The following is a 115,343-nucleotide window of genomic DNA, read 5'->3' as shown; positions in this document are numbered from 1 at the left end:
ATTTCCTTCCCATTGACATTTATTCAGCTAGCCTTTAGACTGTAACCTACAATAACTAAATACGAGATGCCTCAATCAATGAGGTAGAGGTCGCGAAGCTTATTAATCCTGTGGAGTGCAAGAGACATGAAGAAGCAGGTCTAGGAAGTTTCGCCGAAATGTACAGAATTCTCTTTTTGTTCTGTATGTTGGGACGCAAGCGAATAACTTGCGGACTGTCTTAGCAGTGATGCTAAGTTGCGCTATGTTTTGTGAGAGGAACATCTTATAGTTGCAAGCGGCCTTTGTTTTCTGGCGGCTTTTTTCTTTTTGTTGGATTTACTTCGCAAGAACAGGCACCTGTCTCGTTTATCATAGTAAAGGGGAGAAAAACATGAACAAAAGATTTTTTTCAGTTATCGCATTTATCGCTTTGTTTGTATCATTTCTAGGTCTGCCGCTGGTGTCACAGGCAGATGATAAAACACCAGAAGGAGAACTGCGGGTCGGCATGGAAGCCGGCTATGCTCCATTTAACTGGACGCAAAAGGATGATCGCAACGGCGCGGTCCAAATCCAAGGAGATAAATCCTATGCGGGTGGTTACGACGTCGAGATTGCAAAGAGAATCGCTGATAAAATGAATCGTAAGCTGGTCATCGTTAAGACTGAATGGGATGGCCTGTTGCCAGCCTTACAATCAGGCAAAATTGATGCCGTTATTGCAGGGATGTCACCGACGGAGGAACGACGTAAGGAAATTGACTTCTCTGATGATTATTATGAATCACAGCTAGTTATTATTACTCGCAAGGATTCCAAATATGCAAAAGCTACTTCCTTAAAAGACTTCTCTGGAGCAAAAATTACTGCCCAGCTAAGTACGTTCCATTATGGCGTTATTGATCAAATTCCCAATGTAAACAAACAGCAGGCCATGGATAATTTCCCTGCTATGCGAGTTGCCCTAGAATCAGGTACGATTGATGGGTATGTCGGTGAACGTCCTGAAGGGGTCACCGTTGAATCAGTAAATCCAGATTTGAACATGGTAGAGTTTCCAGAGGGTCAAGGATTCCAGACTAACCCAGAGGACGTGCAGGTATCTGTAGGTATGCGTAAAGGTGATCCTGTATTATCCGAAGTAAATCAGGTTTTAAGCACTATTTCTGCTGATGAACGTACGGATATTATGGATCAGGCGATTAAAAATCAGCCGGCTAGCGAAGAATCTACTACAGAAAGCGGCAAGCAAGAAAATGTATTTGTCCGTATCTTGAAACAAAATGGCATGATGTTCTTACGAGGAACAGGTATGACTCTGTTGTTAGCAATTGTTGGTACGACTGTTGGTACTGGAATCGGCTTGTTAATCGGGGTCTTTCGGACTATACCTGAATCAAAAAATAGCGCCAAACGCGGTATGCAAAAGGTGGTTGGCTGGCTGCTGAATGCATATATCGAAATTTTCCGCGGTACACCAATGATCGTTCAATCAGCCGTTATCTACTATGGAATTGCGATGGCTTTCGGAATCGACTTGAACCGAACCGCCGCTGCTTTGTTTATCGTTTCAATTAACACCGGAGCGTATATGTCTGAAATTGTCCGTGGTGGTATCTACTCGGTTGATAAAGGCCAGTTTGAAGCAGCTCACGCGATTGGGATGACTCATGGACAAACCATGAGTAAAGTGGTATTGCCACAAGTATTGCGCAACATTTTACCGGCAACTGGTAATGAATTGGTAATCAATATCAAGGATACTTCTGTTTTAAGTATTATTTCTGTTTCTGAGTTGTTCTTCCAAGGGAAATCCGCGGCTGGAACCAACTATCTGTTCTTCCAAACCTACTTCATTATCTGTGTAATTTATTTTGTCTTAACCTTCTCAGCCACTCGTCTATTGCGCCTTGTCGAGAAGAAAATGGATGGCCCAGATGCTTACGCACGTTTAGAAGAAACCGACGTTGCAATTGAAGCAGACAAATAATTTTAGGAGGTATTCTTATGGACAGCATTATTCAAATCGAACACTTGAAAAAAAGCTTTGGCGATAACCTCGTCTTAAAAGATATTAATATGACCGTGAATAAAGGCGAAGTTGTGACCATTATCGGGGCATCCGGTTCTGGTAAATCAACATTCCTGCGTTGCATTAATTTACTAGAAGCACCGACTGGCGGGAAAATCCTTTATAAAGGTGAAAACGTCTTAGCGGATGGCTATAACCTGCCAAAATATCGTACTCATTTAGGCATGGTTTTCCAATCCTTTAACCTGTTTAACAACATGAATGTTTTACAAAACTGTATGAGCGGCCAATTAACGGTGCTGAAACGCAACGAGGAGGAAGCTCGCAAGGTAGCGACTGAAAACCTGGAAAAAGTTGGAATGGCTCGTTTCATTGATGCTAAACCAGCTCAATTATCCGGTGGTCAAAAACAACGGGTGGCCATCGCTCGTGCATTGTCAATGAATCCTGAAGTAATGTTGTTTGATGAACCAACCTCTGCCCTAGATCCAGAGATGGTTGGTGATGTGTTAAGCATCATGAAAAACTTGGCAGAATCTGGCTTAACCATGGTCGTGGTAACTCACGAAATGGCCTTTGCCAAAGAAGTTTCTGACCGGGTCATCTTTATGGATCAAGGCTTGATTGCTGAAGAAGGCTCACCAGAGGACATCTTCGTTCGACCAAAGGAAGCCCGTACCAAAGAATTCCTGCGTCGGGTACTTCATCCAGAACCATAAAGTTAAAAGGAGCTTGATCATTCGATCAGGCTCCTTTTTTTGCAGGAAGTATCTTATGATAATACTCATCCGCCTTGCGATATGAAACGACCCACAAGCCAGATACCAAAAAGCGTCCCAGCATGCCGACTGCCGGATAAATAAACACGCCAGCCAATAAAATTAAATTAATAATCATTGACAAGCGGCTACGTTTATCGCGGCTTAAAACCTTCACTACATGACTATTGGGATCATTGGCTTGAATCACTTTTTTTGAAAATATGCCGAATGAAAAACTCCACATCCCATAAACCACTACATAAGCCAGCTCAGGCCAAAATTGATTGGGATTACGACCTACCCAGCTGGTAACTGCTGGACACAGCGTCAGCCAAAACAGCCAGAAAATATTGGCCCAAATCACTCCATAATTTATTTTCTCTGCCATCTGCATAACGCGATGATGATTCACCCAAATCACCGCTACAAAGATAAAACTAACTACGTAGGCTAATAGTGTGTTAAATATACTATAAAGAGATGCAAATGTCGGCGGATCTGGAATCTGAATATCTAAGACCAGGACGGTCAAAACAATTGCGACCACTCCATCAGTGAATGCTTCGAGTCTTGATTTTGTCATGTTTATCACCTTCATGCACAGCATACACGAAAAAAACATTTCCTGCATAAATTTAAACTTTTATAGCGGTTTCGTACCTATAAACTGACAGTTTTTAACAAATAAAGTACAATGTAGACAAGTCTCGGCTATTAAGCCTGTAAAGGAGGAAAATAAGATGCTTTATGAAGAACTGATGCTTGATTCATCGCTCCTTCTACGTTTTAAAATTTTCCACTATTTGAATCAATCCAGTATGCAAATTTTTCCAGTCAACCAATTATCTGATGTAATGGATTTGAACTACCAGCAAACAGTAATTGAATTAAATGAAATTGATCAAGAATTAAAAGATATCCATCCAGAGCACGAAAGTATTATGATGCGGGCCGGGAAGATTAATTTAGATAATCTCTCAGCTACTGTTGATGAGTACCGTTATCATTTATTGAAACAGTCTGTGCCATTCCAATTCATCTTATATTTTTTAAATGAAGAGATACCTACAATTAAAGCTTTTTGCGATGAATATTTTGTCAGCCGCTCCACTATTTCCCGTAAGATCAATCGGTTAAAACGCTATTTAAAAACCTTTAACTTACGTTTTACATACACCGAAGCAGGAATGTCTGGAGATGAACGACTGATTCGAATTGCGCTGTTTGATATTTTATGGTTAGGAACTCGAGGGTTAGATTATCCTCTGGAAGTCAATCAACAATTAGTAGATCAATCTGTTGAAACCTTTCAATCCTATTTTCCGCTGTCTCGTACCTATTTCGGCGTGCGGGAATTACGTTTATTCGCGGGAATTTCCCTACTGCGTCTAAACAAACAACATTTCACTAAATACGATTCACGCTACAATTTCTTGATGAAGGACAATCCTTACTACGATTTTACTTCACTAGGAAAAATTATTGACGTGCCATTAACCACTAGACAATTAAAGGGTGAGACCAGTTTCATTTATTTTCTGGCTCATTATGCTCCTTTTTATACTGTTCGTGATGACAGCAGTCTGAAGCAAACGATCCATGATTTTGATACTCGGCCAAACCCGGTGAATGCTTTTGTAACTGAATTTCGCCGTTTTGGCAAAAAGGCTCTATTTCCAGACAAGCCAGAGATTTTGGATGATCCATTGATTATCGGCAATCTGTTAAATATAACTTTTGCCTACTATATCTTCCGGCAACCCTTTCCAAATATCATGAGTATGGTGTTTAAGCCGAGTCAAAATCAGTCTTATGGTGAACATGTAATAGAACAAAACATTATGAATTTCATGCAAATAGTCGGTGAAAATCCTGACTATCAGTTCATACGTCCCGTGGGTGTACTGCTAGGAAAATCCTTCAAACACTTACTGATGCCCAGCTTCAATCAATTTCCTTATGCTCAGAATTTAAGGCTTGGAATTGCTATGGAGCATAATGCCATGTTTGTTCAGGAACTGTACCACTTCTTGGAGGACCTGCGCTTTGTTCAGGCAGAACCTTATGATGCTTCCTTGAAGGAGGACTATGATTTAATCATCAGCTCTTCCATGCTGTTAAGAAGCGAAAAAACGAAGCTGCCGATTTATGTTCTCGATCATAATTACAAAGAAAAAGATCTCATCCCTCTATACACGAAGCTGCGAGAAATTTATGGTCAGAAAAACCGGGCAAATGCGAAGTCATAAGAAATCGTTAAAGAAAAAGAAAAATTCAACGAACAAAATTCATCGATTTCCTATTCTTTGATCATGATTCTGTCACATTTAGCTTGTATTATATAGACATACCAACAAACAACCCTAACACTTTTTCATTTTTTAACTCCTTGCCTGCCGGCCACCCACCGGCAGGCTTTCTTGTTGTCGATTCTGTTTTTTGCAGATTATTAGGTCAGATTAATCCATTGGCTGGGCTTGTTAAAATTCGGAAGAAAAGTCAATTTTCCAGAAACTTAAAGATATATGATGAAGTTTATTAGAGCGTTTTTTTGATATTGACTCTATTTCTTATCATTCTGAGGAAAAATGAGTTTTTCAGAACCTATATAGTTAAACTCTTTTCAAGTTTTATGATTTTCCAATACTTCGTTCACAATTCTTTCACATTTTTCTTGTATTGTATATGTATACCAACAAACAACCCTAACACTTTTTCATTTTTAACTCCTTGCCTGTCGGCCACCCACCGACAGGCTCTTTTTTTAGCTATCTTACTCTCACAGGAAATAATCTAGAAATACAAGGGATCATTAAGTGTCTGTTTGCAAGCCAAGAGCACAATTATATCGTGAAAATTGCATAGCACGATTTTTTTGCAAGTTTTATGGTTTTCCCATACTTCATTCACAATTCTTTCACATCTTGCTTGTATTATATAAATATACCAACAAACAACCCTAACACTTTTTCATTTTTAACTCCTTGCCTGTCAGCCACCCACTGACAGGCTTTTTTGTATTTTTATTAATTTGATTTCAATATATGCAGAAAAATTGATAACATCTTTCAGTTAAAGAAAAACAGCAACTATGTCATAGAAACATTTTTAAAGTTTTCCAACACTTCATTCATAGTTCTTTCACATCTTGCTTGTATTATATAAGTATACCAACAAACAACCCTAACACTTTTTCATTTTTAACTCCTTGCCTGTCAGCCACCCACTGACAGGTTTTTTTAGGTGTTTCTAAAGTTTTTCTTGCCTATACGATTTTTCAACGTTTGTCAAGACTAAATTCATGACTTTTTCACATTTATCTTGTAGTATATAAGCATACCAACAAACAACCCTAACACTTTTTCATTTTTTTAACTCCTTTTCCCGTCGGCCACCCACCGACGGGTTGTTTTTTTGCCAGTCCAACTTTTTACAGCTTATCCTGCTCGATGCAAATTCTAAAAATATTCCATCATCTCAGCTTCATGCTGTTTAGTTGGATGGTAGGCGTTCGATATTATTTTCAGTTTAGAAGGCTCAGGCCTTATTTTTTTATCTAAAAAACCATTTCAGCACAAAAAAATGGAACCAGTTTTCTGATTCCATTTTGTCTGACTTATTTATTTTTTAGTTTCGAAAAGTGGACTGACTGGTTTGTTTTCATGAATACGTTTAATTGCATCCCCCATCAATTCACCTACACTGATTTCGTCAATTTTATCGATTTTGCGATCATCTGACAAATAGATTGAATCAGTTACTACTAAATGTTCAATTGCAGAGTCTTGGATACGTTGCATAGCAGGGCCGGATAACACAGGGTGCGTACAAGATGCATAAACTTGTTTTGCTCCTGCTTCTTTTAAAGCATTGGCTGCTAAGGTAATGGTACCGGCTGTATCGATCATATCATCGATAATCACACAAGTTTTACCATCAACGTTTCCGATGATGTTCATTACTTCCGCTACGTTCGCTTTTGGTCGTCGTTTGTCGATAATCGCAATCGGCGCTTTCAAAAATTCGGCCAATTTACGCGCACGAGTTACGCCGCCATGGTCAGGAGAGACAACAACTACATCATCGCCGCAAACACCTTGTTCAATAAAGTAATTAGCGATTAAAGGTGCCCCCATCAAATGATCCACTGGAATATCAAAGAATCCTTGGATCTGTGAAGCATGCAGGTCCAATGTTAACAGGCGAGTTGCTCCTGCTTTTTGGATCATGTTTGCAACTAGCTTCGCTGTAATCGGTTCACGAGCACGAGCTTTTCGATCTTGACGTGCGTAGCCATAATAAGGCATTACTACGTTAATAGTTTTTGCACTTGCACGTTTTAGAGCATCAATCATGATTAATAGTTCCATCAAATTATCATTTACCGGACTACTGGTTGACTGAATAACATAGACATGCGCACCACGAATACTTTCTTCGATATTGACCTGAATTTCGCCATCGCTAAATTGCGTTACTGAGCTTTTTCCTAACTGCACACCTACAGCATCAGCAATTTTTTCTGCTAACGGACGATTCGAGTTCAAGGCAAAGATTTTCAATCTTGGATCAAAATACTGTTTTGACATGGGTCCCTCCACTTTCTTTTTGCATACGTTACCGATTATATACTATTTCAAGTAAAATACTAGTCATTTTTCTAAAGGAAATCAAGCTATCCAGCTCAAAATTTAGAAAGGAATATGGGATGCGTAGCCTTCCTTGTTCACTTGTCTAGCTCGTGCGATTGCCATATCTCCACGTTTTACGTCTTCGGTAATCGTCGATCCGGCAGCCATTACACTGTGATCCTCTATATTAAGCGGTGCAACCAAATTAGATCCAGAGCCGATAAATACATGGTCACCAACCGTTGTATGGTGCTTGTTCTTACCATCATAGTTAACAAAAACAACTCCGCAGCCGACATTAATATCTTGACCTAAGGTGGCATCTCCAACATACGTTAGGTGGCCAACTTTAGTTTGTTCACCGATGGTAGCTTTTTTGGTTTCTACAAAGTTTCCGATATGCGCATGCTCACCGATATCTGATTGAGGGCGTAAATGAGCATACGGTCCTACATCCGCATTTTTGCGAACAATACTTTCCTCAACTACTGAAGATTTAATTTCAACATTGTCTTCGATCGTGCTGTCGACAATTTTCGAATGGGCACCAATTACACAATCCGCACCAATCACTGTCTTGCCTTGTATTTGCACACCAGGCTCAATGATTGTATCTGATCCGATTTCTATGCCGGCATCAATATAAGTGCTGGCTGGATCAATAAAGCTGACACCATTAACCATGTGCATTTTGTTAATTCGTTCCCGCATGATTTGATTTGCTTTTGCCAAGGCAATGCGATCATTTACACCTAAAGACTCTTCAAAGTCTTCCGTTTGGTACGCAGCCACGGTTTTGTCTTCGCCCTTTAAAATTTCAACGATATCAGTTAAGTAATATTCACCTTGAACATTGTCGGTACCGATTTTTGCCAAAGCTTCGAACAAAGCCTGGTTATCGAAGCAATAAGTTCCTGTGTTGATCTCTTGTACCCGTGCTTCTTCCAGGGTTGCATCCTTTTGTTCAACAATTTTCTCAACGATGCCTACATGATCTCGCAAAATCCGACCATAGCCGGTTGGATCTTCTGCATGAGCCGTTAAAATCGTAGCACTTGCCTTTTTCCCTTGATGATAATCAAATAAGTTGTCTAAGGTTTGTGTTGTTAATAGTGGTGTGTCGCCACTGATAACTAGGGTCGTACCCTTTTTGTCTTTTAGAAATTCAGCTGCCTGCAATACTGCATGGCCCGTTCCCAGCTGCTCTGCCTGCAACGCATACTGACTGCGTTCACCTAATTGGGCCTTCACTTTTTCTGCGCCATGTCCCACAATAGTTACAATTTCTTTCGGGCTGGTTTCAATTACCCGTTCAATGATGTGTTCCACCATCGGTTTGCCCGCTACTGGATGCAGCACCTTGTACAGTTTTGATTTCATGCGAGTTCCTTTACCCGCAGCCAAAATAATGGCGTATCGATTTTCCAAAATAGTCACTCCTACTTTCGTAATCCTTCTCTGATTAAGTGTAGCTCACTGCGTATCCATTTTCAATTGGCAATAAAATAAGCAAGGAACCCTTGCTTATTCGTTGAAACAATTCCCTGGTACCACTGTAATGGTCTTTGTACTGGTATCGACGTCTTTTACATAAAGCAAGGAACGGTAATCAGTAATTGCTCGTTCACCCTTAAAACGTGATTCAGCAAATACAGTAATCCCTACCAATTCAGCCTCGAATTCTTCGATTAGACTCTTCATTCCGTTGACGGTGCCGCCGCCCTTCATAAAGTCATCCACGATCAAGACTCTTGAGCCACGTTTTAAACTGCGCTTAGACAGTTCCATTTTTTCAATCCGTTCAGAGGAGCCAGAAACATAATTTACACTTACTGTAGAGCCTTCAGTAATCTTTGAGTCACGACGAACAATGACAAAAGGTACGTTTAAGTAGTAGGACACCGCTTGAGCGATCGGTACCCCCTTGGTTGCTACTGTCATTACAGCATCGATTTCTTTATCTAAATATTGCGCAGCGATAATTCTTCCCACCATCCGCAGCAGGTCAGGTTGACCCAGCATGTCAGATAAATATACGTATCCGCCTGGCAACAAACGATCTTCTTCTGATAAGCGATCGGCTAATGATTCAATATATTCCTTCGCGGCTTCTTTAGTAATGCTCGGTGTGTAAACCACACCTCCGGCTGCTCCAGGAATTGTTTCTAAAAAACCAGTCCCTCGTTCCTTAAAGGTCTTTTTCACAATTGCTAAATCTTCACTGATGGATGATTTCGCTGAACGGTAACGGGCAGCAAAAAAAGTCAGCGGAATTAACGTATGAGGGTGGTCTAGTAAATACTGCGTTGTATCGATCAAACGCTCACTGCGACGAATTTTCACGTCATTTTCACTCCTATCCTAATCTATCGTTACTCATTATAAGGGTTTAGCCCGAAAAATTCGAGCATTTTCTGGTTTTTGACGGAAAAAGTTCGGCTTTTCTAATAAATTGCATAAAAAGAGAGGAGAAGCCTTCGCTTTCCTCTAATCATTTTGGTTTCTTTTTCGTTGAAACAGCATTTTCAGCCGACGAAATACGTTCATCAGCAAGAATAGACCAATAAAGCACAGCGTAATCGTTGCTCCTGGTGGAATATCCATATAGAAGGTACTGGTCAATCCGATGATAATTCCAATCAATCCGATGATCACACTAATTAGAATAACCACATTAAAGCTCTTGCCCGCACGCATTCCTGTTGCTGCCGGAACGATCATAATTGCTGAAATCAGCAGAGCACCTGCAATTGGAATCATCACTGCAATTGCCACACCGGTTACCACGTTAAAAATCATAGACATTAGCCGGACTGGCAATCCATCAACTGCTGCAATGTCTTCATCAAAGGTCAACACATACATTGGCCGTCTGAATAGGAAGAACAAAATAGCAACTAGGACGAATAAGGCGCCTAAAAAGCCAACCTGCGGCCAAGTAACCGTAATGATCGAGCCGAACAAATAAGACTGGATACTGATAGCTGAGCTGCCCGGAGCCAACTTCATCAATACTAAAGCAATCGCTAAGCCAGCGGCCATCAAAATCGCAATTGAGATCTCTGAGTAAGAGCTGTACATATTCTGCAAGTACTCCATCATAATTGCTGCTACGACCACAACCAGCAAGGTCGTCAAAGTTGGATTCAAATTTAAGAAAAATCCTAAGGCTACCCCTGCCAGCGAAACATGAGACAAGGTATCAGCCATTAGCGACTGCCGACGAATCACTAGAAAGACTCCCAGCATCGGTGCAATCCCCGCAATAAAAATCCCTGCCAAGAAGGCTCGGATCATGAATTCATATGAAAGCAGCGCCATTGAGAATCCTCCTTCCGCACTAAACGGATTTGCCGATCCACATAGCCCTTAATATCATCGTGATCATGGGTGATCATTAAAATACTTTTTCCATGCTCATGAGCACTGTGCTGCAGCAATTCGTAAAAATTGTTCCGAGAATGTTCATCCATCCCGGTTGTTGGTTCATCCAGGATAAACAAATCAGGATCATTAGCAAAAATCCGGGCCAAGCTGATCCGCTGTTTTTGTCCACCAGACAGCTCACCCACTCGTTTATGCCGCATATTCCACATACCTACGGCCTCCAAAGCTTTTTTTACATGTGCGTGGTCCCGCTCCGTTAATTTTTTGAACCATTTCCCCTTAGGATAGCGCCCTGAGTTGACCAATTCCAACACTGTGCTGGGAAAGCCAGCATTAAAGGAAGCAACCTGCTGGGGAATGTACCCCATCTGTAATTTACCCCCCGCCGTATTTTGTTTGGCAATCGTCACTTGACCACTGCTGGGCTTTAAAAGGCCAAGCGTAGCCTTAATCAGTGTGGATTTGGCTGCTCCGTTTTCACCAGTTAAAATGACAAACTCCCCCGGGTCTACATGGTAGGAAACATTTTCCAATACAGGCTCATCATCGTAGTAAAAAGAAAGATTTTCTACTTGTATATAAGACATTGTCATTTCTCCTTATTTCTTACTTAATACTTTCTTTCAGTGCGGCTAGGTTTTCTTCCATCACAGTCAAATAGCTCTCGCCGTCTTTCATTTGTTGATTCGTTAAGCTTTCCAGCGGATTTAGCACTTCCAATTTAACCCCTGTTTCCTGTGATAAGGTTTCAGCTACTTTAGAAGAAGCATTTTCTTCAAAATAAATCACGCTGACATGGTTATCATCAACGTAGTGCTTCAATTCACTCAAACGAGCAGGTGAAGGCTCCTGATCTGGTGAAACTCCTGCAATCGCTTCTTGTGTTAGGCCATATTGCTTAGCTAAATAGCCAAAGGCCGCATGCTGCGTCACAAATGTTTTGTTGGAGGCATCCGTGAAGGCTGCTTGGTACTTCTGATCCAAGTCTTGCAGCTTTTTAATGTAGTTTGCTGCATTTTTTTCAAAAACGTCTTTATCATCAGGATACTTCTTACTTAAATCATCACGAATAGTCTCTACCTCTTTGATTGCTAAGACAGGATCTAACCATACATGAGGGTCTAACACATGGCTATGGTCGTGTTCTTCTTCGCCCTCTTCTTCAGAACCTTCCATTAAAGAAATGCCCTTAGAGGCTTCAACAATTGCCGTCTTTTTGGTGTCGACAGTGTCTGTCAGGTTTTTCACCCATGTTTCTAATTCCGGACTGTTATAAACAAAGACATCCGATTCTGCTATTTTCGCTAGATCCTTAGCAGAGGGTTCATAGTCGTGAGGTTCCGTACCAGCTGGAATTAACAGCTTCACATCGCCTTTATCACCGACTACCTCTTTTGTGAATTCATACATGGGGTAAAAAGTCGTCATGACTTGCAGTTTATCGTTTTTTACAGTGTCTTGCTTCTGATTGCCGCATGCAGCCAGCAGACCTGCCGCAGCTATTGCTACTATGAAAAGAATACTTTTTTTCATTTTATTTCACACCTTTCAAATGCTTTTGATCTAAAACAATCTAACAGATGTTTTTCTATCCGTCAACTCAAAGCGTAAATTTTACGTTTTAATAAATAAAAAGCTTATCAAACCGTAAAATACATGTCAATTTATTCATATGACGAAAAATAAATATATTTGAATAGCGTTATTTTTTGTTAGCTTCAGCTGTCAAAAACAGAAAAAAAGACCCACAAGTGGATCTTACTTTAAGGTTCGAACAAGATAGACTTCATCACAGAACCCTTTTAATGCATTGTAAATATGTTGTGCCCGTGAACGCTTGTGGCATAACCCATAAACCGTGGGACCGCTGCCGCTCATCATCGCGGCATCCGCTCCATATTTCAGCATTCGGTCTTTGATTCTTTGAATAATCGGGTGTTTCTTGATCGTTACTACTTCCATCGAATTTCCCAAGTTTTCAGTCATCATCTGATAGTCCTGCGTTTCAATCGCCTTGATTAAAGCCGAGATGTCAGGATGGTATAAGTCCTCCATAACAATCTGCGAAAAAATACTGCGGGTTGAAACACTCATTCGCGGCTTCACCACCACTACCCAGCACTGGGGCATCGATGGCAGCAGTGTTACCTTTTCGCCAAAGCCTTCAACCAATGCGGTCTGACTATATACACAATAAGGAACATCCGAGCCCACTTCAGCTCCTAAAGCCGCCAGCTCTTCAATCGATAAGCCAAGCTGCCACAGACGATTCACTGCCCGCAAGGCAGCAGCAGAATCCGTCGAGCCACCGCCTAAACCAGCTGCAACCGGAATCTGCTTATGGATATGCACCTTCAATCCAGTGTCGATCTGATAACGATCCTTCACCAGCTCCAATGCTTCATACACATGATTCTTCTTGTCAGTGGGTAAGAAAGCCTTATTGGTTTCAATGATAATTTTATTTTTAGGAATTTCCTCTAGATGCAAACGATCCGCCAGATCAATACTTGCCATAACCATTGATAATTCATGCAAGCCATCTGGACGTTTACCAAGAATGTCCAAGCCAAGATTAATCTTAGCCGGCGCTTTTTCCATGATTTCCATTTTCTCACCTATTCAAATTTTTCACTAGGAAATTCTATCATAGCTCCTCGTAAAAGTATAGTTACTCCATTTTATCATGCTTTCGATATTATCGGTTGAATATTTTCTCAGGAACGCTTACGATTAAAGAAAAAGGAAAGAAGGAGAGCATTATGGCAGGACTATTTCCAAGAAAAGACTGGTTAGACGGAGAAGAGTTAGTCGGACGATTGTTGAACAGCTTTGGCGATGATCGAAAGTTAAACGTGGACGTAAAAGAGTTTCCTGAGCGCTATGAAGTGACCGCAGACTTACCTGGCTTTACTAAAGAAGAGATTACGGTTGAGTACGACAGCGAAATCTTAGCTATTTCAGCTGAACACTCGATTAGCAAAGAAGAGGATACTGGCCGCTATTTACGAAAGGAACGATCCACCACGGCTCTGCGTCGTCAATTTGTTGTAAAGAATGTGGCGGAAGATCAAATCGCTGCGGCTTTTGAAAATGGCGTGCTCACCCTAACGTTACCTAAAATTGAAGCCGATCGCCCACCCCGTAAAAAAATTGATATCCAATAAAAAATACGACCTGAACTCCTTTGGAATTCAGGTCGTATTTTTATACTTCAATCATCTCATCGGTTAAGGCGACACCCTTGTTTTTGCCCCGTCCAATCAACAGCAGCAGCTGCAATGCTGAAAATAAGAAGCTGCTGGATTTCATGTAGGCAAAATAGCGCGGCCGCCAATAATCTACGTACAAGGTTTTCTCCTCCGTTACTTGTTGGAAAGCGTAGAAGGAATTCCCATATTTATAAATCAAATTCATAATCCGCTCACCTAAGAAGGAATAGGAGGTTTCCCCCACCTTAGCCAAAGGAGCCATCCCTTGATAGACCTGTTGAACTCCCTGCCGTTTCATTTCGTCCATCAGCTGAAGCTTCAGGAAGGTGGGCAGCTCTTTAGGAACATCATTACGATAACGCAGCAAATCATACGAGCTGCGGTTAGCATCGATCGGCTGTTTGGAAATGAACCCCACAATCCGATTAGCTGGGTCTCTGACGATCCCCACCTGACTCGCGTCAAGATAAGCACGGTCAAAGCGTCCGACAGAAAAATGCTTTTCCTTTTCTCCGTTTAACCATTCCTCTGAGATCTCCCGCATTTCTTCATAGACTTCATCTGGAATTGTTTTGAAATAAATGAACTGGTAACCTTCATTCGTCAACCGTTTAAATTCGAAACGGTCAGAAAAGACTTCCCTCGGATGAGAACGAAAATCAGTCACACCATTTTCTCCAATTTTATCAAAATGGAAGCCTAAATCATGCAGCAGCAAAACATAGTCATCGGAAATCTTATAAAAGGCTAACTGGTAACCTAAACGATCTGCATGCTCCAGAAAAGCAATCGTTGCAGCCTGCCACTTTTCCCGATTACCGATAGGATTTCCTAAGACAAAACACTTATTCGCTTTCGTTTGAAACCCAAAAACAATCTGATCGTTGCCATTTTCCTGATAATAATAGTACGTATAGCCTGGTAAGCGCAAATAATGGCCTGCCGCAGTTCCACCATAACGGTTAATTAAGTAACTGAACCGTTTCTCATCCCAAGTTGTTCCCAATTCTTCCTTGCCTTGAGTCAGGTACTGGTACAAAAGTGCCAGACACAAAATTGAAAGAATCAAGCCAACAATTCCTGAAACCCAGATTTCCTCTGAAGGAAAGGCGAAGTAACGATTAGGAATAGCTTCCGCTCGCCAAAATTGTCCACTGTGATAACCAGCTACTGCATAGAAAATAAACAAGATTCCAAAAATCAAACCATCGACAATCAGCGCTCCCCATGAATAAACAAAACGTTTTCGTGAAAATTCCTTACGCGATGCCCAGACAATCAGAAGGACAATCAGATAAGCAACAATTAAACGCAAAGAAGCGGTCTTAGAAACCGTATTAACAATCCCAAAGACCAACAGTACAATTGTCGGCCAAAATGCTTTACGTACTTTCTCAGCAATCCCACGGGCCAATCCCAATAGCAGGAAGCCAACTAGCAGATTCAAGGTTTGATCCAAAAAATCGAAGGAATAAGGCAGCAGTACTTCAAATAGACGGCTTAAATTCGAGAGGTTGGTAAAGGTTGATAATAGAATCATCATGATTCCGGCAAAATACACGGCACACACTAACACCGCATGAGCTGCCTTTTGTGATAAAATACGAGGCAAATTATCAAAATAACGGTTCATTCGTACACTGGTACTGGTCAAGAAGATCAGAATACCTGATAAGAATGGCAGTAAATAATAAAATACCCGATAAAACAGAATCCAAACGACTGCCTGACTTTGACTTAATCCTAGATGTCCTAACCCTAGAATCATCATGACATCAAAGGTACCAGCTCCTCCAGGAATCATGGTAAGCATCCCAAAGCCGGTGGCGATAATAAACATCGGATATACTGCACTGATCGCCAATTCAATCCCCATCAGGTGGCCCACTGTTAAAAATACAGCCAAAGCCCCCAGCCATTGACCTAATGAGGCCAAAAAGAGAATCGCAATTCGTTTGAGCTTAAACTCCTTAAATAAGGTCTTTCGGCGAGAATAAACCAGTGCTCCTAAAAGTGGCGCAAAAACACCACCTAATAATAGCCAAATGCGGTATCTTACAAAGGGGTTATCCTGGCGAAATAGAAATAAATCCAAGGCAGTAATGAAGGCTAGTATCGACAGTCCGCTCAACATAAACAAAGCAATTTTTGAGACGGTTGCCAAAACTTTTTTTCTTTCCATATTTTTGCCATAAAAACTCGCCCGCAGGCTTGCTCCTACGACCCCGCCAAATCCAGCTAAGTTATTTATCGTATTTGTCGTCCAAGCGGCAATCAGCCAATCACTGACATCCATCCGGGGACGACCTTCATCTTCTAATGTTCTAATCGCTACATAGTCATATAGGAGCATCGGGACTACACCAGCCAAACCGGCTCCTAGCATCCCTAGTAAAGACCACTGATCCTGCTGCTGAATCGTCTGCCAAACCTCATGCCAGCTCATCCCCTGGGCAATATGGGTTACTTGATTGGCCACGAAAAATAAAACAACACCAAAGAAAAGAATCTTCAATAAGGTAGCATGACGTTTAAACCATTCGCTCATGGGCGTCATACGTTTTTTCACTTGATTTCTCCTACTCATCTTTTCTATTATCGTAGCTTATTCTACCTCATTTGCCAACTTCAAACTGCCTAATTTTACGAACTTTTTGATAAAAAAATTGACAGACTATAAAAAAACTTTTTAAAAACAAAATAAGACAAAAATCACGAAGGATTTTTGTCTTATCAATTACTATTTGGCGTAATCAGTTGCGCGTGTTTCACGGATAACTGTTACTTTGATATGGCCTGGATAATCCAGTTCGTCTTCAATTTTGCGACGAATGTCGCGAACCAAGCGAACCGCTTCCAAGTCAGAAATTTCTTCTGGTTTAACCATTACGCGAACTTCACGTCCAGCTTGTACGGCGAAACTAGATTCAACTCCTTCAAAACTGTTGGAGATATTCTCCAAGTTTTCTAGTCGTCGAATGTAATTTTCCAATGATTCACTGCGGGCTCCTGGACGAGCTGCCGATACTGCATCAGCTGCTGCCACCAGCACCGAAATCACTGAAGTTGCTTCTGTGTCGCCATGGTGAGAAGCAATCGCATTGATCACAATTGAGTTTTCGCGGTATTTAGCTGCCAATTCGGCGCCAATCTCAACGTGAGAACCTTCAATTTCGTGATCCAAGGCTTTCCCGATATCATGCAGTAAGCCTGCACGCTGCGCCATTTGGATATCTTCTCCTAATTCGGCAGCTAAGACACCCGTCAGCTTGGCAACTTCTACGGAATGGTCTAGAACATTTTGACCATAGCTTGTTCTGAAATGCAGACGACCCAAAATCTTAATCAAATCAGGATGCAGGGTATGCGCCCCAACCTCGAATGCGGCTTGTTCACCGTATTCGCGAATGCGTTCATCCATTTCCTTACGAGATTTTTCGACCATTTCTTCAATCCGGGCTGGATGAATCCGTCCATCTTGAATCAACTTCTCTAAGGTCATGCGGGCAATTTCCCGTCTAATCGGATCAAACCCTGACAATACGACTGCTTCAGGTGTATCATCAATGATTAAGTCAATTCCAGTCAATGTTTCTAATGTGCGGATGTTCCGCCCCTCACGTCCAATGATTCGACCTTTCATCTCATCGTTTGGCAGTGTGACAACAGAAACAGTTGTCTCAGAAACAGCATCGGCTCCACAGCGTTGAATAGCCATTGCCAAAAGGTTTTTCGCTTTACGATCAACCTCTTCTTTTGCCCGCTGTTCAGATTCCTTCACCATGACTGTTAATTCATGGTTTAGTTCTTCCTCTGTTGTTCTCATGATGATATCTTTCGCTTCATCTTTAGATAATGATGCGACTTGTTCTAGTTTTGTTTGTTGTTCTTCAATTAGTTGCTCTACTTCTTTTTCTCGCTCGTCAATTAATTGCTGTCTAGCACTGAGTTTTGTTTCCTTGTCTTCCAGTGAGTTTTCACGCTTCTCTAGAGAATCATCTTTACGATCTAAAGTCTGTTCTCTTTGAAGCAAGCGATTTTCTTGCGTTTTTAGTTCTTGTTTGCTTTCTTTCAACTCACTTTCAATTTGTGCTCGATACTGCTGGTTTTCTTCTTTGGCTTCCAACAAAGCTTCTTTTTTTAAGGTTTCAGCTTCTTTTCTTGCTTGAATAATAATCCCTCTAGCTGAGTTTTGTGCCCCATCAATTTCTTTTTCATGACGTGATTTGGCAACCATGAATCCTAAACCAAGACCGACAATTAAACCGATGATAGCGAGGAGAATAGGAACTGTCATTGAATCCACCTCCGTACTATCTTATTTTTTTTATGTGTAGTTTTTTGATAAACGTGGTTAAAATTATCAATATGCCTACTTGCATGCGTGTGTATAGTCACACAACTTTATTCTAATGTTTGAAAGATAGGGTGTCAACTTTATTTGACGGATGCCATTGTTTTTAGCATAAATAAAATACCTGCAGAATCTTTTTAAATCCTTTCAATCTTTTCTATCAGTGATTTAAGCTGCCATAGTAGGCCTTGAGAGCTTCCGAGCACAAAAAAACACGAACGAGATAAAATAGCTCTCGTCCGTGCTCTCATTTAATCTTCTAGAGGCAGTTCTTCTTGTCCAGGCTCTTCTGCATCCTCAGGAACCTCGATTGGTTCACCGATACCATAGGCAGCACGTACACGAGTAGAAACTTCCGCAATCATATCAGGATGTTCTGCTAAATATTTCTTTGCATTTTCCCGACCTTGACCGATTCGTTCTTCCTTGTAGCTGTACCAAGCACCACTCTTGTCGATGATGTCTTGTTCAGCTGCCATATCCAGAAGTTCACCTTCTTGTGAAATTCCTAAGCCGTACATGATATCAACTTCCGCTACTTTGAAAGGCGGAGCAACTTTATTTTTGACTACTTTAATCTTAGTACGGTTACCAACGATATCTGTACCGTTTTTCAGCTGTTCAGCACGACGCACTTCTAAACGAACAGTTGCATAGAACTTCAACGCACGTCCACCAGGAGTTGTCTCTGGATTACCAAACATGATACCAACCTTTTCACGGATTTGGTTAATAAATACGGCAATCGTTTTGGTTTTGTTGATAGAACCAGACAATTTCCGCAGTGCTTGAGACATCAAACGAGCTTGCAGTCCCACGTGGGATGCACCCATTTCGCCATCAATTTCAGCACGAGGTACTAATGCTGCTACCGAGTCGATAACAATAATATCTACTGCACCACTGGATACCAATGCATCAGCAATTTCCAAGCCCTGCTCACCAGTATCTGGCTGAGAAAGCAGTAATTCATCAATATTAACACCCAAGTGTTGTGCGTATTGCGGATCTAATGCATGCTCCGCATCGATAAAGGCTGCAGTACCGCCTTGTTTTTGTACTTCAGCAATCGCATGTAATGCAACTGTTGTTTTACCAGAACTTTCTGGTCCGTAAATTTCGATAATACGTCCACGCGGATATCCGCCTACACCTAACGCGACGTCTAGAGCCAGCGAACCACTAGGAATAGTTGAAATTTGTTGGTCAATCTTATCCCCTAGTTTCATGATGGAGCCTTTTCCGTAGTTCTTTTCAATCTTCTTCATTGCAGCTTCTAAGGCTGCTTTACGATCATCTGCCAAGCGCGAATCCTCCTTATAATAAAAACATTTCAGTGAATGGTTTTCTTCGGGTCAGTAGTATTAGTTTATCGGTTTGCAGTCAAAAAAGCAAGCAAAAAACGAACAAACATTCGCATTTTAATCTTTATTTAAAATTGCGTGACGGATTAAATCTAGTCCCTTCATAACCGCGCTATGACGCACATATGAACGATCACGAGAAAAATGATTTTCCGTTACAAGAGTTTCTTTACCCTTCTGTGCCAAGGCAATGTAGACAGTACCCGGTATTTTCCCTTCCAACTCATCTGGACCTGCTACACCGGTGAAGGAAACTGCAAAATCTGTTCCTACTTTAGCTAAAGCCTGTTCTGCCATCGCTTGCGCACATTCTGGACTCACTACACCATATGTGTCCAATAAGACTGGATCAATACCCAAGAATGCTTCCTTAGTCGCTTTCGAGTAAGTAACAAAACCACCAGGGAAAACCTCTGAAACTCCCGGAATTTGTCCTAAGGTCGCTTGGAACTCACCAGCAGTCAGACTTTCAGCTGCTGTAACTGTTAACTGGTGCTCCTTCAATAAATCAACAGTTACTTCTTCCAGACTATTAGTGTCGCCATAGCCATAGAAATATTCGCCAACCTTAGCCATAATTTCGGCTTCTGCCTGATCCAATAATACCGTTGCCGAAGTATCATCTGCTGTATTGGCTGTAATTCGCAAGGTAACTTCATTTGGTTTGGCATACGGCGCTATAGTTGGATTGGATTGATTTTTAATCATTTCAGCCAGCTCAGTTACTAACAGTGACTCGCCAATACCATAAAAACGCAGGACACGAGAAGTCAATACTTCTTGTGTTGGAAATTCTTTTTGTAATAATGGTTTTGCTTGTTCTAGAAACATTGGCTTTAATTCACTAGGAGGTCCAGGCAATAAGATGTAATTGTTCTTTTCGCCTTTGTAAAGACATCCGATCGCAAGTCCAGTCCGGTTTTTCAAAGGAATACCGTCCTTTAATGTTTCTACTTGCCGTAAATTATTTGGAGTCATTGGATGCTGACGATTTTTAAAGAAGGTCATCATGTGTGCGTATCCTTCAGCATCTTGAACCAAGGGGACCCCCACATGGTCAGCTAATACATTCTTTGTTAAATCATCGTCAGTCGGTCCTAAGCCGCCGCCTAAGATGATTAGATCACTGCGAGTATCCGCCAGCTGCAGTAATTCCTCCAAGCGTCTCGGATTATCTCCGACGACTGTGTGGTAATACACCTCGATTCCTAAATCCGCCAATTGCTCTGATAAAAAGGTTGCATTGGTATTGACTACTTGACCCATTAATAATTCTGTTCCGACAGCAATGATTTCTGCTTTCATTTCATTCACTTCTTTCTTAAGATACGCAATTTCCCTTCAACTATACCAGAAAAAATAAAATTTCGGGACTTTTTTGCAGGAATTTCAATGACTTGCAGGCATCGCGGATTTTTAGGACGCAAAAAAACTGCGAAGCGCACTTCGCAGTTTCCACATTTTTACATTGAGCCTTTGAATAAGCCTGTATTTTTAGCAAAATAATCGTATCCTGAATAGACTGTAAAGAATAAGCAGACATACAACATAATTTGATCCACGGGAATGCCTATGTAATTAAACGGCACATTATTCAAATACAGCAACACAATCCCAATCATTTGGGTAGCAGTTTTGATTTTACCCGGCATAGCTGCTGCCATCACTCCGCCACCTTGTTCAACAATCAGTAAACGTAATCCCGTTACTGCTAATTCACGGCAAACAATAATTGCAATAACCCAAGCAGGTGCTTTGCCTTGTTCTACTAAAATAATAAAAGCAGTCATCACCAACATTTTATCCGCTAACGGATCGGCAAATTTACCGAAGTTGGTCACTAACCCTCTGGCGCGCGCAATTTTACCATCTAAATGGTCGGTATAACTGGCTATCGCAAAAACGATTGCTCCAACTAGCTGTGTAATCGGCAACGCTGTGTCTCCAGCCATAATCGTACCCCAATCCCACGGGGCCAACACAATAATCATAAATAACGGAATCATAAAAATTCGGATAACCGTTAATTTATTTGGTAAGTTCACTGTCTTGCTCCTTCCTTATCATTCCGCATAATTCATTTTTAAGCGAATATTCTTTTGGCTTGCTGAATTATTAGGTTGATAATCCAACGGTTCATCGTTTATTTGCACATCTGCATAACGAGCAATCCCAACAGTAATCAACGCTTCTGCTGTGTCAGCAGGTAGTTCAGTGGATTGCGTTTCGTTTGGCTGCAGGGTGTACTGATAAATCAATGCGCCATTTACTTGAACACCAATCCAGACACGTTCCTTGCCAGTAAAGGTTAACTTAACCGGAGCTTTAATTTGATCAACCTTCATTTGAGCTTCACTGGCGGTATTGTTTTCCATTGTAATTGCCATTTTGGGTTCTTTCGGCTCAGAGGACGATTCACTCGTGCTTTCCACCGTCGAACTGCTTTCGCTGGTACTTTTTGCTGCGCTTGAACTCACTGATCCCTCTACAGCCATTGAGTTGTTTGGAGCTATAATTGGTTCACCTTGATTATCCAACCACATCATATATCCTACTACCACAATAATCGATAATGCAACCAAGCCTAAAAGCACCGCCGGCAAACTCGCCTTGACGCGTCTTTTGGTGGGATGCTCAGCATGCTTATTTTTGCGGGAGCCTTCTACGGGTTCAATTTCAGGGTAGACCGGCTTAGGCTGGTCTTTTCCGTCATAAACATCTAATAAATAGTTGCCATCCAGTTTAACCTCTTCGGCATACTGGCGGATAAATGCTCGCAAATAATAATCACTTGGCAGCAAGTGAAAGTCATTGTCTTCTAAAGCTATCAAATAACGTTTTTGAATTTTCGTTTTTTGCTGCAGCTCATCCAGACTAATCCTTTGATCGATTCGGGCTTTTCGTAATGTTTCACCTATATTTATACTAGCCACTCGTTTTCTACTCCTTAATCCATCCAGCCACCGGCAACCACCAATGTAGTGCCTGTTGTATAGCTGGCTTCCTTTGAACATACATATTTACATGCCGCTGCCACTTCTTTGGGTTCGGCCATTCGACCTAAAGGAATATCTGCTGCTAAGCTCACTTTTTCAGTTGTTGACCAGTTTTGATTCATTTGAGTGTTAACCGCTCCAGGAGCTATAGCATTAACCGTAATGCCTAAGGTAGCTACCTCTTTAGCATACGCTTTAACAAAGCCTTCCTGCGCCCCTTTAACGGCACTGTAGACTGTCTCCATACTACTGCCGTGCTGACCGTAGACCGAGCTGATAAAAACGACTCGTCCTCTACTATTTTGGGCTAGTTTTACTTGCAGCTGCTGCAGTAATAAAAGCGGGGTTTTCACATGAATCTGCCATAGGCTGTCCATTTGCTGACTCGTTATCTCCGGTAATAATTCATACACCGTAAACCCTGAAGCAAAAATGATGCCATCGACTTGAAATAACTGACTCACAAAAGTTGAGATTGCAGATTCCTCTAGCATGTTTAAGGATACCACAAAAAAATCTTGCTGAGGATAACGTTGCCGCAAGTCTGAAACTAAACTTAATACTTTTTCCTGATTGCGATGATAGTGACAGTAAAGCGACCAGCCTTCCTCTGCTAGCGCATAGCAAATCGCCTGTCCAATATCTCCACTGGCACCCATCACAAGACCGTAAGGCATGCTTATCCCTCCTTACGCATATAAAAACGACTGAAAGCCTCTTCCTTAATTAACAGCTGTCCAGCTGCCAAAATATCCTCCAGCTGTACACTTTGAATCAATTCTGGCATGTCAAACAACGTCCATTCACCAAATAGAGATTGAGTAAACTGGTTCGCTACATACTCTAATGCGTTCAACGACTGGAAATACTTACCTAGCATTTTTTTCTTCAGCAATGCTAAGTTCTCTTCATTGATCTCTGTGTCTTGTTCAAAATTCAATAAAATTTTCGTCACTTCTTCAGCCAGGAGCTCAGGCTTATCTGTGTCTCCACCAAAATCGGCAAAGTAAAAGCTGCGATCTAGAGAAAATTCATACCCAAAGCTATCATCAATGATTCCTTCGTTGTATAGACGTAAATAGTTTTGAGAGGTATTTCCAACTAAAAGCTGAAGCAGTAAATCAACTGACAACTTAAAAATCAAGCGTTCCTTGTCGTTTTCTGGCAAAGAAGCAACTCCTTTAACACCTAAAATTGATTTCGGCATCGCAATTGGCATTGACTGCTCGCTCACCTTCACGATATCCTCCAAGGCTTCTGCTGGAAACTGGCGTTGAATCGGTTCTGGCGCTTCAAATTCTTTTTGCGCTTGATTTTCTCGAATAAAATCCATTAATGCTTTCGGTTCCAAGTTGCCGACTACAAATAACGTCATGTTACTAGGATGGTAAAAAGTACGATAGCATGTATACAAATCCTCTGCTGTAATTTCTGCAATAGACTCTATCGTGCCAGCAATATCAATGTGCAGCGGATGTTTAGGATACATATTTTTCAAAATACCGAAAAACTGCTGCCAGTTGGGATCGTCCTGGTACATTTGAATTTCTTGGCCAATAATCCCTTGTTCCTTTTGAACGGATTCCTCCGTAAAATATGGCTCCTGCACAAAATTCAGCAACGTAGCCAAATTCAGCTCTAGCTGATCGGTCGTTGAGAATAGATAACTCGTGCGAGTGAAGCTGGTAAACGCATTGGCGGAAGCCCCCTGTTCACCAAATTTTTGGAAAACATCGCCTTCCTCTTTTTCAAACATTTTATGCTCTAAAAAATGTGCAATTCCATCAGGAACCGTCACAAATTCTTCACCACCACGAGGAATAAAGGTATTATCAATAGAACCGTAATTAGTGCTAAACAGCCCATAAGTTTTGTGATACCCTTCCTTTGGCAGCAAATAAACGGTTAAACCGTTAGGCAAAATTTCTTTATATAAGGTTTCATTGATTTTTTCATAGACTTGCTTATCCATTTTGCTTTCCTCCGTCTAAAAAGAAGATCGCTTGCAGCTGTAACTGTTTAGCAACCTGCTGCACCTCTTCTTTAGTCACCTTCTCTAAGCGTTTCAGCCAATTTTCATCCGATAATTGACTGCCAGGCAGCCATTGATCCAAATAGGCAATTTCAATTGTATTTTGCGGACGATCCAGACCTAATAAATACTGGTTTTTCAGCATTGCCTTTGTTTGCTGGAAGGCTAGATCGGTAAAATCACCTAGCTGTAAAGCCTCTAGCTGTTCTGAAACTAAACGCAGTACTTTATTGCGATTTTCGCTGTTAATCCCTGTCTGAACACTCATGTACCCTCGAAAAGTATCAAAGCTGCTAGACGCATAGTAGGCCAAGCTCTCTTTTTCTCGTACATTCATAAACAATTTCGAATGAGGAAAGCCTCCGAATAAACCATTGAAGACCAATAATGGAAAACGTTGCGCATCTTCGTAGTAGATGCCCGTTGAATAAGCCAAATTTAGTTTGCCCTGGATTACAGCTTCCTGCAGCTGTTGTTCACGAATAACATTGCTGACTGTTTGATCATAATAAATTTCTGGCGAGCTTTCTTCACGATCCGTAAATGGCAAGGCCTCAAACAAGTCTGCAACTTCCGTTTCGGTCACATCTCCTACCACAAAAAGATCCAATTGATCTTTGGTTACTACCTCTTGATAATAGTCGGCCAAGGTTTTAGCAGTCTCCTGCTTCAAATCAGCCACTGTGCCAAAACTAGGGATCTGTTGTGCTTCATCAGTAAAATAAGTCTCCTGTAATTTTAAAGAAGCCAAGGTTTGCTTGTCTTCCTCCAGGCTTTCTAAATAGCCCTTTAGGTTTTCCTTTTCTAGTTGGAAGGTCTGCTCGTCAAATTGGCCATCTTTAATATTAGGATAAAAAAGAACCTCTTTAAACAGGTCCACCGCTTGAGCCAATATCGTTGGGTCATCTACATACTTTCCATTTACAACACTGATTCCAAGATTCATCCAGTGCAGATTTCCTTTACGTCCAACACTCAAGCCAAAACCTGCTCCATAAAGCTCCGCTAAATGAGCACTCAGTTTCGTTTGATCAGGATAATTCAGTGAATTTGTCTCTAATAAGTTCGCTAATAGTGTCCGGGTCGTCATTTTTTCTCTGTGCAGCCGCGTTGTAAAGCGTCCGTAAATTTGAATCGTTTTATATTTTTTCGTCGGTAAGACGTGAAGCCGAATGCCTTTTTTTATTCGAATCATATACAAGCTCCTTTAATTGTCATTACCTTCAATTATAGCACAGGAAAATGGGTAAAGCTGGCATTTGCTATAGCAAGCCTTTTGTTTCATCTTTTTTAGGGAGTTCGCTATACTAGTTAATGTAAAGGTAAGGAGGAATAACATGATTAAAGAATTCAAAGACTTCCTAATGCGCGGCAGCGTGCTTGATTTAGCTGTTGGGGTCGTTATCGGGAGTGCATTTACCGCTATTGTAAATAAAGTTGTTGAGGGTCTGATTACCCCATTGGTCGGCTTAGTCGTTTCGTTATTTACACGAGGTCAAAATTTGGAGGATGCCGTTTCAGTCTTAGACTGGTCACCAGTCAAGGGTGTAACCTTTGCTTTTGGCGATGTCGTTAGTGCTATTATTACTTTCTTGATTACTGGTTTTGTCTTGTTCTTAATTGTCAAAACAGCCAATAGAGCAAAAAAATTAGGCACCAAAGAAGAAGCAGAAGAAGAATTAGCAGCACCAACAGCAGAAGACTATTTGGCAGATATCCGCGACATGTTAGCTGAGCAAAAGCATCTCCAAGAAAATACCAGCGACAAAGATAAAATGGAATAAGCACCTAAAAAGCGAGCTTGGGATCACACCAAAGCTCGCTGCTTTCTAACATTTTAGGCAAAGTAAAAACCACGGAGCATTTCTGCTCCATGGCTCTTAGACTGCTTCAGTTAAAAATTCAATTTCTACTGTACGTGTTAATACATCGGAATAACTATAAGATACCCGTTCAAAAGAATTTTCTTCAGGATCCAAATCGACTACAAACACAGATGGATAGATCTCTGTTAGAATTCCTCTGCGTTGTGTTTGACGTTTTCTGCCTGTTTGAGCGACTAGTAAAATCGGACTGCCTAAGCGATCTTCTAAGCTCTGCTTGATGGTTGCTAAAGTTGTTGGCATACAGTTCACCTCAACCTACAGTATAACAGAAAAAGATGAATTTTACAATGTTATCATAAAAGAAATTGCTTTGCAAGCCTTATCAACACCCGCCCGCTTTGTATCCGGTTACAAACAATCTTTTTGATAATATAACTCTTTTTTAAGTTTTCTTTTGGCACGCCCTAAAGCACTCTCGGCTTTTGCAAGGTCTATTTCTAACTCCTTTGCAACCATTGCAATATCACTATCATTTATGTAAGCATCAAGCATTCTTGCTTCAAGTAAAGAGTACTCAATCGTAAGATTATTGAGTATTTCTCGAACAATCATCCTTTCCTCTATTTGCTCATTGTAAACTAACCGTTGGGCAAGATACCCTACACCTTCTCCTTCTACCGAAATCGTATTTTTATTACTTCGTCTTTTTTCCGCCTCTTGTTTGCGCAGTTCACAAACAATCCGGTTTTTTAAAACTCGTTTAAAGTAGAGTCCGAAGGTTGCATGGCTGCCATGCTGATAATTCATGATTGAATCATGCATAGCCAGCCTTCCTTCTTGCAGCCAATCATCCTCATCAAAGATTCGTATGTAGTAAACCTGTTGCATCGCATACACAACACCCTTATAAGCGGAAAACAGTTTTTCAAACGCTTCTTCATCACCCAGTTTTGCTTTTGCCAACCAATCTTTTAATTCTTCCAATTCCATTTAACCACTCCCTCCTGAATAAAAGGATACCTGATTTTTTTCAGATTAGAAGTGGTTAGAGAAATACTTTTTATTTTTGACTCAATTCGTCCCTTTTTTGGGACAAATCTTGTAATTGTCGCTCGTTCCAAGGAGAATTCCGGCGAAAATCAGTAAATTGCGTGTCTTTTGCATCGCCTAAAATAGTTTCTTCCGTTTTTTTGAGATCCTTGTACAATTCACGAGCAGAGGTCCGCAAAGCCCCCTGCGAAAAAACAGTCCACTGCTCAGCTAAATCACTAGTTGCCACTGTAACCTGAGTCAAGCGATCATTCAGTTCGCCTGCAGTACGTTCGATATAGCTGTCAGCAGTTTCATCCTCTTTGGTAAAGACCACTGTCAGTTGATACTTTTGATAGCTTTTCTGAATACCAGGAACCAGCTGGGCATCAAATACTACAATTATTTCTAATCCTTGGTATTTAGCATAGTTGGACAGACGATTCAGCAATTCCTCACGAGCTTCTTCCAAATGATCCTGTTTTTTTAGGGTGGAGAGTTCAGGCCAGGCACCGATCATATTGTAGCCATCCACTAACAGCAGTTGCTTTTTCATTAGTAGCCACTTCGCTTTCTGAGTACTTCGTACATTAAAAGACCCGCAGCAACCCCAGCATTTAAACTTTGAACATGTCCCGTCATTGGAATAGTCAACATTTCGTCAACTTCTTTCTTCAGACCTGCGCTCATGCCCCTGCCTTCATTTCCAATGATCAAAGCAATGGGACCGTCCACCTTCCATTGATGATAAGCCGTTCCGTTCATGTCTGTTCCGAAAATCCAGTAGCCTGCATCCTTCAGCTGCTTGATGGTCTGACTTAGATTTGTTACTCGAGCGATCGGCACATATTCTACTGCACCCGTCGAAGCCTTAGTTACCACTGGCGTAATCCCAACGGAACGATGCTTCGGAATCACAACGCCATTTACTCCGCTGGCATCTGCTGTTCGCAAAATTGAGCCAAAGTTATGGGGGTCCTCTAAGCTATCCAATATCAATAAGAAGGGTGCTTCAACAGCTGCGGCCTGTTCCATCAGCTCATCTAAGGTTAAGTACTGATAAGGTGTGATAGCTAACAATATTCCTTGATGGACTCCGTGATCACTTAAGGTGTCCAGCTTTTGCTTAGGCACCCATTTGACTGGAACTGACTGAGTCTGAGCCAATCCTTTCAACTGTTCGATTTTTTCTCCACGGGCATCTTCTTGTAAAAATAATTTGTTTCCCCGACCTGCCTGCAATGCTTCTACCGTAGCGTGGTGTCCGAAGACAAAATTTTTCTCTTCGTTATTGTTTTCTTCTGGTAAATTTACCGCTTTTTGCGGCTTACGTTTACGTTTCTCTTTCATCCAGTTCACCTACTTTCTTAATACACCAACTCATTAATTCTTCTAAACGCTCTTTTTCTCCCAGTAAATGCAGATACCCCATTACCGCTTCAAAACCGGTTGACATACGATAGGTCATTTTATCGGTATTTTTCGCTGATGTATAGCTTTTCGCATTCCGACCTCGACGATAAACGCCGTGCTCTTCCTCGGTTAACAGATTGACCTCTTCCATTTCATGAATCAGCATTGCTTGGGCTTTAGCCGAAACGTAACGAGTAGCCATATGATGTAGTTTGTTGGGGCGAGTTTGTCCAGAAAGGACTAGAAAATCTCGCACATAGCTCTCATAAATAGCATCTCCTACATAGGCTAAGGTTAATCCGCTTAGTTGTTTTACATCAATCATTAGGCTCTTCTCCAACGCGTACCCTGCGGTGTATCCTCTAGTATAATTCCTTGATCTTTCAGTTGATCACGGATTTCATCGCTGCGGGCAAAATTTTTGTCTTTACGGGCTTGATTACGTTCAGCAATAAGTTGGTCCACTTCTTCGTCTAACAGTTCAGCTGTCTCAAAGGTAATACCAAAAACAGCCAACAATTGCAGAAACATTTCCAGACCATGCTGTATGACAACAGCAGAAACCTCAGCCTTTTCAATGTATTGATTCAACCATTTAGCCAATTCATAGACCACCGTAATTCCATTGGCTGCATTGAAATCATCATCCATTTCTCCAATAAACCTTGCTTCCAAAGTCTGGATTGCTTGAATATTTTGTTCATCATCTGCTAATGTGTCTACTGCAGTTTCTTTACGGAAGTTAACATTCTCAACTGTATTCCGCAGCCGTTGCAGATTAGCTTGTGCATCCCTTACTGTCGCCTCACTGTAACGAATTGGACGGCGATATTGAGTAGTTGCCATAAAAAAGCGCAACACCTGCGGATCAATTTCCTTCACCATATCATGAACAGTTACAAAGTTTCCCAACGATTTACTCATTTTTTCATCATCTTCGCCAATAGTTACATACCCGTTGTGCATCCAGTAATTGGCAAACTTTTTGCCCGTTTTTGCTTCACTTTGAGCAATCTCATTTTCATGGTGAGGAAATTCCAAATCTTGTCCGCCACCATGGATATCAATGGTATCACCTAAATGCTTGGTTGCCATGACTGAGCATTCAATATGCCAGCCTGGACGACCTTTACCCCAAGGGGATTCCCAAGAAATCTCATCTGGCTTGGCTGTTTTCCAAAGTGCAAAATCTAATGGATCTTCTTTTTGCAACTGCTCTGCTCCAGTTCGTTGACTGGCTCCGATCTCTAATTCATTAATTGATTGATCACTTAATTCACCGTAGTCTTTAAACTTGCGCGTACGGTAATACACATCTCCATTTGATTCGTACGCATAGTCTTTTTCAATCAATGCCGCGATAAAGTCAATGATATCAGGAATATGATTGATTACTCGTGGATGCAAAGTTGCCGGTTTAACATTTAACGCAGCCGTATCCTCTTCAAAAGCCGCAATAAAACGATCCGCTACTTCAGGAGCAGTAATTGATAATTCTTTCGCAGCTTTGATAATTTTGTCATCAACATCGGTAAAATTTGATACATAGTTAACTTCATAGCCCCGATATTCAAAATAGCGACGAATAGTATCAAAAGCAATTGTACTGCGTGCATTTCCAATATGAATGTAATTGTAAACGGTTGGTCCGCAAACATACATGCGAATTTTTCCTTCTTCAATTGGATGAAACACTTCTTTTTCTCGGGTCAAGGTATTATATATTTCAATCATGTTGAACCTTCTTTCCATTAATTTTAACTACTTTAGCTGGTACTCCAACTGCCGTAGCTTGATCAGGGACATTGGCTAAAACAACAGCACCCGCTCCTATTTTTGCGCCAGCTCCTATTTCAATGGGCCCTAATATTTGGGCATTGGCCGAAACAAAGGCTCCCTTACGAACTGTTGGGTGTCGTTTCCCTGTATCTTTACCTGTTCCACCTAATGTTACACCATGGAACATAACAACCCCTTCTTCGACTTCTGCTGTTTCACCAATCACTACCCCAGCACCATGGTCGATGAAAACTCCCGAGGCAATTTTGGCGCCAGGATGAATTTCAATTCCAGTTAAAAATCGCCAAAACTGAGAATGAATCCGCGCCAACAAGAACAGGTTTTGTCGATAGAAAAAATGGGACAGCTTATGGAAAAATAAAGCATGTATCCCAGGGTATGTTAACACGACTTCCACACTTGACTTAATGGCAGGATCATTTCGTTTGGCAGCATCTATTGCTTCTTTCCACCATCCCATTTTAATCGCTCCTTTATACTCAGACAACGAAATTCCCTTACTTGCAACTACCAAGAGAACGACCGTTAATATGTTCGAGCAGTAACAACAAAAAACACGCATCATTTGAGTTTCCTCAAAAGACGCGTGTTCACGTGGTCCCACTTTTGTTCGCAGCTTTGCTGCCTCTAACGGGTAACGTCCGTTTTTACGTTTTTGACTACCATTCTTTCGTCAAAACCACTCCAAGATGCATTTCACAGGCTAATCCCTGTCTGTTTGCACCACCCACAGACTCTCTAAAAAGGATTTTTTCTGCTACTTCTTCTTTTCGATGTGTTTACATTACTTGATTTAAATGTGCCAAAGCCTTTTCCTTACCTAACAATTCGACGGTTTCAGGTAATTCAGGTCCATGTGTCACACCGCTAACTGCGACGCGAATCGGCATCCAAAGGTTCTTGCCTTTGATACCTGTTTCTTTTTGAACAGCTTTAATGGCTGCCAAGACACTTGCAGCATCTACAGTTTGCATGTCTTCCAACTGCTCTTTAAAAGCACTTAAAACCATTGGTACTGATTCTTGTGCCAAGACTTCTTGAGCAGCTTCATCTAGTGCCGGATGTTCCTCAAAGAATAATTGAGAAACTTCTACGATTTCTGCAGCAAAGCTCATTTGCGGCTGATACAAACCAACTACACGCTTCACCCAGTTTTTACGCTCTTCACTTGGATTTTCTTCTACTTTACCTGCTTTAATTAAAAACGGCAGACACAATTCAGTCAACGCAGTTAAGTCCATCTCTTTGATGTAATGGTTATTTACCCATTCTAATTTCTTTTGGTCAAAGGCAGCTGGAGATTTGCTTAAACGTTTAGTATCAAACATTTTAACCAATTCTGCTTGAGAGAAAATTTCGTCTTCACCAACTGGCGACCAGCCTAATAACGCAATAAAATTGAACATTGCTTCTGGCAGGTAGCCTAATTCGCGGTACTGTTCGATAAATTGCAGAATTGATTCATCACGTTTGCTCAATTTTTTGCCTGTTTCACTATTAATAATCAAAGTCATATGCCCAAATGTTGGTCGAGACCAGCCAAAGGCATCGTAGATCATTAATTGTTTTGGTGTATTGGCAATATGATCATCTCCCCGCAAGACGTGGGTGATTTTCATCATGTGATCATCTACTGCTACCGCGAAGTTGTAGGTTGGCATACCATCACGTTTTTGAATAACAAAGTCGCCACCAACATTATCTGATTCAAAGTTGATTTCGCCTTTTACCATATCTTCAAAGCTGTAGGTTGTATTGCGCGGTACACGGAAACGGATAACTGGCTCTAAGCCCTGTGCTTCTTTTTCCGCTTGCTGCTCAGGAGTCAAGCTTGCACATTTGCCGCCATAATGAGGCATTTCGCCGCGGGCACGCTGTGCTTCTCTTTCTACTTCTAATTCTTCTTCTGTGCAATAGCATTTGTAAGCTAAATTGCTGGCTAATAATTGATCAATCAGCGGTTGGTAAATTTCTTTACGCTCCGACTGACGATAAGGGCCGTATTCTCCAGGCTTGTCAGGAGATTCATCCCAATCCATTCCCAACCAAGCCAAGTTTTCTAGCTGGCTTTTTTCACCATCTGCAATGTTGCGCTTTTGATCGGTATCCTCAATACGAATGATAAATTCACCATCATTGTGACGGGCAAATAAATAGTTGAATAACGCTGTCCGGGCATTTCCAATGTGTAAATGTCCAGTTGGGCTTGGTGCATAACGCACACGAATTTTTGACATGTGAACTCCTCTTTCCCGCATAATTAAGCAGATAATTGCGCCTGCTTTACTGCTCAAATTGTACAATCAATCGGCTGTTTAGTAAAGGGTCAATCCTTTTTCCCCTCTTGATACTCAATTTTCTTTTCAGGAGAATCATCCTTAATGTTGCGATTGGAATGGGCCGGCTTGGCAAAGATCATACGACCAGCCGCTGTTTGTAGGGCACTCGTCACTACAACTTCAATATGTTCATTCATGTAATGCTGTCCATCTTCAACTACAACCATCGTTCCATCATCCAGATAAGCTACCCCTTGCTGACGCTCCGTACCAGCTTTTACTAGTAGGACATTCATGTTCTCGCCAGGGATTACTACTGGCTTCACTGCATTAGCTAAGGCATTAATGTTCAGCACAGCCACATTTTGAAATTCTGAAACCTTATTTAAGTTGTAATCGTTTGTGACAATGACACCGTCTAGCAGCTTCGCCAATTTAATCAGTTTACTGTCGACTTCATTAATATCCTCAAAATCACCATCGTACATTTCTACTACAATACCGTCTTCTTTTTGCAAAGAATTCAAAATATCTAATCCACGGCGTCCTCTTACTCGTTTCAAACTGTCCCCAGAATCAGCAATGTATTGCAATTCATATAAGACAAAATTAGGGATCATCAATACGCCTTCTAAAAATCCACTCTTTGCAATATCGTAAATCCGGCCATCAATAATCACACTCGTATCCAAAATTTTATATTTATGGAAATGATCATCGGCCTTACGATCCAGTACTTCACCTTCAGGGTTTTCCGTTTTTTTCGTTCGTGGGGTAAATATTTTCTTCCACTCATCAATCCGGGTAGTTCCCACCCGAAAGCCCAAATAACCTAAAAGAATCATGATTAAAATCGGCAGCGCACTATTTACAAATGGAACCGCCAGATTATAAAGCGGGTTAGTTACAAACAGGCCTAAAGTCAGACCAATGATTGCCCCTACCGTTCCAAACAGTAAATAAGTTAAGCTGAATTCGTTTAATTGTTTCTCGATTTTTTTTACTCCAGTTGTAATTGGTTCAACGAGGGCTAAAGATAATAATGAAAAAATAATTGCGCCAATCAAGCCGTTCGTCAAAGAATTATTTAACCAGAAGTTGTTTGTTTGTCCAATTGCCATCCAAGCTGCCGGCAGCAAAGTAATCCCCATGCTGATTCCAACTAAAACGATAATGACAGTTAATACACGTTTTTGCATAACTTCCCTCCTAAGTAGTCATTTTTTCTAGCAAACCCTGTTATTCTGTATCAAGGTCTGTTAAGAAATTCACTTTAACACCTGGACTGATGACTTGTATTGCCAACAGTCTAGGCAGATAAATTGTTGTTTTATTTAAATACTTTTCGCAGTGTTTCTCCTAAAGTAGCAACCGGGATCAATTCGACCCCTTTAGGTGCTTTCCAGTCACCCATGTTATTTTTAGGCAGATAAACTCTTTTGAAGCCCAGTTTCTCAGCTTCTTTTATTCGTTGCTCTATACTATTCACTCGGCGTATTTCACCAGTCAAACCGATTTCACCGATGAAACATTCTGTAGCCTCAGTACCTTTTTCTTTATAGCTGGAAGAAATCGCTACCGCTACTGCCAAATCAATTGCGGGTTCGTTTAATTTTACCCCGCCAGCTGCCTTTAAGAAAGCATCTTGATTTTGCAGCAACAAGCCCGCTCGTTTTTCCAAAACCGCCATGATTAAGGAGATTCGGTTAAAATCTAACCCAGTCGTCGTACGTTTGGCATTCCCGAATACAGTCGGCGTGACTAATGCCTGAACCTCCACTAAAATCGGACGACTACCTTCCATTGCTACCACTATCGCCGATCCAGTTGCTCCTTCCAGCCGTTCCTCCAAGAAAACTTGAGAAGGATTAGCTACCTCAACCAGTCCGGTTTCTCGCATTTCAAAAATGCCAATCTCATTGGTTGATCCGAAGCGGTTTTTTACCGCGCGCAAAATACGGAAGCTGTGATGCTTTTCCCCTTCAAAATACAAAACGGTATCCACCATATGCTCCAGCATTCGTGGACCAGCAATATTACCCTCTTTGGTTACGTGACCTACGATAAAAATCGCAATACCATTTGTTTTGGCCAATTTCAGCAATTCCGCGGTGGTCTCCCGCACCTGACTGACTGATCCTGCTACGCTGGAAATGTCTGGTTGCGTCATCGTTTGAATTGAGTCAATAATAACAAATTCTGGTTTGATCTTTTCAATCACACGACTAATTTCACCCATGTCTGTTTCCGGATATAAATAAAAGTCTGTATCACTAGAACCTAAGCGTTCTGCTCGCAGTTTGATTTGCTGCGCACTTTCTTCTCCTGAAACATACAAAACTTTTCCACCCGTAGCTGCCAGCTGATGAGAAACCTGCAGCAGCAAGGTCGACTTCCCTATTCCAGGATCACCACCGATTAATACCAACGAACCTGGCACCACACCACCACCGAGCACCCGGTTTAACTCAGCTAATTGGGTCTCAATTCTCGTTTCCTTTTTGAAAACAACATCTTTTAACAAGGTTGGCTGGGCCTTTTCACCGGTTAAGCTAACTCGATTGCGCCGATCCTCAGTATCTTGAACGACTTCTTCCACCATCGTATTCCAACGGCCACAGTTGGGACAACGACCTAAATATTTTGGCGATACATAGCCGCACTCTTGGCAAATAAACTGTGTTTTGGCCTTTTTCGCCATGGTTCACACCTCTTTAATTTTAACATAAAACTATTTTTTTGGATGCTGATCAGAAGAGCCGAATCCGCCTGTTCGTTCATTTACTGCACGGTCATTGTCTGCTTTCAAGAAAGGCAGAAAAATTCCTTGGCCAATTCGTTCACCTTTTTTAATCGTCACATCTGTTAAACCAAAATTCGTAAATTGGAACATAATATGCCCTTCGTTATCTGGGTTATTGTAGTAGTCGCTGTCAATCACGCCTACCCCATTACTTAAACTTAAAAAGCGCTTCAAAGGATTACTCGAGCGATTAGCTAATTGCAGGTATTCGTCCTCTCCCATATACGCCTTAATTCCTGTCGGTACCAGTACTGGCTTAACCAGTTTTTCTTCTGCATCTGCTTTTCCAGTAACCTGAGCCACTAGTTTTTTCCAAAATGTCGGAATAACAATATCTTCAGCCGATTCAAAATCGTAACCAGCCGCATTTTTAGTTGCTCGCTCTGGCAAATTAATACCTTTAGCTTGATAGTTCGTAACTACTTCAAATCCTCTTTTTTTCATAAGACGCTCCTTTAAAAATCATAGTGTTATTCTACCATAGAGAACGTACGTTTATGAAAATGTTTTGCGAAAACTATATGGAAATTTAGTGAATCTTAGGGATTTACTCTCAAGTGAAAAAGAGCAAGTCTATTCGTTCTGCTCTCGTAGGGAATAATTCGGATCAAATTCATCAATTTCAATATAAATATACGCCTTCTTGTCTGGCAACAAACTGCGAATCTGCCGTTCAATTTCATTAATTAATTTGTAACTGATTCCCTCATAATCATCGTTAATATCCATCTTAGCTGCAATCAGTACTTCTTCAGGACTTAAATGGACCGTTTTTACATCAATTAATCGTTTCACTTCAGGGCGCTGGAAGGCCTGTTGGATCTTCGCTAAATCGTTTTGAGAAACACTTTCCCCCACAATTAAACTGTAAAATTCTCGTGCCAAAAAGATTGAAGCAAACATCAATAACAGCCCAATCAATAATCCACTTAAAGCATCAAACATCGGGTTGCCGGTAAAAGTAGTCAGCAGTGTACCAATGATCGCCAAAACCAATCCGATCACAGCACAAAAATCTTCTGTAAAAATAATCAATATTTCACTGTGACGGCTCTCATGCAAAAACCGAAATAACGGTAACTTTTCGGTATTTAACTCATGAATTTCCTTTAAAGCAACACGCAGCGAGCTTCCTTCAACTAAAATACCAAAGACTAAAATGACTAAGACAATCCATGAATTCTCTACTTGATGATTCGGATGGAATAATTTCTCCAAGGCCTCCATTACACCTAATGCGCCCCCGCCAAAAAACAACATAGTAGCTACAATCGTGCTAAAAAAATATTTTGCACGCCCTTCACCAAATTGATGCAGGTCACTTTGCCCACGTTCCGCTCTTTTATCACCAAAAAGCAGCAGAATTTGATTGCTGCAGTCGACTATACTATGAATACTTTCATTCAACATCGCAGCACTGCCGCTGATCGCATAGCCTACAAATTTACTAATAGCCACTAAAATATTCGCAATCAAGGCTGCTAAAATAGCTGTTGGTCGCTGCTTATCCATACTCTCATCTTCCTTCTATTTCAATTCTTGCCCTCAGTATATAACAGAAAGAAGCTGAACCCGCAAATCGGCGCTCAGCTTACTCGTTTACAATTCCGTATAAAAACATATCAATCGCTGCAGGAAAAGAATTTCCCTGCTTATCATATGTATCAGGCTGCAAATAGGCTGCTAACAAAATGAACAACTGCTTCACTGCAAGTTCTACCTGAAGTTCTGGACGTAAGGCAACTCCTTCTTTTTTCAACACTTCAATAAAAGGTGCTTCATAAGAACCCTGCCACAACAGATATAGTTCTTCTGCTGACGCCTGTGATAAAGCATAATGCATGTCGTGCATCATCATGTAAAAGTCGAAGGGATGCCGCTGCCGCAAATAAACCATCATTTCTGTCAGCTTTTCGGTTAACGTCGAATCGTTTTCCTTAGCTAACTCTCGCAGCTGCAAACCAACCTCTTCTGACAAGGAACGCATCACAGCAACATAAATATCTTCCTTCTTTTTAAAATGATAATATAAATTAGGCTGCGTAATTCCCAGTGCGTCAGCAATTTGTCGGGTCGAAGTAGCCTCGTAACCTTGATTCATAAACAGCCGCTCAGCCGTTTCCAAAATTTTTTGGTACATGGTTGGGTTCACGATTTAATCGACTCCTTCTGCCGACTAATTTTTTGCAGTTCTTTGCGAATCGCTTGAAAAATACGCAATTTTCTAGCCTGCTTTACTACATGCCGCTGAGTGAATACTTGGTAGTCGTTTTCCCGAATCACCTGCAGAATTTCACGATAAAAATAACTGGCAGCCAACAGCGGTCCTCGGCAATCTTCATCAATCCAAGGCATCATTGTCAGTCCCTTTTGATAGCTTTCTTCAGCCCGCTTGGCTTCGTATTCCCATAATCTGGCGAACGCCTGCGTTTGACGATGCTCTTTGAGGTCCTCTTGCGTCACGCCATATTCGGCCATTTTATCTTTTGGTAAGTAAATCCGTCCCTCGGCTTCATCCTCGCCAACGTCTCGCAAAATATTGGTAATTTGCATAGCTTCGCCTAATTCCTTGGCCTCTTCAACAATTTTCACCCAATCCTTTGAAAGGATCGGCAATAACATCAGACCTACTGAACCAGCCACATAATAACTGTACTCTTCCAGCTCTTGTTGCGTTTCAGGCTGGGTGAAGTTCACGTCTCTACGTTGCCCTTCCAACATGTCATAAAAAGCCTGTATATCTAACGGATAATGTTCAAATACAACAGCCAATGCCCGCCACATAGGCTCGTCTGGACGCTCCCCTTTTTGAAACGCCCCTAATTGCGCCTTCAATTCAGCCAGCTTTTCTGGATTTTTTTCAACATCAATTGCATCATCTGCCCGTCGGCAAAAAGCATAAATAGCATACACGCTCATAGCTTTTTGCTCCGGCAATTTTGAAAAGGCAGCATAAAAACTTTTTGAGTGATGCTCAATGATACGCTCACAGTAATCAAAATCTGCTTGGTAGCGTAGAAAATCAGCAACCAGTTTATCGGTCATCACGAACCAGCTCCTCTACTGCTAACTTGGCACTCTGCATCACAATTGGTACTCCCGCACCTGGATGGGTACTGCTGCCGCAAAAATATAAACGGTCTGCATAATCAAACTTATTGTGAGGACGATAATAGTTACTCTGTTTTAACGTTGGTTTTAAGCCAAACGTCGCGCCTCGATAGGCATTAAAATTATCGGCGAAATCTCTTGGTGTATACTGCTCCTCAAAGACAATATGCTCATCAATATCTGAAAAGACGGTTTCCTGCTTGATTTTATTTATCACATGATTGCGGTAAATGGTGCTGGATTCCTCACTCCAATCCGAAAACTTAGACAATTCTGGTACTGGAATCAGAACATATAACGCTTCATGACCTTCCCTAGCCATTTCGGGATCTAATAGACTTGGCACGTATAAATAGTAGGAAGGATCCTCTGGCAGAACACCTTGATCAAAGATATCGGTAATATTTTTCTCGAAATCTCTAGCAAAATGGATGGAATGCAGTGCTTCTACATCATATTTTTTATCCAAACCTAGATAAAGCAAGAAGCAGGAACAAGAATATTCCATTTTATCAATTTTTTGATCCGTGTATTTGCCACGGTCTTTTTCATTAGGCAATAAATGCTTCATGGCATAAGGAAAATCAGCACCACAGACAATTGCATCTGCTAAAATCCGTTCTCCATTCACCAGTATGCCTACTGCCTCTTTATTTTCTATTATAATTTCCTGTACTTCCGTGTCACAATAAATCTCTCCACCCAGTTCCTCAAACAACCGTTTCAACCCTTGGGCTAAAGTATACATACCGCCCTTCATAAAATGAATGCCATACAACAGCTCAATCATCGGAATGATGGTATAAAGTGATGGGCCCTGATAAGGTGAAATCCCAATATATAACGTTTGGAAGGCCAGCGATTTGCGCAGTCGATCATCTTTTACAAATTTAGAAATCGAACTATAAGCATCCCCGAAGGTTTTTAATCTTAAACCATTTAAAAGTGATTTAGGATTGTAAAAATCCCAAAACGAACGGAAAGAGCGCATAATAAAGGCATCCTTAGCAATAAGGTAGCGTTTATATATATCCGCTAAAAAGGCAAAATAGCCCTGAGCATCTTCTTCAGAAATCCCTTCAAGCATCTTTGTTAATTCAATTAAGTCAGATGAAAATAATAACGGATCATCATCTGAAAAATACAATTTCAGCATCGGATCAATTTTTTCCATTGGAATATAATCGTCAGGATTTTTGCCGCAAAATTCAAACACTTCTTGATAAATATCTGGCATCATAACAATGGTGGGGCCTACATCAAAGGTAAAACCATCCTTTTTGATCTGATTCATTTTTCCGCCGACTTGGCTATCTTTCTCATAGAGCTGAACAGCATAGCCCATTTTTTGCAATCTTACCGCAGCAGTAAGTCCTGCGACTCCTGCACCTATTACTATTACCTTCTTCATTGTCATTCTCCTCCTTTTATCATTTTATAACTTATCAATTGATAAGTAAAAATATATAACTGAAAAATATGTCCACCAATGGTCTCCAGGAACATAAAAAAGCTGATTACTTAGCATAATCAGCCTTTTATCTAGTCTACTTTTTCTTTGAGCCAACTAATTAATCGTTGGGATACTTGCAGATTTTGGTCATCAATCGTTGCCTTTCCATCACCCTTTTGAGGTCCATAAGAACCAAATCCTGCATGATTGCCTCCGGGAATTTCTTGATAGTCTGCGTTTGCTGGCAATTCCTCTTTCGCCTCTTGATAAGCTTTCTGATTCAATACCTTATCATTTTCCCCAGTCAGAGACAGTACTGGTACCTTAACATCAGCTAAACTTCCTTTTTCATCAGGATAACTAGCTAAGAAAAACACTCCTGCTAAATCCTGTTGGTGCTCGACTGCAAAACGACTAGCCATTACGCCGCCCAAAGAATGTCCCCCAAGTACATATTTGCGATCTGGCTGCTCAGTTAACACCTTATCTCCGCGATTCGGTGCTAATACCGCTAAATCTAACGGCATCTTTACTATGTAAACCGGATAGCCCGCTTGTGCTACTTTTTGAGCCCAAGGACTATAGCTCCCTGGATCAACCAAAGCGCCGGGATAAAAAATAATTATCGGCTTCGTTTCATCCTCTGAGGGAAAATACAACCAGTCACTGTCATCCTCCGCTTGATTCGTTACCTGCTGTGCGCTGCTAGTAGGAGAATACGTTTGTGTTTGCAAATAAACAAACCCACCTGTTAACACGACAACCAGTCCAATGAGCACTATTAGAAGAATCTTTTTCCATTTTTTCACTGCAATCGTTCCTTTCTTTCATTTCCATTCCATAATACCATCGGATGCAGAAAATTTTGCAAAAGTTGCTTTAAGAAACTATCAGGAAACCTCAAAAAGACCAATTGTCATCATTCTCAGACAACAATTGGCCAGCGGTTTCTTCAATTCCTAGCCTTGGCGGAATAAGTAAATCTTTGTCCAAGGAGTCATAGACTTAATGTTGGACATATTATTATGTGGGAATGTGCTATGCCAGATTCTATCATGATTCGGAGTATTTCCCCAGAAAAAGCCAAGATGACAATCATAGTTTGGTTTAGAATAATCTGGTTCAAAATACAAAATATCTCCTTTTTTAGCTAACCCGCTTTGCAGCAATGATCCTACTGAAGTAAATGTTTCGTACTGAACATTTTTAGTCAAGGCATCTCGCCAGTTGTAGCCGTTAGCGACTCCACCCCAAGCATTAGCAACATTGGTAATAGCAGCCAGATTACCACCAGCTCTTTTAATTACACTTGCGATAAAACCGGTACAGTTCATACCAGGTCCATTGCCATTAGGATCACCGTTAGGACTCATAGAAGTACTGGCATTGCCTGTCAAACCCTTGAAAGGGGTATATAAATAATAACGATCATTTTCATGTTTAGCCAATTCACTGACAATTTGGTCACGAGTGAGTCCAAAGAAGCCTGAAGCCCACTGAATAACACTTTCTGGTTGAAAAGGAGTACTATACCAGCCAATTCCTTCATAACGCCAGCCCTGATTTCTTAAATTGTCTCGTTCATTACCGTTTACGGTGTAGTGATGGGCTCCGACGCCCCCATTAGGATTGTATACACGATAAACTGGCATTCCTGAATCTAGTGTGTGCCAACCAATTCCTTCATAACGCCACCCGATTCCTTTAAGCATATTGCGTTCATTGCCGTTCATTGTATAAAAATGTTCACCTGAGTTAGGCTTATACAAGCGATATACTTCAAGCCCGGATAATATCGAGCGCCAACCGATTCCTTCATAGCGCCAGCCTACCCCCTTAAGCATATCCCGCTCGTAACCGTTCATCGTGTAAAAATGTTCGCCTGAATTAGGATTATAAATTCTATACACGGGTACATCTTGTACGACTGCTCGTTGTTCAGCTGCTCTAGCTTTGGTTGGTACTTCTGTTGTTTGAGCAGCTGCTTTCATCTGCTGCGGCACTTTTACTGGTGTCTGAACAGGTTTAACCGGCTCTTGTCTGTTGGCTTCAGGTGCTTTTTCAACTGGTTGATTATTATTTGTTGTGTCCACTTGATTGGTTTGTTCTTCGTTTACAGCGGGTACTTTTTCTTGATTCTCCTCTTGGCTATTTTGATTTGATTGATTTTCCTCAATCGGGGCTCCCGCTTCAGTTGAATCATTTTCCCCTTCATTCAGTGGTGGAGTCGAAGGTTCCACATTTTCAGCAGGTACTTCTGGGGTAATAATTTCTTCTCCCTTTGTATCTGTCTCTTGGTTATTCTCCGCAACACTTGAAGGCGTTTCCATTTCTGCTGAAGGATATACCGGGCTGTTTTCGATAACCGTCGCTTCACTTACAACCTCAGAAGCAAAAACAGTTTCGTTTTCTTGCGTATATAATACTGCGGAAAATAACAATCCTCCTACGATCAGCAAATATTTCTTATTGCCTTTCTTCTGCATTCTAAAATCCATTCCTACACCTCCTAATTTTTCAAAAAAATAATTCTTATCTTGAATAAATTTTAAACTATTTGATTTACTCTTGTCAAAGAATCTTGATCATTTATGATAACATTTTTTTCTATTGGTTTTACAGAGTAATCTATAGCATTTTAAAACTGCTGATGATAAAATAAACAAAGTACTTCTGTTACTTATAATTTATGTTTCAATAGATTACGGAGGAGATCATACGATGAAAAAGAGTGTTTGTTTGTTATTTTGTACTGCTTTTCTTTCTTCAATCTTTTGGGCAGGAACGGAAAGCCTAGCTATTGAAGATTCTTCAACAACTGAATCAACTGTTGCAGAAACCCAAGTTTCCAGCGAATCAGAAACTTCTGAGAACCCCGTTGCCTCTCCAGCACAGGCAGCGCCTTCCGTAGAAGTCAATGCAACTGCTGATCAGTCAACAGATATGGCTGAACCCTCTATGGCAATGACACCTACTACTTTTGCTGCAGCCCAAACGACAACCGGAATTCCCATGTATCGGCTGTATAATCCCAATAGCGGGGAGCATTTCTACACAGCGAATGGGATCGAAAGAGATCAAATAGTCAACGCTGGCTGGTATTATGAAGGAATTGGATGGTCCGCTCCGACTGGCGGCCAACCCGTTTACCGACTTTACAATGCAAATGCAGGAGATCATCATTATACTTTAGATGCGAATGAACGGGATCATCTAAAAGGGGTTGGTTGGCGTTATGAAGGAATCAGCTGGTACTCACCCGCTAGCGGACAGCCTCTTTATCGGCTGTATAATCCTAATGCAAAGGCTGGATCTCACCACTATACCTTGAATGGTGCTGAAAGGGATAATCTGCAGCGAGCTGGATGGCGTTATGAAGGAATCTCATGGTATGCTGTTGGTGGAGCCGTTGGTGTCAGCAACAATGTTCTGCTTAATGCTCCTTATATCAATCAAAATACGGCTGGGATGCCGATGGGTTGTGAAGCAGCCTCCCTGCTGCAAGCCTTACAGCTGAAAGGGTACGCTAAAAATTACAATCTAAAATCCTTCATCAAGGAAATGCCGTTGGCTAGTGACAATAATCCCAATAATGGATTTGCAGGTCAACCAGATAAACTTATGAACAATGTCTATCAATCCATTTACCCAGCACCGCTAACTAACTGGGGCAGCCGTTATGGTAAGGTTGCAAACATCTCAGGTTCTTCTGTTGGAAGCCTTAAGCAAGAGCTGCGTAATGGGAATCCAGTTGTTGTTTACGTAACATTAAATTTTGAGAGCCCTCGCTATGGTAATTATTTCTGGGGAACAGGAATAAATAATGCTCATATCATGACCTTAGACGGATTTAATGAAAGTAATAATACGTACCATGTATCTGATCCTAACGCTGGAAAATATTGGATTTCTGGAGCAAAATTTGAAGCCAGCTATAACTTGAAAAAGTTTGCTGTAGTTGTTCGCTAAGACAACAGCAAAAGACCTCGCTAAATTATCAGCGAGGTCTTTTTTGTTATTTTTAGGGAGAATTCGACCTTGTTTTTGCTTACTAATCAAACTCCACCATATTTCCGCGAAATCTTAATGGTAAATGACCCATTTGAACCTTCGAATTGGTCCGTTCATTAATGGTCACTGCGGATAAAAAAGCCCGCCATTGACTTTGAATCTCTTGTTCTTCCACCGTTTCTTTTATATTTGGACAGTCACTATCTTCAATGAGAGTGACTGCTCCATGATCAATCATTGCCAGTAAACGGTGGGTTTCATCATAGATCATCATTTGTTCGTTAGGGTAACGCTCCGCAAAATGCGGACATAAAAATGGTAATGAATAGTGTTTTGGTGCGATCTTACTAAATAGAATATTGCCGACATATTCAAAACGAACAAAGCCCGTAAATAGATGGACTTCCCCCAATAATGTTTTGATGGCCTTTCGCACAGCCAAAACTGCAGGATGACCTATATAGTTTTCCAACGAATCTTTAGTTCCTAAAGCAATTTCAATAGCATCCAATAAGGAACGCTCCTTGTTGGCTAAAGTAGCATAAAAACCGGTTTGAATAAATTGAAGGTTTTCAGCAGTTAAGCGTTGTTGCAGTCGACGGTAGATTTTTTGAGCCCTGGCTTCGTTAGTCGTTGTCCATTCACCCATGAACAGGCTTTCTGAAGCGGTCTCTGGTGTGAGAATCAAGACTGGAAAGGCTTTACGGGAAAAGGCCTGATCCACTAAGCACAGGAAGCCATAAAAACTGCCATCATACTCCCAGGTTTCTGTTATTTCCTCCATCTACTCACCAACTTTCTTTAGCATGTTCAAAGCGTTCAACGTCGAACAATGATAACTGCTCTGCTTTATTTTGAGTATTTAGCTGCTTCAAAGTCTGATATTGCTTGGAAGAAATCAACGAGGTAATGACCCACTCAGGATCACGAATCAGTCCAGCAGGGGTTTCGTGATTGCAGGCAATAAAATACTGCGCCCTTTTTATAACAATCCCCAGCTTCTTCAAATCACTCAAATGCAGGCGATAATATTTCCGGGCTTTTACGATATTTTGAGCACTCTTAGGACCAATACCAGGTACTCGAAGCAGCATATCATAAGAAGCTGTTTGGACATCTACCGGAAAACGATCATAATTTTGCACAGCCCAATTGGCTTTAGGATCAAGATACAGGTTGAAATTGGGCTTGTCATCCGACAAAATCTCATCTGCTGAGAATCGATAAAAACGCATCAGCCAGTCTGCTTGATATAGGCGATGTTCCCGCAACAACGGTGGCTCGGTCGTAACAGCCGGGAGCAAAGAATCCTGATTTACTGGAATATAAGCAGAGTAATAAACTCGCTTCAGCTCATAACGTTGATACAAATTTTCAGCAATTTTTACAATCGAGCGGTCACTTTCTGGGCTGGCTCCAATAATCATTTGTGTTGACTGACCAGCAGGGACAAAGCTCGGACCTTTTCTAACAGCAGGCAAAAAGGCTTCTTCCTTTTTCTTTGTAGTAATCTGCTTCATAGGTTTGTATAAAGCGTAAGGATCTTTGTCCGGTGCCAGCAGCTTCAAACTTTCTCTAGAAGGTAATTCTACATTAACGCTCATCCGATCCGCTAAAAAGCCCAGCTCTTCAATCAATTTCTCATCAGCACCTGGAATGGCTTTAACATGAATATAGCCGCGAAATCCCTTTTCCTCCCGTAAAATCTTTAAGGTTTTGATCAGCAATTCGCAGGTGTAATCGACATTTTTGATAATAGCTGAACTAAGGAACAATCCCTCGATATAGTTCCGCATATAAAAATCCATCGTCAAATCAGCTACCTCCTGCGGTGTAAAGGTAGCACGTGGAATCGCATTGGATTTCCGATTAATGCAATAATGACAATCAAAAATACAGGCATTCGTAAATAATAATTTTAATAATGAGACACACCGACCATCAGGAGTAAATGAGTGACAAATTCCTGATACAGCTGTACTGCCTACTTTTCCTTCACGAGTATTGTTGGTCACTCCACTGCTGGAACACGACACATCATACTTGGCTGATTCGGCTAGAATTTCAATCTTTCTTGTCAGTTCCATGGAATCCCTCCTAAACTATACGAACGTATGTTCTTATAATAAGCGATGCTTCGTTAGTTGTCAAAAAAAGCAGGTATTTAGCCAAGAAAATAAAAAATATTTAAATTTCTTATTTACATCTCATTTTTCTCAGTGTATACTAATCTTCAATTAGAAGTTGGAGGTCATCCTTATGATGAACAGAAATCACTCACAACTGAATAACAGCTTTTTCTTTAGCTTTTTTAGATAGGTTTGTATTCATCAAGATGGATGCAAACGACCTACGTTTTGTATCTATCTATGATGGCTAAAGAGTTTTGACGTACCACCAGCCACGTAGAAGTAATCGAAGTGGCTGAAGAATTCTATTCTCGTATTCCCATCATCCACTTAGTTTACTGAGTGGATGATTTTTTTATGGAAAAGGGGAAAATAAAATGAAAAAGAATGTATTGTTAGGATTAGGTTTAGTTAGCTTATTGGTATTAGGGGCCTGTGGTAAAGGGGATGCAGCAACAGATGATAACGTGAAAAAGGTTGGCGTTCTGCAAACGGTACAGCATGGTTCTTTTGATGAAGCCTACGAAGGATTCAAAGAGGGCTTAGCAGAAAACGGTTATGTTGAAGGAGAAAATCTGGAAATTTCTTATCAAAATGCTCAAAATAATCAAGACAATCTAAAAAGTATGAGTGAAAAATTAATCAAGGATCAACCGGATTTATTATTAGGGGTCGGTACACCTGCTGGACAATCCATTGCCAACGGAACAACTGATATTCCGGCTCTAGTTACTGCTGTGACTGACTTGAAAGCGGCAAAATTAGTAAAAAGCTATGATAAACCCGGTACAAATATGTCAGGGACAACGAACCTTTCACCAATCAAGAAACAAATTGATTTGCTGTTGTCAGTTGCACCGGATGCTAAAAAAATCGGTTTATTATACAACGCTGGGGAAGTAAACTCACAAATTCAAATTGACGTAGCAACAGAATATTTGGAAGAGCTTGGTTTGGAAATCATGGTTAGAAATGCAACTTCAACCAACGATGTTCAACAAGCAACAACCTCCGTAGCCAGCGAAGTAGATGCAATTTATATTCCAACTGACAGCACCTTTGCCAGTGCAGCAACAGTGGTTGGCGAAGTGGTAAAAGAACATAAAGTTCCTTTAGTCGCAGGTTCAGTCGATCAAGTAAAAGAAGGCGGATTGGTCACTTTAGGCGTGGATTATGTTTCTCTAGGCAAGCAAACTGGGGAAATGGCTGCAAAAATTTTAGATGGTGAAGCAGAACCTCAAACAATGCCTGTGGAAAGCGCGAAGAATTTGGCGTTCTATGTTAATGAAGACATGGCAAAAGCATTAGGCATTGATCCTGCTAGCATCAAAGAACCAAAATAAACAAAAACAGCAGCCTCATTTTGATAATGTTGAGGCTGCTGTTTGCGTTATTTTTACCACGGCAAACGTGTATCCACATGCTGGGTTAATTCCATACTTTCTTGGCGTTTTTCATTACGAACGGCTCGACGTTCTTCATACCCTGCACAAATATACTTTTCCTCCTCAGATTCTGGGGTAATGTCCGGCAAAGTAATCTTTCTATCCAGGCTGGTAAAGGTTAAAAAGCTGGTAGCTGCTAAATAGCGCTGACTTTTTAACAAATCTTCGCCGATCACCTTGACGAACACTTCCATAGACCGCTTGCCAGAGCCGGAAACATAGGCCTCTAAACAAACAGAATGTCCCTCATGCAATGGCAGCAAAAAGTCTAAATGATCCAGTGAAGCCGTAACTAAACTGGTCCTAGCAAAACGTGCTGCTGCAATTCCGGCAGTTTCATCCATCCAATGCATCAGTTGACCGCCGTAGAGAGCTTTGTGCATGTTCATGTGGGGATACATAATCAAATGGGTCTGAACTGACCGTGTTTCTTTACAAGTTGGCATTGCTTCTTCTTCCCTTCTATTTCTTCCCTACCAGTATACAAGAAAGTCAAACAGTGTTGGTAATTAGTGACTTAAAAATCGTTGTTTTACCTTTTGGATTTGTCGGGGCAAGCCCACAAACGTATAAATAATTGTGCCAAGCCCAGCAATAAGGATAGAAATAAGCAAGGCGCCCACTCTCGTTTCTACTATAATAATGTTTTTTAGCTGTAAATAGGCAATCAAGCACAGCACGCTCATTCCGCCAGCTGCTAAGAGCAACTGCTTCAGGTAATTCCTAACATAGTGTAACGGCTGAATTTGGTAGTTTTGACAAATCGTTTGGTAGCATTGCATAGTTATTATTAGAAAAGCAAGCCCTGTTGCTAGATTTAGACCATAGCCTTTAGTCAGCCAAACCAACGGAAATTGCAGGATCAGCTTAATCACTAAAGCTCTCGTTACCAACGTGACCGCTGCACGATGCAACCCCACGGCCTGCATGATTGACAACAAAATTGAACAGATACTCAGAATCGCAGTAGTCGCGATTGCTACTCGCATGTAGCCTGTCGTCGCAGGATCATATCCGAAGAATACCGTATACATCGGTTCTGCCAATATAAGCATTCCCAGCGTAGCCGGTAGTAAAAACGTTAGTGCTAGACGCAACACATCGGCAATTCCTACCAACAAATCGTCTTTTTCTCGCAATTTGGTCAATAAAGGCAGCGAAGTAACCGAAATGGACCCGATAATGGTAATCAGCAGCACCGTTAGCTTGTTAGGATTGGCTGAGGCTTGAGTGAAGAGTACTTCAATCTGAGCCAGGCTTAGTTGATGAGTTATCGTATGCAAAATTCCTTTCAACGTTACCTGATCAATCAACTGGGCCAAGGAAATTGCTGAGCCTACATAAATAAATGGCAGTGATTCACGAATCACAGAAAGGACCATTGGACGCTGTCCCTGTAAAAAGACACTTGGCCGAAAAATAAAGAAACGCAATCGAAAATAGTTTTTGCGTTTTCCAATAAGAATAAGATAAACAATACTCACTAGTCCGCCAACACAAGAGGCCATCGTACTGATCACCACAGCAGAAAAAATGCTGCCCTGCAGAATCATACGGATATAGAATGTTCCCGCTAAAATAACAATTACTCGGATCAGCTGCTCTAAAGCGTGCGATATACTGTAAGGAATCACATCACTGACACCTTGGAAATAACCTCTTAAGGCACTCAGTATGGGAATTATCATTAGCGATGGACACAAACTGCGAATCGCCCAGACAGCTTCCTGCACATCACTAACTGGACTGATGCGGCTCAATAGAGGCGCAAAAATGAACATCATTACCGCCGAAACAATCCCGATTCCTTCCATAATTCCTAAAGAACTCTTGAAGAGCAGCTGAACCTTTGGCGTATCATCCTTTTCCGCCGCGATTTTTTTTGCAATTCCACTAGGAAATCCTGCAGTTCCTAAAGTTAAAAACAAGGCATAGGGCAAATAGGCTACATTGTATAGTGCCTGTGCTTGTTGTCCGGCATCCTGCGAGCCCATCATCATCAACCAAGGGATTAAATAGACAATCCCTAAAATCTTACACAATAAATTAGCCGAAGACAGCCAAAAAGTTCCTGATAGAAGATTCTTTTTCATTTGTTCACCTGTATTTTTCTCAGTATGCTCTCATTATAGCGAAGTTTTTTGACAGCACCTGAGCGGATCAAAACCTTTAATGAATTGTTTACCTTCCAAGTTCATTAAGTTTGGTGATTTGGGCATTCATTCATCGTATGCCAGCACAAAGAAAAGCACTGCCCAGAGCTTTTGCCGGGCAATGCTTCTACCGTTTATTTCACAACTAACGCTTGATCTTTCGCTAAGAAGAAAGGTCGTAAGTAGGCTACCGTGTTGGATAGCGGCAGCACCTCTTCAGATAACGAAATATTCAATTCGCTGCGAAGGTAGTTGCGGCGAGTTTGAATTCGAGCCCATAATTCTGGGTACTGGGTTTTAATTTCCGTCTGCAAGGCTTCATCAGCTAAAGCAACACATTCTTCTGCACTGGTTCCTTGATAACCAGCGATCGAAGGAATAATATCAATCTGGAAAATCATTCCGCTCTTTAAAACTTCATTGGATTCTGGATAAACGGGTGAAGACATCCATTCTTCATCGGCAACTAAATGGCCCGGATTCAGTTCCCAGCCGTAAGTCTCTTTTGGCAGCACTTGTTCGATTACTTGATAAAGTTCGCCACCTGTTCGGCCAACACTGGTTTCTTCCAGCCAAGTTGCCATCGCCTTAAAGTAAGGATAGACTACTTGATCTAAATAGTCAGTCTGATTTTCTGGCAATTGATTCGTCTGTTCAATGACAAAACCAGAACGGCTGGATAAGCCGCCTTTGTAGCCAATCGTCAGTGAAAGCGACTGGCCTGTCTGAACCTCTTTATGGGTAGGATAAAAATTGGCTTTTTCAAAACGGACCCCTGCTGCAGCAATCGTTACTACTGAATTCAACTGACCTTCACCGTTTAAAATTTCGCCTAATTCACTTTCCTTAATGCCCGGTTGCACCGCATTCATCGCTTGCAGCATTCTCGTAGAAGCCAAATTTGCGCCGTATTCATAATGAGCCAGCTCGTTGGGATTATTAACGGTTCGAGCACCATAACTGCCATGAATAAATAGATCGCAGGCATTCCACAATTCAGCAGCCCCAGCTGCTTCCTCTAACGCCTGAATGATGAAATAAGGAACATCCAGCATTCGTTTACCATCGGCCATTTTAGGTGTAAACATTTTCCAGCCGGCTACGCCGATCTTTTTAGCCTCACCAAGTCCTATCTCTGTAAAAATTTCACTTATTGGACGCTCATTGTCCATTGGCTGATTAGGCAATGAAAAATACGGTGTATGATAGAGCTTCGCATCGATACGAGTGTATTTAGACATCTTCAAATTTTCATTTCCTAGAACTAGAGCAGCTTCCCCAGTCTGATGGATGATTAGTAATCCCTCTTCAAAACGAGGATAAAAACCAGTTAAGTATTCAAAGTTTGAGCCATGCTCCTTGTCGGCGTAGACAACCAAATAGTCATATCCAGCAGCCGTCATCTGCTCCAAAATTTTTAATTGGCGCTGCTTCATCGTTTCATCGCTTAAAAATACAGGTGCAACATCTTCATGAATTGTGGGTTGCTTGACAGTAGTTAGTTCGATCGTTTTCATTTAATCTTCTCCTTAAGGAATAATTAGTTCAACATTGTTTTCTGCTAAAGCAGTAATAAATTCAGCTGCAGGCGCTTGATCGGTTACCAAAACATCAATTTCACTTAGTCCACAAATCTTGAACAGTCCCGTGGTTCCAAGTTTGGTGTGATCGGCTAGAGCAATGACCTTTTTACTTTGACGAATCATCTGACGTTTAACCAGTCCTTCTTCCTCCGTATGGATAAACATACCTTCTGAATTGATTGCAAAAACCCCTAACAAAGTATAATCCACCGAGTATTCGCTGATTTTCTGGACCGTTTCTGCTCCGTAAATAAAGAGCTGCTGCTTATGAAGCTTACCGGGCAAAATACTGATTTCATTGTTGTCCAGCTGAGCCAGCAAGGTTGCATGAGTCAAAGAGTTAGTAATTGCTAATAGCCCTTTCCCTTCTAAATAAGGGATTGTCGCCTCAACAGTAGTAGATGAATCCAAAATCAGTGAGGAATTGTTTGCGATTTGCTCAGCTGCCAACCGTCCCATTTGATTTTTAAGCTGCTGATCACGACTGGATCTTTCCTGATAGTCAAAGATCAATGCATCTCGACTAACCAACATGGCGCCACCATGAATTCGCTTGACGATATTTTTTTGTTCTAGCTTAATTAAATCGCGCCGAATGGTATCTTTAGAAACTGCTAGCTCTTCAGCCAAAGCTTCCAGAGATGCACTCTTTTGCTGCTCCAAAATGCTCTTAATTTTACTCAACCGCTCTTCTATCAACATTGTTGTTCTCTCCTTCTTTCCTACCATACCACCTTTTGCATTCTTTTTCAACATAAATATGCAAAATATTGCAAAATAATGCATAGCCTTTTGGTTCTGCTTAACCTTATTTTATTTGACTATCATTAAAAATATGCTATTCTTATTCATAATATTTTAACAAAGGAGTGGATGTGATGCGTATCAATCGGCCAACCCGTTTCTTTCCCATGAACTGTCAGAACATGATGTGTCGATGCGCATCGTGTTCTTTGGCGTACGTTTAGATTGCCATAGGCGATCCAGCCAGGGGACTTGATGGAAATCAAGTCCCCTTTTCTTTTACCCAGAAAGGGAGTCTTATTATGAATTTTCAACAATGCCGTTATGCCGTGGCAATTGCTGAAGCAGGCAGCTTTAGTCAAGCCGCAAAGGATCTATTTGTTACCCAGTCTAGTCTTTCTACTGCCATTAAAGAGTTGGAGACCTCTCTAGGTATCCGTTTGTTTCATCGATCTAAATCAGGTACTCGCTTAACTGAAGATGGCAGCGAGTTTTTAGTGGCCGCACGCCGGATTTTGGCTCAGGTCGAATTATTGGAGAATCAATATCAGCCGAATAAGAAAAAAGATTTTATCGTAGCCGCTCAGCATTATGATTTTTTATCGCAACCTTTTTTAACTGTCTTTCAACAGTTTCAAACCGAATGCCAGCACTTTCATTTAATTGAGACAACGACTCAAAAGATTATTGAAGGCTTGCAAAGCTTTCGCAGTGAATTGGGAATCCTATACCTAACACCGACAAATAAACGTTCTTTAGAACGGCATTTTGCACAAGAACAGTTAACCTTTCAGCCTTTAGGAAAATTTGTCACTCAGATTTTCCTGCGCAAAGACCACCCATTGGCTGACAAAGTACAGATTACCGTTCAGGATTTGGCTGACTATCCACAAATTCGTTTCAACCAGGAGGAATATGAATTTTCTCATTTTGAAGAGGATCCTCTGGAAATCCCTACGGAACAAGCTGTGATTTATGCCAATGATCGCGGTACTCTGTTGAATCTGTTGTGCGGCTCAGATGCTTACGCCTCCGGTTTGGGCATTGTAGAAGGCTTCGCCAAGGAACAAATTGCTTTGATTCCTTTAGCCGATTCCGATATTCATACCTTAGGCGTTGTTTATCATCAACAGCGCTCCCTGAGTGAAATGGCTGAGCTTTTCATCGAAGAAGTTCAAAACGCCGTAGACCAGTCCATTGTATCTATTGAAAAATCCAATGGCTGACCATCAATAACAACAATTATCCAAATGACCTTTCTCTTGGTATAGTTAGAAAAAGTTAAAACAAGGAGGAGAACACGTATGTTAACAGTCACTAGTTCTGTAATGACAACTGAATCAAAGAACATGGCTTGTCAATGCATGCCGTGTTCTTTAGCGTACCCTTAAAGGAATGAAGCTCATTCTAAATGGTGCACTAAAGGACTTGATGCCGAATCAAGTCCTTTTTTCTTTGGTTTAGTTGAGAAAACATTCACAAGTCCATTAACCCTAAGAAGCTATTTGCCCTGTCCTTGTCACAATCTGTCCATTACTTGCATCAACTTCAAAACAAAAAAAGGAGTGTTTACATGTCAAAAAGAGAGTTGGTTTTACGTGCACTGCATCAACAAAAAGTGGAAAGAGTTCCGGTTGGTTTTTGGTTTCATTTTATTACTAATGAAGAGGAGCTTCGACAGCCGATTCCTGAAATAATCGAACGAAACATTGCAGGTCATCAAACATTTATCGCTGAGTTCCAACCAGACTTTGTCAAATTAATGAGCGATGGGTTCTTTTATTACCCTAATGAACAAATTGCCCAAGCTAGAACAATTGATGACTTGAAGGACATTCAATCGATTGGCAAGGAGCATCCTTGGATTCAGCAGCAGGTGGCATTAGTAAAGGAACAAAAGAAGCACTTTTTAGAGGATATTGCAGCTTTTTACAATATTTTTGCACCAGCTACCTACTTTAAATGGCAGCTGCCTGGAGGTGAAGCTCAGTTTGCAGAATTCTTGCTAGAGAATCCTGAACTGACACAGCACGTATTAAATGTGATTGCCGAAGACATCTCACACTTGGTAACGGCTGTTTTGAGTCAAACCGATATTGACGGAATTTACTTAAGTGTCCAAAATGTGCAGGATCAGCGAATTTCTTCTGACATTTACGCACGATTTATTCGCAGCTCCGACTTAATTGTTCTTGAGGCAGCCAATCGAAGCTCAGCCAACAACATCCTGCATATTTGCGGATACGAAGGAGCTACAAATGATCTGTCCCTTTATAAAGATTATCCTTCCGCAGCTGTCAATTGGGCTGTTGGTCCTGAGCAGGTTTCCTTAATTGAAGGAAAGAACTTATTTGACCGAACAGTAATTGGCGGATTTGATAATACAGCGAACAGTATCCTTTACCATGGGAATCAAACGGACATTCAACAAGCAACGCAAGCTTTGCTGGAAGAAGCCGGTGAAGTTGGTATCATTCTAGGAGCAGATTGCACAGTACCCAGCGATACTCCACTGGAGCATTTGCAATGGGTTCGGGAAGTTACTTATCAGTAAAATAGTATTCAGCGTTAACATCAAACGTATTCTTCTATGAAAAATACGTCCCATCATATGAACAAGGAGGCAGCAAAATGAAAAAACTAGTTATTGGTTTAGGAATCATCTTGGTACTGGCCGGAGGGACCTTCTGGGTCAGGCAAAGCAACCAGCAGGAAGCCGCCGATGAACAGGTGACAACCATCAAAGTCGCCCACACTCAAAATTACGTTCCTTATGATTTCATTAATGAAAACGGCGAATCCGATGGGTATGAAGTTCAGGTATTAAAGGCCGTCGATAAAAAACTCCCCCAGTATAAGCTGGAATACACTGGTACTAGTGACGATGATTTGCTCATTGGATTAGAGTCAGGAAAATATGACGTGGGGGTTAAGGGTGCTTGGTACACCGCTGAACGGGCGAAAAAATTTATTCTGCCGGAAGAAAAGATCGGCGCCAGTATCATTGGTTTTACCATTCGTAAAGAAGATGCTGGAACCATCACAGATATTGACTCGTTTGCAAAAACAGGAGGCAAACTAGTCCCGATCTCCCCACAAAATGCGCAATGGAATGTGATTGAGGAATACAACAAAGAACATACCGATCAACCAATCCAGTTAACAGCTGCAGAAGCCTTTAACGTAGCTGATGCCTATGCCTGGGTACTAGAGAAACGGTATGACGCCTTTTTTGATATCAAGCTTTCCTATGAGGAGGCGATTCAAAATGAAGAAGGGGCTTATCATCAATATGCTGATCAGCTCACTTATGTTCCTTACAAAGGAATTCCAACTTACCCGCTAGTGCATCGTAATGAACAGAATAAGGAATTTGCTAAAGCTTACGAAGGAGCAATTCGTGAATTAGAAGCCGATGGTACTCTTCAAGCGCTGTCGAAAAAATATTTTGGTGAAGATGTTTTTCAATTTATTGACAAGAATGACTAAGGAGGAATTCGATGGTCTCTTTTGATCCGGCACATATCCTTCAGGTGCTGCCTAAGCTGCTGACGTATTTACCCGTTACGCTGGCAGTTGTAGGCATTACGGTTCTTTTAGGAACACTTCTAGGCGGAATCGTCGCCTGGGGGCTGCTTGCTTCAGATAACTATTTGAGAAAAATTGCGGAGAGCTATGTTTTTGTTCTGCGTTGTACACCGCCGATTGTCCTATTGTTTATCGTTTTTTATGGCTTTCCCCGCTTCCTTAATTGGTGGCTGGGTATCCAAAGCGATCGCTGGTCTCGGGGAGTCTTCGTGATAATCGCCATGACTTTATTGTTTGCAGCTATTATTTCCAAAGTCTTTACTTCGGCCTACTTGTCGGTACCTAAAGGACAACTGGAAGCCGGATTGAGTATTGGGCTGTCCCCTTTTCAAACATTTTATCGTATCTTATTGCCGCAGGCAGCCCGTATTGCTTTGCCCAACTTTTCTACTGCTTTACTTAATTTGATGAAGGATGCCGCTTTGGCCTACACCATCGGCTTAATTGATGTGTTAGGCGGTGCAAACCTTTTGATTAATCGCAACTTCGGCAACTTTTCGCTGGAAACTTATACAGCGGCTGCGATTATTTATTGGGGCTTGGCTTTCGTACTGACCTTAGCCACTCAAGCTGCTGAACACCTTCTGACACCTAAAGGATACTAGTTCCACTATTCCCAGCTTCGTTTCCACAGAAAATAAATCAAACGAAGCATGCGAGTTAAGAGGAAGGGTATCCAGTCTGAGCACCAAACTGATTTTTCAAGGAAAAATGATTGCCTTGATATAAAGAGGGAGTGAATGAAATGGATTGGCAATTTATCATCGAAACCTTTTTCTTAACCTTAAGAGGGGTTCCTACTACTTTGGCTATTATGGCAGTAGCCTTTGCTCTGAGTTTTTTGCCAGCTTTACTGCTTGCCTTGGCACGAATCCACAGGGTTAAAGGAATAACTGGTTTTTCCATGGTTTACCTCGCTTTTGTGCGGGCGACACCGCCGATTTTACTGATTTTATTCTTTTACAGCTTGCTGCCTAGTGTCTTAAATGTTTTCATGCAGCGGATTGGAAGCTCGGTAAATGTCTTTGACTTTAATCCAATTTTCTATGCCTTTATCGTTTTTGGCTTTTTAACCACTGCCAGCTTATCGGAAGTATTTCGTTCGGCCTTAATGACCGTAAACAGAGGCCAACTGGAAGCCGGTCAGGCCATTGGCCTAAGTAATTTTCAAACCTACCGGCGGATTATTTTTCCTCAAGCTTTGGTTTCGGCATTGCCGAATTTATGCAACCTGATGATTAACTTAGTCAAAGGGACCTCTTTGGTCTTTGTCATGACGGTGCAGGATATTACCGCTATCGCCCGCGTACAGGCTGCTTATGGTTACCATTATTTTGAGGCTTATTTTGTCATCTTTGTTGTGTATTTACTGCTATGCGGAGCAATTCAAGGCGTGTTTTCGTTGCTCCAGCATCGAAATTCCCAACGTACTAGTAAAAACGTTCGAAAGGAGCTTTCCCATGCTAAACGCTACTCATATTCACAAAAGCTTTCAGCAGCAATCAGTTTTAAAAGACGTTAGTTTGCAGGTAAATCAAGGAGATGTCATCGTTATCCTCGGCCCTAGCGGATCAGGAAAAACTACCTTCTTGCGTTGTCTAAACGGCTTAGAGAAGGCGGACAGCGGTGAATTATCACTTGCCGACAATGCTTATGACTTAGCCAAAATTTCCAATAAAGAAATTTTAACCCTCCGGAAAAAAACTGCCTTTGTTTTTCAACACTACAATCTGTTTGCCAATAAAACCGCTTTGGAAAATGTCTTAGAGGGCTTAATTATCGCACGTAAGATTCCTAAAGCGGAGGCTTTGAAAACTGCCCACGAAGCCATCGCCAAAGTGGGATTGTCTAGTCATGAAAATTACTATCCTCATGAATTATCTGGTGGGCAGCAGCAGCGGATCGGAATCGCGCGAGCAATTGCTGTAAAGCCGGATGTGTTGTTGTTTGATGAACCGACTTCGGCATTGGATCCCGAATTGATCGGCGATGTACTGCAGGTGATGCGTCAGCTGGCGGAAGAAGGCATCACGATGGTGGTAGTTACTCATGAAATGGGCTTTGCTCGTGACATTGCCAGCCATGTAGTTTTTATGGATGAAGGTCGAATCATTGAAGAGGGACCCCCTGAGGAATTCTTTGCGGCACCAAAGGAAGAACGTACGCAACGCTTTTTAGCTCGGATTAGTTGAAAAAGGAGAAACGCTGCTTTAGTATACAGCGCTTCTCCTTTTTATGCTTTCAGCCAGCTTAAAAAGAAAGCATTGAGCTTATCTGAAGAGATGGCTGGGCCTTTATCCAACCCCTGCACATAGGCACTAAAGAAGGTCAGCTTTTCTTCTAAAAATTGATTCAACTGAGGAATACAGGTTTCCAAATCCAGCTCATCCCCCTGTTTCTTTCTAGCAAGCAGGTCATTTATGATCTGCAGCAAGTCTGCAGGTAAATCAAGCAGTGTCAGCAGCTCTTCAAATAAAACTGGCGGCCGCTGATGATACGTCTGAATCCACATACAAGCCAATACTGGACGCAAAACATAAAAATATTTCTTGATCCGCACCTGCTCCTTTTTCAAATACTCTCGATAGTTGCCCTCTGCCATATGCAAGTAATGATAAATCAAACGTTGTTCGTTGAGATTTTCTTCACTCAATTGCCGAAGTTCAGCAATGAATTGTGGGTTTTCGCAATAAACTAACGGCGAGTTCAACCACTCCAATAAAGCCGGATTGCTTTTTTGCAGCAGCTTTAAGGTTTTATCTAAATCCCAGCCGCAAATATCCAACTGATCACTAATGGGGATTTCCAAATGGTCTGCTGTCTTTTCCAGTTTTAAGTACCAATTTTTGGGACGTCGATAAATGAATCGCACATCAAAATCGCTGTCTTTGGAGGGAAATCCCCATGCACGACTGCCGCTTTCAACAGCGTATAAGATATCAAGCTGTTCCTGCTGTTCAATTCTACGCAGAGCTTGTTGAATTTTTTGTTCCATTTTCTTTCCTCCCTTATTTATAATTTATAGTCTTGGATCGAAGGCTGATTCCTTCTCCATCTCAAACAAAAGATTGGCTAAAAGATTCAGGTATTCTGTGTTTTCCTTTGTCAGCTCAGCTTTTGGCAGCTGCAAGAGTTCTCGAGCCAGCTCATATTCCTTGATCGAGGTTCGCAGCTTATGGGAAATATTTTTCCCCTTAATCAGCTTTTGATAATAATGGGCGCTGTGATAAGTAAAACCATAGATTAGTGTTAGATAGGCTTTATTTCGAACCTTTAAGAAAGGAGCCGCTCCCTTCTTCTGCGTTTCCGGCTTAATTACGATACCTTCCATTTGCTGCTCCAGCGTCATTTGATCAAAATAGCTTTGAGCTTGTTCTTCGGCATTGGCTGCTGTTAGATCCAGCAGTAAAAATTGGTCTCTATTTAGAAGCTGATAAATTTCTGAAGTAGGCTTGTTGACAACCTCTTCTCTATCTTGATACACAACCTTCAACAGATCAAAGGCTTTGAAGCTCAGTGGCGCATCTTTACCGTACAACTCAATTTGTTGTTGATACAGGTGCAGGGCCTCTTCCTGTTCAGCAAACGAAACTTGGTTGGGCAATACCTTCAATAATTCACGAAATTGTCTGGCAGCATGTTCCCCGTACTTTTCAGTCAGCTGTTTTTTTGATAAATGATAACTGTCAGCCGTAAAGTCAGAGGCGTTTAGCTTGGCTGTCAGCTGCTGGAAGTGTTCTGAGAATTGACTGCTCTTTAGAAAATCCAGTTCACCCTCAATTCCTTTGGCTACTGGCCAATATTCTTGGTCGATTAGATTTTCGCCTAAGGCACGCCATGGCAGCAGTTCTCCATCTAATAGAAGCATTTTTATTTGATTTTTTTTCATATACGAAGCAAATTGCTGCTGCAACTGGGCAAAAACCTGACCCATTTCGGGTAGATGAATCTTGTAGCCCTTGCGCGAAATTGCATAGCAGTCCTCTAGCTTTTCATGAAGATAAACGTTGGCTCTGGATCCCATATATTTTGGCTCCAGTACAACTTGTTGCACGCCTTGCTGACGATAATAAGCCAGTGCTTCTTGCAAAGATTCCAGATCATTTTGTTCGCTGTTTGCTGCTGCAGGCGCCATTGTTCCTGAGAGATACTGCACCTGATTATTAGCCATACGCAGCACTCTTTTTTGTTCCTTTTCAGTCAATCTTTCCCATGATTGTAGTTTGGGACGACCGAAAAGAACTGGCAGCTCTTCAGTTTGTTCATTGATAGAACCTACCGCTGTTTTTGCATTGCCTTTAGCAAAAATTTTAAGAGCACTTAGCTTGTTGCCATAAACAGTCCCTGTATCGATCCCATATTTATTTTTCACCCGGAAAATATCTTTAGCAGCAATATGGCCAAAAATGTGAATGGGCAAATTATACATACTTTCTTCTTCCAACCATTGCAGCTGCTCCTGCACCGGCTTGTCACGATTCAAGCGGAAGTTTCGCTGATTGCGCAGCGCAGCACTGTCCATTTTACCTAAAAATTGTTGGTGACATGGCGCATGGGTCACGATGAAAGACTGCTTTTCATCGCCAATTCGACGAAGAAACGGCTGACTTTGCTCCACTAGCTGATTAAATTTTGCCAGAAGCTGCGGCTGAGCTTTTAAGGTATGAATCGAAGTAAAATGCTGATCAATGACTGTCTGCTCGGCGCCCTTTATTTCCCCTTTTAAATACTGGTATACAAAATGTTCATGATTTCCGACTATCAATTGAAAATAGGCCCGATTTTGAAACAGGAACTCAATCATTTCTGCTGTCTGTTCCCCTTTATCAATCCAATCGCCCAGTAAAATTAAATCCAACGGCTCCTTGCTGGCAATTTCCAATTTATTTTTGTCTACTTGATACCCCAGCTTTGAAACCAATCTTTTTAAATCTGCGACCGACTCGTGGACATCACCAATTACGGCATAATCTTTTTGGTTGGATAGTAATGTAGCTAGATACGCAGACTTATTTTCTACTTCAACAGTGATCTCTTGAAAATTTTTATGTTTAATTCGATGCACCGCAGCATAGTTTTCCTTTGATAGCTTAGGCAGTACCTCTTTTTTTAAGCGGTCTACATGCTTCGTAATTAGCACTTTGGATCGCTCGGAGGCATAGAATTCTTCTCTGGCATAATCGAAGACTACTGCTTCTACGCGGTAATGATTTTTCTCAGCAATTTCCCGAACCTCCTGCCGAAATTCTTCGGCCAACCCGATGGTATCGACAACAACGAACTCTGCATTCACAGGATAGCTAGTTAAAAAATCCAGTTTTGATTTTAGATAGGGAAAGGCAATTCCTGATGCCTCCATCATACTAGCTGCATATTTGTCATAGTCTCGCCCCAACAATTCGCGACGCATGTCATCTGAAGACAAATGATGACTATTGGTTTGGAAATTTTTTTCGGCTGCTTGGAAGGACAGCTGGGGCAGTAAGACTTCTTTCGTAAAGGTTGTCTTCCCCGATTCAGTCGGCCCAATTAATAGAAAAATCGTATGAACTTGGGTGGTTATTTTCATGCTGTTTGCTCCTTTTTAATCCGTGCTCCTTGGGTAGTGGCAATTCCGTTAACTTGATCACCGGTAGTGAAAAATTCAAGTGTATCAGTGTTGCCAACAATTTCCGTCAACCACTGCTTAAATTCTACTTCAGTAAACTCAAATTGATGATCCTCGTGTCGTTTTCGATCCGCTGACAGTCCATAAAAGGAATTAAAATCCTTATTGGGTGTTGAAAGGATCAGTTGATGAAAGGGCAGCTGAAGTAATTTTTGCAGCAGCTTCTTCGCTTCATCTTTTGACATATGTTCGATGACTTCCATTAATAAGATGTCCATCGAAGCAGGCACATCGGCCTCTTCAAGTGATGCAAATAGCTGGATATTGGTTAGCTCCATGCGCTCACTTCGCTCCTTGGCATAGGCCAAGACATCTGGATCAATATCAATTCCGATATACTGATTGACCTTCTTAGCAAGGTGAAAATACGCACCTCCACCACAGCCAACATCTAAAATTGCATGGTTTAGATCCAGCAGTTCTTTTACCTTCTCGATTCGGGAATAGCTGGTCCCGCGGTAAGTAAAGGAAATCTGCTCCTGGCTGTTTGCCTCTAGTTCTGCTTGATACTTAATAAAAGACTGTTTACTATACAAAAATTTTCGTACAAATAAATTGCGAACATAATAAGGTGCTTTGATGGCGTGTAAAGATTGAATGCAGCGCTGAATGAGCGTATCACTCTCATCTAAAAACGTGCTGCTCTCTTTTGCCAGCAATAAGAGAAGTATATAGCTCCCATGAAGCAGCTTATAAAGGGAATCCGCTGCTATCGTGATCCGATAAAATCCAGTTAACAGCAGCTCCTCCTGAATGTCAAAATCTGACAATACTCGTTGAAGGGAGTGAAAAAGCTCGAGCTTTTTTATTTCAACCATCGTAATCGTCAGCTGGTTGTCAGATTTCCCTGCTTCCGGCTCCTTCATCGCAGACTTTAAGAATTCTGTCATTAATGCCAGATAAGCCTGCGGTGCAGAATACTGCTTAACATTCAGATAATGCTGCTGCTCTTCGCGGGTGGACCGAAACGAAAGCACTGTACCATAATCCTGAAAATACAAGCAATAAGTTTGTGGTGTCTCATACCAACCAAAGCTAGTGCCGTTACGAATACCTCGCAACAGCAATCCCCCTTCTGGATGCTTTTTGATTAATTGGGTAAATTCCGGATGGTTGGAAGTTACTGTCATGATTGCCATTTTTTTGTCCTCCTGTTGTTTAACTGTCTTCATCTTACCCAATCACTCAAAATAGTTCTTTTAAAAAAGGGTGCGAACTTGATACAATGAAAGATAAATCAGTCCCAGGAGGTGGAGAGGCATTGGCGAAAAAATTTCAAGAGCTGGTAAAGCAATTCAGTACGTTGCGCAGCTACACACGAGAATTCTTAATTTACGGCTTTAAAAGTCGAGAAGAAATTACGTTGTCCAGCCCGCGAACCTACGACAATGAACGACGCCGTTTGGAAAGCCTGCTGCAGGACTATGTAGAGGTCCAAACAGTTAACAATAAAAAGATTTATCGCTTAGTCTTACCCGCAAATCAGGCAGACAATCCGCTGCACTGTTTGTGGCAAACCAAATCTTTTACTCGAAATGATATTTTTCTGCATTTTGTTTTGCTGGATATTCTAGCTTCACAAAAAAAATTGACCGTAAATGAGCTGGTTCAACAGGTGGACAGCTACTTGGAGGTCTTTGAAGACGACTATCTGATCGACAGTCTGACGATTCGCAACAAACTCAATGAGTATGCTGAGCTAGGAATTTTATCCAAAACCAAAGAGGGCAAACAGTGGTTTTACTCTTTAGAGGAAGAAATCAACTTCAGCCCTCAACAGCTGCGAGCCATTCAATTTTATAAAGAAACAGCTCCTATGGGGGTAATTGGGGATTTATTGTTGAAACGAATTCCCCATCCAGACTCTCCCTTTTGCTTTAAACATAAGTATGACAGTCAAACATTAGACAGCGAACTATTGCTTACTTTGCTGCAAGCAATTAAGCAGCAGCAAAGAGTCCAGCTAACCAAAGTTAATGGTGTGGAGCTGAGCCTGACACCGTTGAAGGTTTATTCCAGTTGCGAAAGTGGACGTCAGTATTTAGTAGGTACTCATTCGGGAAAACTATATTCTTTACGCTTAGACTATTTGGAAAAAGGTCGTCTGTTGGGTAAGACAGAAAATTACCAGCAAGGCTTAGACAAGTTGGCTGCTGCAGAAAAAACAGCCTGGAACTGCTCCTTTACGATGACCCGAACAGTCAACTATCGAATTCTACTGCACCTGCCTGAGCCTTATTTGTATCAGCGGCTGCTCCGGGAAAAACGCCAGGGGAGCGTGACACCACTAGGCGATTCCTTGTATGAATTTTCAATTGATTTGATTGATCCCAAAGGCATGGAGCCTTGGCTGCGTACTTGGATCGGACGAATTGTACAAATCAATTCGCCTAATCGAACCTGGGAGAACCAGTTTTGGAAGGATGTATCCGCGATGAAACACTTATACGGGTTGGAGGAATAGTATGGAGCTTTTTTCGGAAATTCACAGTTTATATTACCAGTTGATGGCCCAGCTGCTGCAGACTAAAACAGCGGACGAACAGCAGGAGCTGCTAGAACAAAATGGGTTTAAGGAAACACCCTTTGAGATGTCTGCCTATTTAACTGAGGACAAAGATGGCTGGCACTTAACCAAGGACAAGCATACCATTTTAAAGCATTCACCTAAGTCTTTTCCCCTAACGAAGCTGGAAAAAGCTTGGTTGGCTGCCATTCAACAGGAGCAGAAATTTTCCTGCTTCAGCGAGCCCTTTGATCTTGAAGAATGTGAGCCTTTGTTTAGCTGGCAGGACATTCATTACTTTGATCAATTTGTCAGCGAGGACAGCTTTACTGGCGCATACGCGCAAATTGTTCGCAAGCTGCTGCAAAGTATCGACGAACAGCAGGTAGTGCAGTTAGACTATCAGGCTGCAGGCAAGCAGCAAGCAACCCGTCACCTTTTCCAACCTTTAAAGTTAGAATACTCGGCAAAAAATAATAAGTTTCGCGTACTGGGCAAGCGGAAAAACGGTCGCAGCTGGAAAACAGTGACCTTTAATTGTTCAGACATCCAGTCTCTTGAGCCTGCCAAAGACAGCTCGATTGAAGGAATGGTTTGGTCTCCGCCTAGACTCTGCAAAATTGTTTGCCATCTGATCGACGAACGAAGTGCTTTAGAGCGCGCAACCTTCCATTTCTCCAACTATCGCAAAACGGTAGAACGTTTAGGGGATAATCAGTATCGCTTGACGGTTTTCTATGAGAAGAAGGACGAGACGGAATTATTGATTAATGTCCTCTCCTTTGGTGCTCGGATGAAGGTCGTTGAGCCCGATCATTTTGTCCAGTTGATTAAGGAACGGTTGATTCGGCAGAAGGAGCTAAGCCATCTTTAAGCTACCTCTAAGCTACCTGCGAAAAGGGCAGTGACGGACAAGCGCGAAAAATAGATCAAAAGCACCAAGAGCAGTAGTCTCTTCGTACTTTTGATCTATTTTCTTTTGTCGATTAGTACAGTTTCCACGCTGTAGCGAGCCCATTTAGAAATGTCCTCGACAAACTGATTCAACTGATCCTTGGTAAAATGAGCAACCACTACATAGCAAGCTTGACCGCTCACCTTGTAGAACTCCTCAACTTCCTTAAATTGATTAACTGCCGCTTCGACGGCTGCAAAATTGGCTGACTTCATAAACAGACGAATAAACTGCTTATCCGAATAATTGATCGCAACTGTAAACTTTTTAAGCATGCCTTGCTCTTTCAGCTTGGTGATCCGATTCCCCACTGCTTGTCCAGTTAAGTGAACCTGCTCCCCGATTTCCTTATTGCTAAGACGGCTGTCTGCCGCTAAAATCTGCAAAATTGCTTCATCTAATTGATCCATACCCTCACCTTTTTCATGTTGAAAGTTTTTCCCTGAATTCTTTTTCACCGGGTTCTGTCTTGCGTCACTGCTTTTTCCTATACTAAATGTACCAACTACAAAGGAGAAGACAGATGAAACAAGGATTACTCGTTATTGATGTTCAAAATGATTATTTTTCCAGAGGCAAAATGCCCTTAGCTCAACCGGAAGCTGCACTGCACCAGGTTAACCTTTTAGAGGCATATTTCCAACAAAAGAGCTGGCCGATTATTTATATTCAGCACGTCAATTTCAAAAAGAATGCGACTTTCTTTCAGCCTTGTACCACAGGTGTCCAGCTGCATTCAGATCTGCAGCTGAGTGCTGAATCTATTCTAATCAAGAAGCTGTTTCCCAACAGTTTTCATAGAACCAAGCTGGAAAAAATCTTGAAGGAACTAGGAGTCAACCAGCTGGTCGTCACTGGAATGATGACCCACATGTGCGTAGACTCTACCACCAGAGCCGCTTGCGAGCTTGGCTTTCGTCCCATTGTCATCTCTGATGCAACAGCAACTAAAGCGTTGACCTTTTGCGGTGAAGCTGCCCCGGCTCAAGCAGTTCAAGCAGCTTTTCTTGCAGCACTTGGCAACTTTACGACAGTTTGCAGTACAACAGAATACTTAAGCAGCTAAGTGGGCAGCCGTATGCTCCATTTGGGAAAGCTATTCTGCAAATTGCCAGGTTTCTCTATTGTTCGAGCAACGATACAGACAAGTAAACATCTTCCAGTGGTCAATGCTGTTGTTTTTCAGCAGATAAGCTGTCGTTTCCAATTGATGGGTCTCTGTTTGATAAACCGCGTTAGGTGACTGGAACAGAGCCAAACTGCCTGTCTAATCCCCCTCCCGCTCTTTAAAGGAACTACCGCAATTGCTGGTATAAAACAGCTTTTCCCAAATCGATAAAAGCCCAAGATTGGATTCACAAAACTGACATATTGAACCGGCTGAGGTACACTGGTTTCATTACCGATTTTCTTTGTCATCGGCATTGATTTTCTCCTTGGAGGATAGTCATTCAATAATAAATAGTTCTAGATTCATAAAGCCCTCGTCATAATCTAGTTTTTCTTATTATCCTATAGAATAAACAGGTTGAACAGAGAATTAGAAAGATTAATAGTAAAACATTGGTTCATGAGAAGCCTTTGAGTGTGTTTGTAATTTTTAAAGCCCGCTGCAATGCGCTTGCTTAATTTTAAAGCTTAAGCTTGCAGAAAACTGTTTACGTTACAAAAATAATCACGTAGAATATCAATTAGAATAGAATGATTGTTTTTTAATTTAGGGGGATTAGATGGAAAAGAAACGATTTAAAATGTACAAAAAAGGGAAACAATGGTTGGTTGCTCCTATCGTTTTTATAGGTTTGTTAAGTGCTGTTGGAATGGCGACTGGTGGAACTACAGCCTACGCTGATGAAGCACCCGCCTCTCCTAGTTCAGAATATATTCAAGTCGAAACTCCCCAGGCCGATGTGACTCCTGTGAAACCTGATGAGTCCGCAGTTTTGCCTGAGGATAACCAAAGTAACATTACACCACCTGCTACTGATCCCGGTGAGAACAATCAAACGGAAGAACCAGTAGTTGATCCGTTTGAAGACCCGTCGACCGAGGTCAAAGATCCAGCTGTTGATCCGGGTGAAGATACTTCTGCTGAGGATAAAGATCCTGCTCCTACAGAGGAGGATTCTTCAACTGAAACAGAAAATCCTGTTGAGGAAACCGAAGAACAACCTAAAACAGACCCTGTTGATTCTACAGAGGCTAATAAGCCTACGGAAACAACAACGGACAAGAATACGGTAACTGAAGCTGCTGTTCCTGACAAGAACAAAGAGACAGCTCCAAAAGCTCCAGCTCAACCAGTAAAAGCGCAAGCAAAAGCTGCTGCAGCGCCTGCTAGCGCAAAGGCTGCGGAACAAGCAACCATTCAAATCTATCGCGTGTACAATCCGAATTCAGGGGAACACCTGCACACGATGAATGCCAATGAACGGAACTTTCTAGTCAACCTGGGTTGGCGTTATGAAGGTGTCAGTATGCTAGTTACTCCAACTGGGCATCAGCTACACAGAATTTATAACCCAAATTCTGGCGAACATCACTATACATTGAACATGAATGAAATTAATATGCTGAAACGAGCAGGCTGGCGTTATGAAGGGATCGCATGGCATACCCCAGCTACTGGCGTATCAATCTATCGTGTTTATAATCCTAATACCCGCGGAGCCGGTGCACACCATTACACAATGGATGCCAACGAAAGAGATACACTGATTCGCTCCGGCTGGAGAAATGAAGGCATCTCTTGGTTTTCAGCGGGGACTAAGCAGCCGCAGGAAATTCTAATGGACTGGTTCTACGCCCGTCAAGGACAAGTAACCTACTCCATGACCAATCGGAACGGTCCAAATTCCTATGATTGTTCTAGCGCTGTCTTTTATGCTTTAATGGAAGCCACTTACCTGCCTATGGGAACCTGGGTTGGGAATACAGATAGCTTGTTTGCTTTGGAGAACAAAATTCTTATGCCAATTTCAAGAGACCAAGTAAGACGTGGAGATATCTTTATTGCTGGTAAAAAAGGCAATTCTGCAGGTGCTTTTGGCCATACCGGTGTTGCAACCAGCAACAGCAGAATCATTCATTGCAACTACAAGGACAATGGCATTTCAGAAACACTGATCGCTGGACGTACAGGTGACCCTTGTTACTGGTACCGTTTGGTAAAACGCTAATTTAGACTTAAACAATTAGGGCACCTCTTGATGATTAGGCAATCGTTCTAATCATCAAGAGGTGCTTTTTATGTATGGATTTCTGTTTATTTTTAATTTATTTTGTATTTATTAGTCTTTATGTATATACTATTAACTGAAGAATAAAGCATCTTCCCTATTTGTTTAATAAAAACTTATCGGGAAGAAACGATGTGAAACTGTAAGGAGGAGAATCATTGAAAAAGTTTGTTGGTTTATTGATTATCGCCTCATTTTTTCTGACGGGCTCCGCTTCATCCTTAGCGGCAACCTACAACACTAGAGAAAAACCAAACGAGGCAATTGAAGATGCAAGTATTTGGAACAGAGATGTCGGTGACGGCATTGATACCTTCAAGTACGAAAATGGGCATTGGGTACCTTTTGAAAGTACGTCAAAAAGAAGAAGCGCAGCCAGAGAAGACTATCTTGAAAAAGTAGTCGCGCCAAACAAAGAAGCGCGGAAACAAGCAGAGGAATTGCAGCAGGGCTATATCGCCGAAGTAAAAGAGGATGCTGAAGTCTTTGATCATTTAACAGAAGACGAAAGTATGCTGGTTGCTTACACCGACGAACAAGGGAGCCACCAAGTAAGAATCCCTAAGGTTGAGATGCCTGACGAAATTGCCGAGCCTGCTAAATTCTTTATTAGTGAAAATGTTCCCGAGATGCTGCCAGTTTTAGCAACAGCTGATGTAGCGGAACCTGTCACTCAAAGTTCGAATCAACCGGCTGCTCCTGAATTAAAGGAACTGACCTATAAAGTAGAAAATAATAAGGTCTTAACTAAAGCTGATCTTCTTGAGAAAGTAACCTACGAAGGTGACAAGAGTGATATTTCCATCGAAATTTCTTCTAAGATGGTTTATGCTGCTCAGAACAATACCGCTTATTACCATGATTTAAATAGTTTATTAGCCGTGACCACAGTAGATAAGATTAGTGTTTTGTCCGAAGAAGATGCTCTTGCAAAAGGTTTGGTTTCAGCTCCAAATGAATCCAATCAACTGACAAAGATTAATCTATCCCTGCCTGGTCAATATACAATTACTTTAAAAACTCAAACAGCTGGAGTTACTGCTGTTCTCAAGGTTGAAGGCAAAAATGACACAATCCCTGAGCCGATTCCTACTCCAACCCCAGAGCCTCAACCACTAAAAATCGAGGTCAAGGATCATACGTATCCAGTCGAGGTTGGTAAATATTTGGATGAAACGGCCTTGTTAAGTTTGGCCACTTATAATGGTGATAAAAGCAAGCTGAAAGTTTCAATTGCTACAGACTATGTATACGTTACACCTAATGCTGAAGTTTATCATATTGATCTGCACGAATTATTAAGCAAAGCGAATTTAGAAACAATCACTGTGATGACTGAGCAGGAGGCCATCAATCAAGGCCTGCGCTTAGCGACCGAGAACAATGATAAGGGCGGAATCGATACGATTGATCGTTCACTGCCAGGAAAATATCGCGTAACTTATACAGACGGTCAAACCACCGTCACTAGTGTGATTACGATTGGTGAAGTGAAGGCCGAACAAGAACCAATCACCACACCGGTAAACAATACCAGACAAACGACCACAGCAAAAACCTACCCTACCACTCAGGCGAAAAATCTGCCTAAAACGGGGAGTACTTCCTCGAATGTTTTGATTGTGTTGGGTATAGGGATTGCCGCTGCAGCAGCCTTCATCTACTGGAAAAAATCGACAAAAAAAGCCTAAAAACTAGTTTTAAGGACAACTGCCCATGGTAGTTGTCCTTTTTTGTCATGATTAAGTTTTAGGGACAAGCAAAACCTGCCAGCTGGCAATATCCTTATTCCTCGCCAAATCAAAAGCCAGCATAATATCATCTAACGTAAAACGGTGAGAAATTAAGGTCCCTGGCTCCAGTTTTTTTTGCTCAATCAACGAAAGGGCAGCTTCCCATTCATTTCCAGGAAAAGGAGCGGAGTAAGCACTTGAGAGTCCCATTATCGTATATTCTCGAAGAAATATATTAGTAAAGGCTTGCTGACGAAGCATTACATTTGAGGGAGCTTGCCCATAAAATCCTATTGTTCCGCCTTTTTTGGTAATCAGCAGGCATTGCTCTTCTGCAATAGATAAACCAATACATTCGATTGCAACGTCTACACCTCTTCCCTCCGTCAGCTGTGAAATCTGCTCCTCGATCGAATCACGCAGCAAATCAATGGTATCCGTCACGCCATGAAGCTTGGCTTCCCATAAATTGTTTCGATCGGTATCCAAGCCAATAATTCTTTTTACCCCCGCTTGGCGCAGCCATTGAACATTCAATAAACCAAAGGTGTTCAGTCCAAATACTGCAACCGTATCACTTGCTTTGATCGCCAGTTTTTCCATGCCATGGACTATTTCAGCAATTGGTTCCAGCATTACCGCCTCCTCAAAGGCAATTGTTTCTCCTATTGGAAGTACGCTTTCTTCAGGTACAAGTACATATTCAGCAAAACATCCATTAAGATGAGTGCCAAGCTTCTTTCCCTCTTCACACCAATGCTGATGTCCTCTCTGACAATCTGAGCACTCACCACATGGAATGAACGGGACAGCAGTTACTCGGGTACCTACTTGCAGTGATGAAACCTCACTTCCGATCTCTTCTACAACTCCGGCAAACTCATGACCAATGATTTTCGCAGTTTTATGCCTTCCTCCGCTTTCCACTTGACGAATATCTGAATCACAAATACCAACAGCTTTCACTTTAACAAGCACCTCACTTCCTCTGGGAGCTGGCCGGTTCATTTTACGCAGGTTAAAGCTGTTAAATTCATTTAGTACTGCGGCTTTCACAACAATATACCTTCTTCCTGTCTTTACTTTTCCTCTATTGCGGCAATTACTCGGATACATCGTGTAACCAATCATAGAAAAGTACGCTAAAACTCATTTAAATTTTTTAATTCTATAAATAAATTATTGACTCAAAACAAACAATTTGTCAAAATCTTTTTCAGATAATTCGAATGCCAACAGCAATTTCGCTATTAATTGACTCCCAACACCTCTATCTCCATTCAAAATCCGATAAATGGTTGAGGGTGCAACCTCCATTCTCCCTGCCAACGAATAAACATCATCCCCGTTTTGCCTCATCATGCGCTCCAATTCCAGTTTATTTAGTCTAATTTTCATTGGTCCACCTCCGTTGCCTTATGTCAATAAGATAAATCAAATATTGACAAAAGGCAATAGTTTTACTATTTATTATACAATTGCCTTTTGTAATTGTTGCCAATTGGCTATATAGTAATAATGAAGAGAGGGGATTTCTTATGGACTTCGGAAAAAAATTAAAAGACCTGCGTGAATCGAAGGGATTAGGTGTGAATCAGCTGGCACTTAAATCTGGCGTAAGTGCCTCGAACATCTCGCGTTTTGAAAACGGTCAAAGGAAAGGCCCGACTCTTGAAACGGTAAAAAAATTATCGAAGGCGTTAGGAGTGTCTATTTCCTATTTTGATGATGACCAGCTGAAGCCGGCCGAACTAATTGCCGCCCATATCGATGAAGATATTATTGAGGAACAAATCGAAGATATCATTAATTATATTGAATTTATTAAACAAAAGAATGCTCAAAATAAAGAATAGAAGGATTTCTCGCCATTACTATTCTATTCCACTCAAATCACAAATAATCAAAAGAAAAAAGAGTGAATCCACTCTTTTTTCTTTTGCCCTCTCAAAAAATGATAACGCACGTTATTTTTCTCCATCCAATCCTCAATCAAACACCTCCAGATCAAGCTTTTGTTCAAAATGAAGCAGTAAATTTGTCTTATTTGAACTTCTCCCTTACAATAAGTTAATCAAAATCTTCCTTATTTATCCTAATTATTATATAACAAAAACAACGGATAATGATTTTGTAATTAAAATGTATTCAGTTGATAAGTGAGCGACAAGAAATATTATAATTTATTTCTACAAGAAAACAAGACATTAATTTTATCTTAAAAAGAGAAAAAAATATTTATCTCCTCCTTTTTTTTGGATAAAATATGAAATGTATTATAAAATAGTTATTTTCCTTAAAATAGCAACAAACCGAAAGGGGTGGTTAGAATGAAAAGGAAGATCACATTCCTAGCTACGCTTTTTTTGTTTATGAATGCTGCTCAGCTACCTGCCTGGGCGGAAGAAACATCCACTATCGATACCTCTTCCACCGAACAAACAAGCCAAACGACGAGTATAGAACAAGAAAGCACAACTGAAATAGCATCTACGGAGCACGAAGCCGAGTCTTCAAGCACTAGTACAGAAGAGTCCATAACTCATGAAGACTCCACGGATAATTCAACCGAGAGCTCTAGTGAAGCTGAACAAGAAGTACAGGAAGCACCCACAGCTAAAGTGGCAGCGCTGGCCGCAGCTGGAGATGGCACTGAAACGAATCCGTACCGGGTAACAAACTTTCAGGAATTGAAGGATGCCCTAGCCACCTCAGTAGCGTCTGGACAAACACAATATATTCAGCTGCAAAATGACATTGTTTATAATACTACTGGTACTTCTATCAAGCAAAATACAGTAATTGACGGCAATGGTTATGCTCTTTTGTACGATGGGACAGCTTACGGTACGGCTCACTTTGGTACAGGTGCAAACAATATAAGTGTTACATATAAGAATTTAACTTTTGGCAACAGTACTTATCCCAACAGTTCTTGGTATGGGATTCTCTATACCTCGAATAGCAATGTTTCATTCACCGTTGAGAATGTTAATTATACTATCCAAAGGGGCAGTCAACCTTTTTGGGGAAACAATAATGCTGGGAATACCTTAACCTTCAAGGGAAAAAATAATTTTAGTTCCTCTGGTAATTCTTACGGTGGTGAATTTGTTGAGGGCTATCGTTCTGTTACCTTCGCTGAAGGCAGCGACACTACTATCTACAATGATTCAACTGATGCTACCGCTATTTTCTATAGTACCAGCCAATCAGTCACGGTAGAAAAAAACGCGTCACTAGCCATTGAATCCAGCAAGACGTATCTTTTTTATGGCGGTGCTGCCTTAAATGTCCAAGAACAAGGGAATTTCTCCTATAAAAATATTTACGGAGTCAACTCTACGTCAAGTACAGCAACCTTATCTACAGGAACACTGACTGCTAACTTTGCTAAGGACTCAATTGGACATTTCACAACGGATGTTAACGGCTTTTCTGGTTCCAATCCGATTATCAATCTGAACTCACCAGATTACGTTGTTTTTGATTCAACAAGCTCATCTAGACAAGTTCTGGGTTCAATGAATCCCATCTTTAGACGAGCAGATTCAGATACGTCTTTGTATAAGATCGCCTATTTAACTGCGAGTGGACAAAAGGATTACGTTCCTAGAGTAGCTACGGGTTCAAGCTACACTGTTACATCCGGCAATATTGGCAGTGGTTATTCAGTCGCATACGCCAAAATGCCTACCATTGAAGATGTGTCAGCGACTCCAACTACTGGACAAGACATTAGTACTATCGATGCACAAATAAACAGTGCTGCACCAGCAACTGCTGTAAGCAGCAAGGTTCAGTATAAGCTAGCAACCAAGCAGCTCTATAGTGGGGATATTACTGCTGATGCTGCTCAAACCAGTATCGAACAGGCTGGAACAGCAGAAGGAGTCGCTCAGACAGCTGACACTGTTCTGCCAGGAAATACGACACCAGCTGGAGCAGATTCGAAGCACGCATTTACTCAGTTGCCTGCCCAAAATTATTATTTGTATGCCAAGGCTAACGATCAACGCATTGCAGGTTATACCTTCGATACTTTGTGGAAGGAAACTTCAGCGGAAGTACCGCCCTACGTGCAGATCTTATTTTCAACTAATGCGATGGCATTCGACAGTCCGATCCCTGGGCAATTTGGTAAACAGCAAAATCTAGACAGCTATACCGTGCGCAATGCTGGCAATGTTCCAACAGAAACGCGCTTAACCAAGATTACTCGCAACAGCGACAGCTCTGAAAAGCTTTCCTTAGTTGATCAATTTGATACTCACGATCAGGAGCTGATTTTATCACTGATTGCTGAAAAAGCAGACAGTGGCGAAAAAATAACCTTGGGCCCTTTAAGTGAGCAGGATCCCTTGAATCTAGATGCTGTTACATTGAATCCTTTTTGGGATACCGATGCTCAGGCTGACCTGTATTTGGCTGGAGATTATTCCGGTCCAATGATTGGACCACAAAAATTCAGCTATCGTTTTTCTTTTGCTATTTCAGAAATTACGACAAATTAGAAGGAGGCAATCATGGAAGAAAAAAAGAAACGCAAAAAATGGTTGCTGCTTTTAGCTCTTTTGCTGCTGCTTATTGGCGGCTACGGCATTTACCACTTCTTTTTCGCACCGAAGCCGCAAGCAATGTCGGTGATCAGCGGTGACTTTTTACCCGAAGGAAAAGATGCGAAGAAAATGTCGGATAAAGAGCTGGCTGATCTTGCTCAGCAGAAAGCAGACGAAAGCAACTTTAATATGATGATTGCTTCAGAAGCAACCATCAATAGCGAAACACAGCAAGGGCAATTACCGATCAAGAATCCTGAAAGTAATGCCTATCCGGTCAATGTCGAAATCAAAGACGATCAAACCGGTGACATCATTTACACCTCAGGAGCAATTCTTCCCGGGGAGGAAATTGATCAAGTTCACTTGGATAAGCCGTTAGCCAAGGGAACACATCAAACTACGGCAACCTTTAGCCTGTATGATGCTCAAACGAAGAAAAAACAGGGCGAGGTCTCAGCAGGTGTCACAATTTTAGTGAACTAAATTTGGGCTACACAATTAATTTTGTTTATATATATATACTTAGGAGGAAAACAGAATGAAAAAATTATTAGCTATATTATTAACAACCGGCATCGCTTTAGGAGCAGCGCCGCTTGTCTTTGCCGCAGATGGTACCGAAAGTGCCAGTCAACAAACAGTTAACGGTCAATCGACTGCAGATATTGAGATCAACGGAACATTAGGTGCCGATAACACTGATCCAGATGCAACAATCCCAGAAGGTGATGTAAACTGGATCAACGTTACCGTCCCTACTACAACCATCTTCTACAATACTGCAAGCGACACTAGCATTAAAGCGCCAAACTATTCAATCGTTAACAACTCTGGACGACCAGTTACCGTTTCAGCAAATGGCTTCACTGGAGATGCTGGTAACCAAACATTACCGTCAGACTTTAACTTGAAGCTTGACGTAACAGGAGCAGCAGGCGTTACTGCTACAACTGCTTCTACCAGCTTGGTTACTAACGGTTCATTGGCAACGCCATTGAACTCAGAATTAATCACTTTGGCGAACAGCAAAAATCAATTAGCTGCTGCGGATACTGCAGCAACACCTGAGAAAAACAAAGCAACCTTTACTTACTCTGGAAGTGCAACAGCTGAGTCACAACAACAGCTAAAATACACCTTGAACCTAAAATTCGATGCAGTGAAATGGAACTAAGCATTTCCTGCTGGATGAGGTGATTACATGGATACGGATATCGAGGTTTACGGTCAATTAGGACTTGAAGCTCCTGCTCCTGAAGCACCCGCTGAATCAGAACAGCCGCCTGAAAAAAATGAGCAGCTTGTTCCTCACTATGTGGTGCAGCAGCAATCGTATCCTAAAACCGGTGATACCAATCAACTATTTCTTTTCTCTTTCTTGGGCCTGCTGCTGGTTATACTAGCCGTTTGGCTCAAGAAAAAGCTGAGTGAGTCCTAAATTAAAAGACAAGCAAACTTGATCTTCATAAGATCGAATTTGCTTGTCTTTTTTCATAGTAACCGCTATTTTTCGTTCTTCGCAAAGGTTCGTTCAAAATTTAACGCCGCCCCAACTAAATTGGCATCATTTTGAAACGCACAGCAGCGAACCTGAGGCATGATTTCTTCCACCTGCTCCTCTTTCAACAAATGCTTGAGCCGACTGGCAATCTCTTCTGCCAGTTCTGGTCGTTTTGAAACACCGCCGCCTAAAATGATCAGCTCAGGATCCAGAGTTACTTGAATATTGTACAGATTATTGGCGATCCTTTGATACATATCATCTAAATAGTTAGCAGCCAGTTGATCTCCTGCTTCACTTAACCAAAAGAGGTCCTTTCCTTCAACTGCTTTAGCGGTTTGCTTCGTATAGAAATTTGCAGCCTTCACTAAGGTGCCATTTTTACTGAAGGTCTGTGTATCCATACTCTTCATTAAACCAAATTCGCCGCCAAAAAGATTGCTGCCTTTATAAAGCTGGCGTTGAATAAAAATTGCGCCACCAACCCCGGTACCTAAAACCACAAATACCATGTTTTGGGCATCTCGGCCGGCTCCCAGTTCTACTTCCGCAATCCCGGCACAGTTGGCATCATTTTCAATCGCTACTGGCAGATTTAAGCAGCTTTCCAGTTCGTCAAAAATCGGTCGGTGGTGAATGTACTCAACCGCGCTGATTCCCAAGATCTGTCTTTTGGCAACATCCACTGCACCGGGTGAGCTGATTGCTGCCCCTTCGATGGGTTGATCATATTGCTGAATCGTTTGGCGAAACTTATTTAATAATGCTTCATAATTTTGCGGCGTCGCAAAAGAATCTACCTTTGTTAAACGCCCGTTGGTCCATAAGCCATGCTTTACTGCCGTACCGCCAATATCAAATACTGCTAAGCTCATTCTCTTCACCTAAAATCCATTTTTTTCTGCGGTTGCTTTAAACCACAAACCGCTCTTCTTCACTGAACGTTCATAGGTCGCTAAGTCCATGGAATAAAAACCATAACGATTCCGATAGCCGTTTAACCAGGACCAGCAGTCAACAAAGGTCCACGCATGATAACCGAAGCAGTTGCTGCCTTCGCTAATCCCCTGATACAAATAGTCTAAATGCTCCTGCATAAATTCAATCCGGTAATCGTCCTCAATCATCCCAGACGCATTCATGAAACGTTCCTCGTCGGCTACGCCCATCCCATTTTCACTGACGTACCAAGGAATATTGTTATACGTTTCCTTCATCATTATTGCTACATCATAAAGCGCTTTAGGGTAAATTTCCCATCCCCGATAAGGATTGATCCTCTTTTCCGGCCAATCATAGGCTGCGTAAAAATCATGAGGCATTTTGGCTGGAGACTCGGCATGTTCAGGCGCCTGCACTCGCCGCGGCTGGTAATAATTTAACCCAATGAAGTCCACTGTATTTTCTTCAAGCAGTGCTACATCGCCAGCTTTTACAGCTGGAAGCAAATCATTCTCCGCTAAAAGAGTCACCAGCTCCTCTGGAACATTTCCCAGTACAGCCGGATCTAAGAAACTGCGCGTGTTCAACAGGTCAGAACGCTGAGCTGCCAATTGGTCTTCCGCCGAGTCGCTTCGGGGATAACTAGGAGAGATATTCAAGATAATCCCGATTTCACCCTTTGGCAGGACCTTCCTAAAGGCTTCCACTGCTTGAGCATGAGCCAATAAGGTATGATAGCCGACTTGAACTGCCCGCTTAAAATCAACAATCGCCGGATAATGGTATTGATACAAATAGCCACACTCCACATGGACCATCGGCTCATTAAAGGTCGTCCATTTTTTTACCAAGTCGCCAAATAATTCAAAAGCTGTTTCAGCATAATAAGCAAAAGCTGCCACTGAATCCCGGCTTTCCCAGCCTCCTTGATCCATCAGCCACATCGGCAGGTCAAAGTGAAACAGGTTAATAATCGGCTCAACGCCATGATCCAGCATTGCTTGAAAATACTTACGATAGAAGATAGCCGCTTCTTGATTGACCGTTTTTCCATCTGGTAATAAGCGTGTCCAGGCAATCGAGGTTCGTACCGAATTCATGCCAATTGCCTGCATTCGCTGGCAATCAGCTGCGTACTTATCGTACATCTTAGACGTATCTGCGGGTCCTTGATTCTGATTGAATTTTTCTGGTGCCTCCGCAAACCAGTAATCCCAGGTAGAGGCTGATTTGCCATGACTTAAGCTTTGTCCCTCTGTTTGAGGAGCCGACATGGCTGCTCCCCATAAAAAATGCTCAGGAAATTTTTTCATTGGTTCATCGATCCTTTATTTGTGTAATATTTGCTCCGATTCCAGCCACTGCTTGAGAGAATCGGAGTACAGATGAATGTAGCGTTCATAAACCATATCCAGCTGAATGAGGATAGGAATTTGCGGGGAAATGTTCCCCAGCGATTCTTCTCGGGTAAAGCTGGCTGCGATTAGCACTACATTGGCGTAAGGAATCAGCTGAGAAAACTGATTGGAGGTAATCAACAGGATTGGTACCCCGCGAACTTTCGCGATCTTCATCGCCTCCAGCAGTTCCTCATCATCCCCCCGCAAGGTTGAGACCACAATTAATTCATCCTGATTGGCAAAATTAGCCGACATTAAAATCGAATTCTCATCAGCAATGACCCGTACATATTTGCCGACTCGGGAAAACTTAAATTGAAAATCCGCTCCGGCATAGGAATTGAACCCTTTGCCGAAGAAATGAATAATTTTGTGCTGATGCAAATAGCCGCAAAAAGCATCGACTATTTCTTTCGAATACGTACTGTCACTGCGCGTTGCCAAGGAATGATAGGCCGCCGTCACTTTAGAAGCTACCGACAGATCCGACTCATCCTTATCCAGCGAAAGCTTGTACAAGAAGATCAGTTCCTTGTAATTGTTCAAGCCGATTTTTTTACAAAATCTAGTAATTGACGCTTTTGAGACCGCCAAATGTTCAGACAGCTGGTCTATATTTTTAGGGGCCTGCTGCTTACTCAAAAAATAATCGGCGATCACTTGCTCCACCGCTGTAAAATTCAACCGACAGGACTCAATTAAAATGAAAATATCTTCTTGCATGTTCTTCTCCTCAGTTCACGATCTGAATCGTTTTTATTTCGCCAGGTTTGACTGTTCCAATAGTAATCTTATCATTTTTTTCGACTGGTAAAATGGGAGTTCCTTTAAGATCCTCAAAGGTATAGCTCATTTCGGTAGGACCAAGAATGTAGCCACCCTCCACTGCTTCGCGGGTACTTGGATTAAACACTCTCAGCTCAAAGCCCGCACCTGCCTTTGATTTTGCCAATGAGCTGAACACCAGCTTTTCGCTCACCAAGGTAAGCTGCTCTTTTTGAACCAGCTTCTCCGGTAAAGGATTGGAAACAAAATATTTCAGTGTCGAGGTGAAGCGATTCATTTCCTGCAGCTGATAAAACGGACAGGACAGAGCATAATTCAGATAGTCCTTTGCCAGTTTGGCTGGGCAATATGTTTGCTCCAATTGCAGCGCGAATTTGAAGGTCATTTTTTTCTGCAGCTGACTATCAGGTGTTGCAATGTACTTAAACTCATTACCAGAAGCAACTCCTGGCCGACGAATTAAATCAGGTCGTCCTAAGAAACCGACAGAACGGAACAGAGTCAAAGCTATCGTTCCGAAAGCTTCCCCTATAAATTGATATTCCTTCATGCCTTTGGTGAACACCGTCCAGCTGGAGGCTTCATTGTGACTGTTAACATAGCTCAGCATTGGAAAAATCGCCGTCGGTTCCTCGCGCCATCCCAGCTCCTGCCAGTCCACAATGTGCTGATCCTCTACCTCACGCTCAATTGTTCCAAAGGGCGTATCGGTATAAGAGAACTTATTTTGATGAGGGGTGTTGATCAATACCCGCATCCGATGATCACAGGCTGTGTTATCAATTTCCAAATGGCACTCAAGCTGACGACTGCCCTTTTTCAACGAAAGCACCAGTTCATAGTCTACTGATTGGCTGCGTTGTTTATTTTTTCTCTCGGTTAAATCCTTCGCAACATACCACTTTCCAGTAAATTTAAGCTCTGATAAAAGCGGACGTTCATTAACCTGACAGTCGGCATCCGCTAAGCTCAATAGATACTGATCGTCCTCATACGGTGGAGAATAATCATAGGTATCTCCTTCGTCTCCACTATCCTCAAAGGTCAGAATATTTTCATACTGCTGATTGTCCTGTTTGGTAATTAGAGACAGTTGACCCGCTTCGAAAAACAGCCGGTAGTAGTCATTTTCAATCAAAGGTTTTCCAGCTTGCGTTTGATCCGTTTCAGGCAAACTGCTTTGTGCTTCAACTACCTGATAGGTTTCAAAGCTCAAGGAAGGCAGCTCTACCTCTAGCGCAATTCGATGAATGAAATAGTATTGCTCTGGGTTCTGATCCTTTTCCAACCGACGTATGGAGCCGGCATATTCTTTCTTCGTTTCCAGTAAATCGTAGGGAATAGACTGTCCGTCTTTTTCGATGGTGAACTGCTCATAGGTAGTAGACAGCTCACAATGCATTACCTTTTTCACTGGCCAAGGAACCGTGTTGAAAATCACTAGATCATCGTTGGCTGCTGCCCCTCGCGACTCCGCAATTTTCCGAGTCAGATAATCAACTAAAGAATAGGACAGCTGATCCGCTTCAACAAAGCGATCCAAAATGATTTGATTGGTTTTGTCGCTGTTGCAGCCGCCTGCTGAATCATGGGCTTGGTTTTTGTTCAACAGCTTCCAAATCCGATCAAGAAGCCCTTTTTTGTAAGGAATGCCATAGGACTCTGCCATCACCATTAACGGCTCCAGCTGATAAATCATCCGCCGCTCGATCTTGTCATTCAGGTATTTATGATCGTAGCGGGAGGAATAAATCGAGCGATGAATTTTCGATACCGAGCTGGAAATAAACTCGCCTTCTACCGTTGGCAGGTCGTTTTCCTCAATCGCTTCAAAGAAATCTTCATAGCTGCTCTCCACCAACTCAACCTCAGGCAGTGCCTGATTGTACCGCTGGATTCGTTCCCGCAGGTTAAAATCGACATACCGCTGATCGCCGCCTACCGGCAAGACCAACTCATTGCCCGTCGCTCCTTCCCCGATGGTCTCGATCAGCTCCTGATACTCATCGGTATAAATCAAGCCGACACCTACAAAATAACCATTCTTAATATTGGAAGCCAGCACCTGCGAGCCATCCTCCGCCTGCCAGTAAAATTCCCGCTTGGTGGTAACATCATTAGGAACTCCGCGCCAAAAAACGGTTTGATCGATGCCAAAGCCATTATAAATTTTCGGCATGTCTTTGCTTTGACCAAAGGAGTCCGGCAGGTAGCCAATTTTCATAGCTCCACCCAGCTCTTCGGCCAGCTCCATCCCCAGCTGCAGATTTCTAACAATTGATTCCCCACGAACAATCAGCTCGTCGGTTTGCGTATACCAAGGACCAATTTTCAATTTGCCCTCAGTCACTAGCTTTCGCAGCCGCTCCTTTTGTTCCGGGAAGCTTTGCAGGTACTCATCCAGAATACTCATTTGACCATCCAGCAGGTATTGATCAATTTTGTTTTCCTCCAAAGCCGTCATCACCTCGTCCAAATGATAGGTTAATTGGACAAACGACTCATTATTGGTAAAGTACCATTCAAAATCCCAATGGGTGTGGTGGATTACGTGAACTTTTTTCTTCATACTCTCAGTCCTAACAAGCAATTTTTAAATAAAACTGGAGCAGCAGCTGCCCCAGTTTCCGATTAAAAAGCAATCTGATCGATAATTTCCGTTAATTTTTCCGGATCATTCTCGTTTAAGACGCCTTCTCTAAAGTTTTGATCAATTAATTTGCGAGCAATCAAGCTCAACAGCTTCAAATGCTCCGCGGAACCCTCCTCAGGAATCGTTAAGGCAAACGCCACATTTACTGGCTTGCCATCCAATGCATTCCAGGGAATATCCTGTTCAAATTTCACTAAAAACATACCCGGCCTTAAATTAGTGGTGCTTTTGCAATGGGGAATGGCAATGTGGTCCTTAAAACCAGTCGTTGCCTCCTTTTCCCGTTCCTTTAGTCCTTCAAGATAAGTCTGTTTATCTTGGACGAAGCCTAACTGATCTGCGAAATTCGCAATCACTTGAAAAGCTTCCTCTTGAGTAGTGGCTGTTTGATCCACTAAAATATGTTCTTGGTTAAATACTTCTGCATTCATCATTCATCATCCTAACTAGTTTAGTCGTGGGCCGTCTCAATAAAACCTTGCTCAGCCTCGTCTTTTTCCTCTTGTTCCATAATTGCTGTCTCCACGGTCTGCTTTCGAGTAAAGCCGATCAGCAGTGCCGTAGTCAAAATCCCAGCACAAACACATAATATCCAAGTAATGAAAGGAACTGGCTGTTCAATGTAGCCGATAAAGGTTCCTAACGGCGAACCAATCCCGCCATAGAATTTACAGCCGGTCGCTGCAGCTAGTCCGCCAGCTACTGCTGAACCCACCACATTGGAGAAAATCATGCGAAGCGGATCAGCTGCTACAAAGGGAATCGCACCTTCTGTAACGCCGACAATTCCCATACCAAAGGCTGCCGTTGCGGCCACTTTTTCGTCCTTTGAAAATTTCTTCTTGAAAATAATTGTTGCCAACCACACACCCAGAGGCGCTACTGAAATCGCTGCTTGTGTCGCAGTTCCCGGAACAAAGTTCGCTCCATCAATTCCATATTTAGCTAAGGTGTCGGTGAAAATCGCTGTACCAAATACCAACGCCGTTTTATTAATTGGACCGCCTAAGTCAAACCCAATCATCGCACCACAGATAGCGCCAATTAAGATCGGTGCCCCCGCATAGCTGTTATTCAAGTTCGTTAGCCCTTCGTACATTGCATCCATTCCAATAGCGATTGGGTTTCCAATAATATAGAGCACAATCAAGGTAATAATAGCAGTCGCTACAAATGGAATAATCATAATCGGTACAATCGGCATCAACAACCGCGGCCATTTAATCTTCTTCAGACCTTTAACCATGTAGCCAACAATGAATGCAACAACAATCGCACCAATAAATCCGCCGCCAGCTTCTGTGTTCAGAAATTCTGGATCATTTACCAAGTAAGCGCCAATCATCGCCGGAGCAATCGCTGGCTTATCAGCAATCGAATTAGCAACAAAACCGGCAAATAATGGAATCATTAGCTTGAACCCGATTTGACCAACATAGAACAGCTTAGACATCAAGAAGCCCATCTGTGTTTTCGTGTCGAAGCCCCATTCCACGATACGGCCTAAATCATCCCTTTGAAACGCATACAAGTTCGCAATCGTTAAAATCAATCCCGCCGCAATAACCATCGGTACCATGTAGGAAATCCCGCTCATAATGTGAGTGAAGAAATTAACCTTGTCCTTATCATTCCCAACTTGGATCTTCCCGACCTTGGAGCCTTTCTTCCCAAAGACCTCCGCCTCGTCAAATGCCCGGTTAATCAACGCTTCAGCATCCTCAATCGCCGGGATGGATTTCGTCACATACAATCGTTTTCCACTAAAGCGAATCGGATCAATCTTAATATCCGAAGCCACTAAGACTAAATCAGCCTGCTCAATATCAGCAGCAGTTAGCACATTCTCTGCGCCAATTGCCCCGTTCGTTTCTACCTTTACCTGATAGCCCATCTTCTTGGCAGCCTGTTCAATCGATTCCGCCGCCATGTAGGTATGAGCAATTCCCGCCGCACAAGCGGTTACCGCAACAATTCTTTTTTCCATGTTGTTCCCTCCATACTAAATGTCTTCTTTAAGAAATTAAACTATTCAAGACGAAAAATAAAGCGGTTTCCCGCTTTCTGGTATTAGTATCGGAGTTTGGGTTTGGGGTGGTATTTGTTTCAGGGGGGAGAGAATGGAAAAAAAGCAGAGCGGGGTTGCTCTGCTTTAGAAATTAGTTTTATCAAAAAAATATCTATTAAAAAGAGCGTAGAACTCATTTCTCTTACATAAAGTATTTACACTTTAGTTTTAAATGAAATAAAAGATTCTAAATACTGATTATTTCCAGTATCTAGAACTTTTTTTACCGATTAACCGACTGACCCTTTCAGCAAAGGGATGGTGTTTTCTACAAGTTTCAACAGCTTATAAATGCTGTTAGATCAACATCCGTTGTTTTGGGAGGTGCCATGGAATTCTGATGATTTTTCGGGATTGGTGCTAGTTATCAAATAAAAAATAGTTCCTAACTTCATTATTTTTAGTGATAAGGGGGGTTCACTTCAATAGTTTTTCTGTAAAATCCGCGACTAATTATTTCAAATGCATCATAATACTCTTAACAGAAATCACCGTTTTAAAAATGTGAAAACTTCTAAACTAACTTTCTTCACCATCTTGGATACCACTCTTAATAATACATTCATTTAAAAATACTTTTGTTTTTCTCTCAATATTCCCCTCAGTTGTCTTCAATCTAAGTAAAGGAATCTCAGCCTTTTCTAGAATAATATTTTTAAGCGTATCACGTTCTTGCTGCACCTTTTCATCATGGCTGCCTCCACCTACTTCAATCACGCCTATAGGATTTTTCCCGACCTTATAATAAATGACGAAGTCACAGCTCGCTTTTTGCTTCATAATTTCTATTTCTCTATCAGTAAATGAATTATTTTTAATTGAGACAAGTTGAATCAAATTAATCTGCATATGAAATGTCAAAGAAACAAAATCAGCTGTCATTAAAATATCCTTTAACAAGGAAGCCATAATCTGCTCAGATTTGAAATGTGAATCCTTTAAAATCAATCGAGAATTTAACTTTTCCAGAGAGCGATCATATTCCTTATATAATAAATCAAATGCAGAGGTTACCGGGCTATCATGAATATAGTCATTAGAAGCATAGTACTTAATTAACTAAAGCTGCCAAACTTTGATTGTTTCTTGTAAACACTTCATTGCCAGTTACTAAAGTAAATTTATTGATAGCTCTTGAAACAGCTACATTCACCAAATGCGGATCATCAACAAAATCAATAGAATCTTGGCTACTTTTTTTCTTATCCAACACTGTTGAAAAAATAATCTCTTTACATTCTCTACCTTGGAATTTGTGAATTGTCACCCTAGCAAACTCCTCCGGTAAATACTTTCCTACTAAATCGACTTGATTATTATAGGGTGCAATAAATCCGATATCCTTTTCATCAGACCAGCCAACTTCCACTAGAGACTTAAATTCCCGTAGGTTAGCTCGTTTTCTTGTATGATTTCCTTTAATTGACTAATTTTATAAAAATTACTTTTTTGTATCACCTATATTAATAAAAAAGTTAGCTTGTACCATCATATCTTTGGAATCCAGAAGTAAATTTTTCTGGATATCCTATTAATTGATTGCTATCAAATTGATGTATCCAATTTATAAATTCATCAATAAATTCCTTATCATCATTTTCCTTAATATTTTTATAATTCATTCGGACATTAGTTAATCTTTCTAAGTTTGGTGGAAGCTTAACAGCATTTTTACCAAAATACCAAAATTTATTTGAGATCAAAACTTTTTCTCCACCAGTATCTCTGTTTAGATTGTGCATATTGGGTTCACCATTCTCATAGCTATGATGAGAATCAAGTTGTTCTATTTTTCCACTCTCATTAGTGTGATATATATTATCACCATATTTTTGTTGTATACTACCATTCATTACTGGCTTTTTTATTTGAAATCGACTATCCTTCCAATACTGATCGAAAGTTAGGATTTCATCTACTTGCATAGCACAAATTATCTTTCCTTTATAGATACTTGAAGCTGATCCTATACCAACTACCCAATCTCCAACTTCCGCACGTTTTCTCAGCTTAGATTTGCACGTAGCTAGTGTACACACACCATAAAATGGATTTGGAGCGAAACCATAATCTCTTTTTACAATATAATGTGATAGTTTCATTTATTATCTATCCTCCATTCAAATTAGCAGCTCGATCTATGAATACTATCATTTGGCAAAGGTGCTCCAGTAGGGTCATCCCAAATTGGAACAGCTCCATTAACAGCTTCAGCAGCCTTATCCATTCCAACTGCTGCTGATCCGAAAATTCCACCACTATCTGGTAATGAGCCTGCTTCTTCCAAGTAAATAAAAACTACTCTTTTACCCAGCATACCAGCCTTTTCGACACACCAATCAATCCATTTAACTTGGGCTGTATCTTTACCCACCAGCACTACAACAATATCAGACCATTTAACATTTTCTTCAATAACTTTTTTCATTTGTTCTGAAATATTACTGTTTGAAGAAAAAATTCTGTACACTTCATCACTGTTACGAAAAGTATGTTCAACGCCTAAAGTTCTTGGCAACTGATTAATACTCTTTTTATCTTCTCTGCTATATGCTACAAAAATTTTATTTCCCATCTTCTCTTATCTCCTTTTTTTCTTGGCTCCAATTTTCCCAAAGTTTTACATACAATTCATTCGAGCAATTAGATAAAATTTGCTCACATATTTCTCTATATCCGAGTTTATCAGCTACATATAAACTTATAATGCGCATCATATTACAGTATCCTTCTTCAGATTGATTTAGTTCAGAAAGTTCTAGCAACTTTTCCTTACTTAGTTTTTTTTGAGTAAGAAGTCTCATATTATCAAAAATTTGTGAAATTAATTTATCTGATTTTTCTTTTGTTACTCTTAGGTCATCTGTATTTTTTACATCTAGAGGAATCTGTGCACCAATCTTCTCTTTATCTCTATCATACAAATGCAAACTATCACTAAAGTGACAATATGATCCAATTTCCAAGCCTAACCATCCAGCCATTATTTCTTGAATACTTGTAAACTGAACAAAATTATATGGTAATCCAAGTAAGAGATCATTACTTCTCATAATCTGAGTCCACTCCAGCTTTCCATTTCTCACCTTCAATAGAGAACAAACATTACACGGAATATCCTCAGCTCTGGGTTGTCCATCAGAATCTGGAAAGTCTCTATCAGGGTTCCATATGGAAATTACTGTTTGTCTGCTTTCTGGATTATTTTTTAGTGCTTCATATGCGCTATTCAACTGATCAAAACCATAGGATTTCCTAATTCTTTCGCCATATGCTCCATAATAAGTATCTCCCATACCGGCGTATTGTTTCAAAGCAGGATTCCAATAATTAATAACCTGTGAATCGTTGCTGCCAGCCAGTATCCAAATCACTTCTGCTAAAGCAAATCCAATACTTACAGCAGGCACTCGACTAGATACCCATCTTTGTTTCGGATTGTCAACTTGCATGATTACATGTAAAAGTTCGGCTGTCTCACCAGTACGACTTTTCACACTATTATGAGTCTCTTTCAATTCTTTTTCTGCTTGAATCCACACATCATCTACCGTCTTCCCTTGATAAGAATTCACCGATCTATCCTCTCCCTTTTTATACTTTCATTAATCCCCCATTTAGGCGGGAAAAAGTATTCAATATTATCTCTATTACTAGTTCTGAACATTTGTTTAATACGAGTATTTTTTCCTTGGTTATATTCTGGATGTTTCACTCGAGTATATTTATCAGTTTCACAAAATATATTCTGACAATCAATCAATTGTAATTTTCGTCCCCATAAATTTGAAAACTCAAGGTTTAACCTACTTATTTCTTTTTCTTGTTTATCTGCCATCCACTTAATGACATCTTCGTAGGTATACTTACCTCGAGATTCGAAACACTTATCAATACCTCTCTTGGCACCTGGTCCTGCTACTACAAAAGACATCTCATCAAAATCACAAACTGGACTATAATTTATATCAATTGCTAGCTGAAAGGCAAGAAAACTTCCCAAAGTAGGGTATTCTAACAGTAAATGATACAGCGCTTCCAAAGAATTACATTCTTTAATTTTATTTAACAAATTATCCTTTAGCATATATTCTAATAGTTTAAGATTATTTTGATGCTTTTTAGAATGATTAAAAGAACTAACTCCCGATGGCATAATATATGCTGCGGAGTATATTTTCTTATTTTGTTCCAATTCATCCAGAAAAATTTTATCATAAACGTCGAATGAGTATGTTTTGTATGAAACTTTACCTAATTTTTCTTCTAAAGTTTCCCAAGTTTCAATCTTATTAAACAATTTAAATAGCAATATTCTAAACAAGATGTCCTTTTCATCATGTGCCTGTCCAGTTTGGTATATAACATTTCTAATTAGATACTGACTTACTCTATCTGAAGCTCTATACACATTGGTAAATTTATATTTACTCAAGATATAATCTTGCGACCAAGGAAAATTTTCATTGTTAAATCGAGCAAAAAAAATTTTTTGTCTTTCTGCAGTAAATTTCCAATATTCCGAGTAGATTGGTGATTTAATTAAAGTAGAAGAAGTATTAATTTTCTTAATGGTCTTACTTTTTTTGGGAGTACTATCATCAAAGAGAACCATCTGTAACCCTTTACAATTTTTCAAAATCTCACTCACAATTTTATTCGAAGTCTGCATTATCGTAGAATTATTAGTTATATTATGAACCAAATATTCTTGAGAGTTACTTGCAATTTTTCTATATTCATCTATTAATCGTTTATTTTCATCGGTAACAACTTGTTCAGATTGCTTCCTCTCCAAATAAAATACCTTGCTTATGTGTATATTTTCCCAATATTTAAGCTCTGGGATTAACAAGTTATTTAGTTCTTCTTTGTCAATCCCAGAAGCTACACCATAGCAAAAAGTCGACCACCAAAATCTATCTAATAAAATTAATTTCCCATTTTTCAAATCTGGAATAAGTTTCTTTTGAAGTAACTCAATATGAGCAGCGACATGTAACATTTGTAAGCTGATAGGATTGAGCTCCTCTTTAAAATACTTACCTTGTTCATGATGTATATCGTAGACAAGCTCACCTAAAGTCCCCTCTTCTTTACCGGGAAAACTGTATTTAGAAATGTCATAACCCTTTAGCTCTAACTTCTCTGAAACTTTATCCATTACTGATGACTTACCAACATCGTCAATTCCTTCAAAAATATAAATTTGACCGCCTTTTTCATTCAAAATAGTTACTCCTTCTTCAATACTAACTTCATTTTTAAATAGTCATACCTGTATTTTACTTCAAATCCATTTTTACTCCAACGCTAGCAGAGTTTACTAAATAACCTTTTTCTAGACCACAAATTTTTTCTATAATCTCATTGGACAAAAAAACACCATATTTCCTAAATATCTCGCTTGAAATAGCTTCTCGATTGATAATGTCGTTATCTACTAGAAGATCTAGTGACTGCTTTAATGCCACTGGTCGCATAGCTTGCTTAGTATCATCATATGGTTCATTTTTTCTCCATTTCCGATAATTAATTTGTTTTTGAAGCTTTACAAACTCATCAGAAGAAATTAGTTTGAGTGCTCTAGCTCGCATAATTAATGTACCTATAGAGACAAACCATATTCGTTTCAAACCTAAATACGATTCAATTTTAGCTAAATCTAGACCTTGAATGCTTTTAATAAATGCATCTTTTGGTAGTAGAAATGAAGAAGCAAAGTTATTCGCACGTTGTTCCATTTCCTTGTACTCATCTTTTTCTAATTCTTCAGGATCGTTGTTCCCTTTATCTAAAACCCAATGTCCTAGTTCATGAGCTAAACTAAATTGTTGCCTATAGAATGAATAATCGTCTCCTTCAATCATAACAATATAGTATTCACGACCATTTATATTGGCACTTCCGCCTGAGGCATCGACTTTGTTATACTCATTTTTTACGACTGAAATAACAAACCCTTTCTCTTCCATTAACCTCATAATATCGACAATAGGTGTATCCTCTAATCCCCAGTTTTTACGAAGACTCCAAGTAATTGACTCTACATCATCTAAATCTGAAATATTATGGCTTTCTATAAGCTCTGGAAAAGAAATAAATGCTTCAAAATAATCTCGAATTATTGCAGCATATTTCTTATCATATGTTGCAACTTCTTTTTCACCTTGAATTGCTGTTAATTGGCTACGGAAATAAGTTCCTTCATCTTTATATTCAAACAAATCTTTTGAAAAGAAAAACTCTCTTGGAAACCCTAACGTTTTCATTAATGTGAATGTTGACTCTAGCGGAGGAGTAGCCTTATCATTCTCATATTTTGAAATCATTTGTTTAGTAACACCTAGTTCTCTAGCAAGATTCGTAATAGACAATCCTCTATATCGTCTAGCTTCTCGTAAACGACTCCCATTAAAATTGCTGCCTAAAACCATCTTAATTCCTCCAATATTTAATTTAAATTATTACTTACTAATTTCTATTTTCTGTAATCTCATCATTGCTCTCTTTTAAATCTACTACAGACATGTCTGTTTTCTTAATTCCTGGTTTAAGTCCTACAAGTAAGCCTTTTTTGTCTACTGCTTCTTGATTTATAATGCTTGTGTAATCAGTACTTATAGCATCGCTATAGTCTGTTACTTCTACGTAATTGCCTTTACTATCTAGAAATAGCTCTTCAGCTCTAACTGCTTTACCATTAAATTCGTCAATGGTAAAAATTCGTACTTCTTTAATTTTTTCACAATATGCACCAAATAATTTTGTGTTTATTTCATTTCGTTTTTCCTTAAACTCATCTTCAAGGAGTTCTAATTGCACATTATTACTTTTATCATTTGCAGATTCATTAAACCCCAAAGCGCATAGTACATAATGATATGGATTATCTTCACAATTTTTAAGAATAAGTTTGATATTTTTATCCTTAAAAAATAAATATAGTTCTCCTTCTGAAAAAACACCAATAAATTCCCACAAAATTGATCTTGACGCTCTAATTATCACAAAACCTAATGAGTCAGCAACTTGACTGATTCGCTTGAATCTTAAATCCCAAGCAGTCATTGCACGTGAATTATATGTGATAAATCCATTATCATCCTTGATTCGCTTTTGATCTGTTTGACATTCTTCAGAAAAAGCAGCTACTATTCTTCTTTTCTCAGCTTCATTCAATATACTCACACTCCAATCATCCATTTTATTACATCTTATTTTAGCAAATAACGAAAAAAAGTCAACCTCCCCTCTTTTGAATAAGCTTTCTTGTACTCAAAAGTCTATTTAATAAAACAAAAAACTCAATCATTTCTTTATTTTCCTATTAATTTACTCTCTTAAAGAATGAATGCTAAACATAAAAAAATCGGGTGGATAGACTACACTAGACTAGACAGAAAAAATGTGGTGTGTAAACTAGAAGTAAACACACTGGAGGAAACATCTTATGTCAAACAGACAGCGACGAACATTTACCGTTTAAGCAACAAATGATTGACCTGTACAACTCAGGAAAAATAAGAGTTGAAATCATCCGAGAATACGATTTAACCCCCTCGTCATTTGATAAATGGTTACGCCAAGCGAAACAAAGCGGCTCGTTTAAAGAAGCAGATAACTTAACACCTGCTGAAAAGGAACTGATTGCTCTTCGCAAACGAAACCAACAGTTGAAACTGGAAAATGATATTTTAAGGCAAGCAGCGCTGATATTCGGACGAAAAGACAAGTAACTGATGCCAACAAGCACAAACACTCGATATCAGAGATGTGCAAAGTCTTTAACATTTCTCGACAAACATACTACTACCAACCAAAAGAGCAACCTTTCGAGGCGGAGCTGCAAGAAGCCATTACAGAAGAATTTGAGCATAGTGGAAAAACTATGGCACACGAAAAATCAAGATCGCATTGGCTCGACGGGGAATGATTGTCAGCCGGAGAAAAATCGGACGTATCATGACTTTACGTGGCTTGAAGTCTAATTATACGAAAGCCAAATTTCGTCATCACACGGCTTCAGTGAAGCATTCGCCGATTGGCAATCAGTTAAATCGTCTATTTGCCAATCGTAAGCCATTGGAGGCAATTATCACCGATTTAACCTACATACGTGTGGGTACAAAGTGGCATTATGTGTGCTTTATCATCGACTTATTCAACCTTGAAATTATTGGACACTCCTGCGGGCCCAACAAGGATGCACCGTTAGTGAAGTAGGCATTTCAACGTATCCGTTACCCGCTAACAAGCGTCTAGTTATTTCACACAGACCGTGGAAAAGAGTTTGATAACCGACTAATTGATGAGATTCTAGACACATTTAAGATTAAACGATCCTTAAGTAAAAAAGGATGTCCTTATGATAACGCTGTCGCCGAATCTACCTACAAATCATTTAAGGTAGAGTTTATTTATCCAAATAAGTTCGGCTGAGCTACAACTGAAAGTTTTTGACTACGTAAACTGGTGGAATCATTTACGAATCCATGGATCACTTGGTTATGAAACACCAATCGGCTACCGAAACCTGAGATTGACGCAACCTCCCCTTGACAATGAGCCTGGATGTGTTTGCGCTGGGTAGGGACAAGATTCCTGAATGTATGCCACGCGCCGAGGCAACCACATCTAGGGAGGCTCGTTGTCAAGGGCAGTCGGACTAGGCACCAAGCAGTTAAATATACACTACATAATTTATGTCAAAAAAGAGGTTGCCATTCCATAAAAAGAAAAAGTAATTATTAAATATTCACTTTTGTAAACCTTGTTTTTTTCCGAATTTGAAACTCGTGGGAATCATCTCAAACTCATTCTCAAAGTCTTCGTTGATGTCAAATACACACCAATCAAAAGAGAATTTTTCCTTATTCAAATTGAAAATGCGGAATATTTTATACTCTTTGTCGTCTGATTCAATTACTTCATTCATTTTTTCTACTTCTCTTGCAGTAATATCAAATGGACCATTGGATCTAGTTGTCGATTTCACTTCAAAACAAATTTCTTTTTTTGTCTTCTGATTAATAACTACGATATCATATCCTAAACCATCTCCAAGCATGTCCTCTTTGATCATTGAATTACTTGATACATGTCTTACAATATACTCTTTACCAGAATACTTTTGCTTCAATATTTCATAGGCAAGTTGTTCACCGACTTTTCCAGTAACACCTTTTATTCTATTGTTCTTATCATAATCTACATTCTTAATTAAGTTAGACCTTTTTGTTTTAGATACTGACAACTCTCCTAATAATTCAGAGGACTCTTTACCAGAAAATTTATCTAGTTGGAACTTATTATCTGCTATATTCTTCCATCCTACTTCATCATCAGAAATAGTCTCCGCAAGACTTTCAAATACTTCTTGTTTTTTCCAAGAAAAAAGTTTTTCTTTTTTCTTTGCATTTTTGCTCTTTGCCTGTACCTCGTTCATAATAAAAGCAGCATGGTATTGGTTTAGTAAATGTAGTTGGTTTTGCTCATTAGGATTCATAAATACACTATTTAGATATTTAAAATAACTTTTCTCAAAAAATTCTAAATATTCATTTAGATCTACCTGTTTTCCCAGAAGTAAGCCTTCAACTTTAACACTGTATTTTTCTTCACTTTCATCCTTGTGAACTGAGGAATTGGCTTTGACAGCTGCATATATGCTATTGCTATATGAAAGCAACAGAATATCCCTGTTTTTTATTGAAGAAAGTACATCCATAGATTCTTTATTCATTTGTGGAAACCAGAGAATTTCCTCATTTTCATCAAAACCATATTTGAGTTCTTGATGGAAAATATAAAACTTTGAATTACTGTTCTTTTGATTGCCTTCTTTTGCACTGATGCTTTTTTTCGGCGATCTTAATTCCAGAGAACCTTTGTACTTACCATTTATAATTTTGTTGTATACTTTGGTATGTTTCTCAACACTTTTTAGTATGATTGATGATTGTAAATGTTCATTCCCACTTGTGTATCCTAAATCTTTCAATAACTCATAGCTGCTAATATCAACGTCCTTAGGCTTATCTACAAAGTATAGATGTCTAAATAATTGATTGGTTCCTTCTTTGAATCCCCAGACTTCCTTAGCAATTTCATCGTTGGTTGCTGTTTTCAAAACATTACATGTAGATCCAATTTTATTATCCCCTAAATAAAACAATACTGTTGTATCGTTATCTAGCTTTCCCCACTGTTTTTTGCTGCCCTCAATTAATCCCCATAAGTAAACTGTACCTTCAGGGTATAAAGCTTCTAATTCCTCATAAGAAATTTCAGTTTCCCCTATAGAAAGCCACTCCCTAAATTGTTCAAGTGGAATACCGTTTACTATAGATTTTTGGTAATTTTTATAATTATCGCTTTTTTTATCTTTCAATGAACATGCTTGAAAAAATAGCTGCATTTCTCATCACTCCAATAGTTATTGAATTTTTTCTCAAGACAAACTACTGCTAGTCATTTCCCTCTTTATCCATATTTTTAATCGCATATCTGCAAGCTTGAATGACAAAAGAAGAAAAGGTTGCATCTTCTCCTTCAATCGCTTTTTCAATTTGTTCAATTAATGGCAAAGGAAATCTAATTGTTTTATTTTCAGTCTCTTTTCGATCAGGCTTTATTTTGAACTTTTCAACCATGACCCATTCCTCCCTTTTATACATAAATTCATCGTATGGCATAAAGGCAATTAAATATGCATTGCATTTTGCAATGCAAAAAAAGCGTCCCGCATACTAATGCGGGACGCTATTTCGAAACTTCATTATAAATATTGTTATCAGTAACAACCTCCTATCTCTTACTTTACAATGAATGACGAAAATTCTAAGAAACAAAAGCAATTGGCATAGTGTCTTTAGACTTTCATTATGCATTTTGAGTAAAAACTCTATGGTTTTACTAGCATAAATTTCAAAAGTACTATTCTCAACAAGCTTTAAATGCATAATAGATCCCTCCTTTATACTTAAAATACGCAAAAAAGAGGGCTTCATTTTTTATCTCGAACTTTTTCACTTTTTTTGAACTTACAACTACTAGTATGCACTATACTTTTAAATTTGGATTCTCCAGAAAGAATTACTAGCGTTTATCCTTATATCTATTTTGAAATATTCTATTAGTCTAAATCTACTTGTATCCATCCTTAATCTCTGTCAAATAAGCCTTCACCAGCACCCCCATCCCCTCACTCAACTCCAACTCATCCTCCCTATCATAATAAGGACTCGTCATCTGGTACCAGCTATAAGTCAAATGGGAAACCAGCACAGTCAGCTTCTCATATTCACTATCTTCAATATCATCGCGCATGACCCCTGTCTTCTTCAACGTCAAAAAGATCTTCAAATAAAAATCAGTCAGCCGTTTTCTGAACTTCAGCAGCTCTTCCTTCATGGAAGGAAATTCTTCATGGATATTGACGATATATTTGTAGTAATACATATTGGTCTTTCGGATTTCTTGAATTTCTTGAATTGAATTTTTTAACAGGTCTAGGGCATTTTCGTCAGTGATTTCGGCATCGACGAAATTAAAGAAGGTGCTGTAGAGCTCTTCCTGAAGCCGCAGCATGATCGCTTCTTTTTTGGGAAAGTGATAGGTTAGGTTGCCGATGGTGGTGCCGGCATGTTCGGCGATATCTCGTAAAGAAACGTCGCTGTAGCCGCGCTCCTGGAATAATTCTTTGGCACTTAAATAGATTTTGGTTTTGGTATCTGTCACACAAGTCACCTCGTTTTTTCTTTCGCTGCTGGTTAAAAATCAGCACAGGTTTTCTTCTGTTTATAGTATACACCAGAAAAAAGGCTATTGACATCTCGAATAGTACAGTGTACTATTAAATTACAAACAGTACACTGTACTAAAAAAGGAGCGATTCGAATGGAGAATAGAAAAAGACCACCTGCACAAGATATTGGACGGATTTTAGGAGGCGGTATGTCGCCGGAGGATTTTCTTAAAATGATGGCGGAAACTGAGATGAACCTGGAGACCTTTGAAAAGGTTGCCCCAGAGGATGCCCGGGATTTCGTAGAAGTGTGTGAACGTTTAGGGGATGAAGCTTACAGCTATGCCAAGCAGAACGAGAAAGCTGGGCATAAGGAAACAGCTAGTGAATACTACTTCAATGCCAATGCAATGTATCGTTTAGGGGATCACGGGATCAAGGCCTTTGACGAAGAGAAGTATCGAATTTATGGCAAGCTGGTGGAGAGCTTTAAGCGGCACAAGCAATTGTCACAAAATGAAAGCGTTCAATATGTTGAGATTCCTTTTGAAGGCAAAATGATGCCCGCTTATCTTGCACTGCCTAACAATGCACCGAAGGACGTTCCAGTAATCATCTGTGTGGTTGGAGCGACTGGCTTCAAGGAAGAAAATTTTGTGATCGCCAAAACGGTAGTGGATCGTGGTTGTGCAGCGCTGATTTTTGATGGGCCTGGTCAGGGTGAATGCAATTTGAATCGTGAGCTGTATTTGACTGAAGATAATTATGATGAGGCTGTCTTGGCAGTAGTTGATTATATTTTGGAAAATCCAACGGTTGGCAATACAATTGGGATTATGGGAGTAAGCTTTGGCGGCTATCTAGCTACCAGTGCCGTTTGCCGTTATCCGGATAAATTCGCTGGATTAGTGGTTCGAGGAGGCTGTTCACAGCTGGATCAATTGACGATGCACACCTTTGCGGGGGTTGAGCGTTTTTACCTATACAACTTCTTGAATAAGTTCAACGTGGAAACCTTGGATGAAGCAGCAGAAATTTCCCATCGCATGAACTTGGATGATGTGCTGAAAAATATTACCTGTCCCATCTTGGTAGAGCATACAGAAGAAGATCCAGTCATCGGTGTGGAGGGTGCGAAAACCATTCATCGCAATGCTTCCAGTACCGATAAAGAATATTATGAGATTAAAGGCAATATTCATTGCGGCAATAATGAAGCACAGAAGACATGTACTTATGGTGTGGACTGGCTGCTGGATCGGATGATGAAATAAAAATGGCAGCCTATGATTGGTCTTTCCGCAATCATAGGCTGCTTCATCACTTTTATTATCGTTGCTTTACTTAATTGAGTTCGCTTTCTCCATACTCATCTTCAACATTTCTACATTGAACCAACTACCAAAGGCTAAAATACTACTCTCTGGTAAATTCTAATGCTTCTTTACAGCCAAAAGGAATGAAAGAGTCAAACACTCTCAACCACTGCCTTTTCAGCTATTGACTTGCAACAATAATTCGCGTACTCATCCTACCTTATCCCATCACCTGCAACAAAACAGATTCTTCATCCACTGGACAGTCAAAGCTGTTCTTGTTAATCTGTTGAAATTCTTGATAATTTGTCACAACAACGGGAGTAATGACGTTGTAGCCAGCCTTCTTCAAGCCCTCTAAATCAAACTCCATCACCAGCTCACCTTTTTTCACGGCAGCACCAGCTTCTTTTAAAAGGGTAAATCCTTTTCCGTCTAATTCGACAGTATCGATTCCGATATGAATCAGCAGCTCCAAACCTTTGTTTGATTTGAACGCAATGGCATGCTTTGTCCGAAAAACCATGGTAATTTCGCCATCAAAAGGAGCATACAGTTTGCCCTCGATCGGTTCGATTGCTACGCCTTTGCCAACGATTTCGTCAGAAAATGTTTTATCCGGAACCATTTGAATATCTAATAAAGCACCTCTCAAGGGACTTGAAACTTCTTCAGAAACCGTACTAGTCTCCGTCTCAATCAGTGCATCGCCGACCTCAACTTCCTCAAATTCTTGTTTTTGTGCTGCGTCTTCCTCACCTAATGGACTAAATTTCAAGAACATGGTTAGTCCAAATGAAAGGACAAAGCTGATGATCAAGGCGATAACGATAGCTATTAAGCCCTGTGTATTGCCATCTGGTGCTATATAGGTTGGTAGGACTAGAATATTCGGTGCACTAAATGAATAGGTCCGAACGCCTAAAAGCACACCTACTAAACCGGCAATTCCACCGGCCAGCATCGCTGCATAAAAAGGCTTTTTCAGTTTAAAAGTGACCGCGAACATCCCTGGTTCGGTAATTCCAAACAAGGCTGAAATTCCGGTAGAAGCAGCAATGGATTTTTGTTCTTTATTTTTCGTTTTCAGCAGAACTGCGAAAATAGCACCGGCTTGGGCAACGTTACTAATTAAGCAAAACGGCAGCCAAAAATTGTCATATCCCGTATTTGCTAAGTTTTGAATGGCGATCGGCATGATTGCAAAGTGCATTCCGGTCATTACCAACAATGGATTTAATCCTGACAGAGCAAATCCGGCTATAGGTCCAGCTGTAGAGAACAGCCAATCCAATGCAGCTGAAAGATAGGTTCCGATATAATTTCCTAAAGGAGCCAGAACAATCAATGCAATGGGGATCGTAATAATCAACGTGACTACCGGTGTTAAAATAAATCGAAATACATTTGGTATATATTTATCGGCAAAATGATACACGTAACTCATGAGCCAAATGGTCAAGATGATTGGAACAACCGATGAACTATAGCCTAAGTAAGGAACATCCAGACCGAAAAATTTCAAGGGTGCCAAGCCTTCAGCTGCGCCATTAATCAGTGTCGGATACAGTAGGACTCCAGCAGCAGATAATCCGATAAATTCATTGACTCTGAATTTTCTTGAAGCAGAGACAGCAATCAAGAAAGGCAGAAAGTAAAAGGCGGCATCTGAAATCATGTAGAACACGGTATAAATACCAGAATCGGCAGTAACTAATCCAGTCAGAGAAAGGACAGTTAAAATACATTTCATCATACCGGCACCGATGATAGCTGGTAAGATCGGCGTGAAGATTCCTGAAATGACTTCAAGTATCGTACTGAAGGGATTGGTTTCTGCTTTCTTTTGTTCAGTTGCAGGCTTCATTGCCGGCTGACCGATTTGTTTTTCTACTTCTTTGTAAACCTCGGCGACATCATTGCCAATAATAATTTGATACTGATTTTTTCGATTTTGGGTTCCTAACACGCCCTTAATTGCTTGTACCTTTTCATCATCAACCAGAGCCGGATTGATAAGATTAAATCTAAGTCGTGTGGTACAATTCCAAGCTTGATCAATATTTTCAGTGCCACCGACCGCTTGAATAATCTGATTAGCCATTTCATTGAAATTCATTGTGATCCCTCCCTATACGTTTTCACCGTTACTGGCGATTACTTGCTTATACCAATTGAATGATTTCTTCCTGCTGCGCTTGAAGGTTCCTTGGCCTTGATCATCTAAATCCACATGAATAAAGCCATAACGCTTAGACATTTGACCTGTCCCGGCACTGATAATATCAATGCAGCCCCAAGGTGTATAGCCCAGTACTTCTACTCCATCCTTGACTGCTTCCTCTAGAGCGAGGACATGCTTTCTTAGATAATCGATGCGGTACTCATCGTCAATTATCCCTTGCTCATTTGGCTCATCCAGTGCACCTAAACCATTTTCTACGACAAAAAGCGGTATCTGATAGCGGTCATACAACGTATTCATGGTGATTCTTAAGCCCATCGGATCAATGATCCACCCCCATTCGCTTTTTGGCAGATAAGGATTTTCCAGACTTGAGAAAATATTTCCATCGGTCTTCTCTGCACTAGAAAGTACCTGATCATCGGCTGAAACAACCTTGGTTGAATAATAGCTGAAGCCGATAAAATCAACGGTATGCTTTAAAATTTCTTCGTCTTCTTTTTCTTGGTGAATGACTAACTGATTTTCTTCAAAAAAGCGCTGACTGTAGCTAGGGTATTTTCCTCGCACTTGAACATCAATAAAGAAGAAGCCTTCTCGATCCAGCATTTTTGCTGCCCAGATATCGTTAGGATTGCAGGTATTAGGGTAAGCCTCACCGGCAGCCAGCATACAGCCGATTTTATTTTCTGGATCAATTTCTCTGGCTAGCTTGGTTGCCAGTGCTGAGGCAATCAGTTGGTGATGTGCCGCCTGATATTTGGCCTGCAAGCTGTTCTCGAATTTTTCTGGATCAAAGCTGCCGCCTAAAAAGGGCAGTACTTGCAGGATGTTGATCTCATTAAAGGTCAGCCAATACTTGACCTTTCCTTTGTAGCGGTTAAACATCACTGAAGCGTATCTTACGAAAAAATCCACCAGCTTTCGATTGGTCCATCCATCATAATTTTCGTATAAATACATAGGTGTGTCAAAGTGATTCAGCGTTACTACCGGCTCAATACCATAGGTTAGGCATTCATCAAATAATTCGTCATAAAACCTTAACCCGGCTTCATTCGGCTCTTCTTCATCTCCATTTGGAAAAATACGCGGCCAGCTGACCGACAGCCGCAGGCACTTGAAGCCCATTTCCGCAAACATCGCGATGTCTTCTTTGAAAAAATGATAGCCGTCAATCGCTTTATGGCTTGGGTAATAGTCAAAGGTCTGGCTCACTGCCAAGCTCGGATGATACATGACATGCACCCGGTCCTCTGCCTTGGTAGGTAAATAATCGACTGGTCCAAGCCCCTTTCCGCCTTCTCGATATCCTCCTTCGTACTGATTTGCGGCAATTGCTCCACCCCATAAAAATGTTTCGTCAAATCCTGCCATATTTCTTCCTCCTCTTTTTATCGTTCTGCTCCATTGGTTGCGATGACTTTTTTGTACCATTCAAAGGATTTCTTCTTATATCTTTGCCCAGTGCCTTTGCCGAAATTGTCGTAATCGACATAGACAAAACCATAGCGCTTCTCCATTTCCTGTGAGGAGGCACTAACTAGATCAATCGGCCCCCAAGCACAATAGGCAAATAGCTCTACGCCATCCCTGATACATTCTTCCAGCTGCTCAATATGTTTGCTTAAGTAAGTGATCCGGTACTCATCATTAACAGTAGTTCCTTCCAGCTTGTCATACATTCCTAAGCCATTTTCTGCAATCATGATTGGCTTTTCGTAACGATCCCAATACTGAGAAATACAGTTGTACAAGCCCTTTGGATCAATCGACCAGCCCCATGGGTTTGCCTTCAAATAGGGATTTGGACTGCTGGCAAAATAATCCTTGCCATTTTTTTCAATCGAAACCATCTGAGAAAAGTAATAGGAGACTGCTAGAAAATCCATCGTATTTTCCTTCAAAAGCTCCTTGTCTTCTTCGGTCTGCTGAATACGGTACTGATTATCCTCGAAGAAACGTAAAATGTAGCCTGGGTATTTGCCACGAAACTGAACATCGGTCATATAATAGCTCATGCGATTGTGCTGGAGCGCCAACACAACGTTTTCTGGATTGCTGTCTTCTGGGTAAGCAGTCAGATCCGCCAGCATCGTGCCTATTTGCAGCTTTTTGTTTAACTGTCGAGCCTTTTTGACGATTCGAGCACTGGCTACCATTTGATTATGAACGGCTTGAAATTTGGCTTCCTCCATATTCTCCACCTGATCAATGCAGGTACCGATTGAATTAAAGGTTTCGATGTGCAGCAAATTGATTTGATTGATGGCAATCCAATAGGTGACCTTTTGGCCAAAGTGCTCCAGCAAAGTTTCTCCATACTTTACAAATAGATCAATCACCTCTCTGTTGTGAAAGCCGCCGTATTTTAAGGTGATGTTGACGGGAATTTCATAGTGAAGCATCGTCACAATCGGCTCCATCCCGTTCTCAATAATTTCATCCAGCAGACGATCATAGAATGCCAGTCCTTTTTTATTAGGTTCAGCCTCATCGCCATTAGGAAAGATGCGGGCCCAATTTATCGATAATCGAAAGGTTTTGAAGCCCATTTCTTTTAGATAGCGCAAATCTTCTTTGTAGCTGTGATAAAAATCAATCCCGTGCCGTTTTGGATAATAATGCTCTTCATCTTGCATCGCCGTCAGCACTTGGGCCTTCGTCATATTGGATACATGAAGCTGCGAGGTGTCTACCTCAGGATCATAGACAAACAAATCCGCAATCCCGATTCCCTTGCCGTCCTCCTTCCACGCACCTTCAATTTGATTTGCCGCAATGGCTCCTCCCCATAAAAAATCTTTTGGAAAACTGCTTTCTCTCATTGCTTTTTGCTCCTTTCAAAAATAAAAAAGGCGATACCTAAAACCAGCCTAAAAAAGCTCGTTTAAGGTATCGCCTGCTTTACCAGTAACAATCCTGTTTTATTTTTCAGTGACTCGTTGAAGATGCACCATCAGGTAGAACTTCTCATCGTCATTGATTGCTATGTCTTGTGTTTCCTGCATGTATTGATCAATTTTCTCAACACAGGCATAGGTTTTCGGCCATGAGGCAGCCAGCTGCTTCAGCATTGAAATATTGGACTTCGGAAAATCGGCATTGGTTACTGCCCGATGAGCGAAAAACTTCAAATGAACCAAAAAGCGCTCGTAGGAAATATCCTCTGTACTTAATTCGATCGAAAAGTGATAAGAAACAATGTTTAAAATGTCTTTGACTATCTTGGGAATCTGCATGGTTTGATGCATTTTTTCCTGCTTTTGCTGTGCATTCACAAAATGAAGCGCAATGAACCCTGCTTCGTCCTCCAACAAGTCCGTACCTAACTGATTTTTGATCAAGGTAAGTGCATGAGAAGCCACTTCAAATTCCTTTGGATAAATTTTCTTTACTTCCCACAGCAATGGGTTGGTTAAATCCAGCTGCTCTTCGTGACGCTGGATGGCGTTCTCAATATGGTCGCTTAAGCTCAGGTACAAATATTTGTTTAATTTAATGTCTAGCTTTTTCTCGCCATAAATGATGATTTTCTCAATCAGCTCCAGCTGTGATTTTGAGGTATTGGCTAAAAAGTCTGCAAACAGCTCGGAATTTTTGCCAGATTCCATGCGGAAAACTTTTTCTATTTTGGTTTCATCAACTGATTCGCCTGGTCGAGAATGAAAGGCTAAGCCGTTTCCAATAAGGACAATTTCGTTGCCTTCTTCATCTGTCGTCATCAGTACATTGTTATTAAATTTCTTCTTGATAATCATCCTTAAGAAAATTCACCTCCTAAAAAACAAAAAAGAACACGCAAATACACACAATTATTTGTGGTATCGCCTGCCTCACCAGTAACAATCCTTGTATTCAGTTGTGACCGTTTACACAAATTATGATAGCATCGTTATTATTTTTTGTCAATACTCCATTTTTAGTATTTTAGTTTGTTATCTATCAAATATGTTGACCGAGAGTTTAGCTGGTAAGCATTTTCTCTAAATCTCTATTTTGTATAATTAAGCTATTAACTGTTTTACCTAACTTCGCTTCTTTTACGATGATCGCTCACTTTTTGAATGAGTGAAGCTAAGGAGCAATGAGCGAATGAAATCGTGCACTCTTCTGAGGACTCACACGATTTCTTTCTTCGTTCAAAAATGATTAGAAAATTTTCCCTTCACTTCACGGATCTCTTCATAGAAAGCATAATCGGTTTTCTCAATTTTGCTACACAAAATCTTGGTTAACTGTTTTCCACGATGTTCAATTCTAGCATTTGCCTTTTCTAGAAATTCTCCGATTTGCTCATCTGAAGGTTGGATCGTGCCTGAAAAATGATTTTCCCATAGCTCTGCCGGCGTATAGTCTTCATTTACAAATACGTGAAGAAAATAGATATCGACAAATCGTTTCCAAGCATTCAGCGGTTCCAGAAATTCATATAAGGATTGTAGCGTAATATCCCAATAGTCTTTTGAGAAAAGATATCTGCCGGTATTCATCCAATGCGGCAACACGGTAAAATTTCCGAAGGTGTGAGACATTATAGCGAATCGTTCGAAGGCTGAAAAGTTCTTTGCGACCAGATCAAACTGTTGATAGTTTTGATTCTGATATAGGATTGGTTTTTGTTCTGAAAGCTGCTTCTCCGGATCGATACCAATTTCAGCATACACCTCATCTTTGTTGGAAGAATTCACTATAGCTCGGTTGAACGTCGTAATGAAGGTGTTCATCGCTTCTCCACGTATAATATCCGTTTGGTTTTCTTGCCAATCTAATGCTTTATATAGCGGAAAAGCCTCTTTGTCACAATCAGCCTTTGCCCCAGCTTTGCCTGACACATTAAACCTTGGTCTTTCCTTAAATTCAGAATTTTTATACTTCAACATGCAGGTAATGGGATCTGTGTGGTTGATCGTTGCTTCATCACAGTAGCACTTTTTAAAGTCCCATTCCCACGGTTTTTCTTGCCTTGCTTGGCAATGATCAAAAAATTCCTCTACAGAATACATCTGCTCTCTCCTTTCCTATTCATTCTTATGCTGAGGCCTTGTTGTTTAGACCAAATAAAATAGCTGTTTCGTTTATTTTACTATCCAAGATAACCAAAAACCATCACTTCTATTTTGAAATGAGCGCATACAAGTTTTTGGATACTGCCTATATCTCTGAACTTATGCCATTCCACTCTAAATCGGCGAGCAAAAAAATCATTTAGCTTCTTATTCTTCAAAATTATAATTGAAACCTAAAAAAATTTATTCCTTCCCATTCATACTTCCCTTAAGTATTTCTTAAACTTATTAATCGAAAATCCGACTAAAACTCCTTAATAACTCGCTATAATATCACGAAAAAGCCCTAGAAAAAATAACAATACATTTAATAATAATCGTTACAATTATATTTACAGGCAGGAACAAATATGCTAACTCGCAGGGTTTATGTTAGCATATTTGTTCCTTTTTTAAAAAAACACTTGATTTTTTATTGGAATACATTACAATGGAAGCGGATACCAAAACAACATGAAAAAATTCACTACACTTACAATTATATATGAGGAGATATCGCCATGACCGTAAAAAAACTTCAGCAAACCCAGCTTCTATCTATGAAAAGACCAGGACTCGAGCGCCGCTTTTTCGAGTATTTCGCAGAGCATCACGCAATTCAGCACATAGTGGAAAGCTCCGTTTTTGTACTTGTTCGCAATGCTTTTTCACCCGTTGATTTTTCCTTCTTAGCTCAAGACTTAATTTGTCGTTTATTTTTAGAAAGCGATGTGCAGGAGCTAGCCTCTGTCCGCCATTTTTGCGTCTATTTTAAAGAATTTTTCACCCCTGAAGAATGGGAACAGGTCCTTTCCCGATTATTTGAAAACCACGAAGAGTATTTAACAGTTACGCAAGCGACTCGCGAAAAAACCGATCATCTACATAAGATGCTGCACTCTGGCAGCCGCGAAGTAACAGAACTTATGAACATTTCCACTGTCTATAAAGACGCCAATGGCAAAAAGCATCGCTTTACCCTAAAGGATGCTGATCCTTGCTACACGATCGAAGAAACCACTGCCCTATTATCCATCTTAAACACACTAACCATACTTGAAAAAGACGGCGTAAGACGCTTCACGGAATTGGTCCGCTACATTTATTTGCCGACTGAGCCCGTTTACGATAGTGAGCGTGAAGCATCAATAGAAACAGAACCGAATGTTGACATGATGAGAATTATGCTGCCACGAATCTCAGAAGCCCTAAAATATTTGGAAAATCTATCAGAAATTGGTGAAGCGGATGGCTCACCAGCACCTGCTATATCCATGGAGTCTAGCGACAATTCGAAAAATAATGTCTACGCAGACAAGACTCCAGAAGAATCGATTGAATTCTTACTGGATGGCTTTATAGTGCCTCCCGAGGCAGATGACACAGAGCTGGTGGATCGGATTCTGACAGCCTTTGTACGTGGGATTAAGCTGAAGGATGCCCAGGCCGAATTCTTTACGGACGATGAACCAGAGAATCAGCCTGATTATAAACCCGACAAGAATTTCAGTAAAAAAGTGGCCACGAAAGAACTTCCTGAGAACAAGAAAGACAAAAAAAGTGCTAAAAAAAATGAAACCAAAAAGCAAACCTCCTTTGAAAGTCCGGAAGAGCTTCGTAAGAAAAAAGAACGGTGGGAACAGCTGCGGTTGAAAAGGCGAGCAGACAAAAAGCGCGGCAAGAAGAAAAAGCGGAAATAGGCTAAATTGTTTACGTTAACGAAAAAAAGTCGATAAGCACAGGCAGATGTGCTTATCGACTCAAAAACTGCTGCGGTTTCTTTGCAATTAAGTCTATTTCAAAACTAACTGTACGGAAGCATTGTTAATCGAGCTAGCTGTCAAAAATCAGATGCTTAAAATTCGTATGATGTCTGAGCCTGCTAGTTTGTTGCTTTTCTGCTTTGATTTTATAGAAAAGCTATACCAATCAAATAAGTTGAACAATCCCTCTTTTGTAGATAGTATTTACTGACAAGGAGGCACATCATGAAAATAGTAACTAAAATTATAACGGTATTTTTACTTGCTGCTTTGTTTCCGGTAAGTGCTCTAGCTGCCGAAACCCAGCCTCAGGCATATGGAGATATTCGACTGGAGATTGATGGTCAGGAATTTTTACCCGGGTCAATCTTTGACGGTCAGGTCATTAAATCTGGCAGTGAAAAGAAAATCGTTGTAGTTAGCAATTATCCTTGGACAGTGGTCAATTCTGCCTCTGCGGATGGGGAAGTTTCCGTATCCCCTTCCTCAGGTGATGTTGGAAGAACAGAAATTTCTCTATCTTTTATCAAAGGCGGAAACGTTAGCCTGATATTTGAAGAACAAGGCAATAGCCAAGACCGAGACCAATTTAACTTTAATATTACTTCCTATGGAAATTTGATTTTACGGTATGAAAACGAAGCGGGTGAAGCGATATCTCCCGATGAGATTAAGCATGAAGAACCCTCATGGTTTTGGTACGATTTATCTGGCGAAACACCAAAAGATATTTCTGGCTATGCGTTTAGTGCGGTTAAAGCTGGCAGTGCCCCTCTATCTGGAAGCCTAGGAGAAGGAACCAAGGTTATTACCTATGTTTATAAGAAAATATACATGGAAAGCTCTATTACTATCCGTTATGTAGATGAAAACGGCAATGAGATTCAACAAAGACAAACGGTTCAAGGTCTGGTTGGCAATGACTATCTGGTTGAGCCAGCTGCTATTGACGGCTTTGCTTTTAAAGAGATTCAAGCCGACAGTGAGCCAATTCGAGGGAAATTTTCTGCTGAGCCACAGGTTGTTACCTTGGTTTACTCCAAGTTGCCGAATGTTCAATTAGGGCACCTCTTAATTAGATATGTTGATGAAGAGGGCAACGAGATTCAGCAGCGAGAAACCATTCACGGATTAGTTGGCAGTGATTATCTGGTTGACCCTGCTGTGATTGATGGCTTTGCTTTTAAAGAAGTACAAGCCGATAGCGATTCGGCTCAAGGGCAATTCTCTGCTGAACCTCAATCGGTGACCTTTGTTTATTCCAAATTGCCAAATGTTCAACTGGGACATCTTTTAATCCGTTATGTGGATGAAGAGGGCAATGAGATTCAGCAACGAGAAACGATTCATGGGCTAGTTAGTAGCGACTATTTAGTCGAACCGACTGCGATCGATGGTTTTGCTTTTAAAGAAGTACAGTCAGGCAGCGATCCAGTTCAAGGGCGATTTGGTACTGAATTTCAAACGGTAACCTTTGTTTATGCTAAGCTGCCGAATGTTCAATTGGGACATCTCTTAATTAAATATGTTGATGAAGATGGCAACGAAATTCAGCAACGACAAACCATTCATGGATTAGTTGGCAGTGATTACCTCGCTGAACCAGCTACGATCGATGGCTTTGCCTTTAAAGAAGTACAAGCTGATAGCGATCCGGCACAAGGGCAATTCTCCACTGAACCTCAATCGGTGACCTTCGTTTATTCCAAACTGCCAAATGTTCAATTAGGAAACCTTTTAATTAGATACGTTGATGAAAACGGAAATGAGATTCAACAGCGAGAAACCATCCATGGATTAGTTAGTAGTGAGTACTTAGTTGAACCGACTGCTATCGAAGGCTTTACCTTCAAAGAGATCCAAGCTGATAGCGATCCTGCGCAGGGGCAATTCTCTGCTGAACCTCAATCGGTGACCTTCGTTTATTCCAAGCTGCCGAATGTTCAATTGGGGAATCTTTTAATTAGATATGTTGATGAAAATGGGAAAGAGATTCAACAGAGTCAAACGCTTAACGGACCGATCGGGGAAGGCTACGATGTTTCCTCTGATCAATATAAATTAAGCATTGATGGTTATGTGCTCGTTGAAGAAAAGCTGCCGAATAACATGAAGGGAGCCTTCACTGCGCAAGAACAAACCGTGACCTTCATATACAAAAAAATTGATCATCCTATTGTAGTAGATGAAGGCACCGTAACTACTAACTATCTTGACGAAAATGGCGAATCTTTAGCTCCTTCAAACACTCAAACTGGACAGATAGGACAGGAATACACAACTACTGAAAAAAACATCAGCGGATATGAATTAATGCAGACTAAGCTGCCAGAGAATGCTGCAGGCAGCTTTACTAAGGAACCAATTACTGTAAATTATATCTATGCCAAGCAGCAAAATTCAGCAGTCACAGATAAAGCTACACCTGTCCCTTCCAATAAACAGACAGGAGCTAATCATTCAAGTACAACCTACCCCAAAACTGGGGAGCATACGTCACTTGTTCTGACACTGACAGGCTTGAGCCTCTTGTCCTTAGCTGGTTTGCTTATCTATAAACGAAAAACTGCTAAATAGCTCGATAAAATCAACTCAATTACTAGAAGCTGACTTCTAATGATTGGGTTGGTTTATTATTTTGTCTGTATGGCCTGTTAAAGTAAAGTTGTTCATGATCAGATTAATTGACTATTATACTTCTGGACATGTTTAGCCTTTTCATAAGTAATCTATCCTACCAATTTTGAAACCGCCATCAAACTTTAATACACCTGTTCCTCTTTTTAGAGTAAAATGAATTGATTGGCTTCTAAGGAGGAGAAAACGTGAACCACATCCACAAATTAAGAACCAAGTTGGCAATATTAGCCATTTCCCTAATGCTGACGAGTGCATCGGCTATCAATGGTGCTTTGCCCATTATGAAAAGTGACTTGCGGATCTCGCAAGCACAAACGGAAATCTTAAGTACCTTGCCTAATCTATTTGTCATCCTTTCTATCCTACTATCCAGCCTTATTGCAGACAAAATCGGGATGAAAAGAACGGTCACGTTAGGCTTATTGTTGGTTGGTGTCGGCGGCAGCTTACCTATCCTAATCAATAGTTATCCGGCTGTCATTCTTTCCCGTTTGATTTTAGGAGCTGGGTTGGGACTCTTTAATTCACTGGCAATTAGTTTTATTAGTATTTTTTATGAAGGTCAGTTGCGGGCCTCCTTACTAGGCATTCGAAATGCTTTTGAAAATATTGGTCAGGCGAGCTTAACCTTATTAGCTGGTTTATTGTTAACCTTTGGATGGCGTTATTCCTTCTCCGTTTATCTGCTGGCTTTTCCATTAATCTTGATTCTTCACTTCTTTGTTCCTGAAACAAAGGTGCCAAAAGCAGCAGTTGAGGAGCGGAAGAAGCCCTCAGCTAAAGAAAAAATTGATCCCTCCATTTATAGTCTCTTCCTGTTTGCAGTCTTGATGATGATAAGTTATTTTGCCATCATTGTTCGTTTTCCTTCTATGGCTGTAGCGCTTAAAGGGGCGAACGTTAATTCAAGTATTTTTTTAGCTATCATGCCTCTTTTTGGCATTATGGCCGGCTTGTTGTTTGGCACAATGAATCGAGTATTTAGAGATAAAACAGTTTATTTATACCTTATACTGCTGTTTACTGTAAATCTTCTTGTAAGCTTAGCGGATCATCACTTTACGTTACTTGTTTTGGCCTTGTTTCTATCGGGGGTTCCTGTTGCTTGGATGGTTCCTCATATTTTCAATTATATTGGCAGTATTTCTAAAACCAGCACGCAGTTGAACTTTTCAACCTCTCTAATGGTTGTTGGGTTCAATTTAGGCGGGCTGCTTGCACCTTCTGCTATGCAGTTCATTCAAGTTCTTACCAGGAGCAAAAGCTTGTATGCACCTTTTCCATTTTTTACGATTCTTTATGCCCTGATTTTAGCGGCCTTGTTGCTTCGACAGCTTAAAAAATAGTGCCAAGGAACACAACTAGTCGTGTTCTCCTTGGCACTATTTTTACGTTGATTGATTTCTTGTCAGGGAACTTCTCTACGCTTACCGAAATGTGACTCCTGTCTTCTAAAAAGCTGCTGTCACCTCGACAAAGCCAGCTTTATTTTCGATCGTCAGGGTACCTCCATGAAGCAATACAATTTCTCTGGCAATTAAGAAGCCTTGCCCGGTTCCTTGGTATTCATGGGGAGCGAGCTTACGTCCTTTGTTCATTTTTTTTAGCGTACTAGCTGCAAGAGGCTCTTTGGCAGGATTTTTAATGATGAGTTTTTTTTGACTAATATGAAGCTCCGCTGAGTTGTTATCCCGAATAGCATTATCCAGCAGATTGACAAGGAGCCGATTCAACAAAACCTCATTGCCTTGGACCATTTCTTCATTCTCAACCTTCAGCATCACCGTTAGATAATTAGGCAGTAGTGCATTAACTAAGTCAGATAAACGAAGGGCTGTTTTCTTTGGTTCCTGTCCTTTCAAATCTCCCATAATCAATAGTTCTTCGATGGTTTTTTGCAGTGATTTAGACTCATCTAAAATATTTTGAGCCATTTTCAGCTGATTTTCCTCTGACTGCTTCGTCCGCAAAAGCAGCTCTGAATAGCCGGAAATCAAGGTTAAGGGCGTTCGTAGTTCATGCGACAGGTTTTGAATGGGCCGATACAATTTTTTTAGTTGCCAATAAAGCAAAGCCCCCACCGCCACAGACAACCCTAGTCCTGAAGCAACAGTCAACAGAATTTGCTGATGGAAGCTTTTATATACCCGACTGATATCTTGAACATAAGTGATTTTTACCGTTCCGTCATTACTAGTTCCTTGCTTTTCCAAAAATAAATAATGGAAACTGCCAGCTGATACTACGCCGCTTGAACTGTCCAACTGGTGCTGTGTAACAGATGGAAGCGAGGAAATTTTTACCGTTCCATCCTGCCGGGTCACTTTAAAATACAATTCTTGCGACTGATGAACTTGCTGCAGCACATGGAGGATACTGCTATCCTGATCCACTAAATAGCTATCCAGATTTTCTGTAGTCAGCTGAAGGTTTTGCTGCTCCTGCTTTAATTCCTGGTAAAAATCCGTGGTCAGAAACAGGAACAAGAAAGCAAACAGGATGATCTCCAATAGAGAAAAGACAAAAAGGAAATTTTTCTTCCATAATTCCATTTAAGAAACCTCCAAACGATAACCCAATTTAAACACAGTGACTAGCCTTTGATTTAACGCCAGCTTCTTTCGCAAGCGCTGGACATGAACATCGACGGTTCGCTCATCCCCGTCATAGTCCATCCCCCAAGCCTGCTGCAGCAGCTGTTCTCTAGTCAGCGCAATATTTTTATATTGAATAAAGGTTTCCAGCAGGGCGAATTCCTGCGGGGTTAATTCGATTAAACCTCCCTGTAAATAAACCCTTCGTTCCTCCAGCAAAACCTCCAGCTGATCCAAGGTGAATCGTTCCTTGGGACCTTGGAATCTTCTTAATACAACCTCTACCCGTGCCAAAAGCTCAGCAATCGCAAATGGCTTTACCAAATAGTCTTCACCGCCTAAATTCAACCCCTTTACCCGATCAGAAATTTCACTGCGGGCGGTCAAAAAAATCACCGGAATTTGATACTTGTTGATCATAGGCATCAACTGAAAACCATCCTTATCGGGTAATTGAACGTCTAAAATAATCAAATCAAGCAGATTTTTTTCGATTACAGTGAGAGCCTCCATCCCAAAAAAAGCTTGCAGGCATTGATGACCATTGGTTTCCAAACTCATAGTAACCAGCTGATTAATCTTTTTTTCATCTTCTACAACTAATATCTTTGCCATATTCTTCCTTACTCTTTAGGATGACTTGACGCTTGAAACAATGCAGCAGAAATCTCCATGATTATTTCGACGTTCAAGTCCTTAATTTTTCCCTCAGGATCCACCTGATACTTCTCCAAAATTGCTAAAATGGGGGTCTCCGAATCATCCTCTTCCCCCATAGCCATTACGTCTCCTTCCATCGACTCCAGTGAATAGGTAAAATCTTCAGCAGTTGACGGTTTTTCATTTTTAGCTAAAATAGGTGCTTCTGCTTCACTGTGTAAATAATAGGAAGCCTGAAGATAATCAAACTGTTCTTTCGTTAATTCCCCTACTGTTGTTTGATTCTTGTCTAGCTGATACTTTTGGGTCAGGTCAGTTATAATTCGCGCATCAAATGCTAGCTCGTTTTCATAAAATACGGTCAAGGTCTTTTCATCTGCCGGTTGATAATTGCTGTCGTTTTCCTTTTGTATTTCGATTGTTTCATTATTGGCGAAGGCCTTTTCAACCATTCTTTGATAACCTAAGAGCCCAAAGACAAATACCGCTACCACGATCAAACTAATTCCTACCAGCTTTTTCCATAAATGCTTCATCTTGCATTCCTCCTTTGTTGTCTTTAGGATAAAGGTAAGATGTTGCCAAGTTGTAAACACTGCAACTATTCGCGCTTCATTATAGCAAAATTATTGATGCTCAAAAAGATCAATCTGTAGTATCGTGTTTCTTTCCAATCAAACTTATTATCAGTAACCCTCGCTGCCAAAAAGTTCTTGACCTGGGATGCGTTTCAGAGGGTATTATATTCATATAGATATTAAAAAGGAGTTGGAAAAATGGGGATTAAAATGATTGCTGTAGATATGGATGGAACATTTCTAGATGATCAAAAGAAATACAACCAGGAACGATTTCAGCAGCTGTTCCACCAAATGCAGGAAAAAGGTATAAAATTTGTTGTTGCCAGTGGAAATCAATATGACCAATTGAAAAGCTTCTTTCCTGACAACCATAAAGAAATGTCCTTCGTTGCTGAGAATGGCGCGAATATTATTTTAGAGGGGGAGCACTTTTATAATGCCCGCTTAGATACAGAAGTTGTGTTAAATGCACTAGCGAAAATCGAAACCTTGGACCCAACCGCTGTCGTTCTATGCGGCCGAAATAGTGCGTATGTGTCCGAGCAATTGCCGGAGGATCGCTTTGAAGGTGTACAATTTTATTATCCTAGTATTAAGCGTTTGGAACGTTTTGAAGATATCAGAGCTGAACAGGATGAAATCTTCAAATTCGCACTATCCTTCCCTAACATCAATATTCCCGGGAAAGTAGCGGCCTTAACGACTCTCTTAGAGGGAGACTTGGTCCCTGTTTCCAGCGGTCACGGCGATATTGATTTGATTATTCCCGGTGTTCACAAAGCCTATGGACTATCAAAGCTGTGCACGGCGTGGAATATTTCTCCTGCCGAACTAGCGGCCTTCGGAGACAGTGGAAATGATATCGAAATGTTGGAATATGCCAACTTCAGCTTCGCGGTGGAAAATGCACAGCCTGCAGTCAAAGAAGCTGCCGACAAAATTATTGGAACAAACAATCAGGAGAGTGTGCTTGATATGATTGAAGCACTGCTATAAAAAAGGGGTGCGACTGAATAGTGAATATTCGTGATATTGCTAGGATGGCAAATGTTTCACTGTCCACGGTCTCAAGAGTTATTAACGAGGAACAATATGTGTCTGATGAAAAAAGAAAATTGGTTCAAGAGGTCATCAAAAAAACCGGCTATACCAAAAACGGCAATGCCGTAAAATTGAGTACCGGTAAAAGTGGCGTAATCGGCGTACAAATTCCTTATAATAATTCCTGTTATGACCACTTAATCGATAGTGTTTTACTGGCAACCAAAGAAAAAGGCTATCAAGTGCAATTGCTGCCTACCTATTATGAACAAGAAACCGAGAACTACTACTATTCCATGCTGGAGCAAAAATTATTTGATGGTTTAATCCTGACTTCACGAACGCCGCATCCGATTAATTGGAGCCGACTGATGGCGAAGGGCAAGCTAGTTTCGACTGAGAAGTTAGATGATACAGAACTGCCCATGATCTATGCGGACCGGGAACAAGCCTATGACCAGCTATTCTCACAGTTACGCGCTAAGAAAATTCAAGACGTTGTATTTGTGACGAAAAGAAGTGCTGATCAAAGTATCACCACTCAAAATAAAATTAAGGCTTTTGAACGATATTTCGGCCCAGCAGTCGAAGGAGAAAACTATTTTGTAGGAATTGATGACTATGAGAGTGGTTATTCATGGGCAAAGGAGCATGCAGCTAAAGGAATCATTCCTACCTATCTTTACACCAACGGAGACACTACTGCAGCCGGAATTCTATCAGCCTTTCAGGAGTCCGGCTTCGTGCATAAAAAGGACTTTTATTTGGTTGGTGAAGGCAATTCATCCTATAGTAAACTGCTAAATTTCTCTACCATCGATTTTTCTTCTAAGGAAATTGGTCAGGCCTGCGTAGATTTTCTTTTATCCAATCAGCAGCAGGTTTGCTGCAGAAAAGAAGCGCGATTTATTCTTAGATAAGAGAAAGCATCTTATGATTGATTTTTTTCTTCAATCATAGGATGCTTTCTTACTAGCTATTCCATTAACTGCTCAAAAATCGGCAGCCAGCTTTCCCGAATCACGACAATATTCACCTGCAGGTCTTCGTTTTCCTCGCGGGAAGCTACCTCATAAAGAATTCGTGCTGCTTCCTCTTTGGGATAATGATAAACACCCGCACTGATTATCGGAGTTGCCAGAGAATGAATTCCCTTCTCATGAGCAAGGGCAAAAACAGCTTCATAAGCTGCGTACAACTGGTCTTCCTCTCCATGCTCGCCATCTCTGTAGATTGGGCCAACCGCATGTATGACGTATTCGGCATTCAGCTTGTAGGCTGGAGTAATCACAGCTGTCCCTGTAGGCGTTCCGCCGATCTGAGTCATCGCCTTACCCAGCTCTGGACCTGCTGCACGATTGATTGCACCATCTACTCCACCACCGGGAATCAGCTGAGCATTTGCCGCATTTACGATTGCATCCACATGGAAATCTAGTTTGGTAATGTCTCCCAGGATAAGTTGAATCATGAGCTTATCTCCTTTCAATAACTGCCTTGTTTTTTCTTTTATAATACTCGCATTAGTAGTTAATTGCCATTGGTTTAGTCAATGAAAAAGCGGTCCGCAGCTCACTCGTGCGGACCGCTATAAAGTGGTTTTCTACCTAACAAACGGCAAAAGCTCGTCAGTCA

At 40.8% G+C, this 115,343-nt stretch carries 103 protein-coding genes, 1 pseudogene, 1 riboswitch and 1 other annotated feature (1 of these 106 running past the window's edge); of the genes and pseudogenes, 30 read left to right on the top strand and 74 right to left on the bottom strand.

All coding sequences use genetic code 11. The annotated features are described in order from the left end of the window. The first annotated feature begins 76 nt into the window (after positions 1–76). A riboswitch (Lysine riboswitch) is annotated at positions 77–253 on the top strand. 120 nt (positions 254–373) lie between these two features. Both IGI49_RS14965 and IGI49_RS14960 read left to right on the top strand, forming a co-directional pair. Then, positions 374–1,972 carry an ABC transporter permease subunit gene (locus tag IGI49_RS14965; RefSeq protein ID WP_429962338.1) on the top strand — a complete coding sequence of 533 codons (1,599 nt, stop codon included), beginning with the start codon at positions 374–376 and terminating at the stop codon, positions 1,970–1,972. 17 nt (positions 1,973–1,989) lie between these two features. Continuing rightward, positions 1,990–2,733: an amino acid ABC transporter ATP-binding protein gene (locus IGI49_RS14960; protein ID WP_207704857.1), complete on the top strand. Its 744-nt coding sequence runs from the start codon at positions 1,990–1,992 to the stop codon at positions 2,731–2,733. 25 nt (positions 2,734–2,758) lie between these two features. On the opposite strand, the gene IGI49_RS14955 is transcribed toward IGI49_RS14960, so the two are convergent. Beyond that, complete coding sequence (locus IGI49_RS14955) at positions 2,759–3,358, bottom strand: TMEM175 family protein (RefSeq protein WP_429962337.1); 600 nt, start codon at positions 3,356–3,358, stop codon at positions 2,759–2,761. A 157-nt stretch (positions 3,359–3,515) separates the two neighbouring features. Between IGI49_RS14955 and IGI49_RS14950 the strand changes: the two genes are divergently transcribed. Further along, a complete protein-coding gene (locus IGI49_RS14950) occupies positions 3,516–5,024 on the top strand; it encodes a helix-turn-helix domain-containing protein (protein ID WP_429962336.1) in 1,509 nt (502 codons plus the stop codon). 1,371 nt (positions 5,025–6,395) lie between these two features. Here the strand turns inward: IGI49_RS14950 and IGI49_RS14945 are convergent. From IGI49_RS14945 to ispE, 7 genes are all read right to left on the bottom strand, one after another. Continuing rightward, complete coding sequence (locus IGI49_RS14945; RefSeq protein ID WP_207701411.1) at positions 6,396–7,364, bottom strand: ribose-phosphate diphosphokinase; 969 nt, start codon at positions 7,362–7,364, stop codon at positions 6,396–6,398. 102 nt (positions 7,365–7,466) lie between these two features. Continuing rightward, positions 7,467–8,834 carry a bifunctional UDP-N-acetylglucosamine diphosphorylase/glucosamine-1-phosphate N-acetyltransferase GlmU gene (gene glmU / locus IGI49_RS14940; RefSeq protein WP_207701410.1) on the bottom strand — a complete coding sequence of 456 codons (1,368 nt, stop codon included), beginning with the start codon at positions 8,832–8,834 and terminating at the stop codon, positions 7,467–7,469. Positions 8,835–8,930: 96 nt separating this feature from the next. Further along, complete coding sequence (gene purR, locus IGI49_RS14935; protein WP_207701409.1) at positions 8,931–9,749, bottom strand: pur operon repressor; 819 nt, start codon at positions 9,747–9,749, stop codon at positions 8,931–8,933. Between the two features lie 144 nt (positions 9,750–9,893). After that, positions 9,894–10,727 (bottom strand): metal ABC transporter permease, encoded by an 834-nt coding sequence (locus IGI49_RS14930; RefSeq protein WP_429962335.1) that lies wholly within the window; start codon positions 10,725–10,727, stop codon positions 9,894–9,896. Continuing rightward, on the bottom strand, positions 10,700–11,380 hold the full coding sequence (locus tag IGI49_RS14925) for a metal ABC transporter ATP-binding protein (RefSeq protein ID WP_429962334.1): 681 nt from the start codon (positions 11,378–11,380) through the stop codon (positions 10,700–10,702). Before IGI49_RS14925 ends, IGI49_RS14930 begins: the two co-directional genes overlap by 28 nt. 19 nt (positions 11,381–11,399) lie before the next feature. Further along, a complete protein-coding gene (locus IGI49_RS14920; protein ID WP_429962333.1) occupies positions 11,400–12,326 on the bottom strand; it encodes a metal ABC transporter substrate-binding protein in 927 nt (308 codons plus the stop codon). A gap of 225 nt (positions 12,327–12,551) precedes the next feature. Then, positions 12,552–13,403, bottom strand: a complete 852-nt coding sequence (ispE, locus tag IGI49_RS14915) for a 4-(cytidine 5'-diphospho)-2-C-methyl-D-erythritol kinase (RefSeq protein ID WP_207701405.1) — start codon at positions 13,401–13,403, stop codon at positions 12,552–12,554. A gap of 152 nt (positions 13,404–13,555) precedes the next feature. Here ispE and IGI49_RS14910 point away from each other — a divergent pair, with 152 nt between their 5' ends. Next, positions 13,556–13,960: an Hsp20/alpha crystallin family protein gene (locus IGI49_RS14910; protein WP_207701404.1), complete on the top strand. Its 405-nt coding sequence runs from the start codon at positions 13,556–13,558 to the stop codon at positions 13,958–13,960. Between the two features lie 40 nt (positions 13,961–14,000). Here the strand turns inward: IGI49_RS14910 and mprF are convergent, their stop codons facing one another. The 9 genes from mprF to yfmF form a co-directional block, all read right to left on the bottom strand. Continuing rightward, positions 14,001–16,562 (bottom strand): bifunctional lysylphosphatidylglycerol flippase/synthetase MprF, encoded by a 2,562-nt coding sequence (mprF, locus tag IGI49_RS14905; protein ID WP_429964926.1) that lies wholly within the window; start codon positions 16,560–16,562, stop codon positions 14,001–14,003. 183 nt (positions 16,563–16,745) lie between these two features. Next, the gene (rny, locus tag IGI49_RS14900; protein WP_429962332.1) at positions 16,746–18,302 is read right to left on the bottom strand and encodes a ribonuclease Y; all 1,557 of its coding nucleotides are present in this window, start codon (positions 18,300–18,302) and stop codon (positions 16,746–16,748) included. A gap of 308 nt (positions 18,303–18,610) precedes the next feature. Next, positions 18,611–19,663 carry a recombinase RecA gene (gene recA, locus IGI49_RS14895; RefSeq protein WP_207701402.1) on the bottom strand — a complete coding sequence of 351 codons (1,053 nt, stop codon included), beginning with the start codon at positions 19,661–19,663 and terminating at the stop codon, positions 18,611–18,613. Positions 19,664–19,780: 117 nt separating this feature from the next. Continuing rightward, the gene (locus tag IGI49_RS14890) at positions 19,781–21,028 is read right to left on the bottom strand and encodes a competence/damage-inducible protein A (protein WP_429962331.1); all 1,248 of its coding nucleotides are present in this window, start codon (positions 21,026–21,028) and stop codon (positions 19,781–19,783) included. 158 nt (positions 21,029–21,186) lie between these two features. Further along, the gene (gene pgsA / locus IGI49_RS14885) at positions 21,187–21,768 is read right to left on the bottom strand and encodes a CDP-diacylglycerol--glycerol-3-phosphate 3-phosphatidyltransferase (RefSeq protein WP_207701400.1); all 582 of its coding nucleotides are present in this window, start codon (positions 21,766–21,768) and stop codon (positions 21,187–21,189) included. Positions 21,769–21,786: 18 nt separating this feature from the next. After that, the gene (locus tag IGI49_RS14880) at positions 21,787–22,656 is read right to left on the bottom strand and encodes a RodZ domain-containing protein (RefSeq protein ID WP_429962330.1); all 870 of its coding nucleotides are present in this window, start codon (positions 22,654–22,656) and stop codon (positions 21,787–21,789) included. A 14-nt stretch (positions 22,657–22,670) separates the two neighbouring features. Beyond that, positions 22,671–23,396 (bottom strand): elongation factor P 5-aminopentanone reductase, encoded by a 726-nt coding sequence (gene ymfI, locus IGI49_RS14875; protein ID WP_429962329.1) that lies wholly within the window; start codon positions 23,394–23,396, stop codon positions 22,671–22,673. Between the two features lie 2 nt (positions 23,397–23,398). Next, positions 23,399–24,691, bottom strand: coding sequence for an EF-P 5-aminopentanol modification-associated protein YfmH (gene yfmH, locus IGI49_RS14870; protein ID WP_429962328.1), 1,293 nt, complete (start codon positions 24,689–24,691; stop codon positions 23,399–23,401). After that, on the bottom strand, positions 24,684–25,946 hold the full coding sequence (yfmF, locus tag IGI49_RS14865) for an EF-P 5-aminopentanol modification-associated protein YfmF (protein ID WP_429962327.1): 1,263 nt from the start codon (positions 25,944–25,946) through the stop codon (positions 24,684–24,686). Before yfmF ends, yfmH begins: the two co-directional genes overlap by 8 nt. Before the next feature lie 142 nt (positions 25,947–26,088). Between yfmF and mscL the strand changes: the two genes are divergently transcribed. Beyond that, complete coding sequence (gene mscL / locus IGI49_RS14860) at positions 26,089–26,535, top strand: large conductance mechanosensitive channel protein MscL (RefSeq protein ID WP_429962326.1); 447 nt, start codon at positions 26,089–26,091, stop codon at positions 26,533–26,535. 96 nt (positions 26,536–26,631) lie between these two features. Here mscL and IGI49_RS14855 read toward each other — a convergent pair whose 3' ends face one another. From IGI49_RS14855 to IGI49_RS14775, 17 genes are all read right to left on the bottom strand, one after another. Further along, complete coding sequence (locus IGI49_RS14855) at positions 26,632–26,877, bottom strand: Veg family protein (protein WP_010756310.1); 246 nt, start codon at positions 26,875–26,877, stop codon at positions 26,632–26,634. Between the two features lie 108 nt (positions 26,878–26,985). Further along, positions 26,986–27,567 (bottom strand): sigma-70 family RNA polymerase sigma factor, encoded by a 582-nt coding sequence (locus tag IGI49_RS14850; RefSeq protein WP_429962325.1) that lies wholly within the window; start codon positions 27,565–27,567, stop codon positions 26,986–26,988. A gap of 70 nt (positions 27,568–27,637) precedes the next feature. Further along, positions 27,638–28,162: an NYN domain-containing protein gene (locus IGI49_RS14845; RefSeq protein ID WP_207701393.1), complete on the bottom strand. Its 525-nt coding sequence runs from the start codon at positions 28,160–28,162 to the stop codon at positions 27,638–27,640. Continuing rightward, positions 28,162–28,956, bottom strand: a complete 795-nt coding sequence (gene rlmB, locus IGI49_RS14840; protein ID WP_207701392.1) for a 23S rRNA (guanosine(2251)-2'-O)-methyltransferase RlmB — start codon at positions 28,954–28,956, stop codon at positions 28,162–28,164. Before rlmB ends, IGI49_RS14845 begins: the two co-directional genes overlap by 1 nt. Beyond that, the gene (locus tag IGI49_RS14835) at positions 28,940–29,344 is read right to left on the bottom strand and encodes a Mini-ribonuclease 3 (protein WP_429962324.1); all 405 of its coding nucleotides are present in this window, start codon (positions 29,342–29,344) and stop codon (positions 28,940–28,942) included. The genes rlmB and IGI49_RS14835 overlap by 17 nt, the downstream gene beginning before the upstream one ends. After that, positions 29,344–30,753, bottom strand: a complete 1,410-nt coding sequence (gene cysS, locus IGI49_RS14830; RefSeq protein ID WP_429962323.1) for a cysteine--tRNA ligase — start codon at positions 30,751–30,753, stop codon at positions 29,344–29,346. The genes IGI49_RS14835 and cysS overlap by 1 nt, the downstream gene beginning before the upstream one ends. Next, positions 30,746–31,279: a serine O-acetyltransferase EpsC gene (gene epsC, locus IGI49_RS14825; RefSeq protein ID WP_207701389.1), complete on the bottom strand. Its 534-nt coding sequence runs from the start codon at positions 31,277–31,279 to the stop codon at positions 30,746–30,748. Before epsC ends, cysS begins: the two co-directional genes overlap by 8 nt. A gap of 115 nt (positions 31,280–31,394) precedes the next feature. Beyond that, positions 31,395–31,602 (bottom strand) — a binding site (T-box leader). Further along, positions 31,599–33,056: a glutamate--tRNA ligase gene (gene gltX / locus IGI49_RS14820; RefSeq protein WP_429962322.1), complete on the bottom strand. Its 1,458-nt coding sequence runs from the start codon at positions 33,054–33,056 to the stop codon at positions 31,599–31,601. It overlaps the preceding feature by 4 nt. Before the next feature lie 89 nt (positions 33,057–33,145). After that, a complete protein-coding gene (locus tag IGI49_RS14815; RefSeq protein ID WP_429962321.1) occupies positions 33,146–34,297 on the bottom strand; it encodes a PIN/TRAM domain-containing protein in 1,152 nt (383 codons plus the stop codon). 131 nt (positions 34,298–34,428) lie between these two features. Next, a complete protein-coding gene (radA, locus tag IGI49_RS14810) occupies positions 34,429–35,799 on the bottom strand; it encodes a DNA repair protein RadA (protein ID WP_429962320.1) in 1,371 nt (456 codons plus the stop codon). A gap of 30 nt (positions 35,800–35,829) precedes the next feature. Continuing rightward, a complete protein-coding gene (locus tag IGI49_RS14805) occupies positions 35,830–36,345 on the bottom strand; it encodes a dUTP diphosphatase (protein ID WP_207701385.1) in 516 nt (171 codons plus the stop codon). Between the two features lie 129 nt (positions 36,346–36,474). Then, positions 36,475–37,413, bottom strand: a complete 939-nt coding sequence (locus tag IGI49_RS14800) for a cation diffusion facilitator family transporter (RefSeq protein ID WP_429962319.1) — start codon at positions 37,411–37,413, stop codon at positions 36,475–36,477. Positions 37,414–37,492: 79 nt separating this feature from the next. Then, positions 37,493–38,053: a TetR/AcrR family transcriptional regulator gene (locus IGI49_RS14795; RefSeq protein WP_429962318.1), complete on the bottom strand. Its 561-nt coding sequence runs from the start codon at positions 38,051–38,053 to the stop codon at positions 37,493–37,495. Then, positions 38,050–38,946: a phytoene/squalene synthase family protein gene (locus tag IGI49_RS14790; RefSeq protein ID WP_429962317.1), complete on the bottom strand. Its 897-nt coding sequence runs from the start codon at positions 38,944–38,946 to the stop codon at positions 38,050–38,052. Before IGI49_RS14790 ends, IGI49_RS14795 begins: the two co-directional genes overlap by 4 nt. Continuing rightward, positions 38,936–40,423, bottom strand: coding sequence for a phytoene desaturase family protein (locus tag IGI49_RS14785; RefSeq protein WP_429962316.1), 1,488 nt, complete (start codon positions 40,421–40,423; stop codon positions 38,936–38,938). The genes IGI49_RS14790 and IGI49_RS14785 overlap by 11 nt, the downstream gene beginning before the upstream one ends. Before the next feature lie 131 nt (positions 40,424–40,554). Further along, a complete protein-coding gene (locus IGI49_RS14780; RefSeq protein WP_429962315.1) occupies positions 40,555–41,274 on the bottom strand; it encodes an alpha/beta family hydrolase in 720 nt (239 codons plus the stop codon). Between the two features lie 150 nt (positions 41,275–41,424). Beyond that, the gene (locus IGI49_RS14775; protein ID WP_429962314.1) at positions 41,425–42,963 is read right to left on the bottom strand and encodes a hypothetical protein; all 1,539 of its coding nucleotides are present in this window, start codon (positions 42,961–42,963) and stop codon (positions 41,425–41,427) included. 223 nt (positions 42,964–43,186) lie between these two features. Between IGI49_RS14775 and IGI49_RS14770 the strand changes: the two genes are divergently transcribed. Next, positions 43,187–44,434: a C39 family peptidase gene (locus IGI49_RS14770; protein WP_429962313.1), complete on the top strand. Its 1,248-nt coding sequence runs from the start codon at positions 43,187–43,189 to the stop codon at positions 44,432–44,434. Between the two features lie 82 nt (positions 44,435–44,516). On the opposite strand, the gene IGI49_RS14765 is transcribed toward IGI49_RS14770, so the two are convergent. Then, a complete protein-coding gene (locus tag IGI49_RS14765; protein WP_207701378.1) occupies positions 44,517–45,260 on the bottom strand; it encodes a TIGR03915 family putative DNA repair protein in 744 nt (247 codons plus the stop codon). A gap of 4 nt (positions 45,261–45,264) precedes the next feature. Continuing rightward, the gene (locus IGI49_RS14760; RefSeq protein ID WP_429962312.1) at positions 45,265–46,563 is read right to left on the bottom strand and encodes a putative DNA modification/repair radical SAM protein; all 1,299 of its coding nucleotides are present in this window, start codon (positions 46,561–46,563) and stop codon (positions 45,265–45,267) included. Positions 46,564–46,982: 419 nt separating this feature from the next. Between IGI49_RS14760 and IGI49_RS14755 the strand changes: the two genes are divergently transcribed. Next, a complete protein-coding gene (locus IGI49_RS14755) occupies positions 46,983–47,948 on the top strand; it encodes an ABC transporter substrate-binding protein (RefSeq protein ID WP_429962311.1) in 966 nt (321 codons plus the stop codon). Between the two features lie 53 nt (positions 47,949–48,001). On the opposite strand, the gene IGI49_RS14750 is transcribed toward IGI49_RS14755, so the two are convergent. The 4 genes from IGI49_RS14750 to IGI49_RS14735 all read right to left on the bottom strand — a co-directional run bounded on the left by IGI49_RS14750 (position 48,002) and on the right by IGI49_RS14735 (position 52,488). Next, entirely contained in the window at positions 48,002–48,496 is a 495-nt protein-coding gene (locus IGI49_RS14750; RefSeq protein WP_207701375.1) for an acyl-CoA thioesterase, read from the bottom strand. A 63-nt stretch (positions 48,497–48,559) separates the two neighbouring features. Then, positions 48,560–50,143 (bottom strand): oligosaccharide flippase family protein, encoded by a 1,584-nt coding sequence (locus tag IGI49_RS14745; RefSeq protein WP_429962310.1) that lies wholly within the window; start codon positions 50,141–50,143, stop codon positions 48,560–48,562. A gap of 194 nt (positions 50,144–50,337) precedes the next feature. Beyond that, on the bottom strand, positions 50,338–51,720 hold the full coding sequence (locus tag IGI49_RS14740; RefSeq protein ID WP_429962309.1) for a M24 family metallopeptidase: 1,383 nt from the start codon (positions 51,718–51,720) through the stop codon (positions 50,338–50,340). A gap of 12 nt (positions 51,721–51,732) precedes the next feature. Next, a complete protein-coding gene (locus IGI49_RS14735; RefSeq protein ID WP_429962308.1) occupies positions 51,733–52,488 on the bottom strand; it encodes a DeoR/GlpR family DNA-binding transcription regulator in 756 nt (251 codons plus the stop codon). 344 nt (positions 52,489–52,832) lie between these two features. On the opposite strand from IGI49_RS14735, the gene IGI49_RS14730 reads away from it, so the two are divergent. The 6 genes from IGI49_RS14730 (at position 52,833) to IGI49_RS14705 (ending at position 58,310) form a co-directional block, all read left to right on the top strand. Further along, positions 52,833–53,756: a LysR family transcriptional regulator gene (locus tag IGI49_RS14730; RefSeq protein WP_429962307.1), complete on the top strand. Its 924-nt coding sequence runs from the start codon at positions 52,833–52,835 to the stop codon at positions 53,754–53,756. A gap of 347 nt (positions 53,757–54,103) precedes the next feature. Continuing rightward, positions 54,104–55,084: a uroporphyrinogen decarboxylase family protein gene (locus IGI49_RS14725; protein ID WP_429962306.1), complete on the top strand. Its 981-nt coding sequence runs from the start codon at positions 54,104–54,106 to the stop codon at positions 55,082–55,084. Between the two features lie 77 nt (positions 55,085–55,161). Beyond that, positions 55,162–56,019 carry a transporter substrate-binding domain-containing protein gene (locus IGI49_RS14720; protein WP_429962305.1) on the top strand — a complete coding sequence of 286 codons (858 nt, stop codon included), beginning with the start codon at positions 55,162–55,164 and terminating at the stop codon, positions 56,017–56,019. An 11-nt stretch (positions 56,020–56,030) separates the two neighbouring features. Next, the gene (locus IGI49_RS14715) at positions 56,031–56,723 is read left to right on the top strand and encodes an amino acid ABC transporter permease (protein ID WP_429962304.1); all 693 of its coding nucleotides are present in this window, start codon (positions 56,031–56,033) and stop codon (positions 56,721–56,723) included. 140 nt (positions 56,724–56,863) lie between these two features. Continuing rightward, on the top strand, positions 56,864–57,640 hold the full coding sequence (locus IGI49_RS14710) for an amino acid ABC transporter permease (RefSeq protein WP_207701367.1): 777 nt from the start codon (positions 56,864–56,866) through the stop codon (positions 57,638–57,640). Beyond that, on the top strand, positions 57,579–58,310 hold the full coding sequence (locus IGI49_RS14705; protein ID WP_429962303.1) for an amino acid ABC transporter ATP-binding protein: 732 nt from the start codon (positions 57,579–57,581) through the stop codon (positions 58,308–58,310). The genes IGI49_RS14710 and IGI49_RS14705 overlap by 62 nt, the downstream gene beginning before the upstream one ends. 41 nt (positions 58,311–58,351) lie before the next feature. Here the strand turns inward: IGI49_RS14705 and IGI49_RS14700 are convergent, their stop codons facing one another. Genes IGI49_RS14700 through IGI49_RS14690 form a run of 3 tightly spaced genes read right to left on the bottom strand, consistent with a single transcriptional unit; the run spans position 58,352 to position 62,925 of the window. After that, entirely contained in the window at positions 58,352–59,113 is a 762-nt protein-coding gene (locus IGI49_RS14700; RefSeq protein ID WP_429962302.1) for a nucleotidyltransferase domain-containing protein, read from the bottom strand. A 24-nt stretch (positions 59,114–59,137) separates the two neighbouring features. Then, entirely contained in the window at positions 59,138–61,687 is a 2,550-nt protein-coding gene (locus IGI49_RS14695) for a metallophosphoesterase (protein ID WP_429962301.1), read from the bottom strand. Beyond that, the gene (locus IGI49_RS14690) at positions 61,684–62,925 is read right to left on the bottom strand and encodes a class I SAM-dependent methyltransferase (protein WP_429962300.1); all 1,242 of its coding nucleotides are present in this window, start codon (positions 62,923–62,925) and stop codon (positions 61,684–61,686) included. The genes IGI49_RS14695 and IGI49_RS14690 overlap by 4 nt, the downstream gene beginning before the upstream one ends. Positions 62,926–63,047: 122 nt before the next feature. On the opposite strand from IGI49_RS14690, the gene IGI49_RS14685 reads away from it, so the two are divergent. Both IGI49_RS14685 and IGI49_RS14680 read left to right on the top strand, forming a co-directional pair. Next, positions 63,048–64,250 carry a WYL domain-containing protein gene (locus tag IGI49_RS14685; protein ID WP_429962299.1) on the top strand — a complete coding sequence of 401 codons (1,203 nt, stop codon included), beginning with the start codon at positions 63,048–63,050 and terminating at the stop codon, positions 64,248–64,250. A gap of 1 nt (position 64,251) precedes the next feature. Then, on the top strand, positions 64,252–65,166 hold the full coding sequence (locus IGI49_RS14680) for a WYL domain-containing protein (protein WP_429962298.1): 915 nt from the start codon (positions 64,252–64,254) through the stop codon (positions 65,164–65,166). A gap of 95 nt (positions 65,167–65,261) precedes the next feature. Here the strand turns inward: IGI49_RS14680 and IGI49_RS14675 are convergent, their stop codons facing one another. After that, positions 65,262–65,657, bottom strand: a complete 396-nt coding sequence (locus IGI49_RS14675; RefSeq protein ID WP_429962297.1) for an Lrp/AsnC family transcriptional regulator — start codon at positions 65,655–65,657, stop codon at positions 65,262–65,264. A 113-nt stretch (positions 65,658–65,770) separates the two neighbouring features. On the opposite strand from IGI49_RS14675, the gene IGI49_RS14670 reads away from it, so the two are divergent. Continuing rightward, positions 65,771–66,313, top strand: coding sequence for a cysteine hydrolase family protein (locus IGI49_RS14670; RefSeq protein WP_429962296.1), 543 nt, complete (start codon positions 65,771–65,773; stop codon positions 66,311–66,313). A 116-nt stretch (positions 66,314–66,429) separates the two neighbouring features. Here IGI49_RS14670 and IGI49_RS14665 read toward each other — a convergent pair whose 3' ends face one another. Next, the gene (locus tag IGI49_RS14665) at positions 66,430–66,672 is read right to left on the bottom strand and encodes a hypothetical protein (protein WP_429962295.1); all 243 of its coding nucleotides are present in this window, start codon (positions 66,670–66,672) and stop codon (positions 66,430–66,432) included. 305 nt (positions 66,673–66,977) lie between these two features. Between IGI49_RS14665 and IGI49_RS14660 the strand changes: the two genes are divergently transcribed. Continuing rightward, positions 66,978–68,426, top strand: a complete 1,449-nt coding sequence (locus tag IGI49_RS14660; protein ID WP_429962294.1) for a peptidoglycan amidohydrolase family protein — start codon at positions 66,978–66,980, stop codon at positions 68,424–68,426. 218 nt (positions 68,427–68,644) lie between these two features. Further along, positions 68,645–70,177 (top strand): LPXTG cell wall anchor domain-containing protein, encoded by a 1,533-nt coding sequence (locus IGI49_RS14655; RefSeq protein WP_429962293.1) that lies wholly within the window; start codon positions 68,645–68,647, stop codon positions 70,175–70,177. 51 nt (positions 70,178–70,228) lie between these two features. On the opposite strand, the gene IGI49_RS14650 is transcribed toward IGI49_RS14655, so the two are convergent. Further along, positions 70,229–71,275, bottom strand: coding sequence for a galactitol-1-phosphate 5-dehydrogenase (locus IGI49_RS14650; RefSeq protein WP_429962292.1), 1,047 nt, complete (start codon positions 71,273–71,275; stop codon positions 70,229–70,231). Between the two features lie 123 nt (positions 71,276–71,398). Further along, positions 71,399–71,617 (bottom strand): transcriptional regulator, encoded by a 219-nt coding sequence (locus tag IGI49_RS14645; protein ID WP_207701355.1) that lies wholly within the window; start codon positions 71,615–71,617, stop codon positions 71,399–71,401. Between the two features lie 140 nt (positions 71,618–71,757). On the opposite strand from IGI49_RS14645, the gene IGI49_RS14640 reads away from it, so the two are divergent. The 5 genes from IGI49_RS14640 to IGI49_RS14620 all read left to right on the top strand — a co-directional run bounded on the left by IGI49_RS14640 (position 71,758) and on the right by IGI49_RS14620 (position 76,219). Beyond that, entirely contained in the window at positions 71,758–72,075 is a 318-nt protein-coding gene (locus IGI49_RS14640) for a helix-turn-helix domain-containing protein (RefSeq protein WP_207701354.1), read from the top strand. A 474-nt stretch (positions 72,076–72,549) separates the two neighbouring features. Then, positions 72,550–74,733 (top strand): hypothetical protein, encoded by a 2,184-nt coding sequence (locus tag IGI49_RS14635; RefSeq protein ID WP_429962291.1) that lies wholly within the window; start codon positions 72,550–72,552, stop codon positions 74,731–74,733. A 12-nt stretch (positions 74,734–74,745) separates the two neighbouring features. Next, entirely contained in the window at positions 74,746–75,264 is a 519-nt protein-coding gene (locus tag IGI49_RS14630; RefSeq protein WP_429962290.1) for a hypothetical protein, read from the top strand. A 55-nt stretch (positions 75,265–75,319) separates the two neighbouring features. Then, on the top strand, positions 75,320–75,955 hold the full coding sequence (locus IGI49_RS14625; protein ID WP_429962289.1) for a hypothetical protein: 636 nt from the start codon (positions 75,320–75,322) through the stop codon (positions 75,953–75,955). A 27-nt stretch (positions 75,956–75,982) separates the two neighbouring features. Next, entirely contained in the window at positions 75,983–76,219 is a 237-nt protein-coding gene (locus tag IGI49_RS14620) for an LPXTG cell wall anchor domain-containing protein (RefSeq protein WP_429962288.1), read from the top strand. Between the two features lie 65 nt (positions 76,220–76,284). Here the strand turns inward: IGI49_RS14620 and IGI49_RS14615 are convergent, their stop codons facing one another. The 14 genes from IGI49_RS14615 to IGI49_RS14550 all read right to left on the bottom strand — a co-directional run bounded on the left by IGI49_RS14615 (position 76,285) and on the right by IGI49_RS14550 (position 91,337). Beyond that, positions 76,285–77,157, bottom strand: a complete 873-nt coding sequence (locus IGI49_RS14615) for an ROK family protein (protein ID WP_429962287.1) — start codon at positions 77,155–77,157, stop codon at positions 76,285–76,287. Between the two features lie 9 nt (positions 77,158–77,166). Next, positions 77,167–78,537, bottom strand: a complete 1,371-nt coding sequence (locus tag IGI49_RS14610) for a glycoside hydrolase family 1 protein (RefSeq protein WP_429962286.1) — start codon at positions 78,535–78,537, stop codon at positions 77,167–77,169. Positions 78,538–78,552: 15 nt separating this feature from the next. Further along, entirely contained in the window at positions 78,553–79,347 is a 795-nt protein-coding gene (locus IGI49_RS14605; protein ID WP_207704590.1) for a MurR/RpiR family transcriptional regulator, read from the bottom strand. 10 nt (positions 79,348–79,357) lie between these two features. Continuing rightward, entirely contained in the window at positions 79,358–81,979 is a 2,622-nt protein-coding gene (locus tag IGI49_RS14600) for a glycoside hydrolase family 38 C-terminal domain-containing protein (RefSeq protein ID WP_429962285.1), read from the bottom strand. Between the two features lie 62 nt (positions 81,980–82,041). Continuing rightward, complete coding sequence (locus IGI49_RS14595) at positions 82,042–82,494, bottom strand: PTS sugar transporter subunit IIA (RefSeq protein WP_429962284.1); 453 nt, start codon at positions 82,492–82,494, stop codon at positions 82,042–82,044. Positions 82,495–82,514: 20 nt separating this feature from the next. Then, positions 82,515–84,050, bottom strand: coding sequence for a PTS fructose transporter subunit IIC (locus IGI49_RS14590; protein ID WP_429962283.1), 1,536 nt, complete (start codon positions 84,048–84,050; stop codon positions 82,515–82,517). A 600-nt stretch (positions 84,051–84,650) separates the two neighbouring features. After that, complete coding sequence (locus IGI49_RS14585) at positions 84,651–85,013, bottom strand: DUF2726 domain-containing protein (protein ID WP_429962282.1); 363 nt, start codon at positions 85,011–85,013, stop codon at positions 84,651–84,653. 169 nt (positions 85,014–85,182) lie between these two features. Next, positions 85,183–85,500: a C-terminal helicase domain-containing protein gene (locus IGI49_RS14580; protein ID WP_429962281.1), complete on the bottom strand. Its 318-nt coding sequence runs from the start codon at positions 85,498–85,500 to the stop codon at positions 85,183–85,185. A 106-nt stretch (positions 85,501–85,606) separates the two neighbouring features. Beyond that, the gene (locus IGI49_RS14575) at positions 85,607–86,233 is read right to left on the bottom strand and encodes a hypothetical protein (protein ID WP_429962280.1); all 627 of its coding nucleotides are present in this window, start codon (positions 86,231–86,233) and stop codon (positions 85,607–85,609) included. Positions 86,234–86,256: 23 nt separating this feature from the next. Beyond that, positions 86,257–86,706, bottom strand: coding sequence for a TIR domain-containing protein (locus IGI49_RS14570; protein ID WP_429962279.1), 450 nt, complete (start codon positions 86,704–86,706; stop codon positions 86,257–86,259). Then, entirely contained in the window at positions 86,696–87,706 is a 1,011-nt protein-coding gene (locus IGI49_RS14565; protein ID WP_429962278.1) for a thymidylate synthase, read from the bottom strand. The genes IGI49_RS14570 and IGI49_RS14565 overlap by 11 nt, the downstream gene beginning before the upstream one ends. Beyond that, entirely contained in the window at positions 87,703–89,361 is a 1,659-nt protein-coding gene (locus tag IGI49_RS14560; protein ID WP_429962277.1) for a nucleotide kinase domain-containing protein, read from the bottom strand. The genes IGI49_RS14565 and IGI49_RS14560 overlap by 4 nt, the downstream gene beginning before the upstream one ends. Before the next feature lie 55 nt (positions 89,362–89,416). Then, positions 89,417–90,568, bottom strand: a complete 1,152-nt coding sequence (locus IGI49_RS14555; RefSeq protein WP_429962276.1) for a helix-turn-helix domain-containing protein — start codon at positions 90,566–90,568, stop codon at positions 89,417–89,419. Between the two features lie 37 nt (positions 90,569–90,605). Next, positions 90,606–91,337, bottom strand: coding sequence for a DUF5986 family protein (locus IGI49_RS14550; RefSeq protein ID WP_429962275.1), 732 nt, complete (start codon positions 91,335–91,337; stop codon positions 90,606–90,608). 247 nt (positions 91,338–91,584) lie between these two features. On the opposite strand from IGI49_RS14550, the pseudogene IGI49_RS14545 reads away from it, so the two are divergent. Continuing rightward, positions 91,585–92,724, top strand: a pseudogene (locus tag IGI49_RS14545) (IS3 family transposase). A 165-nt stretch (positions 92,725–92,889) separates the two neighbouring features. Here the strand turns inward: IGI49_RS14545 and IGI49_RS14540 are convergent. The 3 genes from IGI49_RS14540 to IGI49_RS14530 form a co-directional block, all read right to left on the bottom strand. Continuing rightward, positions 92,890–94,551 carry a DUF3883 domain-containing protein gene (locus tag IGI49_RS14540; RefSeq protein WP_429962274.1) on the bottom strand — a complete coding sequence of 554 codons (1,662 nt, stop codon included), beginning with the start codon at positions 94,549–94,551 and terminating at the stop codon, positions 92,890–92,892. Positions 94,552–94,600: 49 nt separating this feature from the next. Next, a complete protein-coding gene (locus IGI49_RS14535) occupies positions 94,601–94,786 on the bottom strand; it encodes a YlcI/YnfO family protein (protein ID WP_429962273.1) in 186 nt (61 codons plus the stop codon). A 493-nt stretch (positions 94,787–95,279) separates the two neighbouring features. Continuing rightward, on the bottom strand, positions 95,280–95,873 hold the full coding sequence (locus IGI49_RS14530) for a TetR/AcrR family transcriptional regulator (protein ID WP_429962272.1): 594 nt from the start codon (positions 95,871–95,873) through the stop codon (positions 95,280–95,282). A gap of 159 nt (positions 95,874–96,032) precedes the next feature. Between IGI49_RS14530 and IGI49_RS14525 the strand changes: the two genes are divergently transcribed. Continuing rightward, the gene (locus IGI49_RS14525) at positions 96,033–97,154 is read left to right on the top strand and encodes an alpha/beta hydrolase family protein (protein ID WP_429962271.1); all 1,122 of its coding nucleotides are present in this window, start codon (positions 96,033–96,035) and stop codon (positions 97,152–97,154) included. A 262-nt stretch (positions 97,155–97,416) separates the two neighbouring features. Here the strand turns inward: IGI49_RS14525 and IGI49_RS14520 are convergent, their stop codons facing one another. From IGI49_RS14520 to IGI49_RS14500, 5 genes are all read right to left on the bottom strand, one after another. Then, a complete protein-coding gene (locus IGI49_RS14520; protein ID WP_429962270.1) occupies positions 97,417–99,315 on the bottom strand; it encodes a beta-glucoside-specific PTS transporter subunit IIABC in 1,899 nt (632 codons plus the stop codon). A 12-nt stretch (positions 99,316–99,327) separates the two neighbouring features. Next, positions 99,328–100,758: a 6-phospho-beta-glucosidase gene (locus tag IGI49_RS14515; RefSeq protein WP_429962269.1), complete on the bottom strand. Its 1,431-nt coding sequence runs from the start codon at positions 100,756–100,758 to the stop codon at positions 99,328–99,330. Positions 100,759–100,775: 17 nt separating this feature from the next. After that, positions 100,776–102,209: a glycoside hydrolase family 1 protein gene (locus IGI49_RS14510; RefSeq protein WP_429962268.1), complete on the bottom strand. Its 1,434-nt coding sequence runs from the start codon at positions 102,207–102,209 to the stop codon at positions 100,776–100,778. 99 nt (positions 102,210–102,308) lie between these two features. Then, positions 102,309–103,142, bottom strand: a complete 834-nt coding sequence (gene licT, locus IGI49_RS14505) for a BglG family transcription antiterminator LicT (protein ID WP_429962267.1) — start codon at positions 103,140–103,142, stop codon at positions 102,309–102,311. 381 nt (positions 103,143–103,523) lie between these two features. Then, entirely contained in the window at positions 103,524–104,387 is an 864-nt protein-coding gene (locus IGI49_RS14500) for a hypothetical protein (protein WP_429962266.1), read from the bottom strand. 563 nt (positions 104,388–104,950) lie between these two features. Between IGI49_RS14500 and IGI49_RS14495 the strand changes: the two genes are divergently transcribed. From IGI49_RS14495 to IGI49_RS14485, 3 genes are all read left to right on the top strand, one after another. After that, the gene (locus IGI49_RS14495) at positions 104,951–106,129 is read left to right on the top strand and encodes a hypothetical protein (RefSeq protein WP_429962265.1); all 1,179 of its coding nucleotides are present in this window, start codon (positions 104,951–104,953) and stop codon (positions 106,127–106,129) included. Positions 106,130–106,417: 288 nt separating this feature from the next. Further along, complete coding sequence (locus IGI49_RS14490; protein ID WP_429962264.1) at positions 106,418–108,769, top strand: MucBP domain-containing protein; 2,352 nt, start codon at positions 106,418–106,420, stop codon at positions 108,767–108,769. 248 nt (positions 108,770–109,017) lie between these two features. After that, positions 109,018–110,178 carry an MFS transporter gene (locus IGI49_RS14485; RefSeq protein WP_429962263.1) on the top strand — a complete coding sequence of 387 codons (1,161 nt, stop codon included), beginning with the start codon at positions 109,018–109,020 and terminating at the stop codon, positions 110,176–110,178. A 105-nt stretch (positions 110,179–110,283) separates the two neighbouring features. On the opposite strand, the gene IGI49_RS14480 is transcribed toward IGI49_RS14485, so the two are convergent. Genes IGI49_RS14480 through IGI49_RS14470 form a run of 3 tightly spaced genes read right to left on the bottom strand, consistent with a single transcriptional unit; the run spans position 110,284 to position 112,622 of the window. Further along, positions 110,284–111,384 (bottom strand): sensor histidine kinase, encoded by a 1,101-nt coding sequence (locus IGI49_RS14480; RefSeq protein WP_429962262.1) that lies wholly within the window; start codon positions 111,382–111,384, stop codon positions 110,284–110,286. Continuing rightward, positions 111,385–112,041: a response regulator transcription factor gene (locus IGI49_RS14475; RefSeq protein ID WP_429962261.1), complete on the bottom strand. Its 657-nt coding sequence runs from the start codon at positions 112,039–112,041 to the stop codon at positions 111,385–111,387. It lies immediately after the preceding gene. A gap of 8 nt (positions 112,042–112,049) precedes the next feature. Continuing rightward, positions 112,050–112,622: a hypothetical protein gene (locus IGI49_RS14470; RefSeq protein WP_429962260.1), complete on the bottom strand. Its 573-nt coding sequence runs from the start codon at positions 112,620–112,622 to the stop codon at positions 112,050–112,052. Between the two features lie 240 nt (positions 112,623–112,862). Here IGI49_RS14470 and IGI49_RS14465 point away from each other — a divergent pair, with 240 nt between their 5' ends. Together IGI49_RS14465 and IGI49_RS14460 are read left to right on the top strand one after the other, a co-directional pair. Beyond that, entirely contained in the window at positions 112,863–113,663 is an 801-nt protein-coding gene (locus tag IGI49_RS14465) for a Cof-type HAD-IIB family hydrolase (protein ID WP_429962259.1), read from the top strand. A 20-nt stretch (positions 113,664–113,683) separates the two neighbouring features. After that, positions 113,684–114,628, top strand: a complete 945-nt coding sequence (locus IGI49_RS14460) for a LacI family DNA-binding transcriptional regulator (protein ID WP_429962258.1) — start codon at positions 113,684–113,686, stop codon at positions 114,626–114,628. Between the two features lie 56 nt (positions 114,629–114,684). Here the strand turns inward: IGI49_RS14460 and IGI49_RS14455 are convergent, their stop codons facing one another. Both IGI49_RS14455 and IGI49_RS14450 read right to left on the bottom strand, forming a co-directional pair. Further along, positions 114,685–115,179: a macro domain-containing protein gene (locus IGI49_RS14455; RefSeq protein ID WP_429962257.1), complete on the bottom strand. Its 495-nt coding sequence runs from the start codon at positions 115,177–115,179 to the stop codon at positions 114,685–114,687. Positions 115,180–115,311: 132 nt separating this feature from the next. Then, positions 115,312–115,343: the final stretch of an ADP-ribosylglycohydrolase family protein gene (locus tag IGI49_RS14450; RefSeq protein ID WP_429962256.1), read on the bottom strand. 952 nt of this gene lie beyond the right edge of the window; only the last 32 of its 984 coding nucleotides appear in the window; its start codon lies beyond the right edge, outside the window; it ends in the stop codon at positions 115,312–115,314.

It is taken from the genome of Enterococcus sp. AZ071, from assembly GCF_050499065.1.
GTDB lineage: Bacteria > Bacillota > Bacilli > Lactobacillales > Enterococcaceae > Enterococcus_A > Enterococcus_A ferrettii.
This window is presented reverse-complemented; position numbering and strand designations above follow the sequence as displayed.

Bases quoted from the DNA above. Each gene is read 5' to 3' on its own strand.
- IGI49_RS14965 (WP_429962338.1), top strand. From the start codon at position 374: ATGAACAAAAGATTTTTTTCAGTTATCGCATTTATCGCTTTGTTTGTA.
- IGI49_RS14960 (WP_207704857.1), top strand. From the start codon at position 1,990: ATGGACAGCATTATTCAAATCGAACACTTGAAAAAAAGCTTTGGCGAT.
- IGI49_RS14955 (WP_429962337.1), bottom strand. From the start codon at position 3,358: ATGACAAAATCAAGACTCGAAGCATTCACTGATGGAGTGGTCGCAATT.
- IGI49_RS14950 (WP_429962336.1), top strand. From the start codon at position 3,516: ATGCTTTATGAAGAACTGATGCTTGATTCATCGCTCCTTCTACGTTTT.
- IGI49_RS14945 (WP_207701411.1), bottom strand. From the start codon at position 7,364: ATGTCAAAACAGTATTTTGATCCAAGATTGAAAATCTTTGCCTTGAAC.
- IGI49_RS14930 (WP_429962335.1), bottom strand. From the start codon at position 10,727: ATGGCGCTGCTTTCATATGAATTCATGATCCGAGCCTTCTTGGCAGGG.
- IGI49_RS14925 (WP_429962334.1), bottom strand. From the start codon at position 11,380: ATGTCTTATATACAAGTAGAAAATCTTTCTTTTTACTACGATGATGAG.
- IGI49_RS14920 (WP_429962333.1), bottom strand. From the start codon at position 12,326: ATGAAAAAAAGTATTCTTTTCATAGTAGCAATAGCTGCGGCAGGTCTG.
- ispE (WP_207701405.1), bottom strand. From the start codon at position 13,403: ATGGAAATCATGGAAAAAGCGCCGGCTAAGATTAATCTTGGCTTGGAC.
- IGI49_RS14910 (WP_207701404.1), top strand. From the start codon at position 13,556: ATGGCAGGACTATTTCCAAGAAAAGACTGGTTAGACGGAGAAGAGTTA.
- mprF (WP_429964926.1), bottom strand. From the start codon at position 16,562: ATGACGCCCATGAGCGAATGGTTTAAACGTCATGCTACCTTATTGAAG.
- rny (WP_429962332.1), bottom strand. From the start codon at position 18,302: ATGACAGTTCCTATTCTCCTCGCTATCATCGGTTTAATTGTCGGTCTT.
- IGI49_RS14890 (WP_429962331.1), bottom strand. From the start codon at position 21,028: ATGAAAGCAGAAATCATTGCTGTCGGAACAGAATTATTAATGGGTCAA.
- ymfI (WP_429962329.1), bottom strand. From the start codon at position 23,396: ATGCCTTACGGTCTTGTGATGGGTGCCAGTGGAGATATTGGACAGGCG.
- yfmH (WP_429962328.1), bottom strand. From the start codon at position 24,691: ATGGATAAGCAAGTCTATGAAAAAATCAATGAAACCTTATATAAAGAA.
- yfmF (WP_429962327.1), bottom strand. From the start codon at position 25,946: ATGATTCGAATAAAAAAAGGCATTCGGCTTCACGTCTTACCGACGAAA.
- mscL (WP_429962326.1), top strand. From the start codon at position 26,089: ATGATTAAAGAATTCAAAGACTTCCTAATGCGCGGCAGCGTGCTTGAT.
- IGI49_RS14855 (WP_010756310.1), bottom strand. From the start codon at position 26,877: ATGCCAACAACTTTAGCAACCATCAAGCAGAGCTTAGAAGATCGCTTA.
- IGI49_RS14850 (WP_429962325.1), bottom strand. From the start codon at position 27,567: ATGGAATTGGAAGAATTAAAAGATTGGTTGGCAAAAGCAAAACTGGGT.
- IGI49_RS14845 (WP_207701393.1), bottom strand. From the start codon at position 28,162: ATGAAAAAGCAACTGCTGTTAGTGGATGGCTACAATATGATCGGTGCC.
- rlmB (WP_207701392.1), bottom strand. From the start codon at position 28,956: ATGAAAGAGAAACGTAAACGTAAGCCGCAAAAAGCGGTAAATTTACCA.
- IGI49_RS14835 (WP_429962324.1), bottom strand. From the start codon at position 29,344: ATGATTGATGTAAAACAACTAAGCGGATTAACCTTAGCCTATGTAGGA.
- cysS (WP_429962323.1), bottom strand. From the start codon at position 30,753: ATGATTGAAATATATAATACCTTGACCCGAGAAAAAGAAGTGTTTCAT.
- epsC (WP_207701389.1), bottom strand. From the start codon at position 31,279: ATGGGATGGTGGAAAGAAGCAATAGATGCTGCCAAACGAAATGATCCT.
- gltX (WP_429962322.1), bottom strand. From the start codon at position 33,056: ATGTCAAAAATTCGTGTGCGTTATGCACCAAGCCCAACTGGACATTTA.
- IGI49_RS14815 (WP_429962321.1), bottom strand. From the start codon at position 34,297: ATGCAAAAACGTGTATTAACTGTCATTATCGTTTTAGTTGGAATCAGC.
- radA (WP_429962320.1), bottom strand. From the start codon at position 35,799: ATGGCGAAAAAGGCCAAAACACAGTTTATTTGCCAAGAGTGCGGCTAT.
- IGI49_RS14805 (WP_207701385.1), bottom strand. From the start codon at position 36,345: ATGAAAAAAAGAGGATTTGAAGTAGTTACGAACTATCAAGCTAAAGGT.
- IGI49_RS14800 (WP_429962319.1), bottom strand. From the start codon at position 37,413: ATGGATAAGCAGCGACCAACAGCTATTTTAGCAGCCTTGATTGCGAAT.
- IGI49_RS14790 (WP_429962317.1), bottom strand. From the start codon at position 38,946: ATGACCGATAAACTGGTTGCTGATTTTCTACGCTACCAAGCAGATTTT.
- IGI49_RS14785 (WP_429962316.1), bottom strand. From the start codon at position 40,423: ATGAAGAAGGTAATAGTAATAGGTGCAGGAGTCGCAGGACTTACTGCT.
- IGI49_RS14775 (WP_429962314.1), bottom strand. From the start codon at position 42,963: ATGGATTTTAGAATGCAGAAGAAAGGCAATAAGAAATATTTGCTGATC.
- IGI49_RS14770 (WP_429962313.1), top strand. From the start codon at position 43,187: ATGAAAAAGAGTGTTTGTTTGTTATTTTGTACTGCTTTTCTTTCTTCA.
- IGI49_RS14765 (WP_207701378.1), bottom strand. From the start codon at position 45,260: ATGGAGGAAATAACAGAAACCTGGGAGTATGATGGCAGTTTTTATGGC.
- IGI49_RS14760 (WP_429962312.1), bottom strand. From the start codon at position 46,563: ATGGAACTGACAAGAAAGATTGAAATTCTAGCCGAATCAGCCAAGTAT.
- IGI49_RS14755 (WP_429962311.1), top strand. From the start codon at position 46,983: ATGAAAAAGAATGTATTGTTAGGATTAGGTTTAGTTAGCTTATTGGTA.
- IGI49_RS14750 (WP_207701375.1), bottom strand. From the start codon at position 48,496: ATGCCAACTTGTAAAGAAACACGGTCAGTTCAGACCCATTTGATTATG.
- IGI49_RS14745 (WP_429962310.1), bottom strand. From the start codon at position 50,143: ATGAAAAAGAATCTTCTATCAGGAACTTTTTGGCTGTCTTCGGCTAAT.
- IGI49_RS14740 (WP_429962309.1), bottom strand. From the start codon at position 51,720: ATGAAAACGATCGAACTAACTACTGTCAAGCAACCCACAATTCATGAA.
- IGI49_RS14735 (WP_429962308.1), bottom strand. From the start codon at position 52,488: ATGTTGATAGAAGAGCGGTTGAGTAAAATTAAGAGCATTTTGGAGCAG.
- IGI49_RS14730 (WP_429962307.1), top strand. From the start codon at position 52,833: ATGAATTTTCAACAATGCCGTTATGCCGTGGCAATTGCTGAAGCAGGC.
- IGI49_RS14725 (WP_429962306.1), top strand. From the start codon at position 54,104: ATGTCAAAAAGAGAGTTGGTTTTACGTGCACTGCATCAACAAAAAGTG.
- IGI49_RS14720 (WP_429962305.1), top strand. From the start codon at position 55,162: ATGAAAAAACTAGTTATTGGTTTAGGAATCATCTTGGTACTGGCCGGA.
- IGI49_RS14715 (WP_429962304.1), top strand. From the start codon at position 56,031: ATGGTCTCTTTTGATCCGGCACATATCCTTCAGGTGCTGCCTAAGCTG.
- IGI49_RS14710 (WP_207701367.1), top strand. From the start codon at position 56,864: ATGGATTGGCAATTTATCATCGAAACCTTTTTCTTAACCTTAAGAGGG.
- IGI49_RS14705 (WP_429962303.1), top strand. From the start codon at position 57,579: ATGCTAAACGCTACTCATATTCACAAAAGCTTTCAGCAGCAATCAGTT.
- IGI49_RS14700 (WP_429962302.1), bottom strand. From the start codon at position 59,113: ATGGAACAAAAAATTCAACAAGCTCTGCGTAGAATTGAACAGCAGGAA.
- IGI49_RS14695 (WP_429962301.1), bottom strand. From the start codon at position 61,687: ATGAAAATAACCACCCAAGTTCATACGATTTTTCTATTAATTGGGCCG.
- IGI49_RS14690 (WP_429962300.1), bottom strand. From the start codon at position 62,925: ATGGCAATCATGACAGTAACTTCCAACCATCCGGAATTTACCCAATTA.
- IGI49_RS14680 (WP_429962298.1), top strand. From the start codon at position 64,252: ATGGAGCTTTTTTCGGAAATTCACAGTTTATATTACCAGTTGATGGCC.
- IGI49_RS14675 (WP_429962297.1), bottom strand. From the start codon at position 65,657: ATGGATCAATTAGATGAAGCAATTTTGCAGATTTTAGCGGCAGACAGC.
- IGI49_RS14670 (WP_429962296.1), top strand. From the start codon at position 65,771: ATGAAACAAGGATTACTCGTTATTGATGTTCAAAATGATTATTTTTCC.
- IGI49_RS14665 (WP_429962295.1), bottom strand. From the start codon at position 66,672: ATGCCGATGACAAAGAAAATCGGTAATGAAACCAGTGTACCTCAGCCG.
- IGI49_RS14660 (WP_429962294.1), top strand. From the start codon at position 66,978: ATGGAAAAGAAACGATTTAAAATGTACAAAAAAGGGAAACAATGGTTG.
- IGI49_RS14645 (WP_207701355.1), bottom strand. From the start codon at position 71,617: ATGAAAATTAGACTAAATAAACTGGAATTGGAGCGCATGATGAGGCAA.
- IGI49_RS14640 (WP_207701354.1), top strand. From the start codon at position 71,758: ATGGACTTCGGAAAAAAATTAAAAGACCTGCGTGAATCGAAGGGATTA.
- IGI49_RS14635 (WP_429962291.1), top strand. From the start codon at position 72,550: ATGAAAAGGAAGATCACATTCCTAGCTACGCTTTTTTTGTTTATGAAT.
- IGI49_RS14630 (WP_429962290.1), top strand. From the start codon at position 74,746: ATGGAAGAAAAAAAGAAACGCAAAAAATGGTTGCTGCTTTTAGCTCTT.
- IGI49_RS14625 (WP_429962289.1), top strand. From the start codon at position 75,320: ATGAAAAAATTATTAGCTATATTATTAACAACCGGCATCGCTTTAGGA.
- IGI49_RS14620 (WP_429962288.1), top strand. From the start codon at position 75,983: ATGGATACGGATATCGAGGTTTACGGTCAATTAGGACTTGAAGCTCCT.
- IGI49_RS14615 (WP_429962287.1), bottom strand. From the start codon at position 77,157: ATGAGCTTAGCAGTATTTGATATTGGCGGTACGGCAGTAAAGCATGGC.
- IGI49_RS14610 (WP_429962286.1), bottom strand. From the start codon at position 78,537: ATGAAAAAATTTCCTGAGCATTTTTTATGGGGAGCAGCCATGTCGGCT.
- IGI49_RS14605 (WP_207704590.1), bottom strand. From the start codon at position 79,347: ATGCAAGAAGATATTTTCATTTTAATTGAGTCCTGTCGGTTGAATTTT.
- IGI49_RS14600 (WP_429962285.1), bottom strand. From the start codon at position 81,979: ATGAAGAAAAAAGTTCACGTAATCCACCACACCCATTGGGATTTTGAA.
- IGI49_RS14595 (WP_429962284.1), bottom strand. From the start codon at position 82,494: ATGAATGCAGAAGTATTTAACCAAGAACATATTTTAGTGGATCAAACA.
- IGI49_RS14590 (WP_429962283.1), bottom strand. From the start codon at position 84,050: ATGGAAAAAAGAATTGTTGCGGTAACCGCTTGTGCGGCGGGAATTGCT.
- IGI49_RS14585 (WP_429962282.1), bottom strand. From the start codon at position 85,013: ATGACAGCTGATTTTGTTTCTTTGACATTTCATATGCAGATTAATTTG.
- IGI49_RS14575 (WP_429962280.1), bottom strand. From the start codon at position 86,233: ATGAAACTATCACATTATATTGTAAAAAGAGATTATGGTTTCGCTCCA.
- IGI49_RS14570 (WP_429962279.1), bottom strand. From the start codon at position 86,706: ATGGGAAATAAAATTTTTGTAGCATATAGCAGAGAAGATAAAAAGAGT.
- IGI49_RS14555 (WP_429962276.1), bottom strand. From the start codon at position 90,568: ATGGTTTTAGGCAGCAATTTTAATGGGAGTCGTTTACGAGAAGCTAGA.
- IGI49_RS14550 (WP_429962275.1), bottom strand. From the start codon at position 91,337: ATGGATGATTGGAGTGTGAGTATATTGAATGAAGCTGAGAAAAGAAGA.
- IGI49_RS14540 (WP_429962274.1), bottom strand. From the start codon at position 94,551: ATGCAGCTATTTTTTCAAGCATGTTCATTGAAAGATAAAAAAAGCGAT.
- IGI49_RS14535 (WP_429962273.1), bottom strand. From the start codon at position 94,786: ATGGTTGAAAAGTTCAAAATAAAGCCTGATCGAAAAGAGACTGAAAAT.
- IGI49_RS14525 (WP_429962271.1), top strand. From the start codon at position 96,033: ATGGAGAATAGAAAAAGACCACCTGCACAAGATATTGGACGGATTTTA.
- IGI49_RS14520 (WP_429962270.1), bottom strand. From the start codon at position 99,315: ATGAATTTCAATGAAATGGCTAATCAGATTATTCAAGCGGTCGGTGGC.
- IGI49_RS14515 (WP_429962269.1), bottom strand. From the start codon at position 100,758: ATGGCAGGATTTGACGAAACATTTTTATGGGGTGGAGCAATTGCCGCA.
- IGI49_RS14510 (WP_429962268.1), bottom strand. From the start codon at position 102,209: ATGAGAGAAAGCAGTTTTCCAAAAGATTTTTTATGGGGAGGAGCCATT.
- licT (WP_429962267.1), bottom strand. From the start codon at position 103,142: ATGATTATCAAGAAGAAATTTAATAACAATGTACTGATGACGACAGAT.
- IGI49_RS14500 (WP_429962266.1), bottom strand. From the start codon at position 104,387: ATGTATTCTGTAGAGGAATTTTTTGATCATTGCCAAGCAAGGCAAGAA.
- IGI49_RS14495 (WP_429962265.1), top strand. From the start codon at position 104,951: ATGACCGTAAAAAAACTTCAGCAAACCCAGCTTCTATCTATGAAAAGA.
- IGI49_RS14490 (WP_429962264.1), top strand. From the start codon at position 106,418: ATGAAAATAGTAACTAAAATTATAACGGTATTTTTACTTGCTGCTTTG.
- IGI49_RS14480 (WP_429962262.1), bottom strand. From the start codon at position 111,384: ATGGAATTATGGAAGAAAAATTTCCTTTTTGTCTTTTCTCTATTGGAG.
- IGI49_RS14475 (WP_429962261.1), bottom strand. From the start codon at position 112,041: ATGGCAAAGATATTAGTTGTAGAAGATGAAAAAAAGATTAATCAGCTG.
- IGI49_RS14470 (WP_429962260.1), bottom strand. From the start codon at position 112,622: ATGAAGCATTTATGGAAAAAGCTGGTAGGAATTAGTTTGATCGTGGTA.
- IGI49_RS14465 (WP_429962259.1), top strand. From the start codon at position 112,863: ATGGGGATTAAAATGATTGCTGTAGATATGGATGGAACATTTCTAGAT.
- IGI49_RS14455 (WP_429962257.1), bottom strand. From the start codon at position 115,179: ATGATTCAACTTATCCTGGGAGACATTACCAAACTAGATTTCCATGTG.